Here is a 115,343-nt window from a genome sequence, read left to right on the forward strand (position 1 = left end):
CTGTGATCGTGACGGTCGCGAATGGATTGATTGCAGCTTCGTTGCTGGTGGTTTGGCCCGATACGGCTCCAGCGATGGTCGGCAGGGCTGCGGCCGTCAGCAGAATGCCGCCGGAGCTGTCTTTCCCGATGTCGAAACGCGTGACCGAGGTATCCGCCAGTATGAAGGTCTCACTGGCGGCGCCGTTGCTGACGGTGAGCTTCGAGCCAGATACCGTCGCCGTTGCGCCGCTTGCATAGGACAGCCCGGAAAGATCGATCTGGTCACCGAGCGCAATGCCTTTGATCTGGCTTGCAAAGGTCGACGCGCCCGAAACCAGCTTCTGCTCGATCTTGAGTGTGCCCTGGCCGGAGAAGGTGATCGCGTCGTCGGAAATCGCGCCCGCCTTGAGATCGAGCGTGCCGCCGGCGATCGTGGTCGCGCCGACAACACCCCCCGCCTCGGCCAGCTCCGTAGCGCCAAGATGAATTGTCGAAGCGTTCGCGGTACCCTGATTGAGCACGTCAAGCGTGCCGCCGTTCAGAGCTGTGGAGGTGATGACGCCGCCGTCCGAGACGGAGAGGCTTCCTGAATTGAGGATTGTTCCGCTCGCCGCGCTGGCGTCGACCGCCGGTGCGCCTGGGTCATTGGTTATGGGATCCGGTATCGATCCCGAAACCGTCATCACACCTCCATTGATGGTGGCGTTCTTGGCGATCCCCGCTCCGAACAGGTGCAATTGGCCGCCGCTGCCGACAACAGCTGAATCGAATTCGCTTCTGATGACGGTGCCGTATTGGCCACCGGGAGAATAATAGATAGTCTCTCCCGAAGCATTGATGACACCGCCCGACTTGACGATGGTGCCGCTGGCAAAGCCTCCATTGGTGAGATTCTGGACACCGCCGGCATTGATGGTGGTTGACGTCGCGATGCCGGTATCGACGTCCTGCTCGCCGCCATTGTTGACGGTGGTGTGATCGGCCCGCCCCGGACCCGGCTCATCGTGCATATAGACGCCGGTGACGTGCTGAAGGCCGCCCATGTTGATCGTGGTGTAGCTCGCGGTGGAGGCGAGCCCGACGTCCTGTTCGCCGCCATTGATAATTGTGTTGCTGGCGGTGCCGCCCAAGTCGGCGAGACCTACGATTTGCTGGCCACCCGCCGATATTGTCGTGTTCGTGGCTGTGCCGTACACCTTGAACACGATGCCGTTCGATACGGTGAAACCGTTTTCGGTGTAGCCATAGCCGGCAACGAACGTTGCGCCACTCTGGAAGGTTATGTTGGATAGCGTCGCGCCAACTTCGACAAGGAGCGTTCCGCCTGCGGAAACAATACTGTTATTGAGGACGCCGCCGTCCAGAACGTCCAGCGTCACACCGTTCGCGACAGTGAACCCGGTTTCAATCGTGCCGTCGCCGATTTCGAAAACAGCGCCGGCGTTGAAGACGGTCCCCGAAAAACTGGCGTTACCGAGCACAATGAAAACGCCATAATGATCAACGGTCGTGTTGGTCGCTGTCGCGCCGGCGGACAGTTTCATCGTTGCACCATTGATTGTCGTGCCGGTGGCTGTGCCACCTGCACCCACATCCAGCGTGCCGCCGTTTTGGAGTATCGTGCCGGATACCAACGCTCCGCTCGATACCGTTAAGGTTCCAAAATCTTCAACGGTAGTGCCGGTAGCCATGCTGGCGTCGACGGCCGGCTGTCCGGGGATGTTGGCGAATGGATCCGGTATCGATCCCGAGACGGTCATGACGCCGCCATTGACGGTGGCGTTCATTGCAGTCCCGCCGGCGGTGACGTCGAATTCGCCCTGGTAGTTGATGATTGCAGCGGTCGCTACGCTTCGGATGACCGGCTCCGGATACACGGGCGCCGTTTCTACCGTTTCACCCGAGACTTTGAGGGCGCCGCCGGCATTGATGATCGTGCCGCTGGCGCTGCCGCCATTCGTCACATTCTGGACGCCGCCGGAATTGACAGTCGTCGCCGTTGCGATGCCCGTGTCGATATCCTGCTCGCCGCCGCTATTGATCGTGGTGTGATCAACTGTGCCGGGGGTCGGGCCTTCATGGACATATTCGCCAGTGACGCGCTGGACGCCGCCCGCGTTGATGGTCGTATAGCTGGCGGCGCCATCCAGGATGACGTCCTGTTCCCCGCCATCGATGACAGTGTGGGTTGCCGTGCTTGTTGTGAAAGATCCGCCGACCGTCTGCGAGCCGCCAGTCAGGATCGTCGTGCTGTCAACGGACGCGCCACCGCTGACATCCATCGTGTCGCCATCGTGGAGGGTAACTCCACTGGCGGGAGAAATAGCCGTCATATGAATGCTCCACGATCAGCGTTTGGAAAATCAAACTAAGCAAAATCGTGTGACGGCTTTTCAACTTCAGAGTGCGGTAGATGAAAATGTCTGTCAAGCAGCCGAAGAAAATACCACATATGCGACAGCTGCGAGTTTCCCGGTCGCATCGCTCAACCACTCCTGCGGGTCAAGACGGGGAGGCCAAAGGTTCACTAACATTGGACGTGACAGGGCGTCGCGGCGACAGGCCATGCAGAAACGCACCTGTACACGCTGGCGTGACCTCCATAACCTCCGCGGCACAATTGCAGGAGATGCGACGTGGCGAAGAAGACGGCGAGCAAGAAAAAAAGCATTTTGAAGAAAGTAGCGAAGGCCAAGACGAGCACCGCCCGCAAAGGTGCCGTTGCGAAAACTGCGAAGAAGACGGTCAAGAAAGCCGCGCCGCGTAAGTCGGCCACGGCACGTCGCCCGAAGGGTCCGGTCTGGCAATGGTCTGCGGTCGACACCGCGGCCGCGATCCGCAATGGCGCAATCTCCGCGGTCGAGACCGTCGAGGCGCATCTGGACCGGATGCGCGCCGTCAATCCCAGACTGAATGCGGTCGTTGTCGATCTCAGCGAGGAAGCGCTGAAGGCCGCACATGGGGCCGACAAGCAACGCGCCAAAGGCAGTGAGCTCGGCCTCCTGCATGGCGTGCCCATCACCATCAAGGAGAACGTCGACTACGAGGGCCGTCCGAACTTCAACGGCGTTCCCGCCAACAAGGATTTTGTCGCGCCGTCGGATTCACCGGTGGTGCGGAATCTCAAGAAAGCCGGCGCGATCGTCATCGGCCTCACCAACACGCCGGAATTCTCCTTCCGCGGCTTCACCGACAATCCCCTGCACGGGCTGACGCTCAATCCCTGGGATCCCAATATCACCTGCGGCGGGTCCTCCGGCGGCGCGGGTTCGGCCGTGGCGGCCGGCATCGGCGCCATCGCCCATGGCAACGACATCGGCGGCTCGCTGCGCTGGCCGGCGCATTGCAACGGCGTTGCCACCATCAAGCCGACGCAGGGCCGCATTCCCGCTTTCAACGGAAGCGCTGTGGCCGAGCGTCCGATGCTGGCGCATCTGATGTCGGCGCAGGGGCCGCTCGCCCGCCACGTCGCCGACGTTCGTCTGGCGCTGGAGGTCATGAGCCAGCGCGATCCGCGCGATCCCTGGTGGGTGCCGGCGCCGCTGCTCGGGCCGAAGCCGAAGGGGCCGATCAAGGTTGCGCTCGCAAAGATCCCAGACGATATGGACGTTGATCCGCACGTCGCGGCGGCGCTGCGTCAGGCCGCCGATCACCTCGAGCGGTCCGGCTATCGCGTGACCGAGGTCGAGGTCCCCGACATCAACGGCGTCTGGCAGAGCTGGTGCGACATCATCACCAACGAGACCGTGGTGATGCAGGAAGCCGGCATGTTGAAGGTGACGTCCGAGGACTTCCACAAGGCCTGGGGCGGCATGAAGACCAAGGCCAATGTGCTCGATCTCAAGGCCTGGATGCAGGCGACCGCCGCGCGGAACGGCCATATCCGCGCCTGGCAAATGTTCTTTGAGGAATATCCGGTTGTGCTGGCGCCGACCACGGTGAAACCGACACCGGGGCCGCGTGACGACACCGTCAGCGCCGAGCGGGTGAAGGAGATATTCTGGGGCGAGATCCGCTTCATCTCCGCGATCAACGTGCTGGGACTGCCGGGCGCGGTGGTGCCGGTGGCCGTGCATGACGGCAAGCCGATCGGCGTGCAGCTCATTGCCGGCCGCTATCGCGAGGACCTTGCGCTCGATGCCGCAGCGGCGATCGAGAAGCGCGCCGGCGTGCTTACCCATCGTCTCTGGGAAACGATGGCCTGAATCTGCGCGCAAGGGCTTCGTGCATCATGCGCGAAGCCCGCAACGGCGAAGCCGATCAGTTCGTCAAATGCGCGGCGGCAATCGCCTTCTGGAACAAAGAGTTCAGCGCGTCGGTGATGTTGGCATCGCTCGAGACCTCGTAATAATAGCCCGACGTCGCGCAGGATTGCATCTTGGTCCCGATCGAGCTGCGCCACGGTGCAATATAGGTGGTGTACCAGCTGTTGTTGGTGATCGCGAGATAGCTGGTGTAGAGCACTGCGATCTTGACTCCGCGTGCCTTGATGGTGTCGCAGATCGCCGTCGTCAACGGCTCCTGGCATCGGCCACCGGAAACGGTGGTCTTGCTACAGGTCGAGGGATAGTAATAGTCGGCGACGCCGTCCGAAACGAAGAACAGCCATTTCTGCGGCGAGGACGAGGAGCCGTCGCCGGGCGTCGGAATCGTGGTGTTCATCGACGACAGGATGCCGTCGAAATCCGTGCACATGTCGTTGTTGTAGTTGTTATAGGGAATTGTCATCAGGTCGACGGCGGAAACCGCTGTCTTCACCGACGAGAGGCTCGAGGTCAGCGGCGAGATCGTGGTCAGGGCGACCGAGGCGCAATCGCTCCCCATGCTGTAGACCGCCATCCGGTATTGGTTGCTGACAAGCTGGCTCGCGGTCGCGGTGTCGGTCAACGACTGTGTCGCATCGCGTACGAGGTCGATCCGCATCTTGATGCCGAGCGTCTTCGCGAGCGCGTAATAGCTGTTCGTCTGCAGCGTCTTTTTCGTGCTTGATGTGTAGGTGTCGTGGCAGGCGAAGGCGCAGCTGTCTGACGTGGCATTCTGCAGCGCAGTCATGTCGGCGGTTGTCGCGCCAATCCCCTGCGATGGCGAATTGTCGAGCAGCACGTAGAAGTCGATGTAGGACGGCAGCGAGGCCGCAGCGCTCGAGCTGGCCGAAAGGTTGAGGGTCTTGTAGCCCGCAATTCCCATGAAGTAGGTCGTCACTGTCGCCGACGCCGTTCCCGTGGCTGTGCGGGTGGTGACGCTATCCGTTACGTTGATAGTCACCGCACTCGCTGTCATGCGGAGCGCCGACATCTGCCCGGTGAAGGTGTTGACGGCGTCGCTCTGCGCCGCCGACGCGGTCTTGGTGATTTCGCTCTTGGCGGTGGCGACCAGCATGGCGGTGTCGAGCGCAGCTATCAGTTTCGCTCTCGCCCGTGCGGCGAGGGAGTAGTCGACGGCAGCGCCGACAAAGGAGAGCAGCGGCAACAGCGCGAGCGCAAAGATGACGGCGATGTTGCCATTTCGGTCGGAGACAAAGCGCGAGAGCAGGCGATGAGCATTCCCGATGGCAAAGGTCAAGCAAACGCATCCCTAAATGAAAACAATGCGTGGACGCTAGCACCGTGGAACTTACGTAAGGGTTGATCGCGATGTGAACACGCGTATCCGTAGTGTTGCGGAGCATGTCGCGAAATCGCGAAAATTCCCGGGAAAAATAGGCAATTCTGCACATTCCGAGTTTGGCAAACTCCGTAGTCTTCCGGGGGGCGGTGATGCCCGATCCGTTCGGATGAGCGCTCTCAACGTGCACGGAATCCGCGTCGTGCAGGAGGAGCTCAACTTGTGGAGGGCGGCATTGCGAACGATCACGCGATCATCCCGCATCACACCGATGAGCGGATGGTCTCCGAGACGATCCGCCGCTCCGTCGGCCTGAACAAGATCGCTGTGCCGGCCATGCATCCCCATCCGCCGTTACGGCGACCTCGCCGCAGGCGTCATCGTTGACTTTGTGCGTGCAGAGTTTTGGCGACCCGGTGCGGTAGCGGTAAAGCTTGCGACTGATCGAAACTCTCATCGCGATAGGTGAGGAGGCATCTCTCTGCGCGACGGCAAATCCGGTCGGATGGATGAAGACCGCTCATCCTGCGCGCTTCGCTTGCCTTCTCCCACCAGGGGACGAGGGAGGACAGTGAGGAAGCCTCACCACCGCAGCAATTCATTAATCCAGTTTGACTCGAATTTTAGCCAATTCACCAATAACCGTTAGGGTTACTTCCTCGATCTCTAGACGAATTATTGCCCGCTTTACCACCCGCCTCTAACACGAGGGCGGCGGACAACGCACATGCCTCATACAGGCCAATAAGTGCGGCCCGCGTCCCACGCGGAGGTGGCACGATGCGCAACGAGACGATCGCTATTCACGCCGGCTACGAGCCCGAAGCCACCACGCACGCGGTTGCGGTGCCGATCTACCAGACCGCGGCCTACGCCTTCGACAGCGCCGATCACGGCGCGGCGCTCTTCAATCTCGAGGCCGAAGGTTACCGTTACAGCCGCATCGCCAATCCGACCAGCGCGGTGCTGGAGAAGCGTATCGCCGAGCTCGAAGGCGGTGTCGGCGCGCTCGCGGTCGCAACCGGCCAGGCGGCGCTGCATTTCGCCTTCGTCAACGTCGCCGATCACGGCGGCAACATCGTGTCCGTGCCGCAGCTCTATGGCACCACGCACACGCTGCTCTCACATATCCTGCCGCGTCAGGGCATCACCGGCCGCTTCGCCGAGAGCGACAAGCCTGATGCGATCGCGAAGCTGATCGACGAGGACACCCGCGCCGTGTTCGCCGAGACTATCGGCAATCCCGCCGGCAATGTCTGCGACATCGAGGCGCTGGCGAAAATCGCGCATGCGCATGGCGTGCCGCTGATCGTCGACAACACGGTGGCAACGCCGATCCTGCTCAAGCCGTTCGACTACGGCGCCGACATCGCCGTGCATTCGCTGACCAAGTTTTTGGGCGGCCACGGCACCACGCTTGGCGGCGCCATCGTCGATTCCGGAAATTTCCCGTGGGCGAAGCACGCCGACCGCTTCCCCGGCTACAACAAGCCCGATGCGTCCTATCACGGCCTCGTCTATGCCGAGCGCTTCGGCCGAACCGCCTACATCGAGCGCGCGCGCAGCATCTATCAGCGCACCATGGGCTCGGTGCTGTCGCCGTTCAACGCCTTCCTGCTGCTTCAGGGCATCGAGACCGTAGCGCTGCGCATGGAGCGCCACTGCGAAAACGCTCGCAAGGTTGCCGAATTCCTGCGCAAGGATTCGCGCGTCGCCTGGGTCAACTACACCGGCTTCCCCGATAGTTCCTACTACCCGCTGGTCCAAAAATATCTCGACGGCAATGCCTCGTCGCTGTTCACCTTCGGCATCAAGGGCGGCATGGAAGCCGGCAAGAATTTCTACGACGCGCTGAAGCTGATCACGCGGCTCGTCAATATCGGCGATGCTAAGTCGCTGGCCTGCCATCCGGCCTCGACCACGCACCGCCAGATGTCCGCGGAGCAGCAGCGCGCTGCCGGCGTGCTGCCTGAGACGATCCGCCTGTCGATCGGCATCGAGCATTCCGCTGATATCATCGAGGACATCGATCAAGCGCTGGAGAAGGCTTGCCCGTCATCGCGCCTCCAGGCGGCGGAGTAGGCGGTCGCCCCGATGACGGTCTTGATCGACAGGGATCAAGGTATCACGAGCCCGGCACTGGTGCCGGCCGAGGGCGATCTGGCGCGTGGTCAGGCCGGCGCGGATCTGACCATTGGGCTGATCAACAACATGCCGGATACGGCGCTGAAGGCGACCGAGCGGCAGTTCATGAAGCTGCTTCAGGCCGCCGCCGGCCCGCGCCGCATCCGCTTCCACTGCTTCTCGCTGCCCTCGGTGAAGCGTTCTCCGGAAGCGAAATGGCATGTCGAGAGCGAATATTCGGAGCTCACCGAGCTCAGGCGTCACAAGTTTGACGGGCTGATCGTGACTGGCGCCGAGCCGGTCGCGCCCGAGCTCGACCAGGAACCGTACTGGCGCGACCTCACCGATCTGATCGACTGGGCCAAGGTCAACACACGTTCGACGATCTGGTCATGTCTCGCCGCGCATGCGGCGGTGCTGCACCTCGACGGCATCGAACGGCGGCGGCTGCCGGCCAAATGTCACGGCATCTTCGACTGCGCGGCCGTGACGAATGATTCCCTGACGCAAGCCGCGCCCGCACCGCTCAAGGTCTCGCATTCGCGCCTGAACGAGATCGTCGAAAGTGACCTCGCGCAGGCCGGTTATCAGGTTCTGACCCGCTCGGCCCTCGCCGGCGTCGACGTCTTCGTCCGCCAATATGCCAGCCGCTTCGTGTTCTTCCAGGGCCACCCGGAATATGACGCGCTGTCGCTCCAGCGTGAATATCTGCGCGACGTCGGCCGCTACCTCGCGCGTGAGCGGGATCATTACCCGCACCTGCCGATGGGCTATTTTGACGCAGCAACGGAAGAGAGACTGGCGCGCTTCGAGAAGCGGGCGAGGCACGAGCGCCATCCGGCGCTCAGCAACGACCTGCCCGCGCTGACTTTGCGCGCTGATATCGCCGCCGGCAGCGCCGCGGCGGCGCTTTTCCGTAACTGGCTGCAATTTCTCGGCACGGAGGCCGATGCCTCGATCCTTGCCCGCTAGCCGAAGGGTATTGGTTCCGCGTTAGGATTACCCAAGCGTTAAGCTTGCCTCGACCGGCGCGCGAATGTTTCAGTAGAGAAATACGGAATCACGGGAAATGCGGTCGTGTGGTCGGCACTCCAGGGACGCGTAAGCAATCGGTTGGCCCGGCATTTCCGTGCCGCGCCGCACCGCTTGCCCGCGCATGCGCCGATGGTGAGCTTCACCTTCGACGATGCCCCCGATAGCGCCGCCGGTGAGGGCGCCTCGCTGCTCGAAGCACATGGCGGCCGCGGCACGTACTACATCGCCGGCAGCCTGATCAATCAGCCGGGAGATCACTGGCGCGGCCTGTCGAACGATGCAATCGTGCGGCTGCATCGGGCCGGCCACGAGATTGCCTGCCACACCTTCTCGCACCACAGCTCGGCCAATCTTGATGAGGCCACCATGGCCCGCGAGATCGAACGGAACCGCAGCCATTTCCGCGGCATCGATTCCTCGATCAAGCTCGAGAACTTCGCCTATCCCTATGGGATTGCCTCGTTCTGGCGTAAACCGCAGCTCACAAAAGCCTTCCGCTCGGCGCGCGGCATCCTGCCGGGCGTCAATCGCGACGTCATCGACCTCCAGTTCCTGCGCGCCTCGCCCCTGGTCAATTACGAGATCGACGCCGCAGGTGTCGATGGCTATTTCGACGAGGCGGTCGCGAGCGGCGGCTGGCTGATCTTCTACAGCCATGACGTCGTCGATGCGCCAAGCCCTTATGGCTGTACGCCGCACCTGATGCGCCACGCGCTGGAAGCGGCCGGGAAGCGCGACATGCCGATCGTGACAGTCGCGGAAGCGTTGCGGCGAATCGGGGCGTAGCTTTCTCTCCTCTCCCCGCAAGCACGGAAAGGGAGACGATGGACTTGCAACGCCCGCGCCAGCATGCGACTGGCCTTGTGACGAATCCCACGGCCGCGCCCCGACACCCCCATGGATGCTCCCTCCACCGCCACGCTGCCTGCGCCGGCCAACGGCCGCGATGCGCTGTCGGTGCTGCATTCGGTGTTCGGCCTGCCGGGGTTCCGAGGCGAGCAGGGCGAGATCATCCGGCACGTCACGGACGGCGGCAATTGCCTGGTGCTGATGCCGACCGGCGGCGGCAAGTCGATGTGCTACCAGCTCCCGTCGCTTTTGCGCGAAGGCTGCGGCATCGTGGTGTCGCCGCTGATCGCGCTGATGCGCGACCAGGTCGCCGGCTTGCTCGAAGCCGGCGTCAATGCCGCCGCGCTGAACTCGTCCTTGACGTTCCAGGAGGCCTCCGACATCGAGCGCCGCCTGATCGCGGGCGATCTCGACCTGCTCTATGTCGCGCCCGAGCGCCTGGTGACGCCGCGCTGCCTGTCGATGCTGGCGCAGGCCAAGGTGGCGCTGTTCGCGATCGACGAGGCGCATTGCGTCTCGCAATGGGGCCACGACTTCCGGCCCGAATATGTCGGCCTCTCCATCATTGCCGAGCGCTTTCCGAACATCCCGCGCATCGCGCTGACCGCGACCGCCGACGAATTGACGCGCAAGGAGATCGTCGAACGGCTTCAGCTTGCAGACAGCCCGCAATTCGTCTCGAGCTTCGACCGGCCTAACATCCGCTACGAGATCGTCGACAAGCGCAACGCTGTGTCGCAGCTGAAAGACTTCATTCGGGAACGGCATGCCGGCGATGCCGGCGTGGTCTATTGCCTGTCGCGTAAACGGGTCGAGGAAGTCGCTGCCGCGCTCGACGATGCCGGCATTGCGGCGCTGCCTTATCACGCCGGCCTCGACAGCAGCGTACGCTCGCGCAATCAGGACCGCTTCCTCAACGAGGACGGCATCGTCATCGTCGCGACCGTCGCCTTCGGCATGGGCATCGACAAGCCGGACGTGCGTTTCGTCGCGCATCTCGACCTGCCCAAGAGCATCGAGTCCTACTACCAGGAGACGGGCCGCGCCGGCCGCGACGGCAAGCCGTCGGCGGCCTGGATGGCCTATGGCCTCTCCGACATCGTGCAGCAGCGCCGCATGATCGACGAATCCAACGGCTCCGACGATTTCAAGCGCGTCTCGATCGGCAAGCTCGACGCTCTGGTCGGGCTCGCCGAAACCGCGCAGTGCCGGCGCAAGCGGCTGCTCGGCTATTTCGGCGAAAGCGTGCACGGCGAGACCTGCGGCAATTGCGACAATTGCCTGACACCGCCCAAGATGCGCGACGGCAAGGTGCTGGCGCAGAAGCTGTTGTCCTGCGCCTACCGCACCGGGCAGCGCTTTGGCGCGATGCACCTGATCGACGTGCTGATCGGGCGCCTGACCGAGAAGGTGACGCAGTTCGGCCACGACAAGCTGTCGGTGTTCGGCATCGGACGCGAGCTCAACGAGAAGCAGTGGCGCACGGTACTGCGGCAAATGGTGGCGATGGGGCACTTGCAGAGCGACAGCGAGGCCTATGGCGCGCTGAAACTGATGGAATCCTCGCGGGCCGTGCTGCGTGGTGAGACCGAGGTGTGGCTGCGCGAGGAGGCGCCCGCCACGCGGGTCCGCGCCAGTCGGGTCAAATCGCGCCGTGGCGACCTCGCGCCTGCGGCCAGCGCGTCGCAAGGCGATGTCGATCCCGAGCTGCGCGCGCGCCTGCGGTCCTGGCGTTCAGATATCGCGCGCGAGCGCGGCGTGCCGGCCTATGTGGTGCTGCACGACGCCACCATCGACGGCATCGTCCGGGCCTGGCCGACCACGCTGGACGAGCTCCGCAACGTCCCCGGCATCGGCGACAAGAAGCTCGAGCATTACGGCGAGGAGCTGTTGCACATCGTCAAGACGCGGTAGGGCGCCTATCCATCAGATTGTCATCCCGGGCTCGCGCTGCGTGCGCCCCGGGACGACAGTTTGCGGCCTCAGCCGTTCCGGAATGCGTAGCCGTAGCCGTTGAGCGCCGGAGCGCCACCGAGATGGGCGTAGAGAATCTTTGCGCCCTTCTCGAAATAGCCCTTCTGAGTCAGGTCGATCAGGCCTTGCATCGATTTGCCTTCATAGACGGGGTCGGTGATCATCGCTTCGAGACGCGCGGAGAGGCGGATCGCTTCCTTGGTCTCTTCCGACGGCACGCCATAGGCGGGATAGGCGTAGTCCTCGATCAGCACAACGTCGTCTGCAACGATGTCCTTGCCGAGTTCGACGAGTTTTGCCGTATTCTGCGCGATCGAGAGCACCTGCGCTTTCGTCTGCGCCGGCGTGAACGACGCGTCGATGCCGATCACCTTTCGCGCACGGCCGTCCGCCGCAAAGCCGACCAGCATGCCGGCATGGGTGGAGCCGGTGACGGTGCAGACGATGATGTAGTCGAACTTGAAGCCGAGATCGGCTTCCTGCTTGCGCACTTCCTCGGCGAAGCCGACATAGCCGAGGCCGCCGAACTTGTGTACGGAGGCGCCGGCCGGAATCGCGTAGGGCTTGCCGCCCTCCGCCTTCACGTCCTCGACCGCCTGCTCCCAGCTCTTGCGGATGCCGATGTCGAAACCGTCGTCGACCAGGCGCACATCGGCGCCCATGATGCGCGAGAGCATGATGTTGCCGACGCGGTCATAGACGGCGTCCTCGTGCGGCACCCAGGCTTCCTGCACCAGGCGGCACTTCATGCCGATCTTGGCGGCGACCGCGGCGATCATGCGGGTGTGGTTAGACTGCACGCCACCGATCGACACCAGCGTGTCGGCGTTGGAGGCGATCGCATCCGGGATGATGTATTCGAGCTTGCGCAGCTTGTTGCCGCCATAGGCGAGGCCTGAGTTGCAGTCCTCGCGCTTGGCGTAGATCTCGACATTGCCGCCGAGATGCTTGGACAGCCGCTCCAGCTTCTCGATGGGCGTCGGGCCGAAGGTCAGCGGATAGCGCGCGAATTGATCGAGGTTCATGGGTCATCCCTGATGGCGTTGATATCCGCGATCTCGCTAGCATCCGGCTGCGGAAATGTGCTCTCGAATATTGCGCCTATATTGCACATTATCTTGCAACAACAGCTTCTGGACCTGTAGTATCTTCCAGTTTATCGACTACAATCGGAATATTCTTCCATGTCTGCCCGTCTCGATCGAACTGATCTTAAGATGTTGAGATTGCTGCAAAATAACGGTCGGCTCAGCAATGCGGAGCTGGCCGAAACGGTCGCGATCAGCCCGGCCACCTGCCATCGCCGCACCCAACGCCTGTTCGAGGACGGGTTCATCGCCACTGTACGCGCCATGGTCGCCCCCAAGAAGGTGGCAAAGGGGACGCTGGTGATGGTCGGCGTCGTGCTCGACCGCTCGACGCCGGAGAGCTTTGCCATCTTCGAGCAGGCGATCGCGAAACTGAAATTCGTGCTCGACTGCCATCTCGTCGCCGGCGATTTCGACTATTTCCTCAAGATCCGCGTCGGCGACATGGAGGATTTCAACCGCATTCACGGCGAGCAGCTGATCGCGCTGCCCGGCGTCCGCCAGACCCGCACCTTCTTCGTGATGAAGGAGGTCGTCGACAACGCGCCGCTGGAGTTTTGAGCCACAGCTATTGATGCGCGATGCGCATCATGAGAGATTCATCCGATGCAGACATTCCCCCTTCGCCATCTCAATCCGGCCGGGCCGGCCTATCGGCGCGGCTGGGTGGATGAGGCGGTGGCCGCAATCGAGGCCGACCAGTGCCGCACGGCGGACACACATCTGATCCGGCTGATCGTGCCGGCGCTGTCAGGCATCGACATCTATCTCAAGGACGAGTCCACGCATCCGACCGGCAGCCTGAAGCATCGCCTGGCACGCTCGCTGTTCCTCTACGCGCTCTGCAACGGCCACATCCGCGAGGGCACGCCCGTCGTCGAGGCCTCGTCGGGATCGACCGCGGTGTCGGAAGCCTATTTCGCGCAGATGATCGGCGTGCCCTTCTACGCCGTGATGCCGCGCACGACCTCGGCGGAGAAGATCGCCGCGATCGCGCATTATGGCGGCAACTGCCATCTGATCGATGACGGCCGCGCGCTGTATGCGGAAGCCGCCGCGCTCGCCGCCCGGCTGAATGGCCATTACATGGACCAGTTCACCTTTGCCGAGCGAGCCACCGACTGGCGCGGCAACAACAACATCGCCGAATCGATCTTCACCCAATTGCAGGGTGAGCCGCACCCGCTGCCGGACTGGATCGTGATGGGCGCGGGCACCGGCGGCACGTCGGCCACCATCGGGCGCTATCTGCGCTACCGCCAGTATCCGACACGCCTGTGCGTCGCCGATGTCGAGCATTCCGCCTTCTTCGACTGCTTCCGCTCGCAGGACCGCTCCCATGTTTGCGACCGCCCGTCGCTGATCGAGGGCGTCGGCCGGCCGCGCTGCGAACCGTCTTTCGTGCCCGGCGTGGTCGATCGCATGATGAAAATCCCGGATGCGGCGACGATCGCGGCGATGAACGTGCTGTCGCGCCGGCTGCGCCGCACCGTGGGCGGATCCACAGGCACCAATTTCTTGGCGCTGTGCTGCCTCGCCTCGGAGATGCGACAGACGAACGTAACAGGGTCGCTCGTGACGTTGATCTGCGATTCCGGCGAGCGCTACCGGCAGACCTATTACGAGCCCGAATGGCTGAAAGCGCGCGGTCTCGATCCGGCGCCGGTCGAGGCGGCGCTGTCGTCGTTCCTCGATTCCGGGCAGCCATTGACGCTCGCGGTCGAAGACGTCGTTAATCCGCAAAACATATAAGGCCCTGAGGCCTCAAAGCGGCGGTGCCCTGCCATTTGCAAAATGGCACGGTCGTCACGGCAACTTCACTTGCCACATTCGCGTGCGCGCGCGACCGTCTCGGCTTCTCAACGAGGAGATTCCATCGTGCGCCTTCCCATTCTCGATCCGAAGGATCTGACCGCAGAACAGAAGCCGCTCTATGACGACATGCGAGCGGGCATCAAGGATCACTTCAAGGGCTTTGTGAACATGCGCGACGACGGCGCGCTGCTCGGGCCCTGGAATCCCTGGATCCGCGAACCGCGTTTCGGCGGGCCGGTGTGGGATCTGGTCAAGGCGATCGCATCGAACCCGCTGCTGCCGGCTCCGGTGCGCGAGGTCGCGATCCTCGTCACCGGTTCGCATTTCCGTTCCGGCTACGAACTCTATGCCCATGTGCTGGTGGCCGAGCAGCGTGGCCTCTCCGACGAAAAACTCGCGACCATCGTCGCCGGCCAGCGGCCGGTGGATCTCACCAAACAGGAAGCGATCGCTTACGACATGGCCTCGGCGCTGGTGAGCGGCGGCGTGCTGCCGGAGTTGACCTATCGGGCGGCGGTCAAGGAGTTCGGCGAGCACGGCGCGGCAGAGCTGTCCTATCTCGTCGGCGTCTACTGTATGGTCTCGGTCACGCTCAACACCTTTGACGTGCCGGTGCCGGATTAGCCGGCGCCTAGTTCCGCACGGCGTAGAGCGGCGTGCGCAGCGTCAGCTGGTAGGACGGTTTCGGCATCCACGCGATCTGCGCGGTGATGCCGAACAGGCGGTTGTCATTGTCGTCCATGCGGTCGAGGTCGAAACGCAGGATCGGCTGGGTGAAGGACTCCGCCAGCGTTCGGCCTGCGATCTGTGCGCCGCCGAACGACTGCATGCCAAGGCGGCCCGTGAATTTCCAGTTGCTCGGCCATTGGTAATAGCCGCCGGCATAGAGAATCGTGTTCGGCCGGATGACGGCGAACGAGCTGGCGATGCCGGTGTGGGTGTATTGCACCCCGGCCAACCAGCCCCGCGTCTCGTCCTCGTCGAGCGCATAGTCGAATTCCAGGACGTTGTTGAACGAGTTCGTCATGCCCGGCTCGTTCGGCACCGACTGCGTCAAGGTCGTTTGCAGCGTGATCGTCGGGATCTTTCCGCCGCTCTGCTGGTAGAGGTCGGCCTGCACGCCGATGTTCCAGCTGGTGATGTCGAAGGTCGACCAGCCGCCGCCGATATCCGTCGTCGAGCCCGACACGCCGCCATAGAGCGAGACGCGCTCGCTGACGTCGACGGTCAGCGGCAGGTCGACGGCGATCGATTTCGCTGCCGGCAGGCCGTTCGGCAGCGTCGCACCGCGTCGTGCCGCCAGGGCTTCGAAAGCGGCCGACAACGACGTGTTGCCGAAGCCAAGCCCGAGCGTGCCCGCGGGGATCGTCGCATAGGTCGTGCGCAGATCAAGATAGATGCTGGGGACATCAGGTTTTGCGGCCGCGTCTTCCGCGTCGTCGGCAGCAAAGGCGATGCTTGCCGAGATCGTCAGGCAGAGCAGTCCCATCGCGGCGGCGCGCAAAACTAGGCGATGCGATGGCCTGTGATGGGACACGTGACAATCCGACGCGTGGCGATTTGATGACGGAACCGTTGCTAGTTGGAACGTGATCGCTGTTGTGGTCAAGCGCTATCCGCAAGCGATGGACTGCACGGATGCGCGCGGGTACCCTGCCGTGATCGCACCGACACACTCGCCGGCCAGAGTGCAGGCCGGACATTGGAAGGACAACAGCCATGAACACGTCACGCCGCGTCCTGCTCACTGGTCTGGCGGGCCTCGCTGTCGCTCCGACCGCCGTGGCAGCCAGCGTACCGTCGCCCGAGCCTGGTGACGTGACGGTCGCCGAAGAGCGCTTCGCGCGGACGATTGCCGCCGCGCATGCGCCCGACATCACCTGCGCACGGCAGGCCGACCGCTACGCGGACGCGCATTGGCCTGACTATGTGGTGGCAGCGAGGGCCGTGCTCGACGCGCGTGTGTGAGTCGCGCTTTTACCTCTCCACCGCCCGCCGCACCTGTTCGCCGATCTGCGACAGCACGAGCTGCGCCTGCGGCAGGATCGCGCCCATGGCGTGGAAATTGTGGACCATGCCGTCATGGCAGACATGCTCGACCGCGACGCCCGCGGCGAGCAGCTTGCGCGCATAGGCATTGCCCTCGTCGCGCATTGGGTCGAACTCGGCGGTGTGGATGATGGCGGTCGGCAGGCCCGCAAGCCGTGTCGCGCGCAGGGGCGAGATGCGGGGATCGGCAGCATCGATGCCCTCGGGCAGATAGTCCGCAAGATCGGCTTCGATCGTGGCGCGATCGATCAAGTGTCCCTCGGCGAATTCCTCGCGCGACGGCGAGGTCTCCTCGAAATCCAGCACCGGGCAGATCAGGCATTGCGCGACGATCGAGAGGCCGGCGCTCTGCGCCGCCTCCTGGCACACGATCGCAGCGAGCGTGGCGCCGGCGGAATCGCCACCGACCACGAGACGTTCGGCGTCGATTCCGAGGGAGGGCGCTTCGCGTGCGACCCATTCGGTGGCCGCGATCGCGTCGTTCACGGCGGCGGGAAATTTGTGCTCGGGCGCGAGCCGGTAGTCGACCGAGACGAGGCGGCAGCCGGTCATATGCGCCAGTGCCGCCGCGATGCGGTCATGCGTGGTAACGCTGCCGGCAACCAGTCCGCCGCCGTGAAAGAACACGAAGCCCGGCGCGAGTTCACCCGCGCTTGCGGGCGAATAGAGGCGATAGGGAAGCTCTCCGCCGGGGCCTTGCAGCGTGGCGTCGGATGCGGTCACATCCGGCGCATCGGCGCGCGCAAACTGCATCAGCTTCGCCAGCGACTGCCGTCGGGCCTCCACGCTCGGCCGGCTCCGTGCCTGCGGCGAAGCTGCGGCCATCATGGTCAACAAACGCTTTGCGAGCGGATCGAGCGGCATATTGCTTCCTTCTACCCTAGTGGCAGAGGGTAGCTCACCATCTCCCCGCAGGGAATCATTTAGAAATTGCGACCAATAGTGGCGCACTATTGCGGCGTCACGCCAAGGGGAGCCCGGTCATGGCCGAGATCAAAAAACCGATCGAATATTCGCCGAGCTGGACCTTCTTCGAGGGCAAATGGCACGACGGCAATGTGCCGATCATGGGGCCGCGCACGCATGCGGCCTGGCTCGGCTCGGTCGTGTTCGACGGCGCGCGTGCGTTCGAGGGTGTCGCGCCCGATCTCGACCGTCACGTCGCCCGCGCCAATCAATCCGCGATCAACTTTGGCCTGAAGCCGGTGGTCGATGCCGATACCTGGTTCACGCTCGCAAACGAGGGCATCGCGCGCTTTGCGGCGAATGCCGAGCTCTATGTCCGTCCGATGTACTGGGCGCAGAACGGGGCGGGCGGCGGCGTGCTGTTCGACCCTGAAACCACCAATTGGTGCCTGTGCATCTACGAGGCGCCGATGCCCAAACCCGTCGGCAACGCGATCACGCTATCGCCGTTCCGCCGGCCGACCGCCGAATGCGCGCCGGTCGAGGCCAAGGCCGCCTGCCTCTATCCGAACAATTCGCGCGCGCTGGCGGAAGCGGCCTCGCGCGGCTTCCAGAACGCGCTGATGCTGGACATGCTCGGCAATGTCGCGGAGTTCGGCAATTCCAATGTGTTCATGGCCAGGGACGGCGTGGTCTTCACGCCGGTGCCGAACGGTACCTTCCTCAACGGCATCACGCGCCAGCGCGTCATCAGCCTGCTTCGCGGCGACGGCGTCACCGTGGTTGAGAAGACGCTGAGTTATGCTGATTTCCTCGCCGCCGACGAGATTTTTTCAACCGGCAATTTTGCCAAGGTCGCGCCGGTGGTCCGCATCGACGAGCGCGAGCTGAAGCCGGGCCCGCTCTATACCAAAGCGCGAAAACTCTATTGGGACTTTGCGCATGCGGTGAAGCTGGCGGCGTAGGCGCCGCACTCTCCGTCATTGCGAGCGTAGCGAAGCAATCCAGACTGCTACCGTGAAAAATTCTGGATGACTTCGCTGCGCTCGCAATGACGATCTTGTGGATGTAGTCGGGGAAAACGGCCGAGGACGCGCCCGCGGCAGGCGGGCACCGGTCCGAACGAAAGGACCTACTCGTCCTTCTTCGACATCTTCTCGAGGCGTTCCTGCATGTCCTTCATCTGCTGGCGCAGATCGTCGATGTTGCTGTCCGCCGGTGCCGCGGCGCTCGCATCGGGCTCCGGCTCTGGTGTGGCCGTCGCCGGACGACCCGCCGCGCCAGGGGCGAACGGCTTGAACATCGAGAAGGTCTGCTGGAACAGCTCCATGTTGCGGCGGACCTGTTCCTCCAGCGGCGCAAACGGAGTTCCGGACAGCGAGTTGGAGATCTGCTTGCGGAACTTCTCCTGCTCCTGGGTCAGCGACGCGATCGCCTGCTCCAGATATTTCGGAACCACCATCTGCATGCTGTCGCCGTAGAAGCGGATCAGCTGGCGCAGGAAGGTGGTCGGCAACAGGTTCTGGCCGGCCTTGTTCTCTTGCTCGAAGATGATCTGGGCGAGCACGGAGCGGGTGATGTCGTCGCCGGACTTGGCATCGTAGACCAGGAAATCTTCGCCGTCCTTGACCATGGAGGCAAGGTCTTCCAGCGTCACGTAGGTGCTCGTTCCGGTGTTATAGAGCCGGCGGTTCGCGTATTTCTTGATCGTGGTGGGTTGGTCTGATTTCGCCATGGGCTCTCACTTGCAAACGCTGAGAACGGGAACCTGCCGGGCTATGCCGCAGGGCGGGAAGAGTACGCAACGCAACAAAATAAGCATTTTCAACGGGCTCACGCTACCGTTTTGTGCGCCACGGTTAATTGCACAGCAAAAACGTGCTTGCGAAATCGCCAAGAACGCTATTTTGAATGCGCTGCGGCATGGATTCGGCCACCGGCCGATTGACATGCCGCAACGACGTTAACAGGATGCCATCCGAGACTGGCGAGCCGTTTCCCCAGCCCCGCCTGCCCCCTTTCAAACTCAGGAGATGCCCATGTCAGACGATGTCGTCATCGTCAGCGCCGCCCGCACCCCGGTCGGAAGCTTCAACGGAGCGTTCGCGACCCTTCCCGCCCACGATCTCGGCGCGATCGCCATCAAGGCCGCGCTGGAGCGCGGTGGCATCGAGCCCGGCCGGGTCTCGGAAGTCATCATGGGGCAGATCCTGACCGCCGCTCAGGGCCAGAACCCCGCCCGCCAGGCCTCGATCATGGCCGGTATCCCGGTGGAGAGCCCGGCCTGGAGCGTGAACCAGCTTTGCGGCTCGGGCCTGCGCACGGTCGCGCTTGGCTACCAGGCGCTGCTGAACGGCGATTCCGAAATCGTCGTCGCCGGCGGCCAGGAATCCATGAGCATGGCCCCGCACGCCCAGTATCTGCGTGGCGGCGTCAAGATGGGTGGGGTCGAGTTCATCGACACCATGATCAAGGACGGCCTGTGGGATGCCTTCAACGGCTACCACATGGGCAACACCGCCGAGAACGTCGCACGGCAGTGGCAGATCACCCGCGCCCAGCAGGACGAGTTCGCGGTCGCCTCGCAGCAGAAGGCCGAAGCGGCGCAGAAGGCCGGCAAGTTCAACGACGAGATCGTCCCGGTCACCATCAAGGGCCGCAAGGGCGACGTGGTCGTCAGCGCCGACGAATATCCGCGGCATGGCGCCACGCTCGAGGGGATGGCGAAGCTCAAGCCCGCCTTCGAGAAAGAAGGCACGGTCACCGCGGGGTCGGCTTCAGGCATCAATGACGGCGCTGCCGCAGTGGTGCTGATGACGGCGAAGCAGGCGGCCAAGGAAGGCAAGAAGCCGCTCGCGCGTATCGTGTCGTGGGCCCAGGCCGGCGTCGATCCGAAGATCATGGGCTCGGGCCCGATCCCGGCTTCGCGTGCCGCGCTGAAGAAGGCCGGCTGGAGCGTCGGCGATCTCGACCTGATCGAGGCCAACGAAGCCTTCGCGGCGCAGGCTTGCGCCGTCAACAAGGACCTCGGCTGGGACACCTCCAAGGTCAACGTCAACGGCGGCGCCATCGCGATCGGCCATCCCGTTGGTGCCTCCGGCGCGCGCGTGCTGGTGACGCTGCTGCACGAGATGCAGAAGCGCGATTCGAAGAAGGGCCTTGCCACGCTGTGCATCGGCGGCGGCATGGGCATCGCGATGTGTCTGGCGCGCGACTGAAGATAGCTGACGTGTAGCTGACGGGTGCGCTGCACACGTCGGTTAGTGCGTTGCACGCGACTAAAAAGGCGGCGGTTGCAAATCAAATATTCTTCGCAACCGCGCAAGCCTCGACTAAATACAAACGCCCGGCTCAACGCCGGGCGTTTTGTTCTTGATGTCCGTCAAACCAACCGCATAATCCACCACTAAAAACGATCACTCAGAAGCGTCCGAAGAGTCCAAGGGAAGGAATACGATATGGCACGAGTTGCATTGGTGACGGGTGGTACGCGTGGCATCGGAGCTGCGATCAGCAAGGCGCTGAAGGCGGCCGGCTACAAGGTCGCGGCGAGCTATGCCGGCAACGATGCGGCGGCGGACAAGTTCAAGGCCGAGACCGGCATTGCCGTCTATAAATGGGACGTCAGCAATTTCGACGCGTGCGCCGAGGGCGTGAAGAAGGTCGAGGCCGAGTTCGGTCCGATCGATGTGCTCGTCAACAATGCCGGCATCACCCGTGACACCGCCTTCCACAAGATGACGCTCGAGCAGTGGAACGCGGTCATCAACACCAATCTCGGCTCGCTGTTCAACATGACGCGCCAGGTGATCGAGGGCATGCGTTCGCGCAAGTTCGGCCGCGTCATCTCGATCTCGTCGATCAACGGCCAGAAGGGCCAGTTCGGCCAGGTCAACTATTCCGCGGCCAAGGCCGGCGACATCGGCTTCACCAAGGCGCTCGCGCTCGAGAACGCCAAGGGCGGCATCACCGTGAACGCGATCTGCCCCGGCTACATCAACACCGAAATGGTGCAGGCGGTGCCGAAGGACGTTCTGGAGAAGAACGTGATCCCGCAGATCCCGGTCAACCGCCTCGGCGAACCGGAAGAGATTGCGCGCGCGGTCGTGTTCCTCGCTGCCGACGAGGCCGGCTTCATCACGGGATCGACAATGACCATCAATGGCGGCCAGTATCAGGCTTGATATGACGACGAGCCTTTGAGCTAAAAGCCTGTAGCTTCAGGCGCGACAAGGCGTTAGTGAAGATGAAAATGCCCGGCCCCGTGCCGGGCATCATTGTCCTCAGAGCCTTTTGATCGATGACCCCGCGCACTGCGACGCTGATCGGATTGACCGCGATCCTGATGTGGTCGCTGCTCTCAGTGATGACGGTGGCGACCGGGAAGATCCCGGCATTCCAGCTCGCCGCGATGACGTTCGCGATCGGCGGTCTCGTCGGTCTCCTCACCTGGATCGGCCGCGGCGAGGCGGCGAAAAGCCTGCGCCAGCCGCTGGTCGTCTGGGCGGTCGGCGTCGGCGGATTGTTCGGCTATCACGCGCTCTATTTCCTCGCGCTGCGCTTCGCGCCGCCGGCCGAAGCAGGCCTGCTGAATTATCTCTGGCCGCTGCTGATCGTGCTGTTCTCGTCATTCCTGCCGGGCGAACGGCTTGCCGTGCATCATGTCATTGGCGCCGTGCTCGGCCTCGTCGGTACCGTGCTGCTGTTCGCCGGCAACACGAGCGGCTTCATATCGGGGCAGGTGCCGGGATTGGTCGCGGCCTTTATCGCAGCCTTCGTCTGGGCGACCTATTCGGTGCTGTCGCGCCGGCTCAAAGCAGTGCCGACCGATGCGGTCGCAGGATTCTGTCTCGCCACAGCTGCGCTCGCCGCGCTGATGCACGGTCTGCTTGAAACCACGGTATGGCCGGAGACGACGCTGCAATGGCTGTCGGTCATCGCGCTCGGCATCGGTCCCGTCGGTGCTGCCTTCTACGCCTGGGACATCGGCATGAAGCGCGGCGACATCCGTGTGCTCGGCGCCGCATCCTATGCGACGCCGCTGCTCTCGACCGGCTTTCTCATCGCCGCCGGTTTTGCCAAAGCCAGCGCCAACATCGCCATCGCCGCAATCCTGATTGCCGGCGGCGGCCTGATCGCGGCAAAGGACATGGTGCTGAGGAAGCGATGATTGCGTATTAAAGCGCCGGCTGCCAGCCCGGCGGCCGATACATCGCCTCCGGAATCTGCCCGAGCTCGGAGCGCTGCAAGCGCTCAGGCGTCAAGCCATAAAATTCCTGGAAGCTGAGGATCAGCGGGCGCCATTTGTCCGGATCGATGCGGTTGTGGGCGCCGTCCATCATGATGTCGGGATGCGCATGCACGCGGGTGATGCGGACCTCGATTGCAGCTAAATTGCCGCGCCAGACCGCATCGTCCTGTGCCATCTCGTGGACATGCGCGACCTTGGCCTCCATCTGCACCGGACATTCAGCCGCGCGCGGTGCGTTGACTGTTTCACCCGGAAGCGCCGTCAAACCGCTGAGGCCGAACTTGTCCCTCTCGTGCCGGTAGCCGCGATAGATCTTGCCGGGCGGCACGGGATTGGTGCCGGTCGTGCGGGCGAGGCGATCGACGGTGGCAACGAGGTCGGCGCACGGCAGATTGAGGACGCATTCGCCGGTGCGAATCATGTTCTCGGTGGTCTTGGAACTGCGCGCGAGCCCGAGCATGCAGCGCCATCCCACCCACCATGCCGACGACATCGGCGCGAGATTGTAAGAGCCGTCGTCATTGGTCGATCCGATCAGGACGACCGGTGTTCCGAAATACAAAATGGCCGGGTCGATTTGGACGGCGGCGGGACCGAGTGTTCCGTGCATCATGCGCTCCTGTTTATCGCGAGCGCTGTCCTACGGTGTCCAACGGATCGAGCCCACCCGATTCCGGATTGCGGCCTACGGCTCCCAGCCCTTCGGCGCGAGCTCGAATTTTGCGAACTCGAAGGCGGGCGCGACGGTGCAGCCCACCAAAGTCCACTCGCCCGTGGTCTCCGCCATCTGCCAGGCATTGGCCGGCACGATTCCCTGCGGCCGCTCGCCGGCCTGCAAATCCGTGCCGAGCCGTACCTCGTGCTGCGAGCAGCCGTCATGGGCGATGCGAAGCGTCAGCGGGCTGCCGGCGTAATAGTGCCAGATCTCGACGGCATCGATGCGGTGCCAGTGCGAGCGCTCGCCGCGGGCGAGCAGGAAATAGATCAGCGTCGAGCGCGACCGGCCATTGGCGTCCGTGGTCTGGTCGCGAAACGTCTCGCGATAATGCCCGCCCTCGGGGTGCGGCCGGAGTTCAAGGCGCGCGATGATCTCGGCTGCTGTCGACATCGATCCCCGTCAGGACTTGTTCTTCAGGATTTGGTCCTCAAGATTTATTCTTGCGCTCGCGCAGCTCGCCGAACACCGCGGCGGCATCCGCGCCCTTCATGTGTAGCCTGGCTGCGACCGAGGGTTCATCAGCGCGCAGGAACACGTTTGCTCGCTTCTCATCACCAAGCAGTGAGGGAATCGTCGGCTTGTTCTCGGCCCGCAGCTTCGCCACTTCCGCCGCGCGCGCCTGGAGCGCCGCATTGTCCGGATCGACGGTGAGCGCAAACTTGACGTTGGACGCCGTGTATTCGTGGCCGCAATAGAGCTTGAAGTCGTCGGGCAACGCCCGCAGTTTCAGAAGCGAGTCCCACATCATGGGGTAGTCGCCTTCGAATACGCGGCCGCAGCCGATCGAGAACAGCGTGTCCGCCGCGAACAGCGTCTTCTCGGTGTCGAATACGTAGGAGATGTGGTCGAGCGTGTGGCCGGGCGTCTCCACCACGCGCGCCAGCAAATTGCCAACCTTGACCACGTCGGCATTGGCGACGCGCAAATCGACGTTGGCGATCTTCGCCGCCTTGTCATGCGGCGCGACGACGCGGCAATTGTATTTCTGCTTGAGTTCGGCGACCCCGCCGACATGATCACCATGATGATGGGTGATCAGGATGTCGGTGAGCTGCCAACCCTCGCGCTCCAGCGCCTTGAGGATGGGGCCCGCCTCCGGCGCGTCGATCGACGCGGTCGCCTTGGTTTCCACATCGTGGATCAGGTAACCGAAATTGTCGTTTAAACAGCTGAAAGTACGAATTTCGGCAGCCATGACATCTCCATCGCGCTCAGCCCAGTCAGACAAATATGGCCTTAACGTTGCGCAGGCAATGCAATATTCAGCGCGCAGCCGGCGCCTTGAGCATGTTACATTGCCGTCATGACCATAGATGTCGTCGATCTCCGCGAGTTCTATTCCCGTCGCCTCGGGATCGTGGCGCGGCAAATGATCAATCGCGGCATCAGGGAGCGCTGGCCGACCGCCGGGGGTCAGCGCGTGCTCGGCATCGGCTATCCCACGCCCTATCTCGGACTGTTCCGCGAGGACGCGGAGCGCTGCATCGCCTTCATGCCGGCGGCCCAGGGCGTGCTGAAATGGCCGACCGGGCGGCCGGCGCTGGCCTCGCTGGTCGACGAATTCTCGCTGCCGCTTCCCGACGCCGCGGTCGACCGCATCCTGCTGGTCCATGCGTTGGAGATGTCGGACGATCCGGCTGCGCTGTTGCGCGAGGTGTGGCGGGTGCTGTCGCCGTCCGGCCGCGTCATGGCCGTGATACCGAATCGGCGCGGAGTGTGGACCCGTACCGACAGCACGCCGTTCGGCCACGGTCGGCCCTATTCGCGCTCGCAGATCACGGACCTGTTGCGCCAGACCTGGTTCACGCCGACCTCCTGGGGCGAGGCGCTGTTCATGCCGCCCTATGCCGGCGGCTGGGTGCTGAAATCGGCGCAGATGTGGGAACGTGCCGGCGCGGCATTGTCGCTGCCCTTCGCCGGGGTACACATCGTGGAAGCCACCAAGCAGGTCTATCGCGCGATCCCCGCCAAGCGCGAGCGTGCGCGGCTGATTCCCTCACTGGCGAAGCCCGTGCTGGTGCCGTCTTCGACGACGGTGACGCGCCGCTGAAAACAAATCGTCCCGGCGCGAGGCCGGGACGATGCAGTTCACGAAATCAGAAGAAGCTTATTCGCCGGGGGCGACTTCGTCGCTCGTACCGGCAGGAGCGGCCTCGCGCTCGGGGCGCGGACCATTCGGCCGGCGGCGCCGCCGCGGAAAGCGTTCGCCGCCAGCACCGCCTTCGAAGCCGGCCTGGCCGGCATTCGCGCCACCATTCACTTGCGGCTGCGGGCCGGTGATGAAGGAGGGCAGGCGATCGACGCTGCCGGCCTCGGCGGCGACGACGGGCTGCGGCTGATTCTGCGGTTGCGGCTGCGGCTGATATTGCGGCTGCGGACGATGGTCGCGTTCGCGATGCTCGCGCGGCTGCTGGTTGTCGCGCTGATAGGGCGGCGGGTTGTCGCGTTGCTGGTTGTCGCGTTGCTGATAGTCACGCTGCTGGTGATCGCGCTGGCCGTCGCGCGCAAAATTCTGCTGCTGCGGTTGCGGCACGAAGCCCGGCTCCTGGCCGAAGTTCGAGAAATTCTCGCCGTCGTCCTCGCTGTCGTCACTGCTGCTATTGTTGCTGCCTGCGGGCTCGTCACCGCGCGGCTGCTGGTTCTGGCGGAACTGCTCCTGAGCGGTCGCAATCAAGCGGAAATAATGCTCGGCATGCTGATAGTAATTCTCGGCGGCGACCGGATCGCCGGAGGAGGAGCGCGCATCGCGCGCCAGCTGGAGATATTTTTCGGCGATATGCGAGGCGGTGCCGCGGATCTTGATGTCGGGCCCGTTGGATTCGTAGACCCGGGTCATCGGGTTCTGGCCGCGCCGGTTATTATTATTATTGTTGTTGTTGTTGCTATTATTGTTGCGGCTGCGCATCCGCTGCTTGTTCTGACCGTTTCTCATGTCCTGCCTTTAATTCCAGCCCTAAAGGTTGCACGCCTACTGATTGCTGAGAGAGACCTGATGACAGCGGTTCGCATCTCTCGCGCGCACCGCGCGCAAGAACGGCTTGAACCCTGCCGATGTTCGTCGATCGTCGCGTTCAACAAAGACGCGTTCCCCACCGCCAGCATCTATCGCCAGCGAACTCATTCATATCGCCTGCCGAAACAAGCCCAGCTGTGTTGCGTAAGTCTTCAAGCGCAATATCTGGCTTTCGTTCACGTTGCGGTCGGTAAGCAGCGCAGCTCTAATCGCCATCGCGCTCAACAGGACCTGCGGCTTGGAACCTTTATCAGTAAAGCTCTCGCCCGAGAGCCCGGCTTTCACCCGTAGGTCTACGGGAGCCGGCACCGATCTGTTGACCGGAAGGTAGTCGTTCCCAGGGGATATTCCAAGAGGTTTTTTACTGGCCAATCCGGCTTTTATGGGGGCATTTTCGGGCTGAAACCGCCCGGAGAATGCCCCCCAGATCGGCTTTGGGCGGCCTGGCCACCGATAACGCGGCGGCGATCATCAGGGTTTCTATATCCCGGGCCTGGCCCTGGCCTGCCTCGACGATCAGGGCCCCGCCGGGCGCGAGCCGCTCCGTCGCCTGCGGGATCAGGGCGCGGTAGGCGTCATATCCGTCATTGCCGCCATCGAGGGCCAGATGCGGATCGTGCTCGCGCACTTCGATGCTCAGTTTCGGAATTTCCCCCGAGGGAATATAGGGCGGATTCGACACGATGAGGTCGAACGGGCCGCGGAGCGCTGCCGCATAGGAGCAGGCGACGAAGCCGGCGCGGTCGGCAAGGCCAAGAGCCGCGGCATTGCCCCTGGCGGTCTCCAGTGCGGAGAGGCTGAGATCGGTGCCGACGCCGAAGGCATCAGGAATTTCATGCAACAGCGCCAGCAGGATCGCACCGGATCCGGTGCCGATGTCGGCGATGCGCGGAGGATGAGATATTGGCTGCTCGCGCAACAGTTCGAGCGCGCGTTCGACCACGGTCTCGGTATCGGGACGCGGGACCAGGGTTGCCTCCGACAGGCGAAACGGCAGGCCCCAGAATTCCCTGACACCGAGAATGCGCGCCACCGGTTCGCCGGCGATGCGGCGCTGCGCATGCTGCGCGAGCCGCGACGCTTCGGCTTCGGTAAGCAGACGGGCGGCTTGCGCGATCAGGCCGGTGAGATCAAGGCCAAGTGCAGCTTCAAGCAGGATGCGGGCGTCGAGCTCGGCTTCGTCGAGCTGGGCCGATCGCAGTTGCGCAGCCAGCGCGCGCCGCGCGCTCTCGATCGATAGTCCGGTGAAGGGATTTTTCACGCGCCGGTCACGCCGCCGCGCCTTGCGCGGCGAGCTGTGCAGCCTGGTGCTCGGTGGTCAGCGCGTCGGTCAACTCGCCGAGCGCTTCGCCCGCGATCACCTGCGGCAGCTTGTAGAGCGTCAGGTTGATGCGGTGGTCGGTGACGCGCCCTTGCGGAAAATTATAGGTGCGGATGCGCTCGCTGCGATCGCCGGAGCCGACCTTCTCCTTGCGCTCGGCCGAGCGCGCCGCGTCGACGCGCTGCTGTTCGGCGTCGTAGATGCGCGAGCGCAGGATGTTCATGGCCGAGGCGCGATTCTTGTGCTGCGAGCGGCTGTCCTGCATCATCACCACGATGCCGGTCGGGATATGGGTGATGCGGATCGCGGATTCGGTCTTGTTGACGTGCTGGCCGCCGGCGCCCCCCGCGCGCATGGTCTCGATGCGCAAATCGTCGCTCTTGATGTCGATGTCGACCTCCTCGACCTCCGGCATCACGGCAACGGTCGCGGCAGAGGTGTGAATGCGGCCCTGCGTCTCGGTGTCGGGTACGCGCTGCACACGATGCACGCCGGATTCGAATTTGAGCTTCGAGAACGCGCCGCGGCCCTGCACCTCCGCGATGATTTCCTTGTAGCCGCCGACCGTGCCTTCGCTTGCCGAGATCACCTCGACCTTCCAGCCCTGCAAACTCGCAAAGCGCTCATACATCCGGAACAGATCGCCGGCGAACAAGGATGCCTCGTCGCCGCCGGTGCCGGCGCGAATTTCCAGCACGACGTTGCGGTCGTCCATGGCGTCCTTGGGCAACAATGCCAGGCGGATTTTCTGGACCAATTCCTCGATCTTGGGCGCGAGCTCGTCGCGCTCGGCTTCCGCCATGCCGCGCATCTCGGCATCGGTCGCGGGATCGGCGATCAGCGCCTCGGTGTCGGCGAGCTCCTTGACTGCGGACCGATAGGCTTTGACCGCCTCGATCACCGGGTTGATCTCGGCGAGCTCGCGCGTGATCTGCACATAGCGCTCGGAGGCGAGCTGTCCCAGCGATTCGGCTTCGAGCGAAGCGTGATGCGCGAGCAGGATGTCCAGTTTGGTTTCGGGGAGTGACGACATCGGTTTGGTCTCAAAAGGCGGAGGGAAGCGAGGCGGCGAAGGCGGGCGGACAGGCCCGCTACAACGCCAGGCCTTCGGCCTCGGCAAATTCCGTCAGCTTCTGCCGGATCGAGACGCTGCCGGAGGGCGCATCCAGCAAGGGCCCGAGCATCGCTTCGGCCTTCTTCGCGTCGAGATCGATCACCATCGCCTTGACCGGACCGAGCGCGGTCGCCGACAGCGACAGCGAGCGATAGCCCATCGCGATCAGCGCCAGCGCGCCGATCGGCTTGGAAGCCATCTCGCCGCAGAGCGACAGCGACTTCTTCGCAACGTTGGACTTTTGTGCGATCTCGCGCAGCACGCGCAGGATCGGCGCCGACATCGTGTCGAACCGCTCGGACACCTTGGCATTGCCGCGGTCGACCGCGAACAGGAACTGGAATAGATCGTTGGAGCCGACCGAGATGAAGTCGACTTTCTTCAGCAGCTCGTCGAGCTGGTAGAGCAGGGCGGGTACCTCGACCATGGTGCCGATGTCGATTCTTTCAGGCAGTGTGTGGCCGTGCTGGCGCAAGTAAGTCAGCTCGCGCTCGACCAGCGCCTTTGCCGAATCGAATTCGGCGACCTCCGAGATCATCGGGAACATGATGCGCAGTGCGCGGCCGCCGCCAGCGCGCAAGAGCGCACGGATCTGGCCGCGCAGCAGGCCAGGACGATCGAGCCCGAGCCGGATCGCGCGCCAGCCGAGCGCGGGATTTTCCTCGATCACCGCTTCCATGTAAGGAAGCGCTTTGTCGCCGCCGATGTCGAGGGTGCGGAAGGTGACCGGCTTGGGGCCTGCGGCATCCAGCACGGTGCGATAGAGCGCGAGCTGGTCGCTGGTGCGCGGCAGGCTCTGTCCGACCATGAATTGCAGCTCGGTGCGGAACAGGCCGATGCCGGCGCTGCCGGTGTCCTCGATATGCGGCAGGTCGATCGCAAGACCCGCATTGATCATCAGCTCGACCTTCTGGCCGTCCTTGGTGACGCAGGGCCGGTCGCGCAGCGCCAGATACTGCGCCTGGCGCCGGGCGCGGAAGCGCACGCGCTCGGCGAAGGCCGCCTCGATTTCCTGCGACGGGCGGACATAGATCGAGCCCGACGTGCCGTCGACGATGATGGCGTCGCCGGGGTCCGCAATGCCCGTCGCGTTCGGCACTTCGCCGACTGCGGGAATGCCGAGCGCGCGCGCCACGATCGAGACGTGGGAATTGGCGGTGCCTTCCTCCAATATAATGCCGCGCAGTCGCTTGCGGTCGTAGTCGAGCAGCGCCGCCGGGCCCATCGCGCGGGCGATGACGATGGCGTTGTCAGGCAATTGCTCACGCGAGGGCGCGTGATCCTGGCCGACCAGCTGCCGCATCAGGCGATAGCCGAGATCTTCGAGGTCATGCAGCCGGTCGCGCAAATAGGGATCGGTGGAGCGCAGCATGCGCGCCCGGGTGTCGGACTGCACGCGCTCGACGGCGGCCTCCGCCGTCAGGCCGGTGGCGACCGCCTCGTGCAGCTTGTGTGACCAGCCCTGGTCATTGGCGAACATGCGATAGGCTTCCAGCACCTCGCGGTGCTCGCCGCCTTCGGCGACGTCGCCGCGCTCCAGCATGCGGTCGAGATCGGCGCGGAGCTTGGCGAGCGCGGTATCGAGCCGCTTGATTTCCTTCGGCAGGTCCTCGGCGATGTAGTCCTTGATGACCACGCGCGGCTCGTGCAGCACGACGTGGCCGAGCGCGATGCCCTCGGACAGGATCGCGCCGACCTTCTGCATGGCGGTGCGCGCCGCCGGCTCGAGGCCGGGCTGGGCCAGCGCCGACAGCTCACCCGAGGCGATCAGCTCCGCCAGCACCATGGCGGTGGTCTGCAGCGCCTCGAGTTCCTCCTCGACATAGGTGCGCTTGGCACGGTTCTGCACCACCAGCACGCCGAGCGTGTTGCCGGCGCGCAGGACCGGCACGCCAAGGAAGGAGTGATAGATTTCTTCGCCGGTCTCCGGGCGGAACGAGAAGGCCGGATGGCTCTGCGCGTCGTTCAGATTGAGCGGGGTCGCCTCGCTGGCGACGAGGCCGACCAGACCCTCATGGGCGGTCAGCACGGTATGGTGCACCGCCTCGCGGTTGAGGCCTTCGGTGGCGTAGAGCTCGAGCGTGTTGTCGACGCGCAGCACATAGACCGAGCAGACCTCGGCCACCATGTTGGCGGCGATCAGCACCACGATCTTGTCCAGCCGCTCCTGGGCTGAGACCTGCTCCGCCATGGTTTCGCGGAGCCGTCTCAACAAGACGCGGGGACCTCCCGACGCGCTCCGCATGAACCGTCAATCTCCTCCGTCTGCCGGGCCCGGCGGTATCAGCCGGCGGCTGGCCCAAAATTCCAGAAAAACAATCAAATTGTTTGTCCGGCGCAGGCGCAAACCCAAATCTTCTTGAGATTTTGCTCCTGCACCGAATCAGCGGCCTGAACTGGGACACAGTCTGCGGCAGCCCACCCTGTTCGCCGTATAGCGAATTGAGGCTTGTTTTGCCAAGCAAAACGCCTGCCAAACGCGAAGGTGTCTACACCTTCGCGTTTGCTGCGACCGCTAAGAGAAAATTAGTCCAAGCATGGTCCGGAAAAGTGCGAAGCGGTTTTCCGGAAAGACCATGCTCAAACAACAATCTGAAGCGCGACGACGGTCGCGCTTCAGGCCTGATCGAGGCCGTAGAGCGTGTGCAGGGTGCGCACCGCAAGCTCGGTATAGGCCGTGTCGATCAAAACCGAGAATTTGATCTCGGAGGTTGTAATGGCCCGGATGTTGATATTCCGTCCGGCGAGGGCCGAGAACGCCTGGGCGGCGACGCCGGCATGGCTGCGCATGCCGCTGCCGATCACCGAGATTTTGGCGACGTCGGTCGCGGTATCCAGCCGTGCATACCCAATCGTGCCCTTGGCGGCGGTGATCGTGTCCTTGGCGCGGGTGTAGTCGGCGGCCGGCACCGTGAAGGTGAGGTCGGTGGTCTTGCCGTCCTCAGAAACATTCTGAACGATCATGTCGACGTTGATGTTGGCATCGGCCAGCGGGCCGAAGATCGAGGCGGCAACGCCCGGCTTGTCCTCGATCTGGCGCACGGAGATCTGGGCCTCGTCCTTCGAAAAGGCGATACCGGTGACGACGTGGTTTTCCATGATCTCCTCCTCGCCGCAGATCAGCGTGCCGGGCGGCTGGTTGGCATGCGGGTCGATATCCTCGGGCTTGTCGAAGCTCGAGCGGACGAAGATCGGCATGTTGTGGACCATGCCGAGTTCCACCGAACGCACCTGGAGCACTTTGGCGCCCTGGGAGGCCAGTTCCAGCATGTCCTCGAATGCGATCTTGTCGAGCCTCTTGGCCTTTGGCACGATTCGCGGGTCGGTGGTGTAGACGCCATCGACGTCGGTATAGATGTCACAGCGGTCCGCCTTGACGGCCGCCGCGATCGCCACGGCGGAGGTGTCGGAGCCGCCGCGGCCGAGCGTGGTGATGCGATTCGTTTCGGGGTTGATGCCCTGGAAGCCGGCGATGACGGCGACCTCCTTCCGATCCCTGAAGCGGTTGATGATCTCGCTGCCGTCGATATCCATGATCCGGGCCGAGGCATGGGCGTCGCTGGTCTTGATCGGGATCTGCCAGCCCTGCCATGAGCGGGCCTGGATGCCCATGCCCTGAAGCACGATGGCCAGCAGGCCGGACGTCACCTGCTCGCCGGAGGCGACGACGGCGTCGTATTCGCGCGCGTCGTGCATCGGCGAGGCCTCGGTGCACCAGGCCACCAGCTCGTTGGTTTTTCCGGACATCGCCGAGACGACCACGGCCACCTCGTGGCCAGCATCGACCTCACGCTTCACATGGCGTGCGACGTTGCGGATCCGTTCGATATTGGCGACGGATGTGCCGCCGAATTTCATCACGAGGCGGCTCATGACGACGCGTGCATTCCCTCATAAGGATAAGTATGGTGACCCACACTGGACGGGTACCCCGCGGATACCGACCGCGCGTATACCTAGCGGCGGCGCCGGGGGCAAGCGGGTTCCTGCGGGGGGCCAATCCGGGCAATGGGTTAATCGAGGTTATGGCGCGCTATATTGACGAAATCCTGCAGCCCGGAGAGCGGGTTCTGTATTCGACCAATGCGCACTGGATCTTCTATTTTCCGGCCATCGTGGCGTGGGTCGTGGCCCTGGGCCTGTTCGTGGCCTCCCGCCGGTTCGATATCTACAGCGTGGAGATGCTGTGCCTGTTCGGCTCCGGCCTGGCAGCGCTGGCTGCCCTGTTCTGGACGGTGAAGGGCTGGTTCCACCGCCTCACCACCGAGACCGACGTCACCAATTTGCGCGTCGTGCACAAGATCGGCTTCATCAAGCGCCGCACCTTTGAAATGGCGTTGGATAAGGTCGAGAGCGTCGACGTCAACCAGACCATCCTTGGACGTATTCTCAACTATGGCGACGTGACCATCAACGGCGTCGGCGAAGGGCGCGAGACTATCCGCACCATCGCCTCGCCGCTGGCCTTCCGTAGTTCGATCACCACGCGGTAGGACCGCGCGTAACCATGAGCATGCAGCAAAATACTTCCACAACCGCCCAGCCGGGCTCGACCGTCGACGCCGCCGAGATCGCAAAGTTCTCAAAACTCTCGGCCGAGTGGTGGGACCCCAACGGCAAGATGGCGCCGCTGCACCGGATCAACCCGCTGCGGCTCGGCTATATCCGCGACGCCGCCTGCCGCAAATTCGAGCGCAATGCGCGCAGCCTGAACTGCCTCGGGGCCTTGCGCGTGCTCGACATAGGCTGCGGCGCCGGCTTGTTGTGCGAACCGCTGTCGCGGCTGGGCGCCCAGGTGATCGGCGTCGATCCGTCGGTCAGCAACATCGCAGCCGCGAAGCTGCACGCCGACAAGGCGCATCTGTCGATCGACTACCGCTGCACCACGGTGGAAGAGATCGACCCGCGCGAGCGCTTCGACATCGTGCTGGCGATGGAAGTGGTCGAGCACGTCGTCGATGTCGGCGTCTTCCTGAAGCGCTGTGCGTCGATGCTGAAGCCGAACGGCCTGATGGTGGTCTCGACGCTGAACCGGAACTGGAAGAGCTTTGCGCTCGCCATCGTCGGCGCCGAATACGTCCTGCGCTGGCTGCCGCGCGGCACCCACGAATGGAACAAGTTCGTCACCCCCGACGAGTTGACGAAGCACCTGCTCGACAACCGCCTCGTCATCACCGAGCAGACCGGCGTGGTCTACAGCCCCTTCGCCGACAAATGGGCGCTCTCGTCGGATATGGACGTGAACTACATGGTGGTAGCCGAAGGCATGGTGTGAGCGAGGCGCGAGCATCGCTCCTATGACGTGGGCGTGATTGACCTGCTTCGCGGCTGGCTGCAGGTTGGCCACAGTTTCCTCTCCCACCGTCCCCAATTATGCTCACCATCACCAGCCTCTGGATTCCCTTCACTGTCATTGCCGCGTCCGGCCAGGTCGCGCGCAATGCGATGCAGCGGTCGTTGACGAAGCCGCTCGGGACCTGGGGCGCGACCAATATCCGCTTCCTGTTCGGCTTTCCGTTCTCGCTGCTGTTTCTCGGCGTGGTGGTGGTCGCGACCGGCGATCATCTCGGCATGCCGCCGGGCGTGTTCTGGCCGTGGCTGCTGCTCGGTGCACTCAGCCAGATCGTCGCGACCGGCTTGATGCTGCTCGCCATGAACGACCGCTCCTTTGTGGTGACGACGGCGTACCTGAAGACCGAGGCGATCCAGACCGCGATCTTCGGCTTCGTCTTCCTCGGCGATCACCTGAATTGGCTGAAGGTGCTGGCGATCGTGATCGCGACCGTCGGCGTCGTCATCACCGCGCTACGGCCCGGAGGCGAGAAGAGTTTTGCGGAGCTGAAGCCGACCATCACCGGCCTCGTCGCCGCTGCGGCATTCGCCCTGTCGGCGGTCGGCTTCCGCGGCGCCATCATCAACGTGCCTGATGTCTCGTTCGTGACCGCGGCGTCGTTCACGCTGGTGCTCGGTTTGTTCGTGCAGACGCTGATCCTGACGATCTACCTGCTTTGGCGCGCGCCAAAGGTGCTTCAGGCGATTTTGGGATTGTGGAAGCCGTCGCTGCTGGCGGGCTTCATGGGCGCGTTCGCCTCGCAGTTCTGGTTCCTGGCGTTCGCGCTGACCGCGGCCGCCAATGTCCGCACGCTGGCTCTGATCGAGGTGCTGTTCGCGCAAGCCGTGGCCTACTACTCGTTCAAGCAGCCGGTCGCGCCGCGCGAGATTGCAGGCATCGCGCTGATCATCATCGGCGTCGCGGTGCTGGTGGGAGCTTAGTTCCGGTCTTCTGGCAGTGTCGGCAGCGGCGACACCTCGATGCCTTCGTCGATCAGCGACTTTGCCTCGTCGGGCGAGGCCTCGCCATAGATCGGGCGGTGCTCCTTGTCGCCGTAATGCATCGCCCGGGCTTCGTTAGCGAACTTCTCACCGACATTGTCGGCGTTCTTGACGATGTGATCGCGAAGCTCTTTCAGCTTGGTGCGGAGCTCGCGCTCCTGCGCCATCAGGAGTGAGGTCGGTCCGGACGGCGTCACCTCGGGGGCCGGCGCGGCGGCGGGCTCGGGGGGCGGTGCTGCGCGGCCGCGGCCCTTCTTGCCGACGATGCGTGGAGCCATGATCGCCTTGTCGACCTTGGCCGAACCGCAGATCGGACAGGTCACGAGCTTGCGCTTCACCTGCGAATCGTAGGCCGACGAGCTCTGGAACCAGCTCTCGAACTCGTGGTTGCGGTCGCAGTGGAGCGCGTAGCGGATCATGCCGATCCCCGCACGAGGTGCAGATGGTCCGGCCCGGCCTTGGGATCGGCGACGCCAAAGCGGCGGCCGTGCTGAAGCGAGGGAATCGCGCGCCGCGCGGTCTCGACCTTGGCCGGATCGATCTTGGCCATGATGATGCCGGGCTCGACATCGCCCTCGGCGAGGATCTCGCCCCAGGGATCGATGATCAGCGAGTGGCCGAACGTCTCGCGCTTGTTCTCGTGGGTGCCTGCCTGCGCCGCGGCGAAGATGAAGCAGCCGGTCTCGATCGCGCGTGCACGCAGCAGGATGTGCCAATGCGCCTCGCCGGTCTTGCGGGTGAAGGCCGAGGGCACGGTGATGAAATACGCACCGCTTTCAGCCAGCGCGCGATAGAGCGCGGGGAAGCGCACGTCGTAGCAGATCGTTAAGCCCACGCGGCCCCAGGGCAGGTCGGAGATCACGGCGGTCTCGCCCGGCTGGTAGTTGGCGGATTCGCGATAGCTCTCGCCGTCCGGCAGCTCGATGTCGAACATGTGGATCTTGTCGTAGCTCGCGAGCACATTGCCCTCGGGCCCGATCAGGAAGGAGCGGTTGACCGCCTTTTCCTCCGAGAAGCGCAGCGCCAGCGAGCCGACATGGATGTGGATCTTGAGTTCCGCCGCGAGCGCGCGGTAGGCCTTCAGCGAGGCGTCGTCCTCTTCGCTCTGGAGGTGCTCGAACAGGGCCTTGCGGTTCAGCTGCATCATATTGCTGACTTCGGGCGTCTGCACATAGTCGGCGCCGTTCGCCGCCGCCTGCCGGATCAGCCTGGTGGCCTGCGCAAGGCTCGGCTCCGGCATCAGGCCGGTCCGCATCTGAATCATTGCGGCGGTGAAGGTCCTGTCTTGAGCTTGATCCTGGCTCATGACACCGCCTTGACGCTTTCGAGCATGCCGTCGAGCTTGCCTTCGCGGTCGAGCGCGTAGAGGTCGTCGCAGCCGCCGATATGGGTGCCGCCGATCCAGATCTGCGGGAAGGTCGTGCCCTCGCCGGCGCGATCGTACATCTCGTCGCGCCAGGACGCGTTCTGGGCGACGTCGAATTCCGTGAAATTGACCTTCTTGCGGGTCAGCAGCGATTTGGCGGCGGAACAATAGCCGCAGCCGGGCCTGGTGTAGATCTCGACAGCAGCGGTCATGTTGTCTGGCGCTCTCATGTCATGAATTCATTGAATTATATGGGACTTCACCGGCTCTCGACAACCCGGGCGAAGACCAGCACGTCGACCTGGGCCGCTTTGGCGCGGAGCAGGGCCCGCGCACAGGCGTCCAGCGTCGCACCTGAGGTCAGGACGTCGTCAACCAGGACGATCCGCCGGCCCTGGACCTCGGCTTGACGGTCGTTGGATACCTGGAATGCGCCCTGCACATTGGTCGCGCGCTGGGCCCGCGACAGGCCGATCTGCTGCTCGGTGGCGCGGACCCGGCGCAGCACCTCGCCTCGTGCCTTCACCCCGCACTGCCGCTCGATGATTCGCGCCAGCGCGCCGGACTGGTTGTAGCGGCGGCGCCAGGCCCGGCGCCAATGCAGGGGAACGGGAATGAGCATGTCGGCGCCGGTGAGCAGCTCGCCGCCCGCGCGCGCCATCCAGCGGCCCATGGCTGGCGCCAGATCGGTGCGGTCCTGGTATTTCAGCGCATGCACCAGCGTGCGGGCGACATCGTCATAGCGCACGGCCGCGCGCGCCCGCTGGTAAGCCGGCGGGCTCGCGATCGCCTCCATCGACAACATGTCGGGGCCGGGGTCATAAACGAAGGGAATCCCGAGGCGCGGGCAATAGGGCCGTTCGATGAACGACAGTCGCCCCCAGCATGCCGCGCAAACGCCCTCGCCGTCGACCGGCTCGCGGCAGGACACGCACAGCGTCGGCAGCGCGATGTCCAGCGCCAGCCGTGCTGCCCGCGTCAGCACATGGCGGCCAGCCGTCCACGCGGCACGCAGCGGTGCGGCGATGGAGCGGGTGGGGGCAGCGTCGGCTTCCATGGGGGAAAGCTAGCGCCGCACGCCCCGGATTGCCAGAACCGTGGCGATCGGCGTAACCAGCGGCATGGTTGAGACCCCGCAAACCCCGCCTGCCCTGTTCGATCGTGCCTTGCTGCATGCGCGGCAGCGGCGTGCGCAGGCGCAAGGCGAGGTGACATTCCTGCTTGATCGTGTCGCCGAGGACATGTCCGACCGGCTGGCTGCGGTGTTGCGCGAGTTTCACGCGGCCGCCGATCTCTGGACGCCCGGCGAGGGGCTTGCTGGGTTGCGTGCGCGGCTTCCGGCATTACAGCTGACCGCACTCGATCCGGCTGGAGCGGAGACACTTCCGTTCGGACCCGAAAGCTTCGACCTCGTCATCTCGGCGCTGGCGCTGCAGTTCGTCAACGACCTGCCGGGCGTACTGGCGCAGGTCCGTCGTGCGCTAAAGCCGGACGGGCTGCTGCTGGCCGCCATGATTGGCGGCGACAGCCTGACGGAGTTACGCCAGGCCTTTGCCGCGGCGGAGGCCGAGTGCGAGGGCGGCGTGTCGCCGCGCGTGGCACCGTTCGCCGATCTGCGCGACATCGGCGCGCTGTTGCAGCGGGCGGGGTTTGCGCTGCCGGTCACCGACGTCGATCGCGTCGTGGTGCGCTATTCCAATGCGTTCGCGCTGATGCAGGATCTCCGCCGCATGGGCGCAGCCAATGTGATGATCGAGCGGCGCCGCACGCCGAGCCGGCGTGCGACCATGCTGCGCATGGCTGAAATCTATGCCGAGCGCTTTGCCGACGCCGACGGTCGCATCCGCGCGACATTCGACATCATCTGGCTCTCAGGCTGGGCCCCGCATGCGAGCCAGCAGCAGCCGTTAAAGCCGGGTTCGGCGAAAGCGAGCCTGGCCGAAGCGGTGAAGAAGGCGGGGAAGGAGTGACGCGTGTCCCGGACGCGGTGCGGCACGAAGTGACGCTCCGCAGAGCCGGGACCCTGGAGCCGCGATGGCCCCGGCTCTGCAGCGCACCGCAATTGCGCTGCGTCCGGGGCACGCGGCGTCACATCAGCAAATCAATCAAATGCGGGATCAGCGGAATGTCCGCCGGCGGCATCGGGTAGTCGCGCAGCTTGTTGGCGCGAACCCAGGCGAGGTTTTGACCCTCGCGCGGCGCGGGCTGTCCTTCCCAGCGCCGGCAAATATAGAGCGGCATCAACAGGTGGAAGGTCTCGTAGCCGTAGCTGGCGAAGGTCAGCGGGGCCAGGCACGGCTCGGCGACGGTAATGCCGAGCTCCTCGTGGAGCTCGCGGATCAGGCTCTGCTCCGGCCGCTCGCCGGGTTCACACTTGCCGCCGGGAAATTCCCAGAGGCCGGCCAGCGCCTTGCCCTCGGGGCGCTGCGCGATCAGGACGCGGTTGTCGGCGTCGACCAGCGCGCAGGCCACCACCAGTATCAGTTTGAGATCGGCCATAAGTGATGTCGCTCGCTGAAGATCGACCGCAACGCTTTGTTAACCTCGTCACGGCCCGCGTTTCTACGGTCTCCATAAGTCATATTTAATCGACCGTTCCTAGAGTGGAGCCACATAACCACTCCGGGCCCAACCCATGCGCGCTGCGTTTCGTATCTTCTCGCGCCGATTTGCCCGCGACCAGCGCGGCAATGTTGCGGTGATCTTCGCCCTCTGCTGCGTTCCCCTGATCACGTTCGTCGGCTGTGCGGTCGATTACTCCCGCGCGACGCAGGTCCGGTCGAAGCTCCAGGCCGCCGCCGACGCGGCCAGCGTCGGCGCGATCGCCAAGGCCTCGCCGGGATTTATCGCGGCGGGCTCGATGACGTCGGACGGTACGATCGCGGTCGGCGTCACCGATGCCCAGAACATCTTCAACGCCAATCGCGCCAACCTGACCGGCTACACGCTCAACAGCGTCACCCCGACCGTCGTCAAGAGCGGCTCGACCATCAACTCGACCGTCTCGTTCACTGCCACCATCAACACCATGTTCCTCGGCCTGATCGGCAAGAGCGCGCTGAGCATGAGCGGGACGTCGACGTCAACGGCCAACATGCCGCTCTATGTCGACTTCTATCTCCTCCTGGACAACTCGCCGTCGATGGGAGTCGCAGCGACGCCGACCGACATCACGAATTTGCAGGCTAAGACGGGTGGATGCGCATTCGCGTGTCACGATACCTCCATGAAGGCCGGCACAAGCAACTACGACATTGCCAAAGCAAATAACATCACGACCCGAATCGACGTGGTGCGCCAGGCGAGCGCTAACTTGATGGACACAGCCCAGAACGCGCAAACCTACACAAACCAGTTCAGAATGGCGATCTACGATTTCGGCGCTGCGTCAGCATCGATCGGATTGAGAAATCTGTTCTCGCTCTCGTCAAGCCTGACGTCCGCCAAGACTGCGGCGGGAAACATCGACCTGATGGCGGTCGCCGGTCAGAATGACGCGTTTACTGCCGATAAAGATACGCCCTTCACGACTATTTTTCCTGCGATCAATAGCGCAATCGCCTCGCCGGGCGCCGGCACATCTTCCGCCCCGCTGAAGTATCTGTTTTTTGTATCGGACGGCGTTGCCGATGAAAGCAATGCCTCTTGCCTGAAGACGATGTACAACAAGAATTGGGGAAACATAGCGCCGCGCTGTCAGTCCCCTATCAATCCCACACTGTGCACGACGATCAAGAATCGCGGTATCAAGATCGCGGTGCTGTACACGACGTATCAGCCCCCTACTGACAACTGGTACAACGACTGGATCGCGCCCTTCAACGCCGGGACGTGGGGGCCGTCTCCGAACAGCGAGATTGCGCAGAACATGCAGAGCTGCGCTTCGCCGGGATTTTATTTCGAGGTCAGCCCGACGCAAGGCATCTCGGACGCGATGAACGCGCTGTTCAAGAAAGCGGTCGCCGACGCGCGGATCGCGGGGTGACGAGAATCTAATCTCTATCACCGTCACCCTGAGGTGGCCGCTTCTTAGCGGCCCTCGAAGGGCGACGCAGCGACAATAGCTTCGCCATTGCGCGGGGATGACGGGGAAAGGGTAGCAGACGCTACGACCTGTAATCCCCGTTGATCGCCACATATTCCTTCGTCAGGTCGCAGGTCAGCACGCGGTCGCGGCCCTTGCCGAGGCCGAGCGAGACCTTGATCGCGATCTCCGGCGCCTTCATGGCTTCGGACACCTGCGCTTCGTCATAGGACGGATCGCGCGCGCCGCTCTTGGCGACGCGGATGCCGTTGAAGGAGATCGAGAGCTTGTCGCGATCGGCAGGCTCGCCGGCCTTGCCGACCGCCATCACCACGCGGCCCCAATTGGCGTCTTCGCCCGCGATCGCGGTCTTCACCAGCGGCGAGTTCGCAATCGACATCGCGATCTTCCGCGCGGAGGCCTTGGTCTTGGCGCCCTCGACGGTGATCTCGACCAGCTTGCGCGCGCCTTCGCCGTCGCGGGCGACTTGTTCCGAAAGGTTGGCAAGCACCTGGTTGAAGGCTTTGACGAAGGCCTTCAGCCTGGGATCGCTGGCACGGCTGATCTTTGGCGCGCCGTGTTCGGCGGCAGCGCCCGTCGCGAAGGCCAGCAGCGTGTCCGACGTCGAGGTGTCGCCATCGATGGTGACGGCATTGAACGTGTCTTCGACACCGGCCTTGAGCAGCGCCTGCAGCGCGGCAGGCGCGATCGGTGCGTCCGTGAAGATAAAGGACAGCATCGTCGCCATGTCGGGCGCGATCATGCCGGCGCCCTTGGCCATGCCGTTGATGGTGACCTTGGCCTTGCCGAGCTTGACGGTCGCGGTCGCGACCTTCGGGAAGGTGTCGGTGGTCATGATCGCCTTGGCAGCAGTGAGATAATCGCCGGGCTCGGAACCCTCGGCGAGACGGCCCAGCACGCCGTCGAACTTTGTTGCATCCAGCGGCTCGCCGATCACGCCGGTCGAGGCCAGGAAGATCTCGCTCTCGCTGCAGCCGACCGCCTTGGCCGCGATCTTGGCGGTCAGCGCGGTGGAGCTGCGGCCGGTTTTGCCGGTGAAGGCGTTGGCATTGCCGGAATTGACCACCAGCGCGCGCGCCTTGCCGCCCTTCAGCTTGGCACGGCACCATTCCACAGGCGCGGACGGGCACTTTGACTTGGTGAAGACGCCTGCGACCGCGGTGCCCTTGTCCATCACCGCGAGCAGCACGTCGGTGCGGTTCTTGTAGCGGATGCCGGCCTCTGCCGTCGCGAGACGGACGCCCGCGATCACGGGCATGTCGGGAACGCTTTTCGGGGCGAGGGGAGAGACGGATGAGGACATCGCGGGGCGCCTTGGTGGGGTCTGGATATGCAGATGGCCGGGCGATGCCCGGCCATTGCGATGCTTAGATACTCTTGGCGTCACCGAAGTGACAGCAAATTGTTACTTCTTGGCGGGGGGCGCCATCTTGCTGTCAGAGGGCTTGGCGTCGGTCTTGGCCGCGTCTGCCGGCTTGGCGTCCGCCGCCGGCTGGTCCATCCGCTCGACCTTGGCTTCCGCGCGCAGCTTGGCGACATAGTCGGCCTGGGCCTTGCGGGTCACATACTGCTCGATCTGGGCCTTGACCTGCTCGAAGTCGGGCGCCTTGCGGCTGCGCTTTTCCTCGACCTTGATGATGTGCCAGCCGAACTGCGACTTTACGGGGTCGGAGATCTTGCCCGGCTCCAGCGCGAAGGCCACGGCCGAGAATTCCGGCACCATCTGCTCCTTGGTGAAGAAGCCGAGGTCGCCGCCGTCGGCGGAGCCCGGATCCTTGGACTTCTTCTTGGCGAGCTCGGCGAAATCGGCGCCCTTGTCGAGCTCGGCCTTCACCGCCTTGGCCTCGTCCTCGGTCTCGACCAGGATGTGGCGGGCGCGCACTTCCTGCTCGCCGGTGATCTGCTTGGAGGCCTCCTCATAGACCTTCTTCATGGCGTCCGGGGTGGTCGCGGCCTTGCCTTCCTGGGCCAGCAAATTGTCCATCAACAGGCGGTTGCGGGCGAACGCCATGCGCTTCTTGAATTCCTCGCCGTCCGCGATCTTCTTGTCTTCGGCGGCCTTGCCGACGATTTTCATGTCGATCAGGAACGACAGGACGTTCTCGTCCTTGGTCGCGGGGTCCATCTGGGCGAGGCTCGGTCCGAGTTCCTCCGCCGCCATGGCGACGTCGCTCTTCTTGATTTCAGCGCCATTCACCTTTGCCAGGACCGGATCATCGGCAGCCCGGCCGGGACCCGCGATCAGCGCCAGCGCAAGGCAGCCCACGAGGGCGGTGGCGAGGCCGAAGCGCAGGCCGGTTTTGGTTACCGGGAACGAGGTGGTCATGGAAAATCCTTTTGTTGAAGCAGGGGGCTGCTCGAAGCGGGCGGACACTCGCCCAATTCAGGGGGCCTTGGCAACGCGAAAAGTCTGTCAAAATGATGAATTAGCCGCAATGCCGCCGCCGTTGACAAGGCCCTGACCGGGCCATATCTCTGCCCGGTCGCGACCATGGCGATGGCGTTTATTTTGCTGCGTTTTTGGCCGTTGAACCCAGACTGGCTCAATTCCCACCCATATGGCGGATGACCCCCGCAGTCCGGGCTCTGGCGCCATCAGGCGTCACGGTGAGTTGATAGGCAGGCGGGTGACAACTTCTTGGCTGCAACGCAGTTGAATCGCGAACACAGGAACTAGGCATGATCGGCGCGCTCGCCCGCAAGTTTTTCGGCTCCGCCAACGACCGGCGGGTGAAGGGATATCAGTCCCGCGTCAACGCGATCAACGCGCTGGAGCCCGAGATCGTCAAGCTCTCCGACGACGAGCTCAAGGCCCGTACCGCCGAGTTCAAGAAGCAACTCGCCGAGGGCAAAACGCTCGACGATCTCCTGGTTCCCGCCTTCGCCACCGTGCGCGAGGCCGCCAAGCGCACGCTCGGCCAGCGCCATTTCGACGTCCAGCTGATCGGCGGCATGGTGCTGCACGAGGGCGACATCGCCGAGATGAAGACCGGCGAAGGCAAGACGCTGGTCGCGACGCTCGCGGTCTACCTCAACGCGCTCGCCGGCAAGGGCGTCCACGTCGTCACCGTCAACGACTACCTTGCCAGCCGCGACTCCGCCTGGATGGGCCAGATCTACGGCTTCCTCGGCCTGACCGCGGGCGTGATCGTCCATGGCCTCGACGATGCCGAGCGCAAGACGGCCTATGCCTGCGACATCACCTACGGCACCAACAACGAATACGGCTTCGACTATCTGCGCGACAACATGAAGTACCGGCTCGAGGACATGGTCCAGCGGCCACACTTCTACGCCATCGTCGACGAAGTCGACTCCATCCTGATCGACGAAGCGCGCACGCCGCTGATCATCTCCGGTCCGCTCGACGACCGCTCCGACTTCTACAACACCATCGACGGCTTCCTGCCCAAGCTCGACAAGACCGACTACGACGTCGACGAGAAGCAGCGCACCGTGACGCTCACTGAAGGCGGCATGGAGAAGATCGAGACGCTGCTGCGCGACGCCGGCCAGCTCAAGGGCGAGTCGCTCTACGACGTCGAGAACGTCTCCATCGTGCACCACATCAACCAGGCGCTGCGCGCCCACACGCTGTTCACGCGTGACAAGGACTACATCGTCCGCGACGACGAGGTCGTCATCATCGACGAGTTCACCGGACGCATGATGCAGGGCCGGCGCTATTCGGAAGGCCTGCACCAGGCGCTCGAAGCCAAAGAGCACGTTCAGGTCCAGCCCGAGAACCAGACGCTGGCCTCGATCACCTTCCAGAACTATTTCCGGATGTACGAAAAGCTCGCCGGCATGACCGGTACGGCGCTGACCGAAGCCGACGAATTGTTCGACATCTACAAGCTCGAGGTCGTGGAAATCCCGACCAATCTGTCGGTCGCTCGTCTCGACGAGGACGACGAGGTCTATCGCACCCAGAACGAGAAATACGCCGCGATCCTGGCCGAGATCGAGCGTGCCAATGCGCGGCTGCAGCCGGTGCTGGTCGGCACCGCCTCGATCGAAAAATCGGAAGTGATCGCCGAGTACCTCAAGAAGCACGGCTACCGGCAGATCGATTTCGGCAACGAGAACTCGATGCAGAAGTTGTATGCCGCCGCCCGCGCGGGCAAGCCGGCAAAGCTGTTCGCGGTGCTGAACGCGCGCTTCCACGAACAGGAAGCCTATATCGTTGCCGAAGCCGGCGTGCCCGGCGCGATCACGATCGCGACCAACATGGCCGGACGCGGCACCGACATCAAGCTCGGCGGCTCGCTCGAGATGCGCATCCAGCAGGAGACTGGCGGCATCGAGGACGAGGCCGAGAAGGCGAAGAAGATCGAGCAGATCAAGGCCGACATCGAGCACTTCCGCGACATCGTGCTGAAGGCCGAGGAAGAAGTCGAGATCGAGCCGGCCAAGGGCTCCAAGCCCGCCAAGACCGTGAAGAAGCCCGGCGGCCTCTACATCATGGGCTCCGAGCGCCACGAATCCCGCCGCATCGACAACCAGCTGCGCGGCCGCTCCGGCCGTCAGGGCGACCCCGGCCGCTCAAAATTCTTCCTGTCGCTGGAAGACGATCTGATGCGCATCTTCGGCTCGGATCGCCTCGACAGCATGCTCCAGCGCCTCGGCCTGCAAGAGGGCGAGGCCATCATCCATCCCTGGATCAACAAGGCGCTCGAGAAGGCGCAGCAGAAGGTCGAGGCACGCAACTTCGACATCCGCAAGAATTTGCTCAAGTTCGACAACGTCCAGAACGACCAGCGCAAGGTGATCTTCGACCAGCGCGTCGACCTGATGAAGGACGACAGCGTTGCCGAGACCGTCGCCGACATGCGCCACGCCTTCATCGACGACCTCGTCGCCAAGCACGTGCCCGAGCATGCCTATGCCGAGCAGTGGGACGTCGCCGGCCTGAAGGAAGAGCTGAGGCGCGTGCTCGATCTCGACCTGCCGGTCGAGGACTGGGCCAAGGAAGAGGGTATCGCCGACGAGGAGCTGCTCACGCGCATCGAGACCAAGGCCGACGAGCACATGGCCGCCAAGGTCGCGCAATGGGGGCCCGACGTGATGCGTTACGTCGAGAAGACCATTCTGCTCCAGACGCTCGACCATCTCTGGCGCGAGCATCTGATCATGCTCGACCATCTGCGCCAGGTCATTGGTCTGCGCGGTTACGGCCAGCGCGATCCCTTGCAAGAGTACAAGACCGAGGCCTTCAATCTCTTCCAGGAGATGAGCGCCCACCTGCGCGAGGCCGTCACGGCGCAGCTCATGCGCGTCGAGATCGTCCCGCCGGAGCAGGAAGCGCCTGTCCTGCCGCAGATGGAAGCGCACAAGTTCGACCCGAACACCGGCGAAGACGAAATGGCGCTGGCCAACGTCTCGCTTGGCGCGCAAGCCACCGATGCCGCCCTGCGCGATCCCAAGAACCCCGCGAGCTGGGGCAAAATCGGCCGCAACGAGGACTGCCCGTGCGGCAGCGGCAAGAAGTACAAGCACTGCCACGGGCGGTACGGTTAGCGATTAGCTACGCTATCAAGCGCGCGTGAGGCGCGATGCTCGCGCCTCATTCTCCGCTGTCGTCCCTTGCGAACGCAGGGACCCATATTGCGGAATCTATCGACGGCGCGCAGTCGTCGTAGCGCTCGATAAAGCGCAACTACTAATCTTTGAAACAACCACGGCCTGTGGTTATGGGTCCCGGATCTGCGCTTCGCTTGTCCGGGACGACGTGCTGAGAGGGCGCCGCTAAGCCGCCCCTCAATTCGAGCTGTCGATCAAGCTCTCCAGCAGCCGCTTCAACTCGCTCGTCGACTTGTCGCCGTAGCTCTCCAGGATGTGCTCCTCCTGGTCGACCGCGAGCGAGTTGAGCTTCTTGCACAGCACCTTGCCGCGGTCGGCGATGAACATCAAAACCTTGCGACGGTCGTGCGGGTCCTGCACGCGATAGACCAGCGTGTCGGAGACCATGCGGTCGATCATCTTGGTCAGCGTCGGATGATTGAGCAGCACCGCGTCGGCAAGCTCGCCCATCGAATGGCCGTCGCCATCCGACAGCACTTTCAGGATGCGCCATTGCTCGACGGGTACGCCTTCCTTGCTCAGGCGCAGTTCCAGCTGCCGGTTGATCTCCCGGTTGGCTTGCGCGAGCAGATAAGCGAGATGTTCGGTGATCGGGGTGTTCGGTTTTGCCACGGCTAAGACTTCGTCTTGACCCAAATGAGTGAATGTCTTGCAATCGATGCTGCATCTATATGCACTTCAATTCTTGAATATTCAATATTTTCGAAATAGGATGATTGCACAACAAAAGGGCGGATGCCGCGACCGCCTGCTCAATGAGCTTTCAGGTCTGGTGCCAGACAGGAGTTGGCGTGCGCGCGACGGTGAACTTCCCGGCTCACGGCGGCCCGGCGTTGCCGCCGTCCTTGCTGTTCAGGAATCTGTCGCCGTCGGCAGCGGATTTCGACCTGTCGCCGGTTGACGCACACTTCATGAAGCGCCGCGGCGCGCGCAACAAGCTGCGCATCGGCAATTTCCTCACCTTCACCGGCTCGCCCGGGATTTGGGGCCCGACCTCCACCAACAGCGCGATGCTGGCGGTCGCCGAGATCAACAAGCGTGGCGGCATTTTGGGCCGCGAGCTGGAGCTGTCGATCTATGATTCCGGCGGCCCGATCGACGATGTGGTGCGCCGCGCCGAGCAGGCGATCGCCTTCGACGAAGTCGATCTCATCATGGGCTCGCATATCAGCGCCGTCCGCGTCGCGCTGCGTAAGGTCACCGGCAATCGCATTCCCTACATCTACACGCCGGTCTATGAAGGCGGCGAACGCACTCCGGGCGTGATGGCGATCGGCGAGACGCCGCGCTGGCAGAGCCGGCCTGCGATCCACTGGCTTGCCGACGTCAAGAAGGCCGCGCGCTGGTATCTGATCGGCAGCGATTACGTCTGGCCATGGCAGTCGCATCGTTCGGTCAAGCGCTACATCAAGGAAGCGGGCGGCCAGGTCGTCGGGGAGGAGTTCGTCCCCGTCGGTGAGGACAATCACGAGCCGCATCTGGCGCGCATCCGTGCCGCCAAGCCTGACGTCGTGCTGATCTCGCTGATCGGCACCGACAGCATCACCTTCAACCGCGCCTTCGCCGAAGCGGGCCTTGCCACCTCGACGCTACGGCTTGCCGGCGCGATGGACGAGACCGTGCTGCTCGGCATCGGCGCCGACAACACCGGGAACCTGTTCTGCGCCTCCGGCTATTTCAACTGCATGGTCTCGCGCGCCAATGACGAGTTCCTCAGTGGCTACCAGGCCATGTTCGGCCCGCACGCCCCGCCGGTCGGTTCGGTCGGCCAATCCAACTATGAGGGACTGCGGTTCCTGGAGTCCGTCGCCAATCGCGCCGGCTCGCTGGCCTTTCGTCCGCTGCTCAAGGCCGCGCGCAACACCGTCTATTCGGCGGGCCGCGGTCCGGTAACTCTTCGCGATGGCCGCGCCGAGATGCCGATGTATCTCGCCGAGGCCGACGGCCTCGATTTCAAGCTGATCAAACGGCTCTGAGCCTCAGTCGCGCATCCCTAGCTGCCGAGATACGAAATAATACTTGAAAAGGAAAATATTTCCGTCTGTAATATCGACGCGAAGCCGGTTGGCCCGCGCCGTGCAGGCGCGAACCACGCGGCTTTCGTCCAATGCCAAGGATCAACCAAGCATCAAGAAGCCTTTGAGGAGAGCGCCGTGACTGTTGTCCTTCCCACGCCAGCCCAACTTCGCAGCGTCGCCGAGCAGTGCGGCCTTGCGCTGACCGATGAAGACGTGACCTCGTTCCGCGGCCTGATGCAGGGCTCGATCGAAGCCTACAATCTCGTCGGCGCGATGCCGGACGAGGTGCCGGAGGTGAAATATCCGCGCACGCCGGGCTACCGGCCCTCTCCGGAAGAGAACCCGCGCAACGCCTGGTATCGCAAGTCGACCGTGAAGGGCGCCGCCAGCGGCAAGCTCAAGGGCAAGACCGTCGCGCTGAAGGACAACATCATGCTCGCCGGCGTTCCCATGATGAACGGCTCGGCGACGCTGGAAGGCTACGTGCCTGACTTCGATGCGACCGTGGTGACGCGCATCCTGGACGCCGGCGCGGATATCCTCGGCAAGACCCATTGCGAATCCTTCTGCATGTCCGGCGGCAGCCATACCGGCGCGGTCGGGCCGGTCCATAACCCGCACAAGATGGGGTATTCGGCCGGCGGCTCGTCGTCCGGAAGCGGTGTCGTCGTCGCGCTCGGCGAAGCCGACATGGCGATGGGCGGCGACCAGGGCGGCTCGATCCGCATGCCGTCCTCGTTCTGCGGCACCTACGGCATGAAGCCGACCTGGGGGCTCGTGCCCTACACCGGCATCATGCCGATCGAAGTCTTCGTCGACCACACCGGCCCGATGACGGCGACCGTCGCCGACAATGCGCTGCTGCTCGAAGTGCTTGCCGGCGACGACGGTTACGATCCGCGCATCAAGGCCCCGAAGGTCGAGGACTACACCAAGGCGCTCGGCCAGGGCGTGAAGGGTATGAAGATCGGCATCCTCAAGGAAGGCTTTGAGCAGGCGAATGCGGAAGCCGCCGTCAACGAAAGCGTCCGCGAGGCCGCAAAACGCTTCAAGGATCTGGGCGCGACGGTCGAGATCGTCTCGATCCCGATGCATCTCATGGGACCCGCGATCTGGACCCCGATCGGCACCGAGGGCATGACCCAGACCATGATGTACGGCGACGGTTACGGCCTGAGCCGGTCCGACCTCTACTCGACCTCGCTGATGGATTTCCATCGCGGCTGGCGCCGGCAGGCGGACTCGCTGTCGGAGACGACAAAGCTGTTCCTGCTGCTCGGCACTTACATCAACAACACTTTTGGTCCGCGCTATTACGGCAAGGCGCTCAATATCTCGCGACGCCTGACTGCGGCCTACGACAAAGCGTTCAAGGACTACGACCTGCTGCTGCTGCCGACGACGCCGATGAAGGCGACCAAGCTGCCGGAGCCGACCGCCAGCCGTGAGGACTACGTCGCCCGCGCGCTGGAGATGATCTCCAACACAGCGCCGTTCGACATCACCCATCATCCCGCGATGTCGCTGCCCTGCGGCATGGTCGACGGCCTGCCGGTCGGCCTGATGCTGGTCGGCCGCATGTTCGAGGAATCCACCATCTACCGCGCCGCTCATGCCTTCGAGCAGATCGGCGACTGGAAGAAGATGTGAGCGAGGCTTTGATGCAGACGGACGGAACAGCACCAAATGGCTAACGCGTTCGTCGCGGCGTTCGAAATCCTGAGTTTTGGCGCGATCATCGTCCTGATCGTGCTTGGGCTCGGGATCATCGCCAGCATGATGGGCATCTTCAATTTCGCGCAGGGCGAGTTCGTCCTGCTCGGGGCCTACATCACCTATCTCGCCTACGCCAAGGGCCTGCCGATCTGGACCGGCATGGTCGCGGCGCCCTTCGTGGTCGGCGCGCTCGGCTTCGTGCTGGAGGCGCTGATCATCCGCCGCTTCTACGCTGCGCCCATCGTTGCCATGCTCGGCACCTATGCACTCGGGCTGATCATCCGCGAATCCGTGCGCGGCCTGATCGGCGGCTTCTATCTCACCGTGCCCGAGCCGATCGGCGGCTCGATCGATATCGGCGCCATGCACATCTCCGCCTGGCGCTTCACCATCATCGTCATCACGCTGCTGGTGATGGCGGGCTGTTATCTCCTGCTGTCGCGCACGAGTTTTGGATTGCGCATGCGGGCGACGCTGGAAAATCCGTCGCTGGCGCGAGCGTCGGGCATTTCCACGCCCTTGATGTACGGCGCCACCTTTGCGTTCGGCTCCGCGCTCGCCGGCCTTGCCGGTGCGCTGATCGTGCCGGTGTTCAGTCTCTATGCCGATCTCGGGCTGCGCTTCCTGATCCAGGGCTTTGTCGCGGTGATGGTCGGCGGCATCGGCTCCTTCATCGGGCCGGTCGCCGGCGCCGGCGTCATCGGCACGCTCAGCGCCGCGCTGCCATGGGTGATGGCGCCTGTCGTCGCCGACGTCCTCGTTTTCGTTCTCGCCATTGTCTTCATCAAATTCCGGCCACAGGGCCTCATCGCTGGAAAAGGGGTTTAAATATGTTTGCAGATCGCACCAATCTTACCCGCCGCCGCTTCCTCGGCAATTTAGCCTTTGCCACCGGCGCGGTCGCGACCGGTGTCGGCAGTTGGGTGATCCCGGCGCCTTGGGCCAACGCGGCCGAGGGCCCGATCAAGGTCGGCATCGCCACGGACCTCACCGGTCCGATCGCCTATGCCGGCACAGCTGACGCCAATGTCGCCAAGATGCTGATCAAGGAGATGAACGCCGCGGGTGGCTTGCTCGGCCGCCCGCTCGAGCTCTACATCGAGGACACCGCCTCGAACGAATCCGTCGCCGTCGGCAATGTCCGAAAACTGATCCAGCGCGACAAGGTCGACATGGTGCTGGGCGGCATCACCTCGTCGATGCGCAACGCGATCAAGGATCCGATCGTGGCGCGCGGCAAGACGCTCTACATCTATCCGCAGCTCTACGAGGGCAAGGAGTGCACGCCCTATCTGTTCTGCACCGGGCCGACCCCGGCGCAGCAGTGCGACGAATTCATCCCTTGGCTGATCAAGAACGGCGGCAAGAAATTTGCGCTGCCGAGCGCCAATTATGTCTGGCCGCATACGCTCAACGTTTACGCCCGCAAGGTGATCGAGGCGAACGGCGGCGAGGTGGTGTTCGAGGAATATTATCCGCTCGACCAGGTCGACTTCTCCGCGACCGTCAACCGCATCATCTCCAACAAGGTCGATGTCGTCTTCAACACCGTCATCCCGCCCGGCGTCGGCCCGTTCTTCAAGCAGCTCTATGAAGCCGGCTTCCTCAAGAACGGCGGGCGTTTGGCTTGCGTCTACTATGACGAGAACACGCTCAACATCAATCAGGCCGCCGAGATCGAGGGGCTCGCGAGCTGTCTCGATTACTTCAAGGTGCTGACCAAGGAGGATGCGTTCAACGCAAAAATCCAGGCGGCCTATGAGAAGGATTTCCCCGGCAACTTCCTGTTCGCCGCCGGCAGTGCCGCGACCGGCACCTATCGCGGCCTGAAGCTGTGGGAAGCCGCCGTCAAGGAAGCCGGCAAGGTCGATCGCGAGTCGGTTGCCGCCGCGCTCGACCACGCCAAGATCGCGGAAGGCCCGGGCGGACCGGCCGAGATGGTGCCGGGCAAGCGGCACTGCAAGATGAAGATGTACACTGCAGTGGCCAAGGGCGGGAATTACGAGATCGTCGGACGTAGCAATGGTCTCGTCGATCCCAAGGAATGCTGAGAAGGAATGCTAAGGTCGAATGCCGAAGTCGATGGGCGCAGTGAAACAGGCGATCCCCGCCGAGATCGGCGGGGAGACGGACGCCGTCATGGGTAGCAGCGGAGCGGCGGCTGAGGCCGTCGCGGGACGAAAAATCCTGCCGATCGTGGAGGGCGTGGTGCTCGTCGCCGCGCTCCTCGCGCCGCTGGTGCTGCAAGACTACCTCACGGTGTTCGCGACGCGCGTGATCATCCTCGCGCTGTTCGCGCTGTCGTTCGATCTGGTCTGGGGCTACGCCGGCATCATGAGTTTTGGCCAGGCCTTGTTCTTCGGCTCGGCCGGCTATGGCGTGGCACTGCTCGCGCGCGACCTGGACATCACCAACATCTTCCTGGTGCTGCCGGCGGGCACGATCATCGGCCTGACCTTCGCGCTGCTGCTTGGCGGCTTCCTGCTGCTCGGACGGCATCCTTCCAGCGTGATCTTCGTCTCGCTGGGCACGCTGACCGGCTCCTACGCGGCCGATCGCCTCGCGCGCGGCTGGTATTATCTCGGCGGCCAGAACGGCATCCCCTCGATCGCGCCGATGACGCTCGGCGGCTACGAGTTCTCGGAAGGGCCGCCCTTCTACTATCTCGTGCTCGGCATTCTCGTCGTCGTCTATCTGCTCTGCCGCTTCCTGGTGCGCTCGCAGTTCGGGCTGGCGCTCGCAGGCCTGCGCGAGAACGAGCAGCGCATCGCCTTCTTCGGCTACAAGGTGCAGCATCTGAAAGCGATCATCTTCGCCATCGGCGGCGCCGTCGCGGGCCTCGCCGGCAGCCTCTATGCCTTCCACGAAGGTTTTGTCTGGCCCAACATGGTCGGCGTCGTCGTTTCGACGCAGGTCGTGCTCTATGTGCTGTTCGGCGGCTCTGGCACGCTGATCGGTGCGGTCATCGGCGCTGTCATTGTCGAGGGCGTCAGCTTCTGGCTCTCCGACAATTACCGCGACATCTGGCCGATCATCCTTGGATTGCTGCTGCTGCTCGTGATCCTGTTCCGGCCGCTCGGCCTGATCAGTTTTGTGCTCGGCGAACGCGAGCGGGTCGGCAGCTTCGGCGCGAAGATCAAGGAGAAGCGCGATGCCGCTCCTTGAAGCCGCAGGCGTCTCAAAGATATTCGGCAAGCTCACCGCGCTCGACGGCGCCGCGCTCACTGTCGGCGAGAACGAGTTTCACGGCCTGATTGGCCCCAACGGCTCTGGCAAGAGCACGCTGATGAAGTGCATCGCGGGGGCCGAGGTACCGACGCAGGGCAAGGTGAGCTTCATCAACACCGACATCACCGCGTTCACGCCGACCGAGCGTGCGCGGGCCGGAATGAGCCTGAAATTCCAGATCACGTCCGTGCTGCCGTCGCTGACGCTCTACGACAACATCCTGCTCGCGCTGCAGGCGCAATCCTCGCTGCTCGACCTCGTGTTCTCGCGCACCCGCGGGCTCCTGCACGATCAGGTCATGACCATGCTGACGCAATTCCGTCTCGCCGACCGCGCCTTCGATCCGGCCGCGGCGCTGTCGCACGGCCAGCAGCAATGGCTGGAGATCGCGATGGCGCTTGCGGGCAAACCAAAACTGTTGCTGCTGGATGAGCCGACCGGCGGCATGAGCCTGGAGGAGCGCCGCGTCACCGGCGAATTGCTCCAGCCGATTAAAAAACACTGCTCGCTCGTCATCGTCGAGCACGACCTCGATTTCATCCGCGACATCTGTGACCGCCTGACCGTGCTCGACCAGGGCAAGGTGCTGGCATCCGGCACGGTGTCCGAGATCCAGGCCAACAAAGCCGTCCAGGAGATTTATCTGCGCCGTGCCTGAATTTTTGGACATCAAGCATCTCGACGCCGGCTATGGTCGCAGCCAGGTCCTGTTCGACGTCAGCCTCGGCATCCCCTGGCGCGGCGGGGTCGCCGTGCTCGGGCGCAACGGCGCCGGCAAGACCACGCTGATGAAAACCATCGTCGGCGAGCTGCCGGCGTGGAAGGGCGAGGTCGCCTTCGACGGCCGCGACATCAGCCGCCGCGCCACCCAGGAGCGCGTTCGTGCCGGCATCGGCTACGTCCCGCAGGAGCATTCGGTGTTCGCGCGCCTGTCGGTGCGCGACAATCTCGCGGTCGGCTCGCTCACCAACAGGGATGCCAATGCGGTCGATCGCGTGCTGGCCATCTTCCCAAAACTCGGCCAGCGCCTCGACCAGCCCGCCGGCACGCTCTCCGGCGGCGAACGCAAGATGCTCGCCATCGGCCGTGCCATGCTGGGCGATCCAAAACTTCTGTTGCTGGATGAGCCGACCGAAGGCGTCTGGATCGGCGTCATCGAGGAGATCACCGAACGCCTGATCGAGCTCGCGAAGAACATCGCCGTCATCATCGTCGAGCAGCACCTCGACCTGGCGCTCCGCGTCGCGGACTATGCCTATGTGCTGGACCGTGGAAGAGTCGCGTTGCAGGGGCAGGCGGGGGAGGTGAGGGACAATCCAGAACTGGTGCGGTATCTGGCGCCGTAGGTTGCGCTGCCCGCTCTGCAGCTATCGCTCGCCGCGGCACCCTGCCAGTCCCGTCATCCTGAGGCGCGAGTGATGGGGCGCGGAAGCGCCCCATCGGGAGCCTCGAAGGGTGAGCGGCCGAGATGCAGCCGGGCCGTCGCCCTTCGAGGCTCGCTACGCGAGCGCCTCAGGGTGACGGTGAGAGACTGTCAGTCGAGGAAGGCCTGAACCAGAGCCCTGCCCCTACTTCACCGCCCCGAACCGGCTCTCGAACGAGTTCGACGACACCACCGGCGCGGCGCCCATGATCTGGGTTGCTTCGCCGGCGCCATCCGACACCGACGGCTTCAGCGCCGGACGCGTTGCGGCAAGCCGTGTATCTGGCTTCACCGGCTCGACGGGTTTTGCGGCCACGGTCGCGGCTGGCTTCGGGGCATCTTTCGAAGTGTCGCGGCCGGGCACGAACCGGGTCACCGCGGCCTTCAGGCGTGATGCTGCGGTGGTCGGCGTTGTCGACGTCGTGGCCGGAGCTGCGGACGCGGTGGCTTGCGGCGGAGGCGTTGTCGCCGTGGTCTCGGCGGTGCCCATGCCCATCTTGCGGCCGAGGTTGGAGAAGAAGCCGGACTTTTCGGCCGGCGCGGCTGTGGCGACGCGGGTGTTGGTGGCGGGCGCGCTGACGGCGACGACCGGCTCTTCCTGCGGCGCAGCCGCGATAGCTTCGAGATTCGGCTTGGGCGGATTGACGGTGCCGGGGATCGTGCCCGGCGCCTTCGACATCGCCAGCATCTGGAGCGTGGTGCCTTCGGCCCCCTCCGACAGACCTGTCGATCCCTCCGGAATCTTCGCGGCAAAAATCTTGTTCATGCCGCCGTCGATGCCGGTGTTCATGCGCGCAACCGGCGTGCCGCGCGAAACCAGCTTGTTGTATTCGGCCTGGTCGCGCTGGTCCTTCTCGCGCACGGCGCTCGCGATGTCTTCAGGGATCACATAGGCCGGGCATTTTGCCGAGGCGTCGAACACCGGATCGCGCTTGGCGTCGGGCGCGCGTGTCGCGTCGAAGACGTACTTCTTCTCGCAGAAATCGACCTTCGGCTCCTGCCGCGTCACCTCGAAATGATCATAGCCTTCCTTGATCATCTTCCAGAAGGCCATGTTCGGATTGGTCCGGTGCTTGGCCATGTTCACCGGCGTCATCTTGAACGGATAGGCCTGGAACTGAAACGCCTTCTGGCCGCCGAAGAAGGACTCGCGGCCCATCGAATAGATCTCGGCGATCTGCTCGTCGGTCATCGCGTAGCAGCCGCGCGAGGAGCAATCGCCATGCACCATCAGCTGCGAGCCAGTGCGGCCGAGTGCCTTGTCGAACGCGTTGGGGAAGCCGGTGTTGAACGAAAGGTAGTAGGCCGATTGCGGATTCATCTGGCTCGGATTGATCGAGTAGAATCCTTCGGGCGCCTGGCGGTCGCCCTCGCGCACCTTCGGACCGAGATCGCCGGACCAGCGGCAAATCGGATAGGTCTTGAGCAGCGCGAATTGGCCGTTGCGGGTCTGCTTCCAGATCTCGAGCTCGGCCTCCTGCTTGAACAGGCGGATCAGGATCGGCGATTGCAGATCCATGTCCTTCTCGCCCATCGCGGCGATGAGTTTGGGCGAGACCGGCTGGTTGGCCTTGGCGTTGGTCGCGAGCGAAACCTGGTCGGTATCGCAGCCGGCCAGCATGATGCTGGCCGTCATCAGCGCAACCGAAGCCAAGAGCGCGCGAGCAAGCGAACGAGAAATCAAGATGGACCCCACACCGTGCCGGGCATCGCGCAAACCCCAATCTCGAAGCATGATCCGACCGGACATCCGGACCCGTCGTGACGGGCGCTTTCAGACCACGCTCCAGCGCTTATGCCCTGAAGCCATTGATTAAAATTCTAACCTCTGGGTCATGTGGTCGCAACCCGAGCTGGGATCACGAGCCCGTTGGCCCAGTGGCATGGTCAACGAAGACTAAATGGACGCGACTTTGGGCCGTACTTGGGCCTTTCGGCCAAAGTGGTACTGAGATCGCTGATTTGGGCAAAAAAAGGGTTAACGCGGGGTTAGCGGGGGGCTTCGGGGGAGGTGCCTCGTGCCCCGGACGCGGCGCAGCGCGAAGCGTTGCGACGCAGAGCCGGGGCCCATGCTGACGGCGATCCCGGAGCCTGCTGGGTCCCGGCTCTGCGGAGCGTCACTGCGTGCCGCACCGCGTCCGGGACACGAGAAACCGGCCCGAATCAGCCCAGTTTCCGACCGATATCGAGGAATTTCTGCCGCCGCAGCTTGCGGATAGTGTCGCCGTCCAGGCCCCGGAGCTCGTCAAAAGCCTTGGCGATGGCATCGCCCGTGGTGGCGATCATGGCGGCGGGGTCGCGGTGGGCGCCGCCGACCGGCTCCTTCAAAATACCGTCGATCACCCCGAAGCGCAGCATGTCCTGGGCGGTGATCTTCATGTTGTTGGCGGCTTCCTGCGCCTTGGAGCCGTCGCGCCAGAGGATCGAGGACGCCGCTTCCGGCGAGATCACGCTGTAGATCGCGTGCTCCAGCATCAACACCCTGTTGGCGGTGGTGATGGCGATGGCGCCGCCGGACATGCCCTCGCCGGTGATGATGGCGACGTTCGGCACGGTCAGCGCCATGCAGGCATCGGTGGAGCGCGCGATCGCCTCGGCCTGACCGCGCTCCTCGGCGCCGATGCCGGGATAGGCGCCGGCGGAATCGGCGAGCGACAGCACCGGCAGGCCAAACCGCTCCGCCATCTCCATCAGCCGCACGCATTTGCGATAGCCCTCGGGCCGCGCCATGCCGAAATTGTGCTTGATGCGGCTCTCGGTGGAATCGCCCTTTTCCTGGCCCATTACGCAGATGGCTTCGCCGCGGAAGCGGCCGAAGCCGGCGACCAGTGCCTCGTCCTCGCCGAACTTGCGGTCGCCGGCGAGCGGCGTGAACTCAGTGATCAGGCCCTTGATGAAATCGTTGAAATGCGGCCGCTGCGGATGCCGCGCGACCAGCGTCTTCTGCCACGGCGTCAGGTTCAGATAGAGGTCGGCCAGCGCCTGCGCCGCCTTGTCCTCGATCTTCCCGATCTCCTCGGCGATGTCGGTGCCGGAGGCCGCAAGCGTCCTGAGCTCATCGACCTTGGAGTCGAGCTCGGCGACGGGCTTTTCGAAGTCGAGATAACTGCGCATCTGATCTGGCATCAACTCAATATAGGGGGACGGGGCGAGGACGCGAAGCGGGGTTGGCTTCTCGGAAAGAAGTGTAGCTTCTTCAAGGGCTTGACCTGTGCGCTCCCGGGAGCGCACCAAATCACGAATGAGGCCACGGCTCTTTCTGCGGAGATGTGGCCGAAGTCAAGGCGGTTTCGGCTACGGACGAGACCCTTACTTCTCCGCCAGCGGATGCAGGTCGCGCACCAGGCTCTTCAGTCGCTCCTCGACCACATGGGTGTAGATTTGCGTCGTCGAAATATCGGTGTGGCCGAGCAGGGTCTGCACGATGCGCAGATCGGCGCCGTTGTGAAGCAGATGGCTGGCGAAGGCGTGGCGCAACACGTGCGGGGAGACCAGCCGGGCCTGAAGCCCCGAGGCGACCGCGAGTTCCTTGAGGTCGCGGGCGAAATGCTGTCGCGTCAGGTGCCCACTCTCACCGAAGGAGGGAAACAGCCATTTCGAGGCGGCGAGGCTGTCTTTCTTCTTCTCAGTCTTTGCCGCTTCCGTCGCCGCGAGATAATCCGCCATCGCCTGCCGCGAGGCCTCGTTGAGCGGCACCAGTCGTTCCTTGTTGCCCTTGCCGCGCACCACGATCATGCGCGCGTCGCGCTTGGCGGCCGTGCGCGGCAGCGCCACCAGCTCGGAGACGCGCAAGCCTGTGGCGTAGAGCACCTCGAGCAGGCAATACAGCCGCAAGGCGCGCAGCCGCTTCGACGACGAGGCATCCTCCGCCTCGCTCAGCTCCTTGGCGCGACGGAGCATGCGGTCGACATCCGCGATCGACAGCACCTTTGGCAGGCCGCGGCCGCGCTTGGGGCCGGACAGGATTGCGGCGGGATCCTCGGTCCGGATCCGCTCGTTCAGCAGGAAGCGATAGAGATGCCGCATCGCCGACAGCCGCCGCGCGACGCTGGTGGATTTGAAGCCGCGGGTGTCGAGATCGGCGAGATAGTCGCGCAGCGTCTGCGTCTCCGCGTCCGCAAATGTATGGCCGATGCGGCCGAGAAATTCCGAGAAATCGGTGAGGTCGCGGCGGTAGGCATCGAGCGTGTTGGGGCCGGCGCCCTGTTCCGCCGCGAGCATGTCGAGGAACAGGCCGGTGAGTTTTGTGTCTGAGGGCTTGTTTGCGGAAGATCTGGCACGCATGCCCCGCAGCCTAGCTCCTATTTCTTGAGAAACTTATCCGGCGGGATCGTCACCGTCATTTCCCGCGACTTCGGACTGACGAAGTTCGCCAGCGCGAAGACCACGCCATAGACGATGCCGGCGATCACGGCGACGGCCGTCAGGAAGCGGAACAGGCTGGGCATCGGGCGAGGTCTCGGAGAGGGTCTCGAGGCGTGGCAAATTAACCAATGAAATCATCCAACATGTTCGCCCTTTCGTGGCAAGAGTCCTCTGGCGAGGGCCCCGAGGGGGTCGTATAGGTGGCCAAGGGTGCCGCCTTTGGCGGCAGATTGAGCGAGATCCAGAGCAAGATCCATGTCCGACGCCGCGTTGCCGATCCAAGCTTCGCCTGAGGCCGACATCCTGTCGGTGCTCGGGGCGCGCTCGATCGTGCTCGTCGGCATGATGGGGGTGGGCAAATCCACCATCGGCCGCCGCATGGCTATCAGGCTGAAGCTGCCCTTCGTCGATGCCGACACCGAGATCGAGGCGGCGGCCGGCATGACCATACCCGAGATTTTCGAGCGCCATGGCGAGGCGCATTTCCGCGACGGCGAGGCCCGCGTGATCGCCCGTCTCCTCGACGGCGGCCCAGTGGTGCTGGCGACCGGCGGCGGCGCCTTCATGCGCGAGGAGACGCGGGGCCGCATCGCGGCGAAGGCGATCTCGATCTGGCTCAAGGCCGACCACGACATCATCATGCGCCGCGTGCGCCGGCGCGCCGACCGCCCGCTGCTCCAGACCGCCGACCCCGAGGGAACCGTCACGCGCCTGCTCACCGAGCGCGAGCCGGTCTATGGCAAGGCCGACCTCACCATCGCCTCGCGCGATGTGCCGCACGACAGAATCGTCGATGAGACCATCGAGACGTTGCGCGCGCATCTTTGCGGCGAACAGGCCGCGCCCCAAACACCTGCCGACGTCGCGAGTGCCGTACGATGACTGCGCCCTTGAAACATTCCGACCCTGTCAACGTCGACGTCGCGCTTGGCGACCGCGCCTATGACATCGTCATCGGCCGCGGCGAACTCGCTTCGCTCGGCGAACGGGTCGCAGCGTTGCGCCCCGGTGTGCGCACCGCAATCGTCACCGACCGCACCGTTGCGAAATACTGGCTCGAGCCGGCCGAAGCATCGCTCGCGGCGAGCGGCATTCCGACCTCACGCGTCGTCGTCGAGGAAGGCGAGATCTCAAAAACCTATGCAGGCCTGGAAAAGGTCAGCGAGGCCCTGATCGCCGCCAAGATCGAGCGCAACGATCTCGTCATCGCGCTCGGCGGCGGCGTGGTCGGCGATCTCGCCGGCTTTGCGGCGGCGATCCTGCGCCGCGGCGTCGATTTCGTGCAGGTGCCGACCTCGCTTTTGGCGCAGGTCGATTCCTCCGTCGGCGGCAAGACCGGCATCAACTCGCCGCAGGGCAAGAATCTGCTCGGCGCCTTCCACCAGCCGGTGCTTGTCATCGCCGACACCGCCGTGCTCGACACACTGTCGCCGCGACAATTCCGTGCCGGCTATGCGGAGGTCGCCAAATACGGCGTGCTCGGCGACGAGGCCTTCTTCACCTGGCTGGAAAAGAACCATTCCGACATTTTTAAAGGCGGCTCGGGCCGCGAGCATGCGATCGCGACCTCCTGCCGCGCCAAGGCCGGAGTCGTCTCGCGCGATGAGCGCGAGACCGGCGAGCGCGCGCTGCTCAATCTCGGTCACACTTTCGGTCACGCGCTGGAAGCGGCGACCGGTTTCTCCGACCGCCTGTTCCATGGCGAGGGTGTGTCGATCGGCATGACGTTGGCAGCGCAGTTTTCCGCAAAACTCGGCATGATCGGCGACGCCGACGCGGCGCGCATCGAGCGGCATCTGGTTGAAGCCGGCCTGCCGACCCGCTTGCAGGACATCGCTGGCTTTGCGCAGGAAGGGCTTGCCGATGCCGACGCGCTGATGGCGCTGATGGCGCAGGACAAGAAAGTCAAGCGCGGCAAACTCACCTTCATCCTGCTGGAGGCCGTGGGGCGCGCCGTGATCGCGAAGGACGTCGAGCCGACCCCGGTGCGCGATTTCCTGAAAGAGAAGCTGGCGCAGAAGGCGTGATGCGCGGCTGAATTTCTGTCGAGTGATTCTCTGTCGAGTGATTCATGGACTGGCTTGGTTTCACCATCGTCATTCTCTGCCTGCTCGTCTCCGGCTTTTTCGCCGCGAGCGAGACCGCGCTGACGGGCGCCTCGCGCGCCAGCATGCTGCGGCTCTCCAAGCAGGGTAATCGCGACGCCGACGTCGTTTCCCAACTGCTCGATATGCGCGAGCGCCTGATCGGCGCGCTGCTGCTCGGCAACAACATCGCCAATATCAGTGCCTCCGCGCTTGCCACCAGCATCTTCACGGCCTGGTTCGGCGATGTCGGCGTGCTCTACGCCACAGGCCTGATGACCGCGCTGGTTGTGATCTTTGCGGAAGTGCTGCCCAAGACCATCGCGATCAACGCGCCCGACCGCATGGCGCTGGCGGTCGCGCGCCCGATGCGGATGACGATGTACGTGCTGGGGCCGCTGCTCAGAATCGTAGAGGTCATCGTCCGCCTGTTGATGCGGCTGCTTGGTTTGGCCGGCGAGCATCAGGCGATCCTGTCGCCGACCGAACGCCTGCGCGGCGCGGTCGATTTGCTGCATCACGAGGGCAAGGTCGAGAAGCAGGACCGCGACATGCTCGGCGGCCTGCTGGATTTGCGCGAGCTCCAGGTCTCCGACGTGATGATCCATCGCACCGAGATGATGATGATCAACGCGGACCTGCCGCCGGAAGAGCTGGTGCGCGAGGTGCTGGCGACCGAATACACCCGCATCCCGCTCTGGCGCGAGAAGCCGGAGAACATCATCGGCGTGCTGCACGCCAAGGATCTCCTGCGCGCGATCCGGGCGTCGGACGGCGATATCTCGCGCATCGACGTCTCCACCATCGCGCTGCCTCCCTGGTTCGTGCCGGAGATGCGGCCGGTATCCGAGCAGTTGAAGGCATTCCGCCGCCGAAAAACCCATTTCGCGCTCGTTGTCGACGAGTACGGCGAAGTTGAAGGTCTCGTGACGCTGGAAGACATTCTGGAGGAGATCGTTGGCGACATCTCCGACGAGCATGACGTCGTGGTCGCCGGCGTGCGCGCCCAGCCGGACGGCTCGGTCGTGGTCGACGGCTCGGTGCCGATCCGCGATCTCAACCGCGCCATGGACTGGCATCTGCCCGATGAGGAGGCAACGACGGTCGCCGGCCTCGTCATTCACGAGGCGCGCTCGATCCCCGACCGCGGCCAGAGTTTTACCTTCCACGGCTTCCGCTTCCGTGTCCTCCGCCGTGAACGCAACCGCATCACTGCGCTCCGTATTTCACCGGTGTCGCGCGATGCGGAGATCGAGGAAGCCAAGCCACGGCGGGCCGGGACGTCGTTTTGAACCACGCGGACGGAGTCATCGTCCGCGAAGGCGGACGATCCAATACGCCGCGGCCGATCGATCGAATCTCGATGCTGGTGTTTACCGGATGCCCCGCCCCCGTGCGCAATTGCGCGCTAGGCGGGGCATGACGGCAGAATTGGCGAGTTTAGGTCCCGCCTTCCCCCGGCGCCTGCGCGTGGATCGCCAGCGCATGCACGCTGCCGGAAAGTTCCGCGGCCAGCGCTGCATTTATCATGCGGTGGCGGTCGACCCGGCTCTTCCCTTTGAAGGCGGCAGACACGATATAAACCCGAAAGTGCGTCTCGCCGCTCGGCCGATGGCCGGCGTGGCCCTCATGCAAATGTGACTCGTCGACGACCTGGAGGCTTTCCGGCGTGAAAGCTTCCTGCAACTTGTTGCTGATAGTGTCTTTCATAACCATGAGTGCCATTAAGGGACGTCTCCGCACCCCGTCAATGCCATAGGCCGCCTCTGGCGGCCGTTCGTAAGAACGCCGAAATGAAGTTTCGGCTATGGGCTAGCGCCTAATTGCAATGTCAAGACTTGAAGGTTTTTGCATTGCGTAGTCAAAGTTGGTCATGCCGATCGATTCATCAAAGTTCTTCGACTCCATCCGGGTCAAGCCGAAAGGCAAGCAGCCGGAAGCGAAGCCGCGCGACACCGTGGCCAACTGCGAATGGACCGGGTGTCAGAACAAGGGCGCCCATCGTGCGCCCAAGGGTCGCGACAATCAGCGTGAGTACTGGCACTTCTGCCTGAATCACGTGCGCGAGTACAACCAGAACTACAATTTCTTCTCCGGCATGAATGCCGACGCCGTCGCGCGCTATCAGAAGGACGCGCTGACCGGCCACCGTCCGACCTGGAAGATGGGCGCCAATGGCGGCGTCAAGAAGGGCGCGGAATCCGAGATCGATGGCGCCTTCGATCCGTTCAGCATGTTCCAGGAGCTCAACGGCCGCACCGGCTGGCGGAAGGGCCCAGAGGCCACCCAGCCCAAGGCCGAAACGCGCAAGGTCATGAACGCCGAGCGCAAGGCGCTCCAGGTCATGGGTCTCGGCCCTGATTCCACGCTCGCCGACGTCAAGAGCAAGTACAAGGCGCTGGTCAAGCAGCACCACCCCGACGCCAATGGCGGCGACCGCTCGACCGAGGACCGCCTGATCGAGATCATCAAGGCGTATAATTATCTGAAGACGGTGGTGCGGGAGGCCTGAGGTCTCCAGCCAAACTTGCGGTGTCGTCCCGGCGCGCTCTGACAGCGGGCTACGAATTCCTTCTCGTCGCATTGGTGGCAATCGCTGCCGCCGCGGTCCGGTTCTCGACGCCGAGCTTGGCGTAGATCTGCTCCAGATGCTTGTCGACCGTGCGCGGGCTTAATCCCAGAATCTGCGCGATGTCGCGGTTGGTCTTGCCTTTGCTGAGCCAGGCCAGCACTTCGCCTTCCCTCGTGGTGAGGCCGAGCTCGCTGGTGAATTCGGGCGGCAACGAGGTGCCGGACTCCCTGGATAACCGCAGCAGGAACTCGTTCGGCGCGGTTTCGCCCATGTAATAGAAGCGGAGTTGCGGATTGTCGGGCAGCGTCGCCGCCTGAGACTTCGCGCTGCCCTTGCCTTTCGCCTGTTCCAGCCATTGCAGTAGCGAGGGCGGCAGCACGAAGTCGTCGGCCTGCGCGCCGTGATGATCGGCCAGCAGTTTTTGCGCCTGCGGCGTCGCCCAGAGGATGTTGCCCTGGCGGTTGACCGCGAACAGGAAGCGGCCGGAGACGTCGAGCGCGGCGCGGGCGCTCTGGGTCAGGCGGGCGTTGCCGAGATGGACGCGGATGCGCGCCAGCATCTCCTCGATCACGATCGGCTTGGTCACATAGTCGACGCCGCCGGCTTCCAGCCCGCGCACGATGTGCTCGGTCTCCGCGAGGCCGGTCATGAAGATCACGGGCACATTGGCAAGGCCCGCATCGCGCTTGAGCCGGCGGCAGGTCTCGAACCCGTCAATGCCGGGCATCACGGCATCCAGCAGCACGATGTCGGGCGTGATCTGATCGACGATGCGCATCGCGGCGGCGCCGTCGAGCGCCACCATCACCGTCATCCCCGCGCCGTCGAGCGCGTCGGTCAGCAGCCGCAGCGTCTCCGGGGAATCGTCGACCACGAGCGCGATGTCGCGCTTTTTCGACTCAGTGTTCATACGCATGCAATGTTTTCAATGTGGCCATGTACTGGTCGAGATCAAAGCGGTCGACCAGCGACCGCATCTGCGCGACGAAGTCGGCATGTTCCGGATGCTCGCTGCCGATCTCGTCCAGCTTCAATTGAATGCCCTTGACGTAGCCGATCTGGCCGAGCCCGATCAGCGCCTCGATGTGTCGCACCGGCGGTCGCGAGCCGCTCTCCGGCCGCCAAAACGGTACCGCGATCTCGTCCGAACCGTATTGCCATTCGATCTTGAGAAGCTGACGGACCGCTTCGAGGAGCCGCGGGATGTCGATCGGCTTCATCAGATAGCCGTCGTGGAAGGGCTGCGCCAGCGGCGTGCCGTGGGCTTCGAGCGCGCTCGCCGACACCATCAGGATGCGCGCCTGATGGTGGCCGTTCGCACGCAGCGTCTCCGCGACAGTCCAACCGTCCATGCCCGGCATCGAGATATCGAGCAGGAACAGATCGGGCCGGCAGTGTTGCGCCAGCGCCAGGCAGCCGGGCCCGTCGGGGGCACTGAGCAGAATGAAGCCGAGCGGTGTCAGCACCTCGCGCAGGAGATCGCGATGAACGGGATCGTCGTCGGTGATCAGGATGGTCTTGCGCGCGCCGTGATAGCCGGAGACCGGTGCCTCCACCGGCGCAATGCGCTGCGGATTGGTAACCTCCGACAGCAGCATCTTGACCTTGAAGGTGCTGCCGCGGCCAACCGTGCTCAAGACCTTGATGTCGCCGCCCATCACGCCGGCGAGCAGCCGGCTGATGGTCAGCCCCAACCCTGTTCCAGTCTGCGGCTGCGAGACACCGAGCGCGCCGCGCTCAAACGGCGCAAAGATGCGTTCGAGGTCGTCGCCCTGGATGCCTGGCCCGGTGTCGATGACCTCGAACTCGGCAACAGGGCTCCGATAGTGCACCACGAACTGCACGCTGCCGGTCTGGGTGAACTTGATCGCGTTCGAGAGCAAATTGATCAGTACCTGGCGCAGCCGCTTCTCGTCGGCATAGACCACGACAGGCAAATGCGCCGGCCGCCTGAACACGAAGTCGACGCCTTTGGCTGCGGCCTGAAGACGGAACATGCCGACGAGCTGGTCGAGGAATTCGCTCAGCCGCACCTCGTCGCGCGAGAGATATAGCCGCCCCGCCTCGATCTTGGAGATGTCCAGAATGCCATCGATCAGGCCGGAGAGGTGATCGGCGCTGCGGCGGACGACGCGGACCTGGTCGCGTGGCTTGGTGGCGAGCGTAGCGTCCTGCTCGAGCAGCTGGGCATAGCCGCTGATCGCGTTCAGCGGCGAGCGCAGCTCGTGGCTCAGGCCCACGACGTAGCGGCTCTTGGCGAGATTGGCGGATTCTGCGACCTCCTTGGCACGCTGGAGTTCGGCATCGGTGCGCTTGTGCGCGTCGATCTCCTGGATCAGCAGCGTTGTTTGCCGTTTTGTCTCGGCCTCCGCCGCGCGGCGGCTCTGCTGTGCCAGCACGAACAGCCAGGCGACCACGCCGATGATGATGCTGAGCGAAAAGAACACCTTCCAGAGCACGTTGGAGACGAGCGTATTCTCACCATGCACGCTCACCGAGGTCTGGAGATAGATCAGTCCGAGCACCAGCGCGACGAGGCCAGCGGAGACGACGAACACGCCAATGTAATGCCCGAACTGCGAGTTGATCCGCTGATAGATCGGTTGCGGCAAAATCTTGCTGAGCGCGTCGGCGAATTGCACCTGCGCGCGCGCATGCGGCTTGCAGAGATCATGGCAGCGCGCGTCTAGCGAGCAGCACAAGGAACAGATCGGGCCGGCATAGGCGGGACAGGACGTCATGTCCTCCGGTTCAAAACTGTGCTCGCAAATACAGCACTGGATCGACTCGATATTCGCCCAGCTCCGCTTCGGCTTGCGCGCGATGTAGTATTTTCCGTTGGTGAGCCAGGCGATAACAGGCGCAGTGACGAAGGCCACCGTCAGCGCGACGAAGGCGGCGAGCGCCTTCATGGTCGGGCCGAACAGCCCGTAGAACGCCGCGATCGAAACGATGATCGCGAGCGTCATCGCGCCGACGCCGACCGGGTTGATGTCGTAGAGATGGGCGCGCTTGAACTCCATCTGCGGCGGACGGAGCCCGAGCGGCTTGTTGATGACGAGGTCGGACACCAGCGCGCCGACCCAGGCAATCGCGACGTTGGAGTAAAGCGCGAGCGTCTGCTCCAGCGCCTTGTAGACGCCGATTTCCATCAGGAGCAGCGCCACCATCACGTTGAACACCAGCCACACCACGCGTCCGGGGTGGCTGTGGGTCAGGCGAGAGAAGAAGTTCGACCATGCGATCGAGCCGGCATAGGCATTGGTGACGTTGATCTTGAGCTGCGACAGCACGACGAAGAAGCCGGTCAATGCCAGCGCGAGGTCCGGCTCCGACAGCACGTATCGAAAGGCCACGAGATACATATGCGCGGGCTCGGCCGCCTCTTCGGGCGGCACACCGTGGCTGAGCGCAAAGAAGGCGAGGAACGAGCCGGCCAGCAGCTTCAGCGCGCCGAGCACGATCCAGCCGGGTCCCGCGCTCATCAGCGCGATCCACCACGACGTCCTGGAGGTGCGGCGGTCGCGCGGCAGAAATCGCAGGAAGTCGACCTGCTCGCCGATCTGCGCCACCAGCGAGAACACGACCGAGGATGCGACGCCGAACAGCAACAGGTCGAAATGGCCGCCGAGGTCGCCGTGCTCGCCGGCATATTGGCGCCACTCCGTGAACGAGTGGGGACTGGCCCATGCGATCGCGGCAAAAGGCAGGATATGCAGGACGATCCAGAGCGGCTGCGTCCAGAGCTGGAAGCGGCTGATCAGCGTGATGCCGTAGGTCACCAGCGGGATGATCGCGACCGCGCTGATGAGGTAGCCGATCGGGCGCGGGATGCCCAAGCACATCTCCAGCGCGGTCGCCAGAATCACCGCCTCGATCGCAAAAAAAATGAAGGTGAAGGAGGCGTAGATCAGCGAGGTGATGGTCGAGCCGATATAGCCAAAGCCCGCGCCGCGGGTGAGCAGGTCAATGTCGATGCCGCATTTGGCGGCATAATAGGCAATCGGAACGCCGCAGCAGAAGATGATGGCGGAGACGACGAGGATCGCGGCGGCGGCATTGGTGACGCCGTAATTGAGGGTAATGGTGCCGCCGATCGCTTCAAGCACCAGGAAGGAGATGGCGCCCAGCGCAGTGTTGGCGACGCGGGCGGCGGACCAGCGGCGCGCGCTCTTGGCGGTGAAGCGCAGCGCGTAGTCTTCCAGCGTCTGGTTGGCGACCCATTGATTGTACTGGCGCCTGACGCGGTCTATTCGCTGCCGCCCTGCCACTCGAACCCCACTCCCGAAGTCGTCCAAAACCTCTCGTGAACTCGCAAATCCCGTACCAAAAGCCTACGTCGGTATTTTGCGGTGCAGTATACGCGATCTTGCGTATGCTTGCGGTGCACAAATTCGAGCCATCCTCACGAGACCAAGCGTGTGTCTCGAAAAAAAGGTGGGGTGCTCATGTCAGACGAACCAAACAAGGGCCTATTGTCGCCGTTACGGCGCAAATTATTGATGGGAATGGCCGCCTTGCCGGCCATCACGATGCTGCCGAAGGCGTCGTTTGCGCAGGCGCCTGCGACCTCGGCGGTCAACACCACGGGCCTCGCGGTCACCGACACCGAGGTCACGGTCGGCATCCTGCACTCGGCGACAGGCACCATGGCGATCTCCGAGACCGGCTCGATCGAAGCCGAAAAGCTGGCCATCGAGCAGATCAACGCGATGGGCGGCGTGCTCGGCCGCAAGATCAAGTTCATCCAGGAAGACGGCGCCAGCGACTGGCCGACGTTTGCTGAAAAGGCCAAGAAGCTTCTCGTCAACGACAAGGTCGCGGCCATCATGGGCTGCTGGACTTCTGCCTCGCGCAAGGCGGTGCTGCCGGTCGTCGAGCAGTACAACGGCATGCTCTACTACCCGACCTTCTATGAAGGCCTCGAGCAGTCCAAGAACGTGATCTACACCGGCCAGGAAGCGACCCAGCAGATTCTCGCCGGCCTGAACTGGATCGCCAAGGAAAAGGGCGCCAAGTCGTTCTTCTTCGTCGGCTCCGACTACATCTGGCCGCGCACCTCGAACAAGATCGCGCGCAAGCACGTCGAGAACGTGCTGAAGGGCAAGGTCGTCGGCGAGGAGTACTATCCGCTCGGCAACACCCAGTTCAACTCGGTCATCAACAAGATCAAGCTGACCAAGCCTGACGTGATCTTCACCGACGTCGTCGGCGGCTCCAACGTCGCGTTCTACAAGCAGCTCAAGGCGGCCGGCATCGACCTCTCCAAGCAGGCGCTGCTGACGATCTCGGTGACCGAAGACGAAATCGACGGCATCGGCGGCGAGAACATCGCGGGCGCCTATGCCTGCATGAAGTACTTCCAGTCGCTCGACAATCCGAACAACAAGACCTTCGTGCCCGCGTTCAAGAAGATGTGGGGCGAAAAGACCGTGATCGGAGACGTCACCCAGGCTGCCTATCTCGGCCCGTGGCTGTGGAAGTTGACGGTCGAGAAGGCCGGCTCGTTCGACGTCGACAAAATCGCGGCGGCTTCGCCGGGCGTCGAGTTCAAGGGCGCGCCGGAAGGCTATGTGCGCATCCACGAAAACCATCACCTCTGGTCGAAGACCCGGGTGGGACGCGCCAAGCTCGACGGCCAGTTCGAGCTGATCTTCGAGACTGCCGATCTCGTCGAGCCGGATCCGTTCCCCAAGGGCTACCAGTAAGAAGCGCGACGTCACTCGCGCTTTCTCTCCTGACCACGCAGCTCCCTGGCGTGGACCGCAAATCCACGCCCAAGACCCCCGCGTCGCGAACCTGCTCGCGACGCGGGACCTTATCCCTGACGGAGGACATCGATGTTCGGCGACTATTCGCTTGGTGATCTTGGCTCCATCTTCGTCATGCAGGGTTTTGCAGGACTGATCTTGTTCTCGGTCTACGTGCTGATGGCGCTCGGTCTTGCGATCATCTTCGGTCAGATGGGCGTCATCAACATGGCCCATGGCGAGTTCATGATCCTCGGCGCCTACGTCACCTGGATGACCTCGAATCTATTCCAGACGTATTTGCCGAGCCTGTTCAGCGGCTACTTCTTCCTGGCGATGATCCTGGCCTTTGTCGCATCAGGTGCGCTGGGGATGCTGGTGGAATGGGTGCTGATCCGGCATCTCTACAAGCGCCCGCTCGACACGCTGCTCGCGACCTGGGGCCTCAGCCTGATCCTCCAGCAGGCCTTCCGCTCCGTGTTCGGCGCCCGCGAGGTCGGCGTCGACCTGCCGCAATGGATGCTCGGTTCGCTCCACGTGTCCGACAGCATCGAGGTGCCGATCAACGGCGTCTTCGTGATGTGCCTCACCGTCCTGATCACCGTCGGCGTCGCCTACGTGATGTACAAATCGCGGTGGGGCCGCCAGGTCCGCGCCGTCGTGCAGAACCGCATCATGGCCGGCGCGGTCGGCATCAATACCGAGAAAGTCGATCGTTACACCTATGGCCTCGGCTGCGGCATCGCCGGTGTTGCCGGCAGCGCCTTCACCATGATCGGCTCGACAGGCCCGACCTCGGGCCAGCTCTACATCGTCGATACGTTCCTGGTGGTCGTGTTCGGCGGCGCCGCGAGCCTGCTCGGCACCATCGCCTCGGCCTTCTCGATCTCGCAGACGCAATCCACCCTCGAGTTTTTCATGTCGGGCTCGATGGCCAAGGTGCTGACGCTGCTCGCCGTTGTCGGAATCCTGATGCTGCGGCCGCAGGGGCTGTTCGCCCTCAAGGTCCGGAAGTGAGAAACGGAAGGCTGATGCAATGACCGACAATCGGTTCGTCAATCGATCGGAGCTGATCGGAATTCTGGTGCTCGCGGTTTTCCTGGTGGTGGTGCTGCCGCTCACGCTCGACGTCTTCAGGCTCAACCTGGTCGCAAAATATCTGACCTATGCTTTCGTCGCGCTGGGACTGGTGATCTGCTGGGGCTATGGCGGCATCTTGAGCCTCGGCCAGGGCGTGTTCTTCGGCCTCGGCGGCTACTGCATGGCGATGTTCCTCAAGCTGGAAGCCTCCAGCCCCGAGAATACCAAGATCCAGTCGACGCCCGGCATTCCCGATTTCATGGACTGGAATCAGATCACCTCACTGCCGTACTTCTGGCAACCGTTTCACAGCCTCACCTTCACGATTGCCGCCATCATCCTGGTGCCCGGTATCTTCGCCCTGATCATCGGCACGGCGATGTTCAAACGCCGGGTCGGCGGCACCTACTTTGCCATCATCACCCAGGCGGTCGCGGCCATCCTCACCATCCTGATCGTGGGACAGCAGGGCTACACGGGCGGCATCAACGGCATGACCGATTTGCGGACGCTGAAGGGGTGGGACATCAGGCCGGATCACGCCAAGGTCCTGCTGTACTTCTTCGAAGTCGGGTGCCTGTTCGTCTGCATCATGATCGCGCAGTTCATCCGCCACTCCAAGCTCGGACGCATCCTGGTCGCGATGCGCGAGAAGGAGGACCGGGTCCGGTTCTCCGGTTACAGCGTCGCCAACTTCAAGATCTTCGCCTTCTGCATCGCCGCTGTGTTCGCCGCGATCGGCGGCGCAATGTTTGCGCTTCAAGTCGGATTCATGTCGCCGTCCTTCGTCGGCATCGTGCCGTCGATCGAAATGGTGATCTACACCGCGGTTGGTGGCCGGCTGTCGATCTTAGGTGCGGTCTACGGCACGCTGCTGGTTAATTTCGCCAAGACCAGCCTGTCGGAAACCTTCCCCGAATTGTGGCTGTTCGGATTGGGCGGCTTGTTCATCGCCGTGGTCCTGGCCTTCCCGAATGGTCTTGCCGGGATCTGGGGCGACTATGTGCAGCCGCGCATCGATCGCCTGATCCCGTCGCGCAAACCGAAACCTGAAGGCTGGACCGATAGCTCGGTCGCCGACGGCGCCCCGGCGGAGTGAGGAGATCATCATGCTCGTAGGTCATCACGATGCCGATGCCACACTGGCAGTGAGGAGATAGATCATGCTCGTCGGTCATCAGCCCAAGGAATTTTTGCTCGCCGTCGAAGCGCTGACCGTGTCGTTCGACGGGTTCAAGGCGGTCAACGACCTCTCTTTCTACGTCGACGAGAACGAGATCCGCGTCATCATCGGCCCGAACGGCGCCGGCAAGACCACCGTGCTCGACCTCATCTGCGGCAAGACCAAAGCCACATCTGGCTCGATCCAGTTCCGCGGCAAGGAGCTGACGCGGATGAGGGAGAACGAGATCGTCAAAACCGGGGTCGGCCGCAAGTTCCAGAACCCGTCGATCTATGACGATCTTACCGTATTCGAGAATCTGGAGATTTCTTACCCGCGCGGCCGCTCCGTATTCGGCGCGCTGACCTTCACCCGCGACGCCGCCGTGCGCGACCGCGTGCATGAAGTCGCTGAAATGATCTTCCTCAAGGACCGGCTGAACATGAACGCCGATCTGCTCAGCCACGGCCAGAAGCAATGGCTCGAGATCGGCATGCTGCTGATCCAGGACCCGGACTTGCTGATGCTCGACGAACCCGTCGCCGGCATGAGCGTGTCCGAGCGCACCAAGACCGCCGAGCTTCTCAACCGCATCATCAAGAACCGCTCGGTGCTGGTGATCGAGCACGACATGAAATTCGTCGAGGACATCGCACACAAGGTCACCGTGCTTCACCAGGGCCAGATCCTCTCCGAGGGCACCATGGAGAAGGTGAAGAACGATCCCAAGGTCGTTGAAGTTTACCTGGGCCACTGAGGAGAATCTCGATGCTGGCTATTTCCGATCTTCACGTCGCCTACGGCCAGAGCGAGGTGCTGCACGGCCTCAACGTCAAGGTCGCCGCCAACGAGATCGTGGCGATCATGGGCCGCAACGGCATGGGCAAGACCACGCTGATGAAGTCGCTGATGGGCATTTTGCCTACGAAGAGCGGTTCGGTGACTATGGACGGCGCCGAGCTCGGCAATCTGCCGAGCTACGAGCGGGTGGCCAAGGGGCTCGCCTATGTGCCGCAGGGTCGCATGATCTTCTCCACCATGACGGTGAAGGAGAACATCGAGACCGGGCTCGTCGTTTCCGGCGGCACCGAGGTGCCCGGCGATATCTACGAATTGTTCCCGGTGCTGCTGGAAATGAAGGGCCGCCGCGGCGGCAATCTCTCCGGCGGACAGCAGCAGCAGCTCGCGATTGCGCGTGCGCTCGCGACCAAGCCGAAGGTGCTGCTGCTGGACGAGCCGACCGAAGGCATCCAGCCATCGATCATCAAGGAGATGGCGCGCACCTTGAAGCGCATCCGCGATGAAAAGGGCCTGTCGATCGTCGTGTCCGAGCAGGTCCTGAGTTTTGCGCTCGATATCGCCGACCGCGTGCTGGTGATCGAGAACGGCGAGATCGTCCGCGACGATCCGCGCGACGCCGTCGATGCCGCGCAGGTCTCGAAATATCTGTCCGTCTAACCAACCGTAGTAAAGGGGAGCTTCTCGATGCCAGAGACACTGATCAAGGTCGATCTCACCAAGTCGGCTTACGAAAATGACATGGTGCATAACCGCTGGCACCCCGACATTCCGATCGTGGCCTGGGTCAATCCCGGCGATGACTTCATCATCGAGACCTATGACTGGACCGGCGGCTTCATCAAGAACAACGATTCCGCCGACGACGTCCGCGACATCGATCTCTCGATCGTGCACTTCCTTTCCGGCCCGATCGGCGTCAAGGGCGCCGAGCCCGGTGACCTGCTCGTCGTCGACTTGCTCGATGTGGGTCCGATGAAAGAGAGCATGTGGGGCTTCAACGGCTTCTTCTCCAAGCAGAATGGCGGCGGCTTCCTGACCGACCATTTCCCGCTGGCGCAGAAGTCAATCTGGGACATCAAGGGGCTCTACACCTCGTCGCGCCACATTCCCGGCGTCAATTTCGCCGGCCTGATCCATCCCGGCCTGATCGGCTGTCTGCCCGATCCGAAGATGCTGGACACCTGGAACAAGCGCGAGGCCGAGCTGATCGCGACCAACCCGACTCGCGTGCCCGGCCTTGCCAATCCGCCGTTCGCGCCGACCTCTCATGGCGGCCGCGCCAAGGGCGACGTCAAGGCCAAGATTGGTGCGGAAGGCGCGCGCACCGTGCCGCCGCGCGAGCATGGCGGCAATTGCGACATCAAGGATCTTTCGCGCGGCTCGAAAATCTACTTCCCGGTCTACGTACCTGGTGCCGGTCTCTCGATGGGCGATCTGCACTTCAGCCAGGGCGACGGTGAGATCACCTTCTGCGGCGCGATCGAGATGGCTGGCTGGCTGCATCTGAAGGTCGAGGTGATCAAGGACGGCATGGCGAAGTACGGTGTCAAAAATCCGATCTTCAAGCCGTCGCCGATCACGCCGAACTACAAGGACTATCTGATCTTCGAAGGCATCTCGGTCGACGAGCAAGGCAAGCAGCACTATCTCGACGTCACCATCGCCTATCGCCAGGCCTGCCTGAATGCGATCGAATATCTGAAGAAGTTCGGCTACTCCGGCGCCCAGGCCTATTCGATCCTCGGCACCGCACCGGTTCAGGGCCACATCTCCGGCGTCGTCGACGTACCCAACGCCTGCGCCACGCTGTGGCTGCCGACGGAGATCTTCGACTTCGACGTGATGCCGTCATCGGCCGGCCCGATCAAGCATATCAAGGGCGATATCCAGATGCCGATATCGCCGGACAAATAATCCCTGCGCGACGGGGTGCGGGACGGCGTGGTTTCGCCGCCCGGCATCCGCCGCGGCGGTACTCTCACAGGCTTTAGCGTAGGGATGATGCGATGCCGGTCTATGAATATCTCTGTGACGATTGCGGTCCGTTCAAGGATATGCGGCCGATGGCCGAATGCGACGATCCGCAGGTCTGTCCGCAATGTGAAATCATGGCGCCGCGGGTCATCCTGACCGCGCCGAACTTCTTCTGCATGCCGTCGGAGGCGCGCAAGGCGCACGCCGTCAACGAGCGCAGCTCGCACGCGCCGCAGACGCTGGCGCAATACAAGGCCTCGCATGGCCCGGGTTGCGGTTGCTGCTCGTCGGGAAAAACCGCGAAGGACAAGAGCTCGTCGGACACGAAGAAGCCGGCGCGGCTCGTGACCAAGACCAGGAGCGGCGCCAAGGGCTTTCCCACGGCGCGGCCCTGGATGATCAGTCACTAACGCGGCCGATTGATCGGCCGCGATCTCAAACAATAAAAGACAGGAGCGCTCAAAATGCTTCACGGTGATATTTCCAGCAGCAACGACACGGTCGGCGTCGCAGTGGTCAACTACAAGATGCCCCGCCTGCACACCAAGGCCGAGGTGCTCGACAACGCCCGCAAGATCGCCGACATGGTGGTCGGTATGAAGACCGGCCTGCCCGGCATGGATCTCGTGATCTTCCCGGAATACTCCACGCAAGGCATCATGTACGACTCCAAGGAGATGTATGAGACGGCCTGTGCGGTGCCCGGCGAAGAGACCGCTATCTTCGCCGGAGCCTGCCGCAAAGCTAAAGTGTGGGGCGTGTTCTCGCTCACCGGCGAGCGCCATGAGGAGCATCCGAACAAGGCGCCCTACAACACCCTGATTCTGATGAACGACCAGGGCGAGATCGTGCAGAAGTACCGCAAGATCATGCCGTGGGTGCCGATCGAGGGTTGGTATCCCGGCAATTGCACCTATGTCTCCGAAGGCCCGAAAGGCATGAAGGTCAGCCTGATCATCTGCGACGACGGCAATTTTCCCGAGATCTGGCGCGACTGCGCCATGAAGGGCGCCGAGCTGATCGTGCGCTGCCAGGGCTACATGTATCCGGCCAAGGAGCAGCAGGTCATGATTTCCAAGGCGATGGCGTGGGCCAACAACGTCTATGTCGCGGTCGCCAACGCCGCCGGCTTCGATGGCGTCTATTCCTATTTCGGTCACTCCGCGATCATCGGCTTCGATGGCCGCACACTCGGCGAATGCGGCGAAGAAGATTACGGCATCCAGTACGCCCAGCTGTCGAAACATCTGATCCGCGACGCGCGCCGCAACGGCCAGTCACAGAACCATCTCTACAAGCTGGTTCACCGCGGCTACACCGGCATGATCAATTCCGGCGAAAGCCCGCGGGGCGTCGCGGCGTGCCCGTATGATTTCTACAAGAACTGGATCGCCGATCCCGAAGGCACCCGCGACATGGTCGAGGCGATGACCCGGTCGACGCCGGGGACCGCGGAATGTCCGATCGACGGCATCCCGAATGAGGCGGCGGCGTCCAATTACTGAGCCATGTTCGTTCCGGGCCGCACGGTGTGAACGCCCGTGCATGCGTCTGGACATTCTGACGCAGGCTTGCGCGCCTGGAATGAGTATTGTGCCGCGCAAAACGTGGCGCAGTTGCAACATTGTTTCTGAATCAACTCCAGTTGTGGCCCAAACAGTCGATTCCCCGGATTCCGTAGTTTCACGGAGGGAACTCGTCGCCTAATTTGCGGCCGGCGCGGCCGAGAGCGCCGGCAATGGGGGGCGCTGGGGTGGAATTCCGATCGCTATCGGGCGGGCTGAGCGGGCTGCGCATTGGTGTGGCTGCGTCGTCCGTCATTGCTGTGCTGGTCGGTCTCTGCCTCTCGACGAGCCCCGTCCGGGCTCAGCAAATATTCAACGGATCGCAGACCACGCCGAACGGCACCGTCAACGGCGGAGGCGGTGTCTGGGACAACACCACGACCAACTGGACGGATTTCTTCGGCGCGACCAGCACGGCCTATGATCCCTTGTCAGCCGGCACCCTGTTCGGCAGCAGCGGTCCCTCGACGCCGGCGACAGGCGGGACGGTGACGGTCACGCCGGGTGGCGTCCAGCTCAACAGTCTCGTGGGCTTCGATCTCACCGCCGATGGTTCAGTCTACACCATCCAGGGTGGCGGCCTCAGGCTGGCCCCGGGGGACACCACATTCTTCACCAACGATGTGACCGGCACCACCGATCCGTCGGCCATCATCGTCTCGCGCATTGTCGGCAGCGACGGGATCAGTGTTCAGGGGCCGGGTACGTTGGCGCTGCTCGGCGCCAACACCTATACGGGGGGCACATTCATTTGCTCCTGCGGATCCTTGCAGCTTGGTGACGCGACGCATACCGCGAGCATCGTCGGTGCCGTGACTAACGAGGGCTTCTTCAAAATCGTCAATGCCGACACGTCGGGCATCACGACGCTCTTGAACGACTTGTCCGGTACGACGCAGTTCCTCAACGCGACCTCCGCCAGCTCGATGATGATCACCAACAATGGCCAGTTGCTTTTTGGAGATCCGTTGGGTGGCGGCACCGACACCGCCACGGCCGGCCACGCGACCATCATCAATGACGGTGGCTTGACCGGCTTCTTTGGCCGGACCAATGCGGGCACGGCCACCATCACCAACCAGAATGGCGGCGGCACAGCATTTCTCGAGCAATCCTCGGCCGGCTCGGCAACGATCGTGAACAAGGATTTCGGCTCGACCTTGTTTGGGACGCCGTTCGGAACCGACACGGCGACCGCCGGCAACGCAACGATCATCAATGAGGCTGATGGTCTCACCAATTTCGGTGCGTTCACGACGGCTGGTAACGCCACGATCATCACCAAGGACGGCGGCAAGACCGAGTTCTTCGACAATTCCACCGGCGGCAACGCGCGCTTTATCACCATAGGTACAGGCATTGTCGATTTCGGGGACAGCATCGGCCTGAACAGCGACGGCCGCATCACCGCGGGTTCGATTGAAGGTAGCGGCTCCTACTACATCGGTGGCGGCAACACGCTCGTCGTCGGCGGCAACAACCTGTCGACGGAGGTCAGCGGTGTCATAGGCGATTTCAATCCTTGCGGTTGCGGTCCCGCCGGACCGGGCTCGCTTGAAAAAGTCGGCAGCGGAACGCTGATCCTTTCGGGCATAAACACCTACACCGGCACCACAACGGTGAATGGCGGCATCCTGCGGGTTGATGGCGATATCTCCCAATCGAGTCTGACCACGGTGAACGCGGGCGGCGCGCTGTTCGGCGCCGGGATCGTCGGCAACACCACCATCGCTGCCGGCGGCATCTACGCGCCCGGCGACGGCGGCCCAGGCTCGAGCATGCAGGTTCTGGGTGACCTCGCCTTCCAGTCCGGTGCGGTCTACCTCGTGCAGGTCGGTAGCGGACCCACTGCGAGCTTTGCCAACGTTTTTGGCAACATCACGCTGAACGGCACCGTCGGCGTCTCGCTATATGCCGGCAGTAATGTCTTGCCGCAGTACAAGATCATGCAGTTTTCCGGCTCGGCCACCGACAATTTTTCCGGTGTCGCCGCGCCTGGGGGCCTGGTTGGCACGACGACCGTCGATCCCTCTGGCACCGTCTATCTGAATTTCGCACTCGACTATGGCGCGAAGTACGGTCTCAACGTCAATCAGAAGAACGTCGCCACGACGCTTCAGAATTTCTTCAACGCGAATGGCTTCCTTCAGGCCGAATTCGCGGGGCTCGGTCCCAACGGCCTGACGCAGGCTTCCGGCGAGTCGGCAACGGGATCGCAGCAGACGACCTTCAACGCGATGAATTTGTTCCTCGGCCTGTTGACCGATGTGTTCGGCTCCGGGCGCAGCGGCGCGCCCGGTCCGACGCCATATGCCGACGACGCGACTGCGAACGCCTATGCTGCGACCGGCAAGAACGCGCGTGACAAGAGCGTGCGCGATGCGTTTGCCTCAGTCTACCGCAAGGCACCGCCCGCCGCGTTCGAGCAGCGCTGGGACGTGTGGGCAGCGGGCTATGGTGGCTCGCAGACCACCGACGGCAATACGGCGCTCGGCTCCAACAATACCAGCAGCAGTGTCTACGGCACGGCCGTAGGCCTCGATTACCGCTTCTCGCCGTCGACGATTGCCGGCTTCGCGCTGGCCGGCGGTGGTACCGGCTTCAGCGCCAACGGGCTCGGCTGGGGTCGCTCGGATCTGTTCCAGGCCGGCGCCTTCGTGCGCCATATGGCTGGACCGGCCTACATCACGGCGGCGCTGGCCTATGGCTGGCAGGATGTCACCACCAACCGCATCGTCACCGCCGCCGGCGTCGATCAATTGCGTGCGCAGTTCAACGCCAATGCGCTCTCGGGCCGTGTCGAGGGCGGTTATCGTTATGCAACGCAGTGGATCGGCCTGACGCCGTATGCCGCGCTCCAGGCCACCATGTTCAGCCTTCCGAGCTATTCGGAGTTTGCGGTGGTCGGCAACAATACTTTTGCGCTCAACTATGCCGCCAAGGACGTAACCAGCACCCGCACCGAGCTCGGTTTTCGCGCGGACAGGTCGTTCGCAGCGGCCGGCGGCCTGATGACCCTGCGCGGCCGCCTTGCCTGGGCGCATGACTTCAATCCGGATCGCACCGTCGGCGCGGTGTTCCAGACGCTGCCGGGCGCGGCCTTCGTCGTCAACGGCGCCGCCCAGGCGCGCGATTCAGCGCTGACCACGGCGGCGGTGCAGATAAACTGGATGAACGGCTGGTCCGCGTCGGCGACCTTCGAGGGCGAGTTCTCGAACGTCACCCGCTCCTACGCTGGCAAGGGCGTCGTGCGCTACGCGTGGTAGGCTTTACCGCTTCTGCTGTGTGGGCTTGCGCGGCGGGCGCGGGGCAGCGGCGGGTGACGGCGTCCCGCTCATCTTGTTGGCGGCCTCGCTGAGATCGAGCAGCATCTTGCGGCCGTCCTCAAGGTAGCCTGCCGATTTCCTCTTCATGGTGTCGGCGAGCTCGTGCAGTCCCTTGATCTTCTCGAACAGCTCGTCGGCCTTGCCGTCGACGAAGCCTGGCATCACGCTCTCAATCTTGGTGACCGCCTTGTCGAAGCCTGCGAAGGCGGTGTCGACCTTGGCCATGACGGCATCGATCTCGCCGCCCTTGCTCCTGAGGTCGGCGGTATAGTCCTCGAAAGTGCGAAGGCCCTCCTTGATCGCAGGGGCGTTGCTCACGATCGTGCGGTCGACACTGTGCAGGGTGTCGACGATGGATTCGGCGTCACTGAGATCGGCGGTCAGCACCGGGATGCCGTCGGCATCGAGCGGCACCGGAGGCGCAGACGGGGCGCCGCCGATCAGCGAGACCGCGGCAACGCCGGTGAGGCCCTGGAACTCGATGCCTGCGACCGTGTCCTTGCGGATCGGCGCGGTGTTATCGAGCGACACCAGCGCCACGACCTTGCGCGGATTGTCCAGCTTGATCGACAGGATCTGGCCCGCCGGTACGCCATCGAAATTGACCGGCCCGCCGCGGCGCAGTCCGCTGGCGGAACCGCCTTCGAACACGACGCGCAGCTGGCTGCGGCTCTGAAGAGCGCGCCATTTCTGCACCCCGAGCAGCCCGCCGAACGCCACGGCGATCACCGCCAGCGTTGCCGTCCCGATCACCAGATTGCTCGCGCGTGCCATCAGGGGCGATTCTACGGCCAAAGCGGGGAAGTTGGAAGAAGGCCGAATGGCCGCGATTCTAGGTAAGGCGGGTTAGGGAAGTGTAACCCGCCTTACGCGACATCAATGTCCGGCGGCGCGTTTGGCGGCCGCATTGTTCAGCACGATCAGGGCGTCGACCGCCACACCCGTCTTGGTGTTGATCAGGAACGGATTGATGTCGATCGAGGCGATCCTGTTCCCGGCATCCGCGATCAGATTGGACAGGCCGACCAGCGCTTTCACGGCGGAGGCCTCGTGCAGGGACGGCTTGCCGCGATAGCCGCGCATCTTGATGCCGGCCTTGGTGCGGCCGATCAAAAGTCGGGCCTCGGCCTCGTCCAGCGGCGCGCCGGCGAGCGCAACGTCCTTCATCAGCTCGATGTCGATGCCGCCGGTGCCGAACAGCACGACCGGCCCCATCTCGGCATCGAGCGAGGCGCCGACCACGAGTTCGAGATCGGCCTTGACCTGCTGCGCGATCAGGATGCCGTCGAGCTTCGGCTTGCCCTTCAGCTTCGCCACCCGCGCCGTAATGCCGGTGAAGGCCTTCTTCACCTCGGCGGCGTTGTTGAGGTTTAGCACCACGCCGCCGATGTCGGATTTGTGCAGGATCTCCGCGCTGACGAGTTTTGCGACGACCGGAAAGCCGATCTGCTTGGCGATCTTCACGGCCTCCGCCGCCGTCTGCGCGATCGCCTCTTTCGAGATCGGGATGCCATAGGCCTTCAGCAGCTTCTTCGAGGCGACCTCGTCGAGCGCGGCACCGGTCGCCGATTTCAGTGCCTTTTCCAGCGCGGCGCGCGCGGCTGGCTTCGAGCTCGAGACGATGTCGGGCACTTCTTTGCGGAGCTTGGCATAGGCGAGCAGAGACTTGATCGCGGTGACCGCGCGGTCCATGCCCTGCATGACTGCGAGATGCGGCAGCGATTTGCGCAAGCCCTTGGTGAACTCGGTGAAGCCGATCGACATCGCGCTGACATAGATCACGGGCTTTGCGGCCTGGCGCGCCATCTCGTCGACGATGCGCAGATTACGCTCGCGCAACTCGTGCGGCGCCTTGGGCAGCTCGGCATCGACGATGACGATGTCGATATCGGGGTCGTCGATCATCAGCTTGATCGACTTCATGTAGACGGAGGGATCGACCACCGCGGCAAAGCCGGCGTCGAGCGGATTGCCGACGATCGAGCCCGGCCCGAGCATTTTTGCGAGCTCCGAGCCGACATGCGGGCTCAGCGGCGCAAAGTTCAGGCCTTCGGCATAGAAGGCGTCAAGCAGCATGCCGCGCTTGCCGCCTGATAGCGTGACAGCTGCGAGCCGGTCGCCTTTGGGCACGGCAGAGTGGACGAAGCATTCGGTGGTCTCGATCAGCTCGTCGAGCCCGCCGACCCGGATCACGCCTTCGCGTGTCGCGACGGCATCGAACGTCTCGATCGAGCCTGCGAGCGCTCCGGTATGCGCCATCGCGGCGGCGCGGCCGCCCTCGGATGAGCCGAGCTTGAGCGCGATCACCGGCTTGCTCGCGGCGCGTGCCGCCTTGCAGGCATCGCGGAACGCCTGGGTGTTGCGCACGCCTTCGAGGTAGACGACGATCACCTTGATGCTCGGGTCCTCCGCGAAATAGCGCATCAGGTCCGGCGTCTCGAGCCCGGTCTCGTTGCCGGTCGTGACCATGTAGCCGACGCCGACACCGCGATCCTCGAGCGCCTGGCGGATCGCCATGACGATGGCGCCGGACTGCCCGGCGATCGCCACCGCGCCCTGCTCCATGGTGACGATGCGGTCGTCGATATTGGTGAATAGCTTTTCGCCGGCGCTCAAATTGCCGAGGCAATTCGGCCCCGTGACCGCAAGTCCGGTCTCGCGCACCGCCGCTTGCAGCTCAGCGGCGAGCTTCTGGCTCTCCTCATCCTGCAACTCGCTGAAGCCAGAGGTGACGATGGTGGCCGAACGCGCACCGGCCGCGGCGGCGTCGCGGATCACCTGCACGGCAAAGCGCGCCGGCACCAGCACCAGCACGTGGTCCGGCTTTTCCGGCAGGCTCGCAAAGTCCTTGAAGCAGGGGACGCCCCAGATCGTCTCGCGCTTGGTGTTGACCGGATAGAGGCCGCCCTCGAATCCGTATTTGACCAGATTATTCCAGATGCGCTCGGCATAGTTGCCGGGCTTGTCGGTCGCACCGACCAGCACGATGTTGTGCGGGTGCAGCATAGCGTGGATGCCCTTGACAACGTCACCGGCGTCGGGCGGTGGAGACCACGGGCGAGGAGAAACGGCAGACACTCGGGCTTCCATGGCGCTTCCTCACCTTTTGTTCTTGTTGCCGCGCGCTGTCATGCGTCGGGTTCGGCTGATCGTAACTGATGCCATGCCGCGAGGCGGAATGGATGAGATGCTGCGATAAGGCTAGCATCACCAGACTTTTGGCGAAAGTGCGAACGATCCGGTGAAGTGCTAGGAATCCACGCGATCATTCTCCAAATGGTGCTCATGCCGCTGCTCTCCGTTGTCGTCCCAACTCTCGATCGTCCCGATACGCTGCGACACGCGCTGGCAACCATGGCCTGTCAGCCCGCCGACGCGGATTGCGAGTTCGTCGTCCAGAACAATGGCGGCAACCCCGATATCGCGGCGATGGTCGAGGGCCTGAAGGACGCGCGCTTCAAGCACTTCGCCAGCGACACGGTCCTCACCATGACCGACAATTGGGAGGCGGCGCTCGGCCATGCCTCGGGCGAGTACGTCACGTTCATCGGCGATGACGACGGCTTGATGCCCTATGCGTGCGCGACGGCGACGGACATTCTCGCGGGCCGGAAGATCGATCTGCTGAGCTGGCGCGCCTACAGTTACTACTGGCCGGACTATTATCATCCGGCCTTTCGCAATCGGCTGCTGGCGGAGATCGACCTTGCCTCGTCGGTGAAGCGGGTCTCCTCACGCAGTGAGCTGGCGCGTATCTTCGCCTTCCAGGCTCACTATTCATACCTGCCGATGATCTACAATTCGTTCGTCCGTCGCAGCGTCATCGATCGGATGCGGGCGATTGGGGGGCGCTATTTCATCGGTCTTTCGCCGGATGTCGCGTCCGGTATCGCCAACGCCGCGCTGACCGACAGCTTCGTCCGACTGTCGCGGCCGCTTGGCATGTCCGGGATTTCGTCGCACAGCACCGGTCATGCGCTGTTCTTCGAGACGACGGATCTGCTCGCGACGTCGCGAGGGGCTCGCGATTTCGGGGCCATCGACGCCGAGCTGCAGCTACCCGATCTGAACGCGCTCGAACTCTTCATCGCCAAGGACATGCTCGTCCTCAAACGCCTGCTGCTGGCGGATGACAATCACGTGCAGCTCGGCTACAGGGCACTGGCGCAGGCCCTTGCGACCGGCATCAACGATCGACCGCTCCTGTATGACCGGACCGTGCAGACCATCGGCGAACTCGCCCGCACGCACGGCTTCGACGTCGCCGACATCATCGTTCCTGCACACCTTGCGGATCGTCCGTCGCCCGGGCGACGGGGCGTGCGTGCCGCTGGCCCGAACCGGGCGACTTACGAGCTCGACGGCTCTGCGCTTGGGCTTTCTTCGATCGCGGATGCGGTGCGCGTGATCGCGCAGTTCGTTCCGGACCAGGAGCCGTTCGATCCGGCCAATCTGGAAGTTTCCGCGTCCGTGCCGCTGCTGGGAACCGAGGAACTCGACTTCGCGCGTGAGGGGACCGGCGTCGCTGCCCTGATCGAGGGATGGAGCGAGACGGAGGAATGGGGCACCTGGTCCGTTGCCAGGAGCTGCACGCTCCGTTTCGAGGTCCGTCCCGTTCCATCACGACCACTCGAGCTTGTGCTGGCGTGCCGGGCCTTCGTCTCCGAGAAGAATCCGCAACTGCGTGTCGTCTGCCGCGTCGGCAATGGCGCGCTACAGCAGCTGGATTTCTCGATGGATGCGTTCGCCGGCCTGCGCAGGCTGATGCTCGATCCCGTCGCGATTGCTACCGATGGGACGTTGACCATCAGCCTGGCGCTATCCGATCCGCGCTCGCCGGCGGATCTGGCGTTGAGCTCCGATGTGCGGCCGCTGGGTATCGGCCTTGAACGGGTCTGGCTCGATCGCGGTGTCCGCACCCCGCAACATCGCTGATCCCGGCTTGCTCAGTAGCGCAGCAGGCTCAGCTTGTAGGCGTAGTGATAGGCCAATTGCTTGGCGAGATAGGATGCGATGGCGCGGCGGATTTGCAGCTGTGTCGGATCGAAACCGAGAACGCGGCGCCGCAGGATGCCCATCTCCTTGACGCCGACCGCGTAGGTCGAAGCCGTCTTCTGCGCATCGTGGATGCGGAAGCAGGCGAGGAATCGCGGCAGGCGTACGAACTTGAATCCGGCGGCCTGCGCCCGCAGGATGAAGTCCCAGTCCATCGCATAGTGAAAACTCTCGTCGATCGGTCCGATCCTGTCCCACACACGCCTGCGCCAGAACATCGTCTCCTGCGGAATATAGTCCGCATATTGCAGCGCTGCGCCGTCATGCGGCGGCAACACGGCACGCCCGACCTCGAGCCCCTCGCGATCGACGAAGACGCGATGACCATAAACAACGTCGACGTCGGGATGGGACATGAAATAGTTGGCCACATAGGCCAGCGTCCCCGGCAGCAGCATGTCGTCGCTGTTAAGGTAAGCCATGATCTCGCTGTCGACGCCGGCGAAGCCGAGATTGATGGCGTTGGACTGTCCCTTGTCCGGCTCGCTCTTCCAGCTGATGCCGTCGCCGCGGCTCTTCAGCAGACCGACCGTGCCATCGATCGAAGCGCCATCCTGCACGTGGTAATACAGGTTCGGATAGTTCTGGCTGACGATGCTCTCGATCGTGGCGCCGAGATATTGCGCATGATTGTAGCTGGGCGTGACCATCGCGATCCGCGGTGCATTTTCCGGCGCTGGCGGTGCGGGCGGGAACGCGGTCAGGTTGAGCAGGCGCGGCGGATATTGCTCGAAGGTCCATATCGGCGGGCGGCGCCAGAGGCTTCGAAGCGAGGAGCGTCTCTGCCCGGCGGCAATGAGTTCCAGATTCCTTTCCAGGAGCGCGACTCGGTTTTCGAGCTGTTCGAGACGCTGCCTGTACTCGTCGTCCATTATTTTTTGCCCCGAAAATTGCGGCGTCAAAAGATCAATCGGTCATTCTTATAGGTCTGCGGGCGACGGCGCTAGTTCGGTGGACCCATCAATGTAGCTCTCCGGTCGTCTGACGCGATTGCGAACCGCTATTCATCGGTTCTGATCAGGGTGGCATGCAGGATGTAGCGCTCCGGGCCGGGCGTGACGGCGTCGAACGGCCAGCAGGTCGTGAGCACGAGTTCGACATCTTGCGTTGCGGGATCGATGCCGGACTCATCGAAACGAACGACCGCGGAGGAATCCGCGCGATAGCGAAAATGCTTGCCGTCACTGCGTGTGACATCGATTTCGTCACCAATGGCAACATTCCGCAGGAACCGGAAATGCGTGTCGCGATGCGCAGCATATACGGCAATGCCGCGCTCGCCCGCATCAACCGTTTGGTGGAGATGGCCGGGGCCGAAAGCGAGCGCGTGACCGCTCGTGCCGTCCAGCACGATCGCGCTGGCGCCGATCCGCTTCACCTCTATCCGCGCGACCGGCCAGGTATCGGCCCATGACCACGGTTTGACCGCCCGGCCTGTCGTCACGCTCTCGTTGAATGCACGCTCCAGCAGCACCTGCGCGAGCCAGGCTTTTGCATGGATGTAGGCGCCGTCGCCGAACAGGAGGAGGCCGACGAGCGTCAGCGCGAGAGGAGAGATGAGGCGGGGCATTGGTTCGATACTCGTCACGACGCTCGAGAAAAAGGCGCGCGCGGCCGTTGTTGCGGGACGGGCAGCCGCGCGCGCTAACAGAGGAGATCGGGGGCTCCTCTCTCAAGCGGCGTCAGTGAGCAAGGTCTGACGACGGTTGAACACGAACAGGATCAGGGCCAGCATGATCAGGATCAGGCCTGCGATCATCGTCAATTCGGCCGAGGTTGCAGTCTTTGGCAGGCGGATCGCATCGGGCGCGGCGGGGGTCGGCCGCCTTGCCGCCGGCTGGCTGCGCGCATCGGCATGGCGTTCGCGGAGCTGCGTCGGCGCTTGCTGCGGCCGTTCGCCAAAGACCTTCTCGAAGTTCCAGCCGGCCGGAAGGTTGATCGGTAATTCGCTGAGCTTGAGCGGCGCGCCCTCGGGGCGGCTCGGCGTCTTGTCGACCGCGACGAGGCTGGTGAGCCGCGTGACGATCTGATGGTCGAGCGCCAGCGCCAGGATCGCCTTGTCAGAGTCCTCTGGCGCCATCTCGCGCATGGTGCGCGCGACCTCGGCATCGCCGATCTTGCGTCTGGCCCAGAGTTTCGACAGGCCCTTGCCTTCGGCCGCATTTTGCAGTGGTAGCGTCACCGACCACGGGCGGTCGCCAACGCGTCCCTTGATCTCGAGCGAGCCGGCGAGCTTGTCGAGCTTGGCCGCCAGCACCAGCGGCTCGTCGCGATAGACGTCGGGAATGATCGCAGGCGTCACGTCGGCCTTCGCGTCGGAAAATTTTACGCTGAGGCCGGTCACGGCCGGATTCTCAAGCTTGGCGAACAGGCCACGCATGCGCTCCTCGACCTGCTCGACCGAGCCGATATGGGTGAAGGCACCGCGGCCGAGCTCGGAAGCGCGCGTCATGAGGTAGGTGTTGGGCGCGGAGCCGATGCCGACCATGAAGACGCGCGAGCGGCCGCGCATCGACGTGATCGTTTCGAACAATTGCTGCTCGTTGCCGATTGCACCGTCGGTCAGGAACACGATCTGGCGGACCATGCTGGTGTCGCCGAGCTTGTCGGTCAGCGCGGCGCGCATCGCCGGGACCATCTCGGTGCCGCCTCGCGCTTGCAACGCGTCGACGAACGAGGTTGCCTCACCGACATGCGCGGCATCCGCCGGCACGGAGGCCGGAAACAATACGTCCATGGTGTCGTCGAAGCGGATGACGTTGAAGCGATCGGTCGGTTGGAGACGAGAGAGCGCGTAAGTCAGGCTGGCCTTGGCCTGCACGATCGACGTGCCACCCATCGAGCCGGAATTGTCGATCACGAACACGACTTCGCGCGACAGCGGCTTTTGCGTCGCCTGCTCGGCGCTGGGCGGGGTGACGAAGGCGAGCAGATAATCGGCGTCGCCGACATGCTCGCGGAACAGTCCGACAGACGGCGCCTTCTCGGCGGCCGGCTTCCAGGTCAGCTCGAAATCGCGGTCAGCGGGCACCGCGCCGGCGGCGAGCGTGACGATGCGGGTCGTATTGTCAGGGCTTTCCGTCTTGACGTTATGGTGGTGGCTCCTGACCTCGCCGAGCGCAAAGCCGGCCTTCAGGCGCACCGTGATGCTGGTCGGATTGACCGGGGCATTCTTCGCGGGGTCCAGCACCGGCGGTGAGATGCGATCTCGATCCGGCACAGGGTTCGAAGCCGTCGCGCCCCAGCCGGAGCCGTCGTTGCGGAAGTCGACGCTCTGCACGATCCGCGCCGGATTGTAGCGCGGAGCGACCACCAGCGGCAGGCGCAGCGAATATTCGTTGCCGCTCTGGTGCACCGGCTCCTGATATTCGATCTGCACCAGCACGGTTTCGCCGGGGCCGATATTGGCGACCGAATTGGTGAAGATGTTCGGCCGCTCCTGTTCGGTGAGCGCGGCCTTCTGGCCGGCGCTACGCGCCTGCTCGTAGATGATGCGGGCCTGCTGCCGCTCCTTGATGTCCCCGACGATGACGCGGTCGCCGACCACCATCTTCAGCGTATCGACGGCGCCATTGGTCGCGAGCGGATAGACATAGGTGGCCTCGACCCAGTCCTTGGTCGGGTTGCGGAAGATCTGGGTGATGCGGGCGCGCAGCGTCGGGCCCGATACCGTGATGTCGACGTCGGTGCCGAGGCGGATCGCCTCGGTATAGGCGCCGTCTTCTTTCAGCAGCAGGCTGCCGGATTTGGCATCGCCGGGCTGGAGCAGGCCGGCCTGCTCGGTCGTCGCCGACCAGCCGGGCTCAAAGCTCACCAGCAGGGCGACGAAGGCGACCAGCATCACCGCGATGCCCTGCACCAGAAGAAACAATCCGACCCTGATCAGGCGGCCCAGCATCGGGTGCTCGTCGCTGTCTGTAGTGTCGTAGCTATCCATTTGGCCTGCTCCGGTAGGATGTTTGCTGGTCCTCAGCATCTGCCGGGAGGCCAAGTCTCGCGAGCAGAACGATCGGCAATGTTCCGCCGCGGCCGGCCCGGGTGGGCCGCAGCCGGGCGGCGAAGTGCGGTTTTGTGCTGGTTTGTCCGCCCTGCTAGACTGGCGGCCCAAGGCAGGGTCGACGATGCAGACGCAGGACGACAAGCAGTTTTCCGACGAGCAGAGCCACGAGATCGCGGAGACCATTCGCGAGGAGCTCGCCAGGCGACGAATTTCCCGGCAGGCGCTGGCCGAGCAGGCCAAGCTCAGCCTGTCGACGTTGGAGAAGGTGCTCGGCGGCCGCCGGCCGTTCACGCTGGCGACGACGGTGCGGCTGGAGCAGGCGCTGGGTGTGTCCTTGCGCAAGAGCGCCGCCGTGGTGACGCCTCCGGCTGCAAATGACGTCGCGCCGGACAGCCTCGGCTCCTATTCGCATCGCGCCGTGACTTGGATCGAGGACGTCTACATCACGCTGCGGCCGTCCTTCGGCGACAAGGATGCGATCTTCGCCTACCGCACCGAGATCGTCTGGGAGCCAAAAGTCTCTTCGCTGGTGTTCCGCGAGGGCGAGCGGACCGATGCGGCCTATGAACACACCGGCGAGGTCGCGGTGCCGCACCAGTCCGGCTTCATCTACCTCGTCATCATCAAGCACGGCCAGCACCGCGTGATCACGGTGTCGCGGCCGACGGTAACAGGCGCGATGTACGGGATCATTTCGACGCTCCGCGCGGGCCCCGGCTCGCAGCTGACGCCGATTGCGGCGCCGATCGCCTATGTGCCCGCGCGAAATATTGTCGATCCGTCCGTGGGCCGGATCACATCCGATCAGGCAAATTACAAGCTATACCGGGATCACCTTCGCCGCACCGTCGACGAATCTTTTGCGTTGTTTCTTCCCGCCTAGTTCCTGCGCCCGAGTCGGCGAGCCAAGCAATCATGTTAAGTCGTGAGATCCCGGCATGAGTCCCGTCCGACCCATGTTCTCCATCATCATCCCGCTCGAATATCACCGCGGGCAGTGGGAGCAATCCTGGCTCGGCTGGGTATCGCAGACCGCGGATAAGTCTCTCTATGAGATCATCCTGGTCGTGCCGCCGGATTTCACGGCACGCGAGGAGCTGAAGGCGCTCGCCGGCGACGAAACCCGGATCGAATATACCGGCTTGGGGCACGACATCGGGCTTTGCGCGTTCGGCGCGACCAAGGCCCGCGGCAACTATCTGTTCTTCACGGAGTCGCACTGCCGGCCCGAACCTGACGTGATCGCGCTCTGCATTCGCGCCATCGATGCTCATCCCGACTGGGCCGGCTTTTCCTGCCGTTCGGTCCCGATCTGCCACAATCGTCTCTCTGTTGCAGAAGCCGCCATGTACCAGGCCGACATCGAGTTCGGCATGACGCAGCATCCCTGGCGCAAAGTGCTGGACCAGTGTTTCGTGACGCGGCGCGACGTCTATTGGGAATGCGGCGGCCTGCGCGAGGAGTTCGGTCATTTCGCCGAATGGTTGCTCGCGGCCGCATATCATGCCAGAGGCCATTACATTGGTTATCTGGAAGAGGCGCGCTTCCATCACCATTACATCGGCGAGCTCGGTGAATTGAAGAAGTTCACGCTCGATTTCGTGCAGGGCGAGGTCCGCTATCTCGGCGAGGACCTCCGCGATCCCGGTAGCGAGCTTCTCGAAATTCCCTTCGAATGGAGCAACCGCAGCGAACGCGATGCCGCGCTTGCCCGCAACGCGTTGATCGCACTCGTGCGCTATAGCCTCGCAGGCCGCGGTTGGCGGCGGCCCGATGAGAAATTGCGGGCCCTGCGGCGCTGGGCCGCGCCGGCGCTGCTCGGCGATCTCCCCGCGCGCGCTTCCGCGCGGCTGGCAGCATCATGTGCGCGAGGCGTGCTGGCTTTTCTGGCGTTTGCCGGATCGAGCAAGGCGGTCGCGCGATGGATGCGACGATATATCGCCGCGCTGATCCGGCTTCAGAGGCTCGACTGCATTCATCGTCTGCGACGAGACGACGGGCTCGTCGCGGGCTCCCTTGGTGAGCATGTTCGTGCGCAAGCCGGATTCCATGCGATCGAGGCATTGGCCGGTCATACCTTCCGTTGGAGCGAACCGCAGGCTGCCGTCCGCATCAAGGGAAGCCCAGGCCGCAACACGGTCCGCATCCAAAGTCCCGCTCTCCGCGCGCCGCTGGAGAGGATCGGCGCGTATTTCTATCTCGATGGGGCGCGCGTCGATCCTGCCGCGATCGCGATTGGCCCGGGCAGCTACGCGCTGAATCTCGATTTGCCCGCCTCAGGCACGGCGACACTTGCGTGGATATGTCCTGTGTTCAGGGGCGTCGACGACGCGCGTTATCTTGGCCTGTCCGTCGTGTCCATCGACCTGGAACAGGAGCGCGGGTGGTCTGATGCGGGACCTTCCCTCGCGGTTGTAGCAGCGAATTGATCGCCTTGTCGGCCGCGTGGGCAAAATGAATGGCGGCACTTCAGCCGCCATTCGGTAGGTCTCACGGTTCGGCAAGTCGCGTCAGCCGCCCGTTTCCGCGCTGATGATGTCGCCGAACAGCTCCCACTGGCCCTTCTTGAACCGCCACATCTTGAGCTGCTCGATCGGCGCGAAGTCGGTGGACGAGGTGTTGATCCTGATGCCGGGGATCAGCGTGTCGGGCACGAAGTCCTTGAGGCTGGCGGCCTGCTTCATCACGTTCTCGCGGGTCAGATTGTCGCCCGACTGCTTCAGCACCTGCACCATGGTCTGGGCCGCGGCATAGGCGTAAACCAGGTTGGCGTCCGAAATGTTCGCGCCGGGCATGTACTTGTCGATGAAGACCATGAACTTCTTCATGCCTTCGTCGTCCTTCCACTGCGGATCCGACGCGTCCTTCAGATAGCCCGCCGACAGCACGCCTTCGGAGGCTTCGAGGCCGGCCGGCTTCATCACCGCGCCGATCGACACCGAGACGTCGGTCATGAGGTGCATCGGCTTCCACTCCAGCTCCGCGATCTTCTTGATGGCTTGAGCTGCGAATTTCGGGGTTGCGATGTTGACGAAAGTATCGGCGCCAGTGCCCTTGAGCTTGACGATATGGGCATCGATCGAAGGCTCCGACGTTTCGTAGCTTTCTTCGGCCACGATCAGCTTCGATGCCTTGTCGCCGAACACGTCCTTGATGCCGGCGAGGTAGTCCTTGCCGAAATCGTCGTTGGCATAGAAGATCGCGACCTTCGCGTCCGGCTTCTCCTTCAGAATGTATTTTGCGAAGATTTGCGCCTCGACCCGGTAACTGGGCTGGAAGCCCATGGTCCAGGGAAAGCTCTTCGGGTCGTTCCACTTGCTGGCGCCGGTGGCGAGGAAGAGCTGCGGCACCTTCTTGGAATTATGATATTTCTGCACGGCGGTCTGTGTCGGCGTTCCCAGCGCGTTGAACACCAGGAAGACCTCGTCGCTCTCGATCAGCTTGCGGATCTGCTCCACGGTTTTCGGCGGCGAGTAGCCGTCGTCATAGGAAATCCAGTTGATCTTGCGGCCGTTGATGCCGCCCTGGTCGTTGATCATCTTGAAATAGGCTTCCTCGGTCTTGCCGATGACGCCGTAGGCGGACGCAGGACCCGAATAGGCCTCGACATTGCCGATCTTGATTTCGGTGTCGGTGACGCCGGTGTCGTACGCTTTCTGCGCGTAAGCACCCTGGGCGGTGAACAACGTCAATGCCGTTGCTGCGGCAAATAGGGCGAGTTTCTTGTTCATGAAAATTCCTTGAATTTTTCCTTGGGGTTTTCTTTGCGGTTTCTTCTGGGTTTGAGCAGGCACGTCAGAAACGAAGAAGCGCCCGTAAGGGGCGCTTTGGTCAGGCGTTGGCGACTTTCTTGTCGACCTCGGAAGTGACCGAGAATTCCTTGCGCAACGTCGGCTTGTGGATCTTGCCGGTGGCGTTGCGCGGCAGCGCATCGACGAACCGGACCTGGCGCGGACATTTGAAGCGCGCGAGATTGGCGGCGCAATGCGCGAAGACATCGGCCTCGGTCAGCTGTTGGCCCGGCTTGACCGCAACGATGGCGAGCCCCACTTCGCCCCATTGCGGATCCGGAATGCCGATCACGGCGGCTTCCGCAATCGCCGTGAGCTGATGCAGGACGTTCTCGACCTCGGCCGGATAGACGTTCTCGCCGCCGGAGATGTACATGTCCTTCCAGCGGTCGACGATGTAGTAGAAACCTTCCTCGTCGATGCGCGTTGCATCGCCCGTGTGCAGCCAGCCGTCAGTGAAGGACGATCTGTTCGCTTCCGGCCTGTTCCAGTAGCCCGGCGTGATGTTCGGCCCCTTGACCCAGAGTTCGCCGAGCTCGCCGACACTGGCATCGCTGCCGTCGGGTCGCACGATCCGCACTTCGGTGTGCAGCACCGGCTTGCCGGCGGAGCCTGCTTTGCGCGCCGCATCCTCGCGGTCGAGCACCAGCACGGCGGGCGAGGTCTCGGTCATGCCGTAGCCCTGCTGGAGCGCGACGCCGCGCGCCTCCCACACTTTCAGCAGCGGCACCGGCATCGGTGCGCCGCCGACACCACCGACGATCAGCCTGCCAAGGTCAGTCGTCGCGAAGGCCGGATGCTGCGCCATGAACTGGTAGATCGCGGGCACGCCGAAGAACACGTTGATGCCCTGCGCGGGGTCGTTGATCAGGCCGAGCGCGGTGCCGGGATCGAAGGCGCGCATGATCATGACGGTGCCGCCGGCATGCAGCACCGGATTGGTGTAGCAGTTGAGCCCGCCGGTGTGGAACAGCGGCAGCACGGTGAGCAGCACCGATGACGGCCCAATGCAGGCGGGGCCACCGAGATTGACGCAGTTCCAGAAGGTCATGCCATGGGTGATGGTCGCGCCCTTCGGATGACCCGTGGTGCCCGACGTGTACATGATGGTCGAGACGTCATCGAGCGTGACCTCCTCGATCCGGTCGAGCGGCTTGGCGGCCGCGATGCCGGCCTCATAGGCGCCGCCGGGACCGAGCAGCAGGCTGGTGCCAATGCCGCACAGTTTCGCCACCGCAAGCGCGGTCTCGGCGAGATCGGTGTCGTGGATCATCACGTCAGGCGCGCAATCGCCGGTGATGAACTGAAGCTCGGGAACGGTGAGGCGGGTGTTGAGAGGCACGAAGATCGCGCCCAGCCGTCCGCAGGCGAACTGCACCTCCAGCGTATCGGTCGTGTTCAGTGCCAGCACCGCGACGCGGTCGCCGCGCGAGACCTCGAGGGTGTCACGGAGGAATCCCGCCAGACGGGAGATTCGCGCATCGAGCTGCGCATAAGTGAAGCGGCGCTCACTCGCGAGGTCGATGACCGCGAGCTTGCCAGGCGTGCGGCGGCCATGATGGACGATCCAGTCGTAATAACGAACGGCCAAAAATCCCTCCCTCGGCGGACTTGCGTCGCCTCGTCCCTTCTTGCTGTGCACTATGCCCGGCGTGGCCCTGGGGCCAGCCGGAGTTTGTGCAGCACGTCTTTTTTTTGCCCCGGAGTTGGCCTGCGAGGGACGAAAATCGTCTTGCGTTGAGTTGCTAGGCCATGGCCAGCCGTGGAACGGTTCCCCAGTCAGCCACTCTGCGCAAGTGAACTGCAAATGTTCCAGCCATGGTGGACAGGACGAATGCGCCACCGAGGCGAGAATGCGATGAAGAGCCCGTTCTATACCGCCGAGCATGACGCCTTTCGCGACGTCATGCGCCGCTTCGTTGACAAGGAGATCGCGCCGTTCGCCCATGAATGGGACGAAGCCGGTGAATTCCCCCGCGCGCTCTATCGCAAGGCCGCCGAGATTGGGCTGCTGGGGCTCGGATTCCCCGAGGAATATGGCGGGATCGCCGCCGACCAGTTCATGAAGATCGTCGCCAGCCAGGAATTGGCGCGGGCCGGCGCCGGTGGCATCAGCGCCAGCCTGATGAGCCACACCATTGGCTCGCCGCCGATCGCGCGCGCGGCGCGGCCGGAGGTGAAGGCGCGTGTGCTGCCGCAGGTGCTGGCGGGTGAGAAGATTTCCGCGCTCGCGATCACCGAGCCGGGCGGCGGTTCGGACGTTGCGAATCTACGGACGAGGGCGCGGCGCGACGGCGATCACTACGTCGTGAGCGGCGAAAAAACCTTCATCACCTCAGGGATGCGCGCGGACTATCTGACGGTTGCGGTGCGCACCGGCGGCGAGGGCGCCGGCGGCGTCAGCCTGCTCCTGATCGAGGGCGATACGCCCGGCCTTTCCAAGACAAAGCTGAAGAAGATGGGCTGGTGGGCCTCCGATACTGCGACGCTGCATTTCGACGACTGCCGCGTGCCGGCCGAAAATCTGATCGGCGAGGAAGGCCAGGGCTTCAAGATCATCATGCAAAACTTCAACAGCGAGCGCATGGGCATGGCGGCCGGATGCACGGCCTTCGCCCGCGTCTGCCTCGACGAAGCCATCGCCTACGCCAAGGAGCGCAAGACTTTTGGCAAGCCGCTGGCTCAGCATCAGGTCATCAGGCACAAGATCGTGGACATGGCGCAGAAGGTCGCGGCGTCGCAATCAATGCTGGAGATGCTGGCCTGGCGGTTGGAGCAGGGCGAGAGCCCGGTCGCCGAAATCTGCATGATGAAGAACCAGGCGACGCAGACCATGGCGTTCTGCGCCTCGGAAGCCGTGCAGATCTTTGGCGGCGCCGGCTTCATGCGCGGCATCAAGGCCGAGCGCATCTACCGCGAGGTCAAGGTCAACGCCATCGGCGGCGGCACCGAGGAGATCATGAAGGATCTCGCCAGCCGGCAGATGGGGTTATGACGAGAGGAAGAGATGCTATTTACCGCCGACCACGACGAGATCCGCCGCTCTCTGCAAAAATTCATCGCCAACGAGATCAATCCGCATGTCGATGAGTGGGAAAAGGCCGACATCTTCCCGGCGCATCAGCTGTTCAAGAAGATGGGCAGCCTCGGCTTCCTCGGATTGAACAAGCCGGTCGAGTTCGGCGGCTCCGGCCTCGATTACTCCTACGCGCTGATGATGGCGGAGGAGCTGGGCGCCATCACCTGCGGCGGCGTGCCGATGGCGATCGGCGTGCAGACCGACATGGCGACGCCGGCGCTGGCGCGGTTCGGCTCCGACGAGGTGCGCCGCGAATTCCTCAGCCCGTCGATATCAGGCGACTATGTTGCCTGCATCGGCGTCTCCGAGCCCGGCGCTGGCTCCGACGTGGCCTCGATCAAGACCAGCGCGAAATCTGACGGCGACGATTACGTCATCAACGGCGGCAAGATGTGGATCACCAACGGCACCCAGGCCGACTGGATCTGCCTGCTCGCCAACACCGGCGACGGGCCCGTTCACCGCAACAAGTCGCTGATCTGCGTGCCCATGAAAGCCAAGGGCGTCAATGTCGCGCGAAAGCTCGACAAGATGGGCATGCGCTCGTCGGACACGGCGCAAATCTTCTTCGACAATGTCCGCGTGCCCAAGCGGAACCGGATCGGCGAGGAGGGCAAGGGCTTTACCTACCAGATGGTCCAGTTTCAGGAGGAGCGGCTGTGGGGCGCGGCCGCCTGCCTGAAGGCGCATGAATACATCATCAATCAGACGATTGAGTATACAAGCAACCGCAAGGCCTTCGGGAAGTCGATCCTCGACAACCAGGTCGTCCATTTCAAGCTCGCGGAGATGCAGACCGAGGTCGAGCTGTTGCGTGCGCTGATCTATCGCGCCGCCGAGCAACTGGTCGCCGGCGAGGATGTGACGAAGCTCGCCACCATGGCGAAGCTCAAGGCCGGCCGGCTCGGTCGCGAGCTTACCGACGCCTGCTTGCAATATTGGGGCGGAATGGGCTTTACCAATGAAACGCCGGTCAGCCGTGCCTATCGCGACAGCCGCCTGACCTCCATCGGCGGCGGCGCCGACGAGGTCATGCTGATGGTCCTGTGCAAGATGATGGGTACGCTGCCTGGCAGCAAGGGAAACGCCTGATGATCACGCTCTATCACTGCGACGGCGCGCGCTCCTTCCGTCCACTATGGATGCTGGAGGAAATGGGGCTTCCTTACGAATTGAAGATGCTGCCGTTCCCGCCGCGCGTCTTCGCCAAGGAATATCTCGCAATCAATCCGCTGGGCACGATTCCCTTCATGGTCGACGGCGAAGCCAAGATGACCGAGTCTTCCGGCATCTGCCACTATCTCGGCATCAAGCACGGTCCGACGCCGCTGATGGTCGGTCCCGAGGATCCCGCCTATGGCGCCTTCCTGAACTGGATGTATTTTTCCGACGCCACGTTAACCTTCCCGCAAACGCTGGTGCTCCGGTACACCCAGCTCGAGCCGGAGGAGCGCCGCAATCCGCAGGTCGCCACCGATTATGCAAAATGGTTTTTGGGACGCTTGCGCGCTGTCGAGGCAGCGACAGGCAATGCCGAAACATTGTGCGCGGGCCGTTTCACCGCCGCTGACATTGTCATCGGATACGCGCTCCGCCTCGCCGACAATATCGGCCTCGCCAAGGATTTTGGGCCAAATGTCGCGGCCTATTGGGCGCGATTGCAGCAGCGCGACGGTTTCAAGCGCGCGGTTGCTGCGGAGCAGAAGGCAGGCGCCGAGCAGAATGTTGCGCCGCGCGTGAGGGCGTAAGCCGGCGAAGGCTGGGACTATTGTCTCATAACGGCTCCGGACGGCGCAACGCCCGTCCTGAACTGGCGATGTTTTGCGCTCCATGACAGCGCTATCCCGCCGTGACAGCGCCCAAATTTCCGCTAAGGTGATTTCCGTCCGCAGCGGCCATAGAGCCGCGCGAGGAGGATCCCAATGGAAGATAACGGTCGCGAATCCGACCATCTCATGCTGATCACGCCCGAGCGGGTCTTCTATGCCGGCTTGCTCGGCCGCCCCCGCAAGCGGACGCCTGGTTGCTGCCATGTCTATGTGGCCGTGAAAGGCAGCCTGCATCTGACCATCGACGATGTCCTCGCCACCGGCGAACTGTTCGTCACCCTGCCGAACCAGCGGCATTCCATTGCCAGCGATTACCGCACTGCAATCAGCGTCACGCTTGAGCCGGAGAGCATGCCGGATGGCGTGATCGAGGCCCTGGCCGCGCGGCTGATGGGACCCGACCGGGCCGTCTATGCCCGAAAAATCCTTGCGGCCTACGCGCTGCTGCGGCAGCGCCGCTATAACGACATCAACACCGCCGAGTTCGACGAGATGTGTTTTGGCGAGGCGCTGCCGCGCCGCGTGCTCGACCCGCGCGTGATGCGCGCCGCCGCCCGCATCGGGCGCTTCTCCGGCGAGCCGGTGACGGCGGATACTTGCGCGGCGGAAGCAGGCCTCTCCGCCTCGCGCTTCCTGCATCTGTTCAAGGAGGAGACCGGCATCTCGTTCCGCTCCTTCCGCGCCTGGAAGCGTGCGCGGCATCTGCTGCACTTCGCCAACCAGGACCTCAACCTTGCCCATCTCGCGCAGGACATCGGCTATCCCGACTCCACGCATTTCAGCCACTCGATCCGCCGCTTCTACGGGTTGAAGCCGCGCGCGATCTTCGTAGGTTCGCGGGATCTGGCGATCTATCGGAGCAGCGAGACGGTGAGGCTCGCGGAGGCGAGCTAGATCGGCTCTCGTAGGGTGGGTTAGCGAAGCGTAACCCACCACGTCTGGCTCCGCGAAAACCAAAGAGGTGGGTTACGCCTTCGGCTAACCCACCCTGCGATTCGTCGTTCTTTTCCAGCTTCTCCGCGCAAGAAGCCGCATGCCGCGCGTCACATGATCGCAAGCGTTGAATTCTCAACCTGCGAGACATGAGTGGCATGAGCGACAAGGCCGTCATTACCTGCGCGCTGAACGGCGTGCTCACCGACCCGAAGCAGCACAACGTCCCCGTGACGCCCGAGCAGATGGCGCGCGAGGCCAGGGCTGCATTCGATGCCGGCGCGTCCGTCATGCACATCCATCTGCGCCAGCAGGCACCCGACAAAGGGCATCTGCCGTCCTGGGAGGTCGCCGTCAGCAAGGAGATTCAGCAGGCGATCCGCGAAGCTTGTCCCGGCGTGATCATCAATCACACCTCGGGTGTATCGGGGCCGAACTACTCTGGTGCGCTCGATTGCATCCGCGAGACCAGGCCGGAGATCGCTGCCTGCAACGCCGGCTCGCTGAATTACCTGAAAGTGAAGGCCGACAATAGCTGGGCCTGGCCGCCGATGATGTTCGACAACGCAGTCGAGAAGGTGAAGGACTATCTCGACGTCATGAACGCGGTCGGTACCATCCCCGAGTTCGAATGCTTTGACGTCGGCATCGTCCGCTGCGTCGGCATGTACACCCAGGTCGGTATGTACAAAGGCCCGCTCGAATATAATTTTGTGATGGGCGTCGCCTCCGGCATGCCGTCGGATCCCGATCTGCTGCCGATCCTGATCAAGCTGAAGCGCCCCGAAGCGCATTTTCAGGTCACCGCCATCGGCCGCGAAGAAATCTGGCCGCTGCATCAGCGTTGCGCCGAGCTCGGCGGTCACTTACGCACGGGCCTCGAGGACGCCTTCTATCTCGCCGACGGCAAGAAGGTGACGTCAAACGGTCAGCTGATCGAGGCCATCGCCGCTTGCGCCCGCCGCGCCGGCCGCGAGATCGCAAGCCCCGCCGAGGCGCGCAAGATCTTTGGGACGAATCGCTGAACGAAGCCACACCCGTCATTGCGAGCGAAGCGAAGCAATCCGGAATCTTTCAGCGGATGCAGTCTGGATTGCTTCGTCGCTTTGCTCCTCGCAATGACGAGCAGGATAGAATTATGTCCATTCTCGAAAACACCATTTCCCCCGGCAGCGCCGCCTACCACGCCAACCGCGACGGCATGCTCGGCCTGATCGAGCGCATGCGCGCGCTTGAAGAGCGCACGCGTGCCGCGTCGGCGGGGGCGAAAGATCGCTTCCACAAGCGCGGGCAGCTTTTGCCGCGCGAACGCGTCGCGCTGGTGCTCGATCCCGGCGCGCCCTTCATCGAGCTGTCGACGCTTGCCGGTTACATGTTCGACGTGCCGGACGCGAACAAGAGCGTGCCCGGCGGCGGCGTCATCGCCGGCATCGGCTTCGTCTCGGGCATCCGCTGCATGGTTAGCGCCAACGACGCCGGCATCGACGCCGGCGCGCTGCAGCCCTACGGCCTGGACAAGACGATCCGCGTGCAGGAGCTCGCGCTGGAGAACAAGCTGCCTTACGTCCAGCTCGTTGAAAGCGCCGGCGCCAATCTGCTGCGTTATCGCGTCGAGGATTTTGTCCGCGGCGGCAACATCTTTCGCAATCTCGCACGGCTCTCGGCGGCGGGTCTCCCGGTCGTCACCGTCACGCACGGTTCGTCCACGGCTGGGGGTGCCTACCAGACAGGTCTCTCCGACTACATCGTCATGGTGCGCGGCCGCACCCGCGCCTTTCTGGCCGGGCCGCCGCTGCTGAAGGCCGCAACCGGCGAGATCGCGACCGAGGAGGAACTCGGTGGCGCCGAGATGCACACGCAGGTTTCCGGCCTTGGCGACTATCTCGCGGAGGACGACCGCGACGCGCTGCGCATCGCACGCGAGATCATGGCAGCGCTGGAATGGGAGCGGCCCGGCAGGGCAGCGTCGGAATTCAAGCCGCCACGCTACAATCAGGACGAGCTGCTCGGCATTATGCCGATGGACCACAAGCGTTCCGTGGACATGAAGCAGGTGATCGCGCGCATCGTCGACGATTCCGATTTTACCGAGATGGCGCCGAATTACGGCCCGGCCACTGTCTGCGGTCATGCCCGCATCGAGGGCCAGGCGATCGGCATCATCACCAACAACGGTCCGCTCGATCCGGCCGGCGCCAACAAGGCGACGCATTTCATCCAGGCTTGTTGCCAGACCCGCACGCCGATCCTCTATCTCAACAACACCACCGGCTACATGGTGGGCAAAGCCTATGAAGAAGCCGGCATGATCAAGCACGGCTCGAAGATGATCCAGGCGGTGACGTCCGCGACGGTGCCGCAGATCACGATCTATTGCGGCGCTTCGTTCGGCGCCGGCAATTACGGCATGTGCGGGCGCGGCTTCCATCCGCGCTTCTGCTTCTCCTGGCCGAACGCAAAGACCGCCGTGATGGGCGGCGAGCAGGCCGCCGAAACCATGGCAATCGTGACCGAAGCTGCCGCCGCGCGCCGCGGCAAGCCGGTCGAAAAGGAAAAGCTCGACGCCATGAAGGCTGAGATCATCGGCGTGTTCGATGGCCAGATGGACGTCTTCTCCACCAGCGCGCGCGTGCTCGACGACGGTGTGATCGATCCGCGCGACACCCGCGCGGTGTTGTCGGAGGTGCTCGCGATCTGCGGCGAGGGCGACGCACGCACACCCCAGCGCATGCAGTTCTCGGTTGCCCGCCCATGAGGAACGGATCAGTGCAGCATCGGCCGTTCTTCAGGGTATTGGTCGCCAATCGCGGCGAGATCGCCCTGCGTGTGATGCGCAGCGCGCGGCAGTTGGGCCTCGGCGTCGTCGCGGTCTATTCGGATGCCGATCGCGATGCGCTTCATGTGCGGCAGGCCGATCAGGCCGTGCGTATCGGCGAAGCCCTGCCGGCACAATCCTATCTCAACATCCCCGCCATCATCGCCGCGGCGAAGGCCAGCGGCGCGGATGCCGTGCATCCCGGCTATGGCTTCCTGGCCGAGAACGAGGAGTTTGCGCAGGCCTGCAAGGATGCCGGGCTCGTCTTCATCGGCCCGTCGCCGCAGGCGATCGCGGCGATGGGCAACAAGGCCGGCGCCAAGGAGATCATGAAGAAGGCCGGCGTGCCCTGCGTGCCCGGCTATCAGGGCACCGACCAGAGCGACGAGGTGATGCTGGCGGAAGCCAAGAAAATTGGCTTCCCCGTGATGATCAAGGCGGTCGCCGGTGGCGGCGGGCGTGGCATGCGGCTCGTCACCGATGCGGCGTCATTCCCTGATGCGCTGCGCAGCGCGCGATCGGAAGCAAAAGCCGCGTTCGGCGATCCCACCGTCATCCTCGAACGCGCCATCCAAAACCCTCGCCACATCGAAATCCAGGTGTTCGGCGACAGTTTTGGCAACGCCATCCATCTCGGCGAGCGCGATTGCTCGGTGCAGCGGCGGCATCAGAAGCTGATCGAGGAGGCGCCGTCGCCAGCGGTGACGCCGGAGCTGCGCGCGAAAATGGGTGAGGTCGCGGTATCGGCGGTGAAGGCGCTGCGCTACGAGGGCGCCGGCACGCTGGAATTTTTGCTCGATGCCGGCGGCGAGTTCTACTTCATGGAGATGAACACACGCCTCCAGGTCGAGCATCCCGTGACCGAAGCCATCACCGGGCTCGATCTGGTCGAGCTGCAGCTGCGTGTTGCACGCGGCGAACAATTGCCGGTGAAGCAGCAGGATATCCGCTTCGAAGGCCACGCCATCGAGGTGCGGCTGTGCTCGGAAGATGCCGCGCAGGATTTCATGCCGCAGTCCGGCCGCATGGCACGCTGGCAGGTGCCGGAAAACATCCGCGTCGAGCACGCGCTGCAATCCGGCTCGGAGATCCCGCCGTTCTACGATTCCATGATCGCCAAGGTGATCAGCCATGGCGCAAGCCGCGAGGAGGCGAGGGGGCGGCTGATCGTCGGCCTGGAGCAGCTCACGGCGTTGGGCGTGACCACCAACCAGGCGTTCCTGATGTCGTGCCTGCGCCATCCCGGTTTTGCCAGAGGCGAGGCGACGACGGCATTCATCGGCATGTATCGCGACGAGTTGCTTGCGCCGCGTGCGGACGCCGCATTCGATACGGCGCTGGTGGGCTTGCTGCTCTACGTCACAAATCCGCGCGCGCCTTCGTGGCGGAGTGGCCGGAGCCTGTCGGCGACGTTCCCTCTGCCGGCAAAGATCGAGATCGCCGGCCAGACCTACGAGCTCGAAATCACCCGCGAGCGCGACGGCAGCTACACTGTCGCCAACGACGGCCACCAGGACAGATTCGAAATCGACCAGCTCGATTCCACCGCCATCCGCTTCCGCCACGACGGCGTGCTGGACAACGCAAAATTCCTGCGCGACGGCGATCGGCTGTACCTCCAGCACCGCGGCATCCCGCTCGCGGTCACCGACCTCACGCTCGCAGCGCCGAAGGCCGCGGCAGCCAATGGGGGCGACGGCAAGGTCCGCGCCGCCATGAACGGCCGCGTCGTCGCCGTGCTGGTCAAGCCGGGTGATCGCGTCACTGCCGGCCAACCGGTGTTGACGTTGGAAGCGATGAAGATGGAGCACGTCCACAAGGCCGGCATCGACGGCGTCGTCGCAGCGATCGACGTTGCTGAGGGCGAGCAGGTGACCACGGGCAGGATCGTGGCGGAGATCGGAGCCTAGCCTCGCGTCCCGGATGCGCGAAGCGCGAGCCGGGAGCCATCCATGCTCGGAGACATGTGCCCGGGCTGGTCCCCCGAATCCCGAATGATTTCAATGTTATTTTGTCCCCAAGTCGCGCTGCCTGTCTCAAGCCTCAGGAGCGGTGGGGACGCCTTGACCTCCCCGCCAGATTTATATTGAACATAGTTCATTTTTAATCTACCAATATTGAACAATGTTCATTTGCGTGCCGGCCAGCTGGTTGTATGCTGATGCCCACACGCCCGGAGACCGATGCCATGCTCCTGTCAGTGTCCCGTCGGCGCTCGTTCGCCGCACCGCAAGCCCGCGAAAACTATCTGATCGGCGCGCTACTTGTCCTCACGCTGGTGGCGCTCCTGGCGCCCGCGTTGCCCGCCTCCGCATGGCACACGGAGCATTTCGTCGACACCCGCACCTGGCTCGGCGTGCCCAACGCTGGCGACGTGCTGAGCAATCTCCTCTTCCTGGCGATGGCCGTCTGGGGCCTGGTGCGGCTGCGTGCCCGCAATGATGCGCCCTTGGGTGCATGCTGGTTCTTCGTGGGACTGATCCTCACTTGCGTGGGATCATGCTTCTATCATCTGGATCCCGACGCGCCGCAGCGACTCGTGGCCGATCGCCTCGGCATGGCGGTGGCGTTCGCGGGCTTTCTGGGCATCGCGACAGGCGAGCGCATCAGCGTGCGCGCCGGTCAGGCGGTGGTCGTGCTGGTGACGGTTGCAGGCCTGCTCGCGGCGTGGGTGGCCTACGAGAACCTCACGCCATGGGTGGTCGTGCAGTTCGGCGGCATGGCACTTGCGGTGGCACTGGCTTTGACACGGCCCCGGCCTGGTGCGCTTGGCGTGCCGCTCGGCGCCGTGATCTTCTTCTATGTGCTGGCCAAGCTTTTCGAGCTGGGTGACGTGACCGTGTTCGACATGACAGGCCATCTTGTCTCGGGCCACACGCTCAAGCATCTGGCTGCCGCACTGGCGGCCTGGCCGGTGATCCAGACGTTGCGGCTTAGTCGCCGCGCCCCGTCCCTTCATTGAGCAAGCACGCCACCTGATGGCGGCCGCCCGCATCCACCAGCGCCGGCCGCTCTATCTTGCACCGCTCCATCGCAAACCGGCAGCGGGTGTGAAACGCGCAGCCCGGGGGCGGGTTGACCGGGCTCGGCACGTCGCCGTCCACCAGCGGCGTGAGCTTCTTTGCCAGCGGGTTGGCAACAGGTACGGAGGCGAGCAAAGCCTGCGTGTAGGGATGCCTGGGATTGCGGAACAGCTCATCCTTGTCGGCGATCTCGACGATGCGGCCGAGATACATCACGGCGACGCGGTGGCTGATATGAGCGACCACGGCGAGATCGTGCGCGATGAAGAGATAGGAGAAGCCGTGTTCACGTTGCAGGTCGATCAGCAGATTGATCACCTGCGCCTGGATCGAGACGTCGAGGGCGGACACCGGCTCGTCGCAGACGATCAGGCGCGGCCCAAGCGCGAGCGCACGCGCGATGCAGATGCGCTGGCGCTGGCCGCCCGAGAATTGATGCGGGAAGTTGCGCATCTGGTCGGGCCGCAGGCCCACCTGCTCGAACAGTTTTGCGGTGCGCGCTTCCAGTTCCTTGCCGCTTGCTAGCCCATGCACGAACAGCGGTTCGCCGACGATGTCGCCCGCGGTCATGCGCGGATTGAGCGAGGCAAAGGGATCCTGAAACACGATCTGCATCGAACGGCGATGCGGCCGCAGCGCGGTCTTGGAGAGGCGGGTAATGTCCTCGCCGTCCAGGCGGATCTGTCCTGAGGTGGGCTCCACCAGCCGCAGCACGCTACGCGCGACCGTCGACTTGCCGCAGCCGGATTCGCCGACGAGGCCGAGCGTCTCGCCGATGCCAACAGAGAACGACACGCCGTCGACCGCATGCACGGTGCCGACCTGCCGGCGCAACACGCCGGCGCGCACCGGATAGTGCTTGATGAGGTCGGTGACTTCGAGCAGTGCTTCGGTCATGCCACCTCCGCTACTTCCGCCGCGCGCCAGCAGGCCGCGAGATGGCCGCCGCCCCAATCGGCGAGCGGCGGATACTCGACCTCACAGCGCTTGATCGCGAGCTTGCAGCGTGGCGCGAAGGCGCAGCCTTTCGGCAGTCGCACGAGCGACGGCACGGTGCCGGGGATTTCGTTCAGCCGCTCCTGTGCGACCACGCCGGACGCCGGCACCGCCGGGATCGAGGCCATCAGGCCGCGCGTGTAGGGATGTTTTGGTGCGGCGAACAGCGACTCCACGCTGGCTTCTTCGACCTTCCGTCCCGCATACATCACGATCACGCGTTGCGCGGTTTGGGCTACGACGCCGAGATCATGCGTGATCAGCACGAGGCCGGTGCCGAGCTCCTTCTGGAGGTCGAGGATCAGCGCCAGGATCTGTGCCTGGATGGTGACGTCGAGCGCGGTGGTCGGCTCGTCCGCGATCAGCAGCGCCGGCCGGCACGCCAATGCCATCGCGATCATCGCGCGCTGGCGCATGCCGCCGGAGAGCTGATGCGGGTATTCGCGCGCACGCCGTGCCGGCTCGGGAATGCGCACCAGCCGCAACATCTCGACCGCGACGTCGCGGGCCTCTTTGGTCGACAGGTTCCGATGCAGCCGCACGGCCTCGACGATCTGGTCGCCGATCCGCATCACCGGATTGAGCGAGGTCATCGGCTCCTGAAAAATCATGGAGATGCGGTCGCCCCTGACAGCGCGCATCTGCGCTTCCTCCAGCGCGAGAAGATCGGTGCCTTCGAGCGAGACGGAGCCGCCGACGATGCGGCCGGGCGGGTCCGGCACCAGCCGCATCAGGGACAGCGCGGTGACGCTCTTGCCGCAGCCGGATTCGCCCACGATCGCCAGCGTCTCGCCGCGCTTCACGGTGAAGGAGATATCGTCCACGGCCTTGAACAGGCCGGAGTTCGTGAAGAACACCGTCTTCAGGTTCTTCACTTCGAGCACGAGATCGGATTTATCAGCCATCAGCCGCGCTGCCGGGGATCGAGGATGTCGCGCAGGGCGTCGCCGAACAAATTGGCCCCGAACACGGCGAGGCTGATGGCGATGCCAGGGAAGATCACCAGCCACGGCGCAGTGCGGACATATTCGGCGGCGGACTCCGAGAGCATACGGCCCCATGACGGATAGGGTTCGGGGATGCCGAGGCCGAGGAAGGAGAGCGAAGCCTCGGTGAGAATCGTCGAGCCAAGCTGGGCGGTCGCGAGCACGATCAGGGGTGCCAGCGTGTTCGGCAGCACGTGGCGGAGCGCGATCCGGACCTCGCTCATGCCGATCGACTTGGCGGCTTCAATGAATGGCAGCTCGCGCAGCGCCAGCGTGTTGGCGCGGATGACGCGCGACACGGTCGGGATCAGCGGAATGGCGATGGCAATGATGACGTTCGGCAGGGACGGACCGAGTGCCGCCGTCATGATCAAGGCCAGCACCAGCAGCGGCAGCGCCTGAAGGACATCGGAGACGCGCTGGAAAACCAGATCGACCCAGCCGGAGAGATAGCCGGAGGTGAGGCCAACGATGACGCCGATCGTGCCGCCGAGTGCGGTCGAGCCGATCCCGACCGCGAGCGAGATTCGCGCCCCATGGATGATGCGGCTGAACACGTCGCGGCCGAACGAGTCCGTGCCCATCCAGTGGGCGAGGCTCGGGCGCGCCAGCGCGCTGGCGGCGTCGATCGTCAGGGGGTCGTAGCGCGCGATGAAGTTGGCGAAGATCGCGGTGAGCACGAACACGATCATGATGACGAGCCCGGCCGCGCCGAGCACATGCCGCTGCGCCAGGAACAGCACGCGCCGCCAGCCGGCGGGCGCGTAGGCGCCGGCGCGCCTCAGTTCAACCTCATAGTCGATCGCGGCCAAACTGATCTCCTAATCCGTGTACCTGATCCGCGGGTCGAACACCGCGTAGAGCATGTCGACGATGAAATTCGCGCTCACCACCACGATCGCAATCAGCATCACGAGGTTCTGCACGATCGGATAGTCGCGCCAGCGGATCGCCTCGACCAGGAAACGCGCGACGCCGGGGATGTTGAACACGGTCTCTGTGACGATCAGGCCGCCGATCAGGAACGCGGCCTCGATGCCGATTACGGTAATCACAGGCAAAATCGCGTTCTTCAGGGCGTGCTGGTAGTTCACCGCGGCCTCGGAAGCGCCCTTGGCACGCGCGGTGCGGATGTAGTCCTGCCGCAGCACCTCCAGCATCGAAGAACGCGTGATGCGCATGGTCAGCGCGGCGCTGCGGAAGCCGACGGCGGCAGCGGGCACGGCATAGGTCGCGAACGCTTCCAGCCAGGTCTGCGGGTTCGGGTTGAAGATCGGGATCTGGCCGAACATCGCCACCGATGCGGTGAGGATCAGCAGGCCGAGCCAGAACGACGGCAGTGACAATCCGCTGAGGCTGACGACGCGCAGCGCATAATCGAGCCGCGTGCCCTGCTTCACGGCGCTGATGACGCCGAGCGGAATGCCGATAGAGGCGGAGAACAACAGTGCGAGGCCCGCAAGCCGCGCCGTGATCGGGATTCGCGGCAGGATCTCCTGAAGTGCGGGTTTCTCGGACACATAGGAGTAGCCGAAATCGCCGCGCAGGAAGCCGCCGATCCAGTGCAGATACTGCACCACCAGCGGCTGGTCGAGACCGAGCTCTTTTTCCAGATTGGCTTTGTCGGCGGGGTCGACATAGCCGGCCGCGGCAAACAGGATGTCGACGATGTTGCCGGGGACGACGCGCAGCAGGAAGAAGATGACGATCGAGATCCCGAACAGGGTCACGAGCATCAGGAACAGGCGCCGCACCAGATAGGCAAACATCTGCGCTCTCCCGCCGAGCTCTTGAGCCGCCCGTCCGCCGCGCTACTTGTCCATCCAGACGTCTTCGTAGCGGTAGCCATTATAAGAGCTGTTCACCATCACGGTAATGCCCTTGACGTAAGGCTGCCAGCAACTGCCCAGCCGGCTATGGAAGATGATCGGACGCGCGACGTCTTCCTGCAATTTCTTGTCGATGTCCCACACCAGCTTCTTGCGTTTGGCGACGTCAATCTCCTGCGATTGTGCGTCGAACAGCTTCTCGATTTCCTTGTTGCAGTAATTGGTGTAGTTGCGCTCGGAGCCGCAGGAATAGTTTTCGTAGAAGGACTGGTCGGGGTCGTCGACGGCGTTGCCCGTGAGATTGAGCCCGAGCATGTAGTCCTTACGCGCGACTTTCGGGAACCAGTTCGCGGTCTCTACCACGTCGAGCTCGCCGTCGATGTAAATGCTCTTGAGTTGATCGATGAGGATGACGGCTGGGTCGCGATAGTCGTTGATGTTGCGGGTCGAGACCTTGACCGAAAGATGCTTGTCCGGGCCATAGCCCGCCTTCTGCATCAGCTTCTTCGCCTCCTCGCGGTTGGCGGCCACGTCGGGGCCGTAGCCCGGAATGCTTTCCAGCATCTCCTTCGGCATCGACCACAGCCCGGCCGGCGCCGGCTCCATGGTGCCGCCGATGTCGGCCTGGCCCTCGAACAGGATCGAGATGAACGCCTTGCGGTCGAGCGCCAACGCCATGGCGCGACGAACGTCGAGATTGTCGAACGGTGGCGCCGTCGAGTTGACGATGATGTTGGTCGCGACGTTGGTGGGCTCGACGACGCAGACAGCGTTCGGCGCCTGGGACTTGATGTCCTTCAGCAGCGGGATCGTAATGTGCGTCGGAAAGGCCATGTCGAACTTGCCGGCGACAAAGGCGAGGATCGCGGTCGAACGATTCGGGATGATCGTGAATTCGATGCCGTCGAGATAGGGCCGGCCCTTCCTCCAATAGTCGGGATTGCGGACAAGCTTGATCGATTCATTGGCCTTGAACTCGACGAATCTGAACGGGCCGGTGCCGATTGGATGGGTGCGCATGTCGCCTGGCGAGACATGGCAGGGATAGACCGGTGTATAGCCGGAGGCGAGCAGCGCCAGCAGCGAGGGCTGGGGCCGTTTCAGGTTGAAGGAGACCTCGAAATCACCGTTGGGCGTGACGTCGTTGACCTCATTGTACCAATTCTTGCGCGGGTTCTGCCGGAATTTCTGCTGCGACTTGCCCATCAGCATGTCGAAGGTGCACTTCACATCCGCTGAGGTGAACGGCTTACCGTCGTGCCATGTCACGCCCTGGCGCAGCTTGAAGGTCAGCGTCTTGTTGTCGTTGACCCAGGCCCAGCTCTCGGCGAGCTCGGGGACGATGGAATCCATGCTGTTCTGCGGTACGTCCTGCTTGTAGATGACCAGGTTGTTGAACACCGGCATGAAGGGAATGTTGAGCGAATAGGTCGCGCCTTCATGGATCGAGGCATTGCCGGGACTGTCGCGGTGATACATCCGCAAAATCCCGCCCTGCTTGGGCTCGCCGGCGAATGTGATGGTCGAAAATACCAGCAAAGACAGCGCCGCCATCGCGGCGAGCGCCCGCACGCTCCGCATGCTTCTCTCCCTCAAGCAATCGGCCTTTGCGGCCTGATTTTATTTGACGATAGCCATGCGCGCGGGTGCAGGCAACCGGCAAGGCCCGCGGCGGCCTCGACACTTCGGATGACCTAAAGCCGCATGCCTTTCTCTCACAATGTGAGAAGTTCCCTCGGACGACATCCGGCTTCACACGATCCGCGACGTCTTGTTGCCCCAATACCGGTCTCGCAGCAGCCGCTTGTACAGCTTCCCCGTCGGCAGCCGTGGCAGCTCCTTCTCGAAATCGACCGAGCGCGGCACCTTCTGCCGCGACAGCGATTGCGCACAGAAGGCAATCAACTCCTCGGCGAACCCCGGCCCCGGCACCACGCCCGGCATCGGCTGCACCACCGCCTTCACCTCTTCGCCGAGATCGGGATTGGGCACGCCGAACACCGCGGCGTCCGCGACCTTCGGGTGGGTGATCAGCAGATTCTCGCATTCCTGCGGATAGATGTTCACCCCGCCCGAGATGATCATGAAGGTGGCGCGGTCGGTGAGGTAGAGGAAACGGTCGTCGTCGACATAGCCGACGTCGCCAACCGTGCTCATGCTGCCGTCGGCCGAGCGCGCCTCTTTGGTCTTCTCGGGGTCGTTGAAATATTCGAATGGCGATCCGGTCTTGAACCACACTTGCCCCGGCGTGCCGGTCGGGCACGGCTTCATGTCCTCGTCGAGAATGTGGAGGTCGCCGAGCAGCACCTTGCCGACGGTGCCGCGATGGCTAAGCCATTCCTCGCTGTTGCAGGCGGTGAAGCCGAGCCCTTCGGTCGCGCCGTAATATTCGTGGATGATCGGCCCCCACCATTTGATGATGTCGTCCTTGACCAGCGCAGGGCAAGGGGCCGCGGCGTGGATTGCGATCTCAAGCGACGACAAATCGTAGCGGCCACGTACCTCTTCCGGCAGCTTCAGCATGCGCGAGAACATCGTCGGCACCAGCTGAGTGTGGGTGATGCCCCATTGCCCGACGAGCTGGAGGTAGCGCTCGGGATCGAAATTTTCCATGATGATCACGGTGCCGCCCATGCGGATCGTGAGGTTCACGGCCGCCTGCGGCGCCGAATGATAGAGCGGGGCCGGCGACAGATAGACCATGCCCTCGCGGTAGTGCCAGAGCTTTGAAAGGAAATCGAACAGCGGCAGATTGTGCTTCGGCGGCTCTTCCGGCAGCGGCCGAATGATGCCCTTGGGGCGTCCTGTCGTGCCCGACGAATAGAGCATCGATGTGCCCAGACATTCGTCCGCGACCGGAATCGTCGGCAGATCGGCGGTGACGTCCGCGAGCCCGACGATGCGCTCGCTCTCGCCGGGACCGTCGGCGACGATGCAGAGCTTGACGTCGGGGCAGGCGTTGATCGCCTCGCGCGCGATGTCGAGTTTTGCAACGGACGTGATCAGGATTTTGGACTGGCTGTTGGTCAGGAGATAGGCGAGCTCGCCCGCGGTGAGGAACGAGTTGATGCAGGTGTAGTACAACCCGGACCGCTCGCCCGCGCCGCAGGCTTCGAGGTAGCGCGAATTGTTCTCCATGAAGATCGAGTAGTGATCGAGCCGCTTCAGGCCGTGCTTGCGGAACAGATGCGCCAGCCGATTGCTGCGCGCATCGAGCTCGCGATAGGTGACGGCCTCGCCGGTCGCCGCCATGATGAAGGCTGGCTGGAGCGGGCGCAGGCGGGCATGCTGACCGGGATACATCAGTCCTCCACGTGAATTAAGCGGCGAGAAGCAGGATTTCGCGCACTTGCGCCGGGCTCTCGATCTTGCGCGGGTTGCGCGGGATCCAGTTCGTGCGCATCGCCTGTTCGGCGATCGCGTCGAAATGCTCCGGCGAGACGCGCACGTCCGACAGGCTGCGCGGCATGCCGAGCGAGCGGATGAAGGCGTCGAGCACGTCGGCCGCGTTGTGGCCGGGAAAACCCATCGCTGCCGCGACGACCATCTGCTGCTCGGCATTGTCGCGCGCGTTCCAGCGCATCACCGCCGGCAGCATGATGCAGGAGGTGTAACCGTGCGGCACGTCGAAGGCCGCGCCCAGGACGTAGCCGATGCCGTGGCTCGCGCCCATGGGAACGCCGGCCGCGAGCGCGCCCATCGACAGCCAGGTGCCGATCTGCGCATCCATCCGCGCGTCGAGATCGCCAGGGTCGGCCTTCACCCGCGGCAGCGCGTCGGCAAGCATGGCAAGGCCCTTGACCGATTGTGCGTCGGCGTAAGGGTGCGTCTCGCGCGAGCAGATCGCCTCGACGCAATGGTCGATGGCGCGGATGCCGGTGGACAGAAACAGCCATTCCGGCGTGTGCACGGTGATAGCGGGATCGAGGATGGTCGCGCGCGGCACGGCCAGCGGATGCCGCAGCATCTGCTTCACATGCGTGCTGCGGTCGGTGACGCCCGCAATCGATGAGAACTCGCCGCCGGCGATTGTGGTCGGCACGCTGATCTGGCGCACGGTCGGCGCGATCATCTCGGGCGTGACGCCCTTGTGCACGCGGATGCGCTCGATACCCTCGATCTCGTCGATGCCGTTGGCAAGACAGATCTGCACCGCCTTGGCGCCGTCGGTGATCGAGCCGCCGCCGACGGTGACGATCAAATCGGCGCCCGCCTCGCGCGCGGCATTGGTCGCCGCGATCACCGCCTCGCGCGGCGTGTGCGCCGGCATGGCGTCGAACAGGCCAGCGCAACGCACGCCGAGCGCCTGCTTGATCTTCTCGATTTCGTCGGTCTCTCGATTCAGCGTCCCTGACACCATCAGGAAAGCGCGGCGCGTTCCCAGCCGGTCCATCTGCGCGACGATGGCTTCAGCCGCCGGATGGCCGAATACGACCTCCTCGATCGCGCCGTAAACGACACGTCCCTGGTGCACGCCTGTCCTCCCCGGACAATTCGTCTTGTTTTGTAAGGGCAATCTAGCCGAGCCGGCCGTGCCCGTCATGTGCGAAGACGCTAGCGGCTCTTCTCCCTCTCCCTGTCTCTCCCTGTTCTTGTGGGGAGAGGGAGAAGGCAAGGGCGGTCTTCCATTCATGAGCCACGCGAATAAGGCCATTCGCATCCCGCCCGCTAATCACCGCGTGCGAAGCGGGCTATCCCGCTGTCAACCCGCCAATCGGCCAGGGCGCTGTTCCGAGCATTGCGCATTCATTGGTCTTGAAGAGTTCATCAACTCCACCCATCTTGTGGCGCCCGCGGGTAGAGGCGTACCCTGCATTTTCCGCGGCTTTCATGCGAGGACCTGGGATGAGCGGACCGGACGGAAGCGAGCCATTTGTGAAAAAGCACGATTTCGTTCAGCCTCGGCACATTGCCATCGCCGGCCTTCTCGCCGCGGCGGTCGCACTGACCGGCTGTGACAAGCCGGCCTCGCAGGCAGCCGCCCCGCCGCCCCCGCCTGTGACCGTCGCCCAGCCGGTCAAGCGCACCGTCACCGATTGGGACGAGTTCACCGGCCGCTTCGAGGCGGTCGAGGAGGTGCAGGTGCGCCCCCGCGTCGGCGGCTTCGTCAACTCGGTCGAATTCCAGGACGGCGCCATCGTGCACCAAGGCGATCTGCTCTACGTGATCGACCCGCGTCCGTTCGAAGCGGTGGCCGAGCAGGCCGACGGCCAGCTCTCCGATGCCCGCGCCAAGGTGGAGCTTGCCAAGCGCGAGCTCGACCGTGGCCTGAACCTGGTCCAGACCAGTGCGGTCTCGGAGCAGGCCGTCGACCAGCGCCGCCAGGCCTTGCAGGCCGCGCACGCCGCCGAGACCCAGGCCGCGGGTGCGCTGAAGGCCGCCCGGCTCAACATCGAATTCACCCATGTGACCGCGCCGCTCACCGGCCGCGTCAGCCGCCATCTCGTCAGCCCGGGCAACCTCGTGCAGGGCAGCGATACGGGCACCTCGACGCTTCTCACCTCGATCGTCGCGCTCGATCCGATCTACGTCTATTTCGACATGGATGAGACGACGTTCATCAAATACAGCAAGCTCTGGTCGGAGGGCCGGCGCCCGAGCTCGCGCGATACGGCCAATCCGGTGCAGGTGACGCTCGCCGGCGAGACCAAGCCGTCGCATGACGGCACCATCAACTTCCTCGACAACCGCCTTGATGTCTCCACCGGCACGCTGCGCAGCCGCGCCGTCGTCAAGAATACCGACCTCTCGATCCTGCCCGGCCAGTTCGGCCGCGTCCGCCTGATCGGCAGCGCGCCCTATGAGGCGCTGCTGATCCCGGATGTTGCCGTTGCGACTGACCAGTCCCGCAAGATCGTGTTCGTGGTCAAGCCTGACGACACCGTGGAAGCGCGTCCCGTGATGCTCGGGCCGCTCGATGAGGGCCTGCGCGTGATCCGCGAAGGGCTGAAGCCGGAGGACCGCGTCATCGTCAACGGCATCCAGCGCGCCCGCGTCGGCGCCAAGGTGGCGCCGTCTCCCGCGCCAGCGCCGGCCGGTGGCAAGTCATGAATCTCGGCCGTCTCTCCATCAACCAGCCCATCCTCGCGATGGTGCTGTCGATCGTGCTGCTGATCGTCGGCGCGCTCGCCTACACCACGTTGCCGGTCTCCGAATATCCGCAAGTGGTGCCGCCGACCGTCGTCGTCACCACGCAATATCCGGGCGCCTCGGCGCAGACCGTGTCCGACACGGTCGCAGCTCCGATCGAGCAGCAGATCAACGGCGTCGAGGACATGCTGTATCTCTACAGCCAGGCGACCTCGAACGGGCAGCTGACGATCACCGTCACCTTCAAGCTCGGCACCGATCTCGACAAGGCCCAGGTGCTGGTCCAGAACCGCGTCGCGATCGCTCAGCCGCAATTGCCGGACGAAGTGCAGCGCAACGGCGTCGTCACCCGCAAGAACTCGCCCGACATCCTGATGGTCGTGTTCATGCTGTCGCCCGACGACACCTTCGACCAGCTCTACATCTCCAACTACGCGCTGCTCCAGGTCCGCGACCAGCTGCTGCGCATCGACGGCGTCGGCGACATCCAGATCTTTGGTGCGCGCGACTATTCGATGCGGCTGTGGCTCGACCCTGATCGCATCGCCAATCTCGGCCTGACCTCGACTGAAGTGCTGGCGGCAATCCGTGCGCAAAACGTCCAGATCGCAGGTGGCCAGATCGCCGAACCACCGATCGCCGACCGCGCGTTCCAGCCAAACCTCGTTTTCACCGGGCGCTTGAAAGACCAGAAGCAGTTCGAGGACATTCTGATCAAGGCCGGCTCCGACGGCCGCACGGTGCGGCTGCGCGACGTCGCCCGCATCGAGCTCGGTGCTCTCGCGTACTCCACCAACAGCTTCCTGTTGCGCAAATCCGCCGTCGCCATGCTGGTGACGCAGCGGCCGGGATCGAACGCGCTCGCGACCGCAAAAAATATCTCCGACACCATGACGAAGCTGAAGGCGAGCTTTCCGAAGGGGCTCGACTACAATATCGGCTACAACCCCACCGAGTTCATCGCGCAATCCGTCCACGAGCTGATCAAGACCATCTACGAGGCCATGCTGCTCGTGGTCATCGTGGTGCTGGTGTTCCTGCAAGGATGGCGGCCCGCGATCATTCCGATCATCGCGATCCCGGTTTCGCTGGTCGGCACCTTCGCGGTGATGGCCGCGCTCGGCTTCTCCATCAACAACCTCACGCTATTCGGCCTCGTGCTCGCCGTCGGCATCGTCGTCGACGACGCCATCGTGGTGGTCGAGAATGTGGAGCGCCATCTCGAGCATGGCTTGAGTCGTCGCGACGCCGCGCTCAAGACCATGGAAGAGGTCGGCGGCGCGCTGGTCTCGATCGCGCTGGTGCTGTGCGCGGTGTTCGTGCCGACCGCGTTCATCGGCGGTATTTCCGGGCAGTTCTTCCAGCAATTCGCCGTCACCATTGCGGTGGCGACCGCGATCTCCTGCTTCTGCTCGCTGACGCTGTCGCCAGCGCTGGCCTCGCTCCTCCTCGTCCCGCACGAGGAGAAGCGGCCGCCCGCCGCCTGGAATCTCCTCGCGCGGGCGTGGGGTGCCTTCACCGGCGCCTTCAACCGTGTGTTCGACCGGCTCGCGCATGGCTATGCCGGCGTCGCCAGTTTCGTGATCCGGCATTCGGTGGTGATGATCTTGATCTATATCGTGCTGATCGGCAGTGCCGGCTGGCTGATCGGGACCACGTCGCAAGGCTTTATTCCGGCGCAGGA

At 63.8% G+C, this 115,343-nt stretch carries 97 protein-coding genes (2 of these 97 running past the window's edge); 54 read left to right on the forward strand and 43 right to left on the reverse strand.

What is annotated here, in order from left to right; genetic code table 11:
* Window positions 1-2,314: the 5' portion of a beta strand repeat-containing protein gene (locus BMW89_RS27150; protein ID WP_092030746.1), read on the reverse strand. The gene continues 1,319 nt to the left of window position 1, outside the view; only the first 2,314 of its 3,633 coding nucleotides appear in the window; the start codon lies at window positions 2,312-2,314; its stop codon lies beyond the left edge, outside the window.
* A gap of 303 nt (window positions 2,315-2,617) precedes the next feature.
* Here BMW89_RS27150 and BMW89_RS27155 point away from each other — a divergent pair, with 303 nt between their 5' ends.
* Window positions 2,618-4,186, forward strand: a complete 1,569-nt coding sequence (locus BMW89_RS27155) for an amidase family protein (protein ID WP_092030748.1) — start codon at window positions 2,618-2,620, stop codon at window positions 4,184-4,186.
* Between the two features lie 55 nt (window positions 4,187-4,241).
* On the opposite strand, the gene BMW89_RS27160 is transcribed toward BMW89_RS27155, so the two are convergent.
* A complete protein-coding gene (locus tag BMW89_RS27160; RefSeq protein WP_244547696.1) occupies window positions 4,242-5,543 on the reverse strand; it encodes a TadE/TadG family type IV pilus assembly protein in 1,302 nt (433 codons plus the stop codon).
* Between the two features lie 822 nt (window positions 5,544-6,365).
* Between BMW89_RS27160 and BMW89_RS27165 the strand changes: the two genes are divergently transcribed.
* From BMW89_RS27165 to recQ, 4 genes are all read left to right on the forward strand, one after another.
* Window positions 6,366-7,667 carry an O-acetylhomoserine aminocarboxypropyltransferase/cysteine synthase family protein gene (locus BMW89_RS27165; protein WP_092030751.1) on the forward strand — a complete coding sequence of 434 codons (1,302 nt, stop codon included), beginning with the start codon at window positions 6,366-6,368 and terminating at the stop codon, window positions 7,665-7,667.
* Between the two features lie 12 nt (window positions 7,668-7,679).
* On the forward strand, window positions 7,680-8,681 hold the full coding sequence (gene metA / locus BMW89_RS27170; protein WP_092030754.1) for a homoserine O-succinyltransferase MetA: 1,002 nt from the start codon (window positions 7,680-7,682) through the stop codon (window positions 8,679-8,681).
* A 105-nt stretch (window positions 8,682-8,786) separates the two neighbouring features.
* Complete coding sequence (locus BMW89_RS27175; RefSeq protein WP_092030757.1) at window positions 8,787-9,530, forward strand: polysaccharide deacetylase family protein; 744 nt, start codon at window positions 8,787-8,789, stop codon at window positions 9,528-9,530.
* A 111-nt stretch (window positions 9,531-9,641) separates the two neighbouring features.
* Complete coding sequence (recQ, locus tag BMW89_RS27180) at window positions 9,642-11,507, forward strand: DNA helicase RecQ (protein ID WP_092030760.1); 1,866 nt, start codon at window positions 9,642-9,644, stop codon at window positions 11,505-11,507.
* 68 nt (window positions 11,508-11,575) lie between these two features.
* On the opposite strand, the gene BMW89_RS27185 is transcribed toward recQ, so the two are convergent.
* Window positions 11,576-12,592: a 1-aminocyclopropane-1-carboxylate deaminase gene (locus BMW89_RS27185; RefSeq protein ID WP_092030763.1), complete on the reverse strand. Its 1,017-nt coding sequence runs from the start codon at window positions 12,590-12,592 to the stop codon at window positions 11,576-11,578.
* Window positions 12,593-12,751: 159 nt separating this feature from the next.
* Here BMW89_RS27185 and BMW89_RS27190 point away from each other — a divergent pair, with 159 nt between their 5' ends.
* The 3 genes from BMW89_RS27190 (at window position 12,752) to BMW89_RS27200 (ending at window position 15,094) form a co-directional block, all read left to right on the forward strand.
* A complete protein-coding gene (locus BMW89_RS27190; RefSeq protein WP_092030766.1) occupies window positions 12,752-13,216 on the forward strand; it encodes an Lrp/AsnC family transcriptional regulator in 465 nt (154 codons plus the stop codon).
* Window positions 13,217-13,261: 45 nt separating this feature from the next.
* Window positions 13,262-14,407 carry a PLP-dependent cysteine synthase family protein gene (locus BMW89_RS27195; protein ID WP_092030768.1) on the forward strand — a complete coding sequence of 382 codons (1,146 nt, stop codon included), beginning with the start codon at window positions 13,262-13,264 and terminating at the stop codon, window positions 14,405-14,407.
* A 126-nt stretch (window positions 14,408-14,533) separates the two neighbouring features.
* Complete coding sequence (locus tag BMW89_RS27200) at window positions 14,534-15,094, forward strand: carboxymuconolactone decarboxylase family protein (protein ID WP_092030770.1); 561 nt, start codon at window positions 14,534-14,536, stop codon at window positions 15,092-15,094.
* A 7-nt stretch (window positions 15,095-15,101) separates the two neighbouring features.
* On the opposite strand, the gene BMW89_RS27205 is transcribed toward BMW89_RS27200, so the two are convergent.
* The gene (locus BMW89_RS27205; protein WP_177196360.1) at window positions 15,102-15,974 is read right to left on the reverse strand and encodes a hypothetical protein; all 873 of its coding nucleotides are present in this window, start codon (window positions 15,972-15,974) and stop codon (window positions 15,102-15,104) included.
* 215 nt (window positions 15,975-16,189) lie between these two features.
* Here BMW89_RS27205 and BMW89_RS27210 point away from each other — a divergent pair, with 215 nt between their 5' ends.
* Entirely contained in the window at window positions 16,190-16,438 is a 249-nt protein-coding gene (locus BMW89_RS27210; RefSeq protein ID WP_092030773.1) for a hypothetical protein, read from the forward strand.
* A gap of 9 nt (window positions 16,439-16,447) precedes the next feature.
* On the opposite strand, the gene BMW89_RS27215 is transcribed toward BMW89_RS27210, so the two are convergent.
* Window positions 16,448-17,383, reverse strand: coding sequence for an alpha/beta hydrolase (locus BMW89_RS27215; RefSeq protein ID WP_092030775.1), 936 nt, complete (start codon window positions 17,381-17,383; stop codon window positions 16,448-16,450).
* A gap of 119 nt (window positions 17,384-17,502) precedes the next feature.
* Between BMW89_RS27215 and BMW89_RS27220 the strand changes: the two genes are divergently transcribed.
* Entirely contained in the window at window positions 17,503-18,390 is an 888-nt protein-coding gene (locus BMW89_RS27220) for a branched-chain amino acid aminotransferase (protein ID WP_092030777.1), read from the forward strand.
* Window positions 18,391-18,557: 167 nt separating this feature from the next.
* Here the strand turns inward: BMW89_RS27220 and phaR are convergent, their stop codons facing one another.
* Window positions 18,558-19,160 carry a polyhydroxyalkanoate synthesis repressor PhaR gene (phaR, locus tag BMW89_RS27225; protein WP_092030779.1) on the reverse strand — a complete coding sequence of 201 codons (603 nt, stop codon included), beginning with the start codon at window positions 19,158-19,160 and terminating at the stop codon, window positions 18,558-18,560.
* Between the two features lie 304 nt (window positions 19,161-19,464).
* Between phaR and BMW89_RS27230 the strand changes: the two genes are divergently transcribed.
* From BMW89_RS27230 to yddG, 3 genes are all read left to right on the forward strand, one after another.
* Entirely contained in the window at window positions 19,465-20,643 is a 1,179-nt protein-coding gene (locus BMW89_RS27230; protein WP_092030781.1) for an acetyl-CoA C-acetyltransferase, read from the forward strand.
* A gap of 240 nt (window positions 20,644-20,883) precedes the next feature.
* Window positions 20,884-21,609: an acetoacetyl-CoA reductase gene (gene phbB / locus BMW89_RS27235; RefSeq protein ID WP_092030783.1), complete on the forward strand. Its 726-nt coding sequence runs from the start codon at window positions 20,884-20,886 to the stop codon at window positions 21,607-21,609.
* Between the two features lie 116 nt (window positions 21,610-21,725).
* Window positions 21,726-22,595, forward strand: a complete 870-nt coding sequence (gene yddG / locus BMW89_RS27240) for an aromatic amino acid exporter YddG (RefSeq protein WP_092030785.1) — start codon at window positions 21,726-21,728, stop codon at window positions 22,593-22,595.
* 7 nt (window positions 22,596-22,602) lie between these two features.
* Here the strand turns inward: yddG and BMW89_RS27245 are convergent, their stop codons facing one another.
* From BMW89_RS27245 to gloB, 3 genes are all read right to left on the reverse strand, one after another.
* Window positions 22,603-23,286 (reverse strand): flavin reductase family protein, encoded by a 684-nt coding sequence (locus tag BMW89_RS27245; protein WP_092031030.1) that lies wholly within the window; start codon window positions 23,284-23,286, stop codon window positions 22,603-22,605.
* A 75-nt stretch (window positions 23,287-23,361) separates the two neighbouring features.
* Window positions 23,362-23,784 carry a cupin domain-containing protein gene (locus BMW89_RS27250; RefSeq protein WP_092030788.1) on the reverse strand — a complete coding sequence of 141 codons (423 nt, stop codon included), beginning with the start codon at window positions 23,782-23,784 and terminating at the stop codon, window positions 23,362-23,364.
* A 37-nt stretch (window positions 23,785-23,821) separates the two neighbouring features.
* A complete protein-coding gene (gene gloB, locus BMW89_RS27255) occupies window positions 23,822-24,589 on the reverse strand; it encodes a hydroxyacylglutathione hydrolase (protein WP_092030791.1) in 768 nt (255 codons plus the stop codon).
* Window positions 24,590-24,697: 108 nt separating this feature from the next.
* On the opposite strand from gloB, the gene BMW89_RS27260 reads away from it, so the two are divergent.
* A complete protein-coding gene (locus BMW89_RS27260; RefSeq protein WP_092030794.1) occupies window positions 24,698-25,444 on the forward strand; it encodes a methyltransferase domain-containing protein in 747 nt (248 codons plus the stop codon).
* A gap of 57 nt (window positions 25,445-25,501) precedes the next feature.
* Here BMW89_RS27260 and BMW89_RS27265 read toward each other — a convergent pair whose 3' ends face one another.
* Window positions 25,502-26,326: a DUF4167 domain-containing protein gene (locus BMW89_RS27265; protein WP_092030796.1), complete on the reverse strand. Its 825-nt coding sequence runs from the start codon at window positions 26,324-26,326 to the stop codon at window positions 25,502-25,504.
* A gap of 60 nt (window positions 26,327-26,386) precedes the next feature.
* On the opposite strand from BMW89_RS27265, the gene BMW89_RS37500 reads away from it, so the two are divergent.
* On the forward strand, window positions 26,387-26,698 hold the full coding sequence (locus BMW89_RS37500; protein WP_143062836.1) for a hypothetical protein: 312 nt from the start codon (window positions 26,387-26,389) through the stop codon (window positions 26,696-26,698).
* 70 nt (window positions 26,699-26,768) lie between these two features.
* Here BMW89_RS37500 and prmC read toward each other — a convergent pair whose 3' ends face one another.
* From prmC to BMW89_RS27285, 4 genes are all read right to left on the reverse strand, one after another.
* Entirely contained in the window at window positions 26,769-27,668 is a 900-nt protein-coding gene (gene prmC / locus BMW89_RS27270) for a peptide chain release factor N(5)-glutamine methyltransferase (protein WP_092030800.1), read from the reverse strand.
* A 7-nt stretch (window positions 27,669-27,675) separates the two neighbouring features.
* Window positions 27,676-28,761, reverse strand: a complete 1,086-nt coding sequence (prfA, locus tag BMW89_RS27275) for a peptide chain release factor 1 (RefSeq protein WP_092030803.1) — start codon at window positions 28,759-28,761, stop codon at window positions 27,676-27,678.
* 58 nt (window positions 28,762-28,819) lie between these two features.
* Entirely contained in the window at window positions 28,820-31,087 is a 2,268-nt protein-coding gene (ptsP, locus tag BMW89_RS27280; RefSeq protein WP_092030806.1) for a phosphoenolpyruvate--protein phosphotransferase, read from the reverse strand.
* Window positions 31,088-31,458: 371 nt separating this feature from the next.
* The gene (locus tag BMW89_RS27285; RefSeq protein ID WP_092030808.1) at window positions 31,459-32,715 is read right to left on the reverse strand and encodes an aspartate kinase; all 1,257 of its coding nucleotides are present in this window, start codon (window positions 32,713-32,715) and stop codon (window positions 31,459-31,461) included.
* Window positions 32,716-32,867: 152 nt separating this feature from the next.
* Here BMW89_RS27285 and BMW89_RS27290 point away from each other — a divergent pair, with 152 nt between their 5' ends.
* From BMW89_RS27290 to BMW89_RS27300, 3 genes are all read left to right on the forward strand, one after another.
* Window positions 32,868-33,335 carry a PH domain-containing protein gene (locus BMW89_RS27290; protein WP_092030810.1) on the forward strand — a complete coding sequence of 156 codons (468 nt, stop codon included), beginning with the start codon at window positions 32,868-32,870 and terminating at the stop codon, window positions 33,333-33,335.
* A gap of 14 nt (window positions 33,336-33,349) precedes the next feature.
* A complete protein-coding gene (ubiG, locus tag BMW89_RS27295; RefSeq protein WP_177196346.1) occupies window positions 33,350-34,117 on the forward strand; it encodes a bifunctional 2-polyprenyl-6-hydroxyphenol methylase/3-demethylubiquinol 3-O-methyltransferase UbiG in 768 nt (255 codons plus the stop codon).
* A gap of 98 nt (window positions 34,118-34,215) precedes the next feature.
* Window positions 34,216-35,115 carry an EamA family transporter gene (locus BMW89_RS27300; protein ID WP_092030813.1) on the forward strand — a complete coding sequence of 300 codons (900 nt, stop codon included), beginning with the start codon at window positions 34,216-34,218 and terminating at the stop codon, window positions 35,113-35,115.
* Here BMW89_RS27300 and BMW89_RS27305 read toward each other — a convergent pair.
* The 4 genes from BMW89_RS27305 to BMW89_RS27320 are packed head-to-tail and all read right to left on the reverse strand — an operon-like array spanning window position 35,112 to window position 37,598.
* Window positions 35,112-35,594, reverse strand: coding sequence for a DUF1178 family protein (locus tag BMW89_RS27305; RefSeq protein ID WP_092030816.1), 483 nt, complete (start codon window positions 35,592-35,594; stop codon window positions 35,112-35,114). The genes BMW89_RS27300 and BMW89_RS27305 overlap by 4 nt on opposite strands.
* Window positions 35,591-36,481, reverse strand: a complete 891-nt coding sequence (locus BMW89_RS27310) for a carbon-nitrogen hydrolase family protein (RefSeq protein ID WP_092030819.1) — start codon at window positions 36,479-36,481, stop codon at window positions 35,591-35,593. Before BMW89_RS27310 ends, BMW89_RS27305 begins: the two co-directional genes overlap by 4 nt.
* Complete coding sequence (gene grxC / locus BMW89_RS27315) at window positions 36,478-36,753, reverse strand: glutaredoxin 3 (RefSeq protein ID WP_092030821.1); 276 nt, start codon at window positions 36,751-36,753, stop codon at window positions 36,478-36,480. The genes BMW89_RS27310 and grxC overlap by 4 nt, the downstream gene beginning before the upstream one ends.
* 47 nt (window positions 36,754-36,800) lie before the next feature.
* A complete protein-coding gene (locus tag BMW89_RS27320; RefSeq protein WP_092030824.1) occupies window positions 36,801-37,598 on the reverse strand; it encodes a ComF family protein in 798 nt (265 codons plus the stop codon).
* A gap of 64 nt (window positions 37,599-37,662) precedes the next feature.
* Here BMW89_RS27320 and BMW89_RS27325 point away from each other — a divergent pair, with 64 nt between their 5' ends.
* On the forward strand, window positions 37,663-38,511 hold the full coding sequence (locus BMW89_RS27325; RefSeq protein ID WP_092030826.1) for a methyltransferase domain-containing protein: 849 nt from the start codon (window positions 37,663-37,665) through the stop codon (window positions 38,509-38,511).
* A 118-nt stretch (window positions 38,512-38,629) separates the two neighbouring features.
* Here the strand turns inward: BMW89_RS27325 and mutT are convergent, their stop codons facing one another.
* On the reverse strand, window positions 38,630-39,040 hold the full coding sequence (mutT, locus tag BMW89_RS27330; RefSeq protein WP_092030828.1) for an 8-oxo-dGTP diphosphatase MutT: 411 nt from the start codon (window positions 39,038-39,040) through the stop codon (window positions 38,630-38,632).
* A 136-nt stretch (window positions 39,041-39,176) separates the two neighbouring features.
* On the opposite strand from mutT, the gene BMW89_RS27335 reads away from it, so the two are divergent.
* Window positions 39,177-40,526, forward strand: a complete 1,350-nt coding sequence (locus BMW89_RS27335) for a TadE/TadG family type IV pilus assembly protein (RefSeq protein WP_092030830.1) — start codon at window positions 39,177-39,179, stop codon at window positions 40,524-40,526.
* A 121-nt stretch (window positions 40,527-40,647) separates the two neighbouring features.
* On the opposite strand, the gene argJ is transcribed toward BMW89_RS27335, so the two are convergent.
* Window positions 40,648-41,889, reverse strand: a complete 1,242-nt coding sequence (argJ, locus tag BMW89_RS27340; RefSeq protein ID WP_092030833.1) for a bifunctional glutamate N-acetyltransferase/amino-acid acetyltransferase ArgJ — start codon at window positions 41,887-41,889, stop codon at window positions 40,648-40,650.
* A gap of 102 nt (window positions 41,890-41,991) precedes the next feature.
* Entirely contained in the window at window positions 41,992-42,912 is a 921-nt protein-coding gene (locus BMW89_RS27345) for a peptidylprolyl isomerase (protein WP_177196347.1), read from the reverse strand.
* 353 nt (window positions 42,913-43,265) lie between these two features.
* Here BMW89_RS27345 and secA point away from each other — a divergent pair, with 353 nt between their 5' ends.
* A complete protein-coding gene (gene secA, locus BMW89_RS27350; RefSeq protein WP_092030838.1) occupies window positions 43,266-46,106 on the forward strand; it encodes a preprotein translocase subunit SecA in 2,841 nt (946 codons plus the stop codon).
* 240 nt (window positions 46,107-46,346) lie between these two features.
* Here secA and BMW89_RS27355 read toward each other — a convergent pair whose 3' ends face one another.
* A complete protein-coding gene (locus tag BMW89_RS27355; RefSeq protein WP_092030841.1) occupies window positions 46,347-46,781 on the reverse strand; it encodes a MarR family winged helix-turn-helix transcriptional regulator in 435 nt (144 codons plus the stop codon).
* 179 nt (window positions 46,782-46,960) lie between these two features.
* Between BMW89_RS27355 and BMW89_RS27360 the strand changes: the two genes are divergently transcribed.
* The 7 genes from BMW89_RS27360 (at window position 46,961) to BMW89_RS27390 (ending at window position 54,477) form a co-directional block, all read left to right on the forward strand.
* Window positions 46,961-48,145, forward strand: a complete 1,185-nt coding sequence (locus BMW89_RS27360; RefSeq protein ID WP_177196348.1) for a substrate-binding domain-containing protein — start codon at window positions 46,961-46,963, stop codon at window positions 48,143-48,145.
* A 177-nt stretch (window positions 48,146-48,322) separates the two neighbouring features.
* On the forward strand, window positions 48,323-49,837 hold the full coding sequence (locus BMW89_RS27365) for an amidase (protein WP_092030842.1): 1,515 nt from the start codon (window positions 48,323-48,325) through the stop codon (window positions 49,835-49,837).
* Window positions 49,838-49,873: 36 nt separating this feature from the next.
* Window positions 49,874-50,731: a branched-chain amino acid ABC transporter permease gene (locus BMW89_RS27370; protein ID WP_092030844.1), complete on the forward strand. Its 858-nt coding sequence runs from the start codon at window positions 49,874-49,876 to the stop codon at window positions 50,729-50,731.
* A gap of 2 nt (window positions 50,732-50,733) precedes the next feature.
* Window positions 50,734-51,954 (forward strand): substrate-binding protein, encoded by a 1,221-nt coding sequence (locus BMW89_RS27375; RefSeq protein WP_092030845.1) that lies wholly within the window; start codon window positions 50,734-50,736, stop codon window positions 51,952-51,954.
* Between the two features lie 19 nt (window positions 51,955-51,973).
* Entirely contained in the window at window positions 51,974-53,068 is a 1,095-nt protein-coding gene (locus BMW89_RS27380; protein ID WP_092030847.1) for a branched-chain amino acid ABC transporter permease, read from the forward strand.
* Window positions 53,055-53,789: an ABC transporter ATP-binding protein gene (locus BMW89_RS27385; protein ID WP_092030849.1), complete on the forward strand. Its 735-nt coding sequence runs from the start codon at window positions 53,055-53,057 to the stop codon at window positions 53,787-53,789. The genes BMW89_RS27380 and BMW89_RS27385 overlap by 14 nt, the downstream gene beginning before the upstream one ends.
* A complete protein-coding gene (locus BMW89_RS27390) occupies window positions 53,782-54,477 on the forward strand; it encodes a branched-chain amino acid ABC transporter ATP-binding protein (RefSeq protein ID WP_092030851.1) in 696 nt (231 codons plus the stop codon). Before BMW89_RS27385 ends, BMW89_RS27390 begins: the two co-directional genes overlap by 8 nt.
* 222 nt (window positions 54,478-54,699) lie before the next feature.
* Here the strand turns inward: BMW89_RS27390 and BMW89_RS27395 are convergent, their stop codons facing one another.
* The 4 genes from BMW89_RS27395 to BMW89_RS27410 form a co-directional block, all read right to left on the reverse strand.
* A complete protein-coding gene (locus tag BMW89_RS27395; protein WP_177196349.1) occupies window positions 54,700-56,190 on the reverse strand; it encodes a L,D-transpeptidase family protein in 1,491 nt (496 codons plus the stop codon).
* A 527-nt stretch (window positions 56,191-56,717) separates the two neighbouring features.
* A complete protein-coding gene (locus BMW89_RS27400) occupies window positions 56,718-57,680 on the reverse strand; it encodes an acetyl-CoA carboxylase carboxyltransferase subunit alpha (RefSeq protein WP_092030855.1) in 963 nt (320 codons plus the stop codon).
* A gap of 183 nt (window positions 57,681-57,863) precedes the next feature.
* Window positions 57,864-58,838: a site-specific tyrosine recombinase XerD gene (xerD, locus tag BMW89_RS27405; RefSeq protein ID WP_092030857.1), complete on the reverse strand. Its 975-nt coding sequence runs from the start codon at window positions 58,836-58,838 to the stop codon at window positions 57,864-57,866.
* Between the two features lie 17 nt (window positions 58,839-58,855).
* The gene (locus tag BMW89_RS27410; protein WP_092030859.1) at window positions 58,856-59,002 is read right to left on the reverse strand and encodes a histidine kinase; all 147 of its coding nucleotides are present in this window, start codon (window positions 59,000-59,002) and stop codon (window positions 58,856-58,858) included.
* A 172-nt stretch (window positions 59,003-59,174) separates the two neighbouring features.
* Here BMW89_RS27410 and BMW89_RS27415 point away from each other — a divergent pair, with 172 nt between their 5' ends.
* Genes BMW89_RS27415 through BMW89_RS27425 form a run of 3 tightly spaced genes read left to right on the forward strand, consistent with a single transcriptional unit; the run spans window position 59,175 to window position 62,295 of the window.
* On the forward strand, window positions 59,175-59,801 hold the full coding sequence (locus tag BMW89_RS27415; protein WP_092030861.1) for a shikimate kinase: 627 nt from the start codon (window positions 59,175-59,177) through the stop codon (window positions 59,799-59,801).
* Window positions 59,798-60,946, forward strand: coding sequence for a 3-dehydroquinate synthase (gene aroB, locus BMW89_RS27420; protein ID WP_092030863.1), 1,149 nt, complete (start codon window positions 59,798-59,800; stop codon window positions 60,944-60,946). The genes BMW89_RS27415 and aroB overlap by 4 nt, the downstream gene beginning before the upstream one ends.
* A 44-nt stretch (window positions 60,947-60,990) precedes the next feature.
* Window positions 60,991-62,295: an HlyC/CorC family transporter gene (locus BMW89_RS27425; RefSeq protein ID WP_092030865.1), complete on the forward strand. Its 1,305-nt coding sequence runs from the start codon at window positions 60,991-60,993 to the stop codon at window positions 62,293-62,295.
* A 148-nt stretch (window positions 62,296-62,443) separates the two neighbouring features.
* Here BMW89_RS27425 and BMW89_RS27430 read toward each other — a convergent pair whose 3' ends face one another.
* Entirely contained in the window at window positions 62,444-62,719 is a 276-nt protein-coding gene (locus tag BMW89_RS27430) for a BolA family protein (RefSeq protein WP_092031037.1), read from the reverse strand.
* Between the two features lie 157 nt (window positions 62,720-62,876).
* Here BMW89_RS27430 and BMW89_RS27435 point away from each other — a divergent pair, with 157 nt between their 5' ends.
* Window positions 62,877-63,515, forward strand: coding sequence for a J domain-containing protein (locus tag BMW89_RS27435; RefSeq protein WP_092030867.1), 639 nt, complete (start codon window positions 62,877-62,879; stop codon window positions 63,513-63,515).
* Window positions 63,516-63,564: 49 nt separating this feature from the next.
* Here the strand turns inward: BMW89_RS27435 and BMW89_RS27440 are convergent, their stop codons facing one another.
* Both BMW89_RS27440 and BMW89_RS27445 read right to left on the reverse strand, forming a co-directional pair.
* Window positions 63,565-64,491, reverse strand: coding sequence for a response regulator (locus BMW89_RS27440; RefSeq protein WP_177196351.1), 927 nt, complete (start codon window positions 64,489-64,491; stop codon window positions 63,565-63,567).
* Window positions 64,475-67,846, reverse strand: a complete 3,372-nt coding sequence (locus BMW89_RS27445; protein ID WP_092030871.1) for a hybrid sensor histidine kinase/response regulator — start codon at window positions 67,844-67,846, stop codon at window positions 64,475-64,477. Before BMW89_RS27445 ends, BMW89_RS27440 begins: the two co-directional genes overlap by 17 nt.
* Before the next feature lie 177 nt (window positions 67,847-68,023).
* Here BMW89_RS27445 and urtA point away from each other — a divergent pair, with 177 nt between their 5' ends.
* The 9 genes from urtA (at window position 68,024) to BMW89_RS27490 (ending at window position 79,173) form a co-directional block, all read left to right on the forward strand.
* The gene (gene urtA / locus BMW89_RS27450) at window positions 68,024-69,283 is read left to right on the forward strand and encodes an urea ABC transporter substrate-binding protein (RefSeq protein WP_092030873.1); all 1,260 of its coding nucleotides are present in this window, start codon (window positions 68,024-68,026) and stop codon (window positions 69,281-69,283) included.
* A 132-nt stretch (window positions 69,284-69,415) separates the two neighbouring features.
* On the forward strand, window positions 69,416-70,342 hold the full coding sequence (gene urtB, locus BMW89_RS27455; protein WP_092030876.1) for an urea ABC transporter permease subunit UrtB: 927 nt from the start codon (window positions 69,416-69,418) through the stop codon (window positions 70,340-70,342).
* Window positions 70,343-70,361: 19 nt separating this feature from the next.
* A complete protein-coding gene (gene urtC / locus BMW89_RS27460; protein ID WP_092030878.1) occupies window positions 70,362-71,504 on the forward strand; it encodes an urea ABC transporter permease subunit UrtC in 1,143 nt (380 codons plus the stop codon).
* A gap of 64 nt (window positions 71,505-71,568) precedes the next feature.
* Window positions 71,569-72,324 carry an urea ABC transporter ATP-binding protein UrtD gene (gene urtD / locus BMW89_RS27465; RefSeq protein WP_092030880.1) on the forward strand — a complete coding sequence of 252 codons (756 nt, stop codon included), beginning with the start codon at window positions 71,569-71,571 and terminating at the stop codon, window positions 72,322-72,324.
* An 11-nt stretch (window positions 72,325-72,335) separates the two neighbouring features.
* A complete protein-coding gene (gene urtE, locus BMW89_RS27470; RefSeq protein ID WP_092030882.1) occupies window positions 72,336-73,025 on the forward strand; it encodes an urea ABC transporter ATP-binding subunit UrtE in 690 nt (229 codons plus the stop codon).
* Window positions 73,026-73,052: 27 nt separating this feature from the next.
* The gene (gene fmdA, locus BMW89_RS27475) at window positions 73,053-74,282 is read left to right on the forward strand and encodes a formamidase (RefSeq protein ID WP_092030884.1); all 1,230 of its coding nucleotides are present in this window, start codon (window positions 73,053-73,055) and stop codon (window positions 74,280-74,282) included.
* Window positions 74,283-74,374: 92 nt separating this feature from the next.
* Window positions 74,375-74,752, forward strand: a complete 378-nt coding sequence (locus tag BMW89_RS27480; protein ID WP_092030886.1) for an FmdB family zinc ribbon protein — start codon at window positions 74,375-74,377, stop codon at window positions 74,750-74,752.
* 54 nt (window positions 74,753-74,806) lie between these two features.
* Window positions 74,807-75,847, forward strand: coding sequence for an aliphatic amidase (locus BMW89_RS27485; protein ID WP_092030888.1), 1,041 nt, complete (start codon window positions 74,807-74,809; stop codon window positions 75,845-75,847).
* Between the two features lie 233 nt (window positions 75,848-76,080).
* A complete protein-coding gene (locus BMW89_RS27490) occupies window positions 76,081-79,173 on the forward strand; it encodes an autotransporter outer membrane beta-barrel domain-containing protein (protein WP_092030890.1) in 3,093 nt (1,030 codons plus the stop codon).
* Between the two features lie 3 nt (window positions 79,174-79,176).
* Here the strand turns inward: BMW89_RS27490 and BMW89_RS27495 are convergent, their stop codons facing one another.
* A complete protein-coding gene (locus BMW89_RS27495) occupies window positions 79,177-80,007 on the reverse strand; it encodes an MlaD family protein (protein ID WP_092030893.1) in 831 nt (276 codons plus the stop codon).
* Between the two features lie 102 nt (window positions 80,008-80,109).
* Window positions 80,110-82,323 carry an acetate--CoA ligase family protein gene (locus tag BMW89_RS27500; protein ID WP_092030896.1) on the reverse strand — a complete coding sequence of 738 codons (2,214 nt, stop codon included), beginning with the start codon at window positions 82,321-82,323 and terminating at the stop codon, window positions 80,110-80,112.
* 186 nt (window positions 82,324-82,509) lie between these two features.
* Between BMW89_RS27500 and BMW89_RS27505 the strand changes: the two genes are divergently transcribed.
* On the forward strand, window positions 82,510-84,168 hold the full coding sequence (locus BMW89_RS27505) for a glycosyltransferase family 2 protein (protein ID WP_244547698.1): 1,659 nt from the start codon (window positions 82,510-82,512) through the stop codon (window positions 84,166-84,168).
* Window positions 84,169-84,179: 11 nt separating this feature from the next.
* Here BMW89_RS27505 and BMW89_RS27510 read toward each other — a convergent pair whose 3' ends face one another.
* The 3 genes from BMW89_RS27510 to BMW89_RS27520 all read right to left on the reverse strand — a co-directional run bounded on the left by BMW89_RS27510 (window position 84,180) and on the right by BMW89_RS27520 (window position 88,225).
* Complete coding sequence (locus tag BMW89_RS27510; protein ID WP_092030898.1) at window positions 84,180-85,160, reverse strand: glycosyltransferase family 2 protein; 981 nt, start codon at window positions 85,158-85,160, stop codon at window positions 84,180-84,182.
* Window positions 85,161-85,288: 128 nt separating this feature from the next.
* Entirely contained in the window at window positions 85,289-85,858 is a 570-nt protein-coding gene (locus BMW89_RS27515; protein WP_092030901.1) for a class GN sortase, read from the reverse strand.
* A 102-nt stretch (window positions 85,859-85,960) separates the two neighbouring features.
* On the reverse strand, window positions 85,961-88,225 hold the full coding sequence (locus tag BMW89_RS27520; protein ID WP_092030903.1) for a marine proteobacterial sortase target protein: 2,265 nt from the start codon (window positions 88,223-88,225) through the stop codon (window positions 85,961-85,963).
* A gap of 184 nt (window positions 88,226-88,409) precedes the next feature.
* Here BMW89_RS27520 and BMW89_RS27525 point away from each other — a divergent pair, with 184 nt between their 5' ends.
* Window positions 88,410-89,171 carry a helix-turn-helix transcriptional regulator gene (locus BMW89_RS27525; protein ID WP_092030906.1) on the forward strand — a complete coding sequence of 254 codons (762 nt, stop codon included), beginning with the start codon at window positions 88,410-88,412 and terminating at the stop codon, window positions 89,169-89,171.
* Window positions 89,172-89,226: 55 nt separating this feature from the next.
* The gene (locus BMW89_RS27530) at window positions 89,227-90,717 is read left to right on the forward strand and encodes a glycosyltransferase family 2 protein (protein WP_092030909.1); all 1,491 of its coding nucleotides are present in this window, start codon (window positions 89,227-89,229) and stop codon (window positions 90,715-90,717) included.
* Window positions 90,718-90,798: 81 nt separating this feature from the next.
* On the opposite strand, the gene BMW89_RS27535 is transcribed toward BMW89_RS27530, so the two are convergent.
* Entirely contained in the window at window positions 90,799-92,019 is a 1,221-nt protein-coding gene (locus BMW89_RS27535; RefSeq protein WP_177196352.1) for an ABC transporter substrate-binding protein, read from the reverse strand.
* A 100-nt stretch (window positions 92,020-92,119) separates the two neighbouring features.
* Window positions 92,120-93,670 (reverse strand): acyl-CoA synthetase, encoded by a 1,551-nt coding sequence (locus tag BMW89_RS27540; RefSeq protein WP_092030914.1) that lies wholly within the window; start codon window positions 93,668-93,670, stop codon window positions 92,120-92,122.
* 267 nt (window positions 93,671-93,937) lie between these two features.
* Between BMW89_RS27540 and BMW89_RS27545 the strand changes: the two genes are divergently transcribed.
* From BMW89_RS27545 to BMW89_RS27580, 8 genes are all read left to right on the forward strand, one after another.
* The gene (locus BMW89_RS27545; RefSeq protein ID WP_177196353.1) at window positions 93,938-95,074 is read left to right on the forward strand and encodes an acyl-CoA dehydrogenase family protein; all 1,137 of its coding nucleotides are present in this window, start codon (window positions 93,938-93,940) and stop codon (window positions 95,072-95,074) included.
* Window positions 95,075-95,086: 12 nt separating this feature from the next.
* A complete protein-coding gene (locus BMW89_RS27550; protein ID WP_092030919.1) occupies window positions 95,087-96,250 on the forward strand; it encodes an acyl-CoA dehydrogenase family protein in 1,164 nt (387 codons plus the stop codon).
* Window positions 96,250-96,906 (forward strand): glutathione S-transferase family protein, encoded by a 657-nt coding sequence (locus BMW89_RS27555; protein WP_092030922.1) that lies wholly within the window; start codon window positions 96,250-96,252, stop codon window positions 96,904-96,906. Before BMW89_RS27550 ends, BMW89_RS27555 begins: the two co-directional genes overlap by 1 nt.
* Window positions 96,907-97,080: 174 nt before the next feature.
* A complete protein-coding gene (locus BMW89_RS27560) occupies window positions 97,081-97,881 on the forward strand; it encodes an AraC family transcriptional regulator (RefSeq protein WP_092030925.1) in 801 nt (266 codons plus the stop codon).
* Window positions 97,882-98,078: 197 nt separating this feature from the next.
* Window positions 98,079-98,945, forward strand: a complete 867-nt coding sequence (locus tag BMW89_RS27565; RefSeq protein WP_092030927.1) for a beta-keto acid cleavage family enzyme — start codon at window positions 98,079-98,081, stop codon at window positions 98,943-98,945.
* Window positions 98,946-99,058: 113 nt separating this feature from the next.
* Window positions 99,059-100,675, forward strand: coding sequence for an acyl-CoA carboxylase subunit beta (locus BMW89_RS27570; protein ID WP_092030930.1), 1,617 nt, complete (start codon window positions 99,059-99,061; stop codon window positions 100,673-100,675).
* Window positions 100,672-102,645 carry an acetyl/propionyl/methylcrotonyl-CoA carboxylase subunit alpha gene (locus BMW89_RS27575; RefSeq protein ID WP_092030932.1) on the forward strand — a complete coding sequence of 658 codons (1,974 nt, stop codon included), beginning with the start codon at window positions 100,672-100,674 and terminating at the stop codon, window positions 102,643-102,645. Before BMW89_RS27570 ends, BMW89_RS27575 begins: the two co-directional genes overlap by 4 nt.
* Before the next feature lie 278 nt (window positions 102,646-102,923).
* On the forward strand, window positions 102,924-103,697 hold the full coding sequence (locus BMW89_RS27580) for a hypothetical protein (protein ID WP_244547699.1): 774 nt from the start codon (window positions 102,924-102,926) through the stop codon (window positions 103,695-103,697).
* Here the strand turns inward: BMW89_RS27580 and BMW89_RS27585 are convergent.
* From BMW89_RS27585 to BMW89_RS27615, 7 genes are all read right to left on the reverse strand, one after another.
* Window positions 103,669-104,655: an ABC transporter ATP-binding protein gene (locus BMW89_RS27585; RefSeq protein ID WP_092030938.1), complete on the reverse strand. Its 987-nt coding sequence runs from the start codon at window positions 104,653-104,655 to the stop codon at window positions 103,669-103,671. The two genes, BMW89_RS27580 and BMW89_RS27585, sit on opposite strands and share 29 nt — an antisense overlap.
* On the reverse strand, window positions 104,652-105,659 hold the full coding sequence (locus BMW89_RS27590) for an ABC transporter ATP-binding protein (RefSeq protein ID WP_092030940.1): 1,008 nt from the start codon (window positions 105,657-105,659) through the stop codon (window positions 104,652-104,654). Before BMW89_RS27590 ends, BMW89_RS27585 begins: the two co-directional genes overlap by 4 nt.
* Entirely contained in the window at window positions 105,659-106,552 is an 894-nt protein-coding gene (locus BMW89_RS27595; protein WP_092030943.1) for an ABC transporter permease, read from the reverse strand. Before BMW89_RS27595 ends, BMW89_RS27590 begins: the two co-directional genes overlap by 1 nt.
* Before the next feature lie 9 nt (window positions 106,553-106,561).
* On the reverse strand, window positions 106,562-107,509 hold the full coding sequence (locus tag BMW89_RS27600; protein ID WP_092030946.1) for an ABC transporter permease: 948 nt from the start codon (window positions 107,507-107,509) through the stop codon (window positions 106,562-106,564).
* 42 nt (window positions 107,510-107,551) lie between these two features.
* Complete coding sequence (locus tag BMW89_RS27605) at window positions 107,552-109,150, reverse strand: ABC transporter substrate-binding protein (protein ID WP_092030949.1); 1,599 nt, start codon at window positions 109,148-109,150, stop codon at window positions 107,552-107,554.
* Between the two features lie 171 nt (window positions 109,151-109,321).
* A complete protein-coding gene (locus tag BMW89_RS27610) occupies window positions 109,322-110,872 on the reverse strand; it encodes an AMP-binding protein (protein WP_092030952.1) in 1,551 nt (516 codons plus the stop codon).
* Between the two features lie 16 nt (window positions 110,873-110,888).
* Window positions 110,889-112,043 carry an iron-containing alcohol dehydrogenase gene (locus BMW89_RS27615; RefSeq protein ID WP_177196354.1) on the reverse strand — a complete coding sequence of 385 codons (1,155 nt, stop codon included), beginning with the start codon at window positions 112,041-112,043 and terminating at the stop codon, window positions 110,889-110,891.
* A 371-nt stretch (window positions 112,044-112,414) separates the two neighbouring features.
* Between BMW89_RS27615 and BMW89_RS27620 the strand changes: the two genes are divergently transcribed.
* Complete coding sequence (locus tag BMW89_RS27620; RefSeq protein WP_177196355.1) at window positions 112,415-113,620, forward strand: efflux RND transporter periplasmic adaptor subunit; 1,206 nt, start codon at window positions 112,415-112,417, stop codon at window positions 113,618-113,620.
* A protein-coding gene (locus BMW89_RS27625) for an efflux RND transporter permease subunit (RefSeq protein ID WP_092030961.1) crosses the window boundary here: on the forward strand, window positions 113,617-115,343 show its 5' portion. 1,441 nt of this gene lie beyond the right edge of the window; 1,727 of the gene's 3,168 nt are visible here — the first part of the coding sequence; it begins with the start codon at window positions 113,617-113,619; its stop codon lies off the right edge, out of view. The genes BMW89_RS27620 and BMW89_RS27625 overlap by 4 nt, the downstream gene beginning before the upstream one ends.

The sequence above is a fragment of the Bradyrhizobium sp. OK095 genome (assembly GCF_900109945.1).
Classification (GTDB): Bacteria; Pseudomonadota; Alphaproteobacteria; order Rhizobiales; family Xanthobacteraceae; genus Bradyrhizobium.

What these genes read in the sequence shown, in the direction of transcription:
- BMW89_RS27165 (WP_092030751.1), top strand. Translation starts at nt 6,366, where the DNA reads ATGCGCAACGAGACGATCGCTATTCACGCCGGCTACGAGCCCGAAGCC.
- metA (WP_092030754.1), top strand. Translation starts at nt 7,680, where the DNA reads ATGACGGTCTTGATCGACAGGGATCAAGGTATCACGAGCCCGGCACTG.
- recQ (WP_092030760.1), top strand. Translation starts at nt 9,642, where the DNA reads ATGGATGCTCCCTCCACCGCCACGCTGCCTGCGCCGGCCAACGGCCGC.
- BMW89_RS27185 (WP_092030763.1), bottom strand. Translation starts at nt 12,592, where the DNA reads ATGAACCTCGATCAATTCGCGCGCTATCCGCTGACCTTCGGCCCGACG.
- BMW89_RS27190 (WP_092030766.1), top strand. Translation starts at nt 12,752, where the DNA reads ATGTCTGCCCGTCTCGATCGAACTGATCTTAAGATGTTGAGATTGCTG.
- BMW89_RS27195 (WP_092030768.1), top strand. Translation starts at nt 13,262, where the DNA reads ATGCAGACATTCCCCCTTCGCCATCTCAATCCGGCCGGGCCGGCCTAT.
- BMW89_RS27210 (WP_092030773.1), top strand. Translation starts at nt 16,190, where the DNA reads ATGAACACGTCACGCCGCGTCCTGCTCACTGGTCTGGCGGGCCTCGCT.
- BMW89_RS27215 (WP_092030775.1), bottom strand. Translation starts at nt 17,383, where the DNA reads ATGCCGCTCGATCCGCTCGCAAAGCGTTTGTTGACCATGATGGCCGCA.
- BMW89_RS27220 (WP_092030777.1), top strand. Translation starts at nt 17,503, where the DNA reads ATGGCCGAGATCAAAAAACCGATCGAATATTCGCCGAGCTGGACCTTC.
- phaR (WP_092030779.1), bottom strand. Translation starts at nt 19,160, where the DNA reads ATGGCGAAATCAGACCAACCCACCACGATCAAGAAATACGCGAACCGC.
- BMW89_RS27230 (WP_092030781.1), top strand. Translation starts at nt 19,465, where the DNA reads ATGTCAGACGATGTCGTCATCGTCAGCGCCGCCCGCACCCCGGTCGGA.
- phbB (WP_092030783.1), top strand. Translation starts at nt 20,884, where the DNA reads ATGGCACGAGTTGCATTGGTGACGGGTGGTACGCGTGGCATCGGAGCT.
- yddG (WP_092030785.1), top strand. Translation starts at nt 21,726, where the DNA reads ATGACCCCGCGCACTGCGACGCTGATCGGATTGACCGCGATCCTGATG.
- BMW89_RS27245 (WP_092031030.1), bottom strand. Translation starts at nt 23,286, where the DNA reads ATGCACGGAACACTCGGTCCCGCCGCCGTCCAAATCGACCCGGCCATT.
- BMW89_RS27250 (WP_092030788.1), bottom strand. Translation starts at nt 23,784, where the DNA reads ATGTCGACAGCAGCCGAGATCATCGCGCGCCTTGAACTCCGGCCGCAC.
- gloB (WP_092030791.1), bottom strand. Translation starts at nt 24,589, where the DNA reads ATGGCTGCCGAAATTCGTACTTTCAGCTGTTTAAACGACAATTTCGGT.
- BMW89_RS27260 (WP_092030794.1), top strand. Translation starts at nt 24,698, where the DNA reads ATGACCATAGATGTCGTCGATCTCCGCGAGTTCTATTCCCGTCGCCTC.
- BMW89_RS27265 (WP_092030796.1), bottom strand. Translation starts at nt 26,326, where the DNA reads ATGAGAAACGGTCAGAACAAGCAGCGGATGCGCAGCCGCAACAATAAT.
- BMW89_RS37500 (WP_143062836.1), top strand. Translation starts at nt 26,387, where the DNA reads ATGACAGCGGTTCGCATCTCTCGCGCGCACCGCGCGCAAGAACGGCTT.
- prfA (WP_092030803.1), bottom strand. Translation starts at nt 28,761, where the DNA reads ATGTCGTCACTCCCCGAAACCAAACTGGACATCCTGCTCGCGCATCAC.
- ptsP (WP_092030806.1), bottom strand. Translation starts at nt 31,087, where the DNA reads ATGCGGAGCGCGTCGGGAGGTCCCCGCGTCTTGTTGAGACGGCTCCGC.
- BMW89_RS27285 (WP_092030808.1), bottom strand. Translation starts at nt 32,715, where the DNA reads ATGAGCCGCCTCGTGATGAAATTCGGCGGCACATCCGTCGCCAATATC.
- BMW89_RS27290 (WP_092030810.1), top strand. Translation starts at nt 32,868, where the DNA reads ATGGCGCGCTATATTGACGAAATCCTGCAGCCCGGAGAGCGGGTTCTG.
- ubiG (WP_177196346.1), top strand. Translation starts at nt 33,350, where the DNA reads ATGAGCATGCAGCAAAATACTTCCACAACCGCCCAGCCGGGCTCGACC.
- BMW89_RS27300 (WP_092030813.1), top strand. Translation starts at nt 34,216, where the DNA reads ATGCTCACCATCACCAGCCTCTGGATTCCCTTCACTGTCATTGCCGCG.
- BMW89_RS27305 (WP_092030816.1), bottom strand. Translation starts at nt 35,594, where the DNA reads ATGATCCGCTACGCGCTCCACTGCGACCGCAACCACGAGTTCGAGAGC.
- BMW89_RS27310 (WP_092030819.1), bottom strand. Translation starts at nt 36,481, where the DNA reads ATGAGCCAGGATCAAGCTCAAGACAGGACCTTCACCGCCGCAATGATT.
- grxC (WP_092030821.1), bottom strand. Translation starts at nt 36,753, where the DNA reads ATGACCGCTGCTGTCGAGATCTACACCAGGCCCGGCTGCGGCTATTGT.
- BMW89_RS27320 (WP_092030824.1), bottom strand. Translation starts at nt 37,598, where the DNA reads ATGGAAGCCGACGCTGCCCCCACCCGCTCCATCGCCGCACCGCTGCGT.
- BMW89_RS27325 (WP_092030826.1), top strand. Translation starts at nt 37,663, where the DNA reads ATGGTTGAGACCCCGCAAACCCCGCCTGCCCTGTTCGATCGTGCCTTG.
- mutT (WP_092030828.1), bottom strand. Translation starts at nt 39,040, where the DNA reads ATGGCCGATCTCAAACTGATACTGGTGGTGGCCTGCGCGCTGGTCGAC.
- BMW89_RS27335 (WP_092030830.1), top strand. Translation starts at nt 39,177, where the DNA reads ATGCGCGCTGCGTTTCGTATCTTCTCGCGCCGATTTGCCCGCGACCAG.
- argJ (WP_092030833.1), bottom strand. Translation starts at nt 41,889, where the DNA reads ATGTCCTCATCCGTCTCTCCCCTCGCCCCGAAAAGCGTTCCCGACATG.
- BMW89_RS27345 (WP_177196347.1), bottom strand. Translation starts at nt 42,912, where the DNA reads ATGACCACCTCGTTCCCGGTAACCAAAACCGGCCTGCGCTTCGGCCTC.
- secA (WP_092030838.1), top strand. Translation starts at nt 43,266, where the DNA reads ATGATCGGCGCGCTCGCCCGCAAGTTTTTCGGCTCCGCCAACGACCGG.
- BMW89_RS27370 (WP_092030844.1), top strand. Translation starts at nt 49,874, where the DNA reads ATGGCTAACGCGTTCGTCGCGGCGTTCGAAATCCTGAGTTTTGGCGCG.
- BMW89_RS27375 (WP_092030845.1), top strand. Translation starts at nt 50,734, where the DNA reads ATGTTTGCAGATCGCACCAATCTTACCCGCCGCCGCTTCCTCGGCAAT.
- BMW89_RS27380 (WP_092030847.1), top strand. Translation starts at nt 51,974, where the DNA reads ATGCCGAAGTCGATGGGCGCAGTGAAACAGGCGATCCCCGCCGAGATC.
- BMW89_RS27385 (WP_092030849.1), top strand. Translation starts at nt 53,055, where the DNA reads ATGCCGCTCCTTGAAGCCGCAGGCGTCTCAAAGATATTCGGCAAGCTC.
- BMW89_RS27395 (WP_177196349.1), bottom strand. Translation starts at nt 56,190, where the DNA reads ATGACGGCCAGCATCATGCTGGCCGGCTGCGATACCGACCAGGTTTCG.
- BMW89_RS27400 (WP_092030855.1), bottom strand. Translation starts at nt 57,680, where the DNA reads ATGCCAGATCAGATGCGCAGTTATCTCGACTTCGAAAAGCCCGTCGCC.
- xerD (WP_092030857.1), bottom strand. Translation starts at nt 58,838, where the DNA reads ATGCGTGCCAGATCTTCCGCAAACAAGCCCTCAGACACAAAACTCACC.
- BMW89_RS27410 (WP_092030859.1), bottom strand. Translation starts at nt 59,002, where the DNA reads ATGCCCAGCCTGTTCCGCTTCCTGACGGCCGTCGCCGTGATCGCCGGC.
- BMW89_RS27415 (WP_092030861.1), top strand. Translation starts at nt 59,175, where the DNA reads ATGTCCGACGCCGCGTTGCCGATCCAAGCTTCGCCTGAGGCCGACATC.
- aroB (WP_092030863.1), top strand. Translation starts at nt 59,798, where the DNA reads ATGACTGCGCCCTTGAAACATTCCGACCCTGTCAACGTCGACGTCGCG.
- BMW89_RS27425 (WP_092030865.1), top strand. Translation starts at nt 60,991, where the DNA reads ATGGACTGGCTTGGTTTCACCATCGTCATTCTCTGCCTGCTCGTCTCC.
- BMW89_RS27430 (WP_092031037.1), bottom strand. Translation starts at nt 62,719, where the DNA reads ATGGTTATGAAAGACACTATCAGCAACAAGTTGCAGGAAGCTTTCACG.
- BMW89_RS27435 (WP_092030867.1), top strand. Translation starts at nt 62,877, where the DNA reads ATGCCGATCGATTCATCAAAGTTCTTCGACTCCATCCGGGTCAAGCCG.
- BMW89_RS27440 (WP_177196351.1), bottom strand. Translation starts at nt 64,491, where the DNA reads ATGCGTATGAACACTGAGTCGAAAAAGCGCGACATCGCGCTCGTGGTC.
- urtA (WP_092030873.1), top strand. Translation starts at nt 68,024, where the DNA reads ATGTCAGACGAACCAAACAAGGGCCTATTGTCGCCGTTACGGCGCAAA.
- urtB (WP_092030876.1), top strand. Translation starts at nt 69,416, where the DNA reads ATGTTCGGCGACTATTCGCTTGGTGATCTTGGCTCCATCTTCGTCATG.
- urtC (WP_092030878.1), top strand. Translation starts at nt 70,362, where the DNA reads ATGACCGACAATCGGTTCGTCAATCGATCGGAGCTGATCGGAATTCTG.
- urtD (WP_092030880.1), top strand. Translation starts at nt 71,569, where the DNA reads ATGCTCGTCGGTCATCAGCCCAAGGAATTTTTGCTCGCCGTCGAAGCG.
- urtE (WP_092030882.1), top strand. Translation starts at nt 72,336, where the DNA reads ATGCTGGCTATTTCCGATCTTCACGTCGCCTACGGCCAGAGCGAGGTG.
- fmdA (WP_092030884.1), top strand. Translation starts at nt 73,053, where the DNA reads ATGCCAGAGACACTGATCAAGGTCGATCTCACCAAGTCGGCTTACGAA.
- BMW89_RS27480 (WP_092030886.1), top strand. Translation starts at nt 74,375, where the DNA reads ATGCCGGTCTATGAATATCTCTGTGACGATTGCGGTCCGTTCAAGGAT.
- BMW89_RS27485 (WP_092030888.1), top strand. Translation starts at nt 74,807, where the DNA reads ATGCTTCACGGTGATATTTCCAGCAGCAACGACACGGTCGGCGTCGCA.
- BMW89_RS27490 (WP_092030890.1), top strand. Translation starts at nt 76,081, where the DNA reads ATGGGGGGCGCTGGGGTGGAATTCCGATCGCTATCGGGCGGGCTGAGC.
- BMW89_RS27495 (WP_092030893.1), bottom strand. Translation starts at nt 80,007, where the DNA reads ATGGCACGCGCGAGCAATCTGGTGATCGGGACGGCAACGCTGGCGGTG.
- BMW89_RS27500 (WP_092030896.1), bottom strand. Translation starts at nt 82,323, where the DNA reads ATGGAAGCCCGAGTGTCTGCCGTTTCTCCTCGCCCGTGGTCTCCACCG.
- BMW89_RS27505 (WP_244547698.1), top strand. Translation starts at nt 82,510, where the DNA reads ATGGTGCTCATGCCGCTGCTCTCCGTTGTCGTCCCAACTCTCGATCGT.
- BMW89_RS27510 (WP_092030898.1), bottom strand. Translation starts at nt 85,160, where the DNA reads ATGGACGACGAGTACAGGCAGCGTCTCGAACAGCTCGAAAACCGAGTC.
- BMW89_RS27515 (WP_092030901.1), bottom strand. Translation starts at nt 85,858, where the DNA reads ATGCCCCGCCTCATCTCTCCTCTCGCGCTGACGCTCGTCGGCCTCCTC.
- BMW89_RS27520 (WP_092030903.1), bottom strand. Translation starts at nt 88,225, where the DNA reads ATGGATAGCTACGACACTACAGACAGCGACGAGCACCCGATGCTGGGC.
- BMW89_RS27525 (WP_092030906.1), top strand. Translation starts at nt 88,410, where the DNA reads ATGCAGACGCAGGACGACAAGCAGTTTTCCGACGAGCAGAGCCACGAG.
- BMW89_RS27530 (WP_092030909.1), top strand. Translation starts at nt 89,227, where the DNA reads ATGAGTCCCGTCCGACCCATGTTCTCCATCATCATCCCGCTCGAATAT.
- BMW89_RS27535 (WP_177196352.1), bottom strand. Translation starts at nt 92,019, where the DNA reads ATGAACAAGAAACTCGCCCTATTTGCCGCAGCAACGGCATTGACGTTG.
- BMW89_RS27545 (WP_177196353.1), top strand. Translation starts at nt 93,938, where the DNA reads ATGAAGAGCCCGTTCTATACCGCCGAGCATGACGCCTTTCGCGACGTC.
- BMW89_RS27550 (WP_092030919.1), top strand. Translation starts at nt 95,087, where the DNA reads ATGCTATTTACCGCCGACCACGACGAGATCCGCCGCTCTCTGCAAAAA.
- BMW89_RS27555 (WP_092030922.1), top strand. Translation starts at nt 96,250, where the DNA reads ATGATCACGCTCTATCACTGCGACGGCGCGCGCTCCTTCCGTCCACTA.
- BMW89_RS27560 (WP_092030925.1), top strand. Translation starts at nt 97,081, where the DNA reads ATGGAAGATAACGGTCGCGAATCCGACCATCTCATGCTGATCACGCCC.
- BMW89_RS27565 (WP_092030927.1), top strand. Translation starts at nt 98,079, where the DNA reads ATGAGCGACAAGGCCGTCATTACCTGCGCGCTGAACGGCGTGCTCACC.
- BMW89_RS27570 (WP_092030930.1), top strand. Translation starts at nt 99,059, where the DNA reads ATGTCCATTCTCGAAAACACCATTTCCCCCGGCAGCGCCGCCTACCAC.
- BMW89_RS27575 (WP_092030932.1), top strand. Translation starts at nt 100,672, where the DNA reads ATGAGGAACGGATCAGTGCAGCATCGGCCGTTCTTCAGGGTATTGGTC.
- BMW89_RS27580 (WP_244547699.1), top strand. Translation starts at nt 102,924, where the DNA reads ATGCTCCTGTCAGTGTCCCGTCGGCGCTCGTTCGCCGCACCGCAAGCC.
- BMW89_RS27585 (WP_092030938.1), bottom strand. Translation starts at nt 104,655, where the DNA reads ATGACCGAAGCACTGCTCGAAGTCACCGACCTCATCAAGCACTATCCG.
- BMW89_RS27590 (WP_092030940.1), bottom strand. Translation starts at nt 105,659, where the DNA reads ATGGCTGATAAATCCGATCTCGTGCTCGAAGTGAAGAACCTGAAGACG.
- BMW89_RS27600 (WP_092030946.1), bottom strand. Translation starts at nt 107,509, where the DNA reads ATGTTTGCCTATCTGGTGCGGCGCCTGTTCCTGATGCTCGTGACCCTG.
- BMW89_RS27605 (WP_092030949.1), bottom strand. Translation starts at nt 109,150, where the DNA reads ATGCGGAGCGTGCGGGCGCTCGCCGCGATGGCGGCGCTGTCTTTGCTG.
- BMW89_RS27610 (WP_092030952.1), bottom strand. Translation starts at nt 110,872, where the DNA reads ATGTATCCCGGTCAGCATGCCCGCCTGCGCCCGCTCCAGCCAGCCTTC.
- BMW89_RS27620 (WP_177196355.1), top strand. Translation starts at nt 112,415, where the DNA reads ATGAGCGGACCGGACGGAAGCGAGCCATTTGTGAAAAAGCACGATTTC.